This window comes from Pseudomonas sp. CCI4.2, assembly GCF_034350045.1.
Classification (GTDB): domain Bacteria; phylum Pseudomonadota; class Gammaproteobacteria; order Pseudomonadales; family Pseudomonadaceae; genus Aquipseudomonas.
In genome coordinates, this window is record NZ_CP133781.1 from 3,956,369 (window position 1) to 4,071,711 (window position 115,343).

The 115,343-nt window shown below is 54.8% G+C and carries 93 protein-coding genes and 7 pseudogenes (1 of these 100 cut by a window edge); 52 read left to right on the plus strand and 48 right to left on the minus strand.

Annotated elements, in window-relative coordinates; translation table 11 throughout:
• Positions 1–292: 292 nt before the first annotated feature.
• The 4 genes and pseudogenes from RHM65_RS18030 to RHM65_RS25425 all read right to left on the minus strand — a co-directional run.
• Positions 293–820, minus strand: coding sequence for an AAA family ATPase (locus tag RHM65_RS18030; RefSeq protein WP_322164560.1), 528 nt, complete (start codon positions 818–820; stop codon positions 293–295).
• The gene (pnuC, locus tag RHM65_RS18035) at positions 817–1,380 is read right to left on the minus strand and encodes a nicotinamide riboside transporter PnuC (RefSeq protein WP_322164559.1); all 564 of its coding nucleotides are present in this window, start codon (positions 1,378–1,380) and stop codon (positions 817–819) included. The genes RHM65_RS18030 and pnuC overlap by 4 nt, the downstream gene beginning before the upstream one ends.
• A gap of 153 nt (positions 1,381–1,533) precedes the next feature.
• Positions 1,534–2,385, minus strand: a complete 852-nt coding sequence (locus tag RHM65_RS25420) for a methyl-accepting chemotaxis protein (RefSeq protein WP_416195072.1) — start codon at positions 2,383–2,385, stop codon at positions 1,534–1,536.
• Positions 2,386–2,400: 15 nt separating this feature from the next.
• Positions 2,401–3,210, minus strand: a pseudogene (locus RHM65_RS25425) (cache domain-containing protein); the annotation flags it as partial.
• 218 nt (positions 3,211–3,428) lie between these two features.
• Between RHM65_RS25425 and RHM65_RS18045 the strand changes: the two are divergent.
• Together RHM65_RS18045 and RHM65_RS18050 are read left to right on the plus strand one after the other, a co-directional pair.
• Positions 3,429–4,259: an undecaprenyl-diphosphate phosphatase gene (locus RHM65_RS18045; protein ID WP_322164556.1), complete on the plus strand. Its 831-nt coding sequence runs from the start codon at positions 3,429–3,431 to the stop codon at positions 4,257–4,259.
• 12 nt (positions 4,260–4,271) lie between these two features.
• Complete coding sequence (locus RHM65_RS18050) at positions 4,272–4,694, plus strand: DUF1294 domain-containing protein (protein ID WP_322164555.1); 423 nt, start codon at positions 4,272–4,274, stop codon at positions 4,692–4,694.
• On the opposite strand, the gene RHM65_RS18055 is transcribed toward RHM65_RS18050, so the two are convergent.
• Positions 4,688–5,038 (minus strand): MmcQ/YjbR family DNA-binding protein, encoded by a 351-nt coding sequence (locus tag RHM65_RS18055; protein ID WP_322170963.1) that lies wholly within the window; start codon positions 5,036–5,038, stop codon positions 4,688–4,690. The two genes, RHM65_RS18050 and RHM65_RS18055, sit on opposite strands and share 7 nt — an antisense overlap.
• Positions 5,039–5,056: 18 nt before the next feature.
• Entirely contained in the window at positions 5,057–5,977 is a 921-nt protein-coding gene (locus RHM65_RS18060; protein WP_322164554.1) for a LysR substrate-binding domain-containing protein, read from the minus strand.
• A gap of 127 nt (positions 5,978–6,104) precedes the next feature.
• On the opposite strand from RHM65_RS18060, the gene RHM65_RS18065 reads away from it, so the two are divergent.
• On the plus strand, positions 6,105–6,716 hold the full coding sequence (locus RHM65_RS18065; protein WP_322164553.1) for an FMN-dependent NADH-azoreductase: 612 nt from the start codon (positions 6,105–6,107) through the stop codon (positions 6,714–6,716).
• 368 nt (positions 6,717–7,084) lie between these two features.
• A complete protein-coding gene (locus RHM65_RS18070; protein WP_322170960.1) occupies positions 7,085–8,125 on the plus strand; it encodes a dienelactone hydrolase in 1,041 nt (346 codons plus the stop codon).
• A gap of 166 nt (positions 8,126–8,291) precedes the next feature.
• Here RHM65_RS18070 and RHM65_RS18075 read toward each other — a convergent pair whose 3' ends face one another.
• The 12 genes from RHM65_RS18075 to RHM65_RS18130 form a co-directional block, all read right to left on the minus strand.
• Positions 8,292–8,948 carry a glycosyltransferase gene (locus tag RHM65_RS18075; protein ID WP_322183850.1) on the minus strand — a complete coding sequence of 219 codons (657 nt, stop codon included), beginning with the start codon at positions 8,946–8,948 and terminating at the stop codon, positions 8,292–8,294.
• Positions 8,945–9,544: a class I SAM-dependent methyltransferase gene (locus RHM65_RS18080; protein WP_322164551.1), complete on the minus strand. Its 600-nt coding sequence runs from the start codon at positions 9,542–9,544 to the stop codon at positions 8,945–8,947. The genes RHM65_RS18075 and RHM65_RS18080 overlap by 4 nt, the downstream gene beginning before the upstream one ends.
• Positions 9,541–10,299 carry a PIG-L deacetylase family protein gene (locus RHM65_RS18085; RefSeq protein WP_322164549.1) on the minus strand — a complete coding sequence of 253 codons (759 nt, stop codon included), beginning with the start codon at positions 10,297–10,299 and terminating at the stop codon, positions 9,541–9,543. Before RHM65_RS18085 ends, RHM65_RS18080 begins: the two co-directional genes overlap by 4 nt.
• Positions 10,296–11,372, minus strand: coding sequence for an acyl-CoA dehydrogenase family protein (locus RHM65_RS18090; RefSeq protein WP_322164548.1), 1,077 nt, complete (start codon positions 11,370–11,372; stop codon positions 10,296–10,298). Before RHM65_RS18090 ends, RHM65_RS18085 begins: the two co-directional genes overlap by 4 nt.
• Positions 11,369–13,567, minus strand: a complete 2,199-nt coding sequence (glgX, locus tag RHM65_RS18095) for a glycogen debranching protein GlgX (RefSeq protein WP_322164546.1) — start codon at positions 13,565–13,567, stop codon at positions 11,369–11,371. Before glgX ends, RHM65_RS18090 begins: the two co-directional genes overlap by 4 nt.
• 160 nt (positions 13,568–13,727) lie before the next feature.
• Positions 13,728–14,084 (minus strand): DUF2934 domain-containing protein, encoded by a 357-nt coding sequence (locus RHM65_RS18100; protein ID WP_322164545.1) that lies wholly within the window; start codon positions 14,082–14,084, stop codon positions 13,728–13,730.
• A gap of 17 nt (positions 14,085–14,101) precedes the next feature.
• Positions 14,102–16,897, minus strand: a complete 2,796-nt coding sequence (locus RHM65_RS18105; RefSeq protein ID WP_322164543.1) for a malto-oligosyltrehalose synthase — start codon at positions 16,895–16,897, stop codon at positions 14,102–14,104.
• Positions 16,894–18,972: a 4-alpha-glucanotransferase gene (gene malQ / locus RHM65_RS18110; RefSeq protein WP_322164542.1), complete on the minus strand. Its 2,079-nt coding sequence runs from the start codon at positions 18,970–18,972 to the stop codon at positions 16,894–16,896. The genes RHM65_RS18105 and malQ overlap by 4 nt, the downstream gene beginning before the upstream one ends.
• Positions 18,962–20,776 carry a malto-oligosyltrehalose trehalohydrolase gene (gene treZ / locus RHM65_RS18115; protein ID WP_322164541.1) on the minus strand — a complete coding sequence of 605 codons (1,815 nt, stop codon included), beginning with the start codon at positions 20,774–20,776 and terminating at the stop codon, positions 18,962–18,964. The genes malQ and treZ overlap by 11 nt, the downstream gene beginning before the upstream one ends.
• Before the next feature lie 15 nt (positions 20,777–20,791).
• Positions 20,792–22,378: a glycogen synthase GlgA gene (gene glgA, locus RHM65_RS18120; RefSeq protein WP_322164540.1), complete on the minus strand. Its 1,587-nt coding sequence runs from the start codon at positions 22,376–22,378 to the stop codon at positions 20,792–20,794.
• 591 nt (positions 22,379–22,969) lie between these two features.
• On the minus strand, positions 22,970–24,712 hold the full coding sequence (locus RHM65_RS18125; RefSeq protein ID WP_322183852.1) for a phosphoethanolamine transferase CptA: 1,743 nt from the start codon (positions 24,710–24,712) through the stop codon (positions 22,970–22,972).
• Between the two features lie 294 nt (positions 24,713–25,006).
• Positions 25,007–25,186: a DUF6026 family protein gene (locus RHM65_RS18130; protein WP_322164538.1), complete on the minus strand. Its 180-nt coding sequence runs from the start codon at positions 25,184–25,186 to the stop codon at positions 25,007–25,009.
• Positions 25,187–25,500: 314 nt separating this feature from the next.
• Between RHM65_RS18130 and gnd the strand changes: the two genes are divergently transcribed.
• From gnd to RHM65_RS18150, 4 genes are all read left to right on the plus strand, one after another.
• Positions 25,501–26,478: a phosphogluconate dehydrogenase (NAD(+)-dependent, decarboxylating) gene (gnd, locus tag RHM65_RS18135; protein WP_322164537.1), complete on the plus strand. Its 978-nt coding sequence runs from the start codon at positions 25,501–25,503 to the stop codon at positions 26,476–26,478.
• Positions 26,478–28,007, plus strand: coding sequence for a glucose-6-phosphate dehydrogenase (gene zwf, locus RHM65_RS18140; protein WP_322164535.1), 1,530 nt, complete (start codon positions 26,478–26,480; stop codon positions 28,005–28,007). Before gnd ends, zwf begins: the two co-directional genes overlap by 1 nt.
• On the plus strand, positions 28,004–28,822 hold the full coding sequence (locus tag RHM65_RS18145; RefSeq protein WP_322164534.1) for an HAD family hydrolase: 819 nt from the start codon (positions 28,004–28,006) through the stop codon (positions 28,820–28,822). Before zwf ends, RHM65_RS18145 begins: the two co-directional genes overlap by 4 nt.
• 94 nt (positions 28,823–28,916) lie before the next feature.
• Positions 28,917–30,740: a glycoside hydrolase family 15 protein gene (locus RHM65_RS18150; RefSeq protein ID WP_322164533.1), complete on the plus strand. Its 1,824-nt coding sequence runs from the start codon at positions 28,917–28,919 to the stop codon at positions 30,738–30,740.
• A gap of 15 nt (positions 30,741–30,755) precedes the next feature.
• Here the strand turns inward: RHM65_RS18150 and alkB are convergent, their stop codons facing one another.
• The 3 genes from alkB to RHM65_RS18165 form a co-directional block, all read right to left on the minus strand.
• Positions 30,756–31,436, minus strand: a complete 681-nt coding sequence (gene alkB, locus RHM65_RS18155; RefSeq protein WP_322164532.1) for a DNA oxidative demethylase AlkB — start codon at positions 31,434–31,436, stop codon at positions 30,756–30,758.
• Positions 31,437–31,561: 125 nt separating this feature from the next.
• Positions 31,562–31,741, minus strand: a complete 180-nt coding sequence (locus tag RHM65_RS18160) for a hypothetical protein (protein ID WP_322164531.1) — start codon at positions 31,739–31,741, stop codon at positions 31,562–31,564.
• A 35-nt stretch (positions 31,742–31,776) separates the two neighbouring features.
• A complete protein-coding gene (locus RHM65_RS18165; RefSeq protein WP_322164530.1) occupies positions 31,777–32,082 on the minus strand; it encodes a DUF1883 domain-containing protein in 306 nt (101 codons plus the stop codon).
• 164 nt (positions 32,083–32,246) lie between these two features.
• Between RHM65_RS18165 and RHM65_RS18170 the strand changes: the two genes are divergently transcribed.
• Both RHM65_RS18170 and RHM65_RS18175 read left to right on the plus strand, forming a co-directional pair.
• Positions 32,247–32,600 (plus strand): hypothetical protein, encoded by a 354-nt coding sequence (locus tag RHM65_RS18170; protein ID WP_322164529.1) that lies wholly within the window; start codon positions 32,247–32,249, stop codon positions 32,598–32,600.
• 35 nt (positions 32,601–32,635) lie between these two features.
• Positions 32,636–32,866: a hypothetical protein gene (locus tag RHM65_RS18175; RefSeq protein ID WP_322164528.1), complete on the plus strand. Its 231-nt coding sequence runs from the start codon at positions 32,636–32,638 to the stop codon at positions 32,864–32,866.
• Between the two features lie 77 nt (positions 32,867–32,943).
• Here the strand turns inward: RHM65_RS18175 and RHM65_RS18180 are convergent, their stop codons facing one another.
• Complete coding sequence (locus RHM65_RS18180; RefSeq protein WP_322164527.1) at positions 32,944–33,225, minus strand: hypothetical protein; 282 nt, start codon at positions 33,223–33,225, stop codon at positions 32,944–32,946.
• 112 nt (positions 33,226–33,337) lie between these two features.
• Complete coding sequence (locus RHM65_RS18185; RefSeq protein ID WP_322164526.1) at positions 33,338–33,529, minus strand: hypothetical protein; 192 nt, start codon at positions 33,527–33,529, stop codon at positions 33,338–33,340.
• Positions 33,530–33,821: 292 nt separating this feature from the next.
• Between RHM65_RS18185 and galU the strand changes: the two genes are divergently transcribed.
• From galU to RHM65_RS18200, 3 genes are all read left to right on the plus strand, one after another.
• Entirely contained in the window at positions 33,822–34,661 is an 840-nt protein-coding gene (gene galU, locus RHM65_RS18190; protein ID WP_322170957.1) for a UTP--glucose-1-phosphate uridylyltransferase GalU, read from the plus strand.
• Positions 34,662–34,780: 119 nt separating this feature from the next.
• Positions 34,781–36,139, plus strand: coding sequence for a glutathione-disulfide reductase (gene gorA, locus RHM65_RS18195; protein ID WP_322164525.1), 1,359 nt, complete (start codon positions 34,781–34,783; stop codon positions 36,137–36,139).
• 84 nt (positions 36,140–36,223) lie between these two features.
• A complete protein-coding gene (locus RHM65_RS18200; RefSeq protein ID WP_322164524.1) occupies positions 36,224–39,865 on the plus strand; it encodes a GAF domain-containing protein in 3,642 nt (1,213 codons plus the stop codon).
• Between the two features lie 221 nt (positions 39,866–40,086).
• On the opposite strand, the gene RHM65_RS18205 is transcribed toward RHM65_RS18200, so the two are convergent.
• Complete coding sequence (locus RHM65_RS18205; RefSeq protein WP_322164523.1) at positions 40,087–41,091, minus strand: DNA-binding protein; 1,005 nt, start codon at positions 41,089–41,091, stop codon at positions 40,087–40,089.
• A gap of 176 nt (positions 41,092–41,267) precedes the next feature.
• On the opposite strand from RHM65_RS18205, the gene RHM65_RS18210 reads away from it, so the two are divergent.
• From RHM65_RS18210 to RHM65_RS18225, 4 genes are all read left to right on the plus strand, one after another.
• Entirely contained in the window at positions 41,268–42,227 is a 960-nt protein-coding gene (locus tag RHM65_RS18210) for a site-specific integrase (RefSeq protein WP_322164522.1), read from the plus strand.
• Positions 42,228–42,329: 102 nt separating this feature from the next.
• Entirely contained in the window at positions 42,330–42,893 is a 564-nt protein-coding gene (gene ahpC, locus RHM65_RS18215) for an alkyl hydroperoxide reductase subunit C (RefSeq protein WP_322164521.1), read from the plus strand.
• Between the two features lie 135 nt (positions 42,894–43,028).
• On the plus strand, positions 43,029–44,591 hold the full coding sequence (gene ahpF, locus RHM65_RS18220; RefSeq protein ID WP_322164520.1) for an alkyl hydroperoxide reductase subunit F: 1,563 nt from the start codon (positions 43,029–43,031) through the stop codon (positions 44,589–44,591).
• 173 nt (positions 44,592–44,764) lie between these two features.
• Complete coding sequence (locus tag RHM65_RS18225) at positions 44,765–45,286, plus strand: DUF3833 domain-containing protein (RefSeq protein WP_322164519.1); 522 nt, start codon at positions 44,765–44,767, stop codon at positions 45,284–45,286.
• 229 nt (positions 45,287–45,515) lie between these two features.
• Here the strand turns inward: RHM65_RS18225 and gloA are convergent, their stop codons facing one another.
• Positions 45,516–46,037, minus strand: a complete 522-nt coding sequence (gloA, locus tag RHM65_RS18230) for a lactoylglutathione lyase (RefSeq protein WP_322164518.1) — start codon at positions 46,035–46,037, stop codon at positions 45,516–45,518.
• A gap of 167 nt (positions 46,038–46,204) precedes the next feature.
• Between gloA and RHM65_RS18235 the strand changes: the two genes are divergently transcribed.
• Positions 46,205–46,756 (plus strand): DUF4946 domain-containing protein, encoded by a 552-nt coding sequence (locus tag RHM65_RS18235; RefSeq protein ID WP_322164517.1) that lies wholly within the window; start codon positions 46,205–46,207, stop codon positions 46,754–46,756.
• Between the two features lie 548 nt (positions 46,757–47,304).
• On the opposite strand, the gene RHM65_RS18240 is transcribed toward RHM65_RS18235, so the two are convergent.
• From RHM65_RS18240 to RHM65_RS18265, 6 genes are all read right to left on the minus strand, one after another.
• The gene (locus RHM65_RS18240; RefSeq protein WP_322164516.1) at positions 47,305–47,667 is read right to left on the minus strand and encodes a histone-like nucleoid-structuring protein, MvaT/MvaU family; all 363 of its coding nucleotides are present in this window, start codon (positions 47,665–47,667) and stop codon (positions 47,305–47,307) included.
• A 374-nt stretch (positions 47,668–48,041) separates the two neighbouring features.
• The gene (locus RHM65_RS18245; protein WP_322164515.1) at positions 48,042–49,145 is read right to left on the minus strand and encodes a tetratricopeptide repeat protein; all 1,104 of its coding nucleotides are present in this window, start codon (positions 49,143–49,145) and stop codon (positions 48,042–48,044) included.
• 154 nt (positions 49,146–49,299) lie between these two features.
• Entirely contained in the window at positions 49,300–50,703 is a 1,404-nt protein-coding gene (locus tag RHM65_RS18250) for a TolC family protein (RefSeq protein ID WP_322164514.1), read from the minus strand.
• Positions 50,700–53,903, minus strand: coding sequence for an efflux RND transporter permease subunit (locus tag RHM65_RS18255; RefSeq protein WP_322164513.1), 3,204 nt, complete (start codon positions 53,901–53,903; stop codon positions 50,700–50,702). The genes RHM65_RS18250 and RHM65_RS18255 overlap by 4 nt, the downstream gene beginning before the upstream one ends.
• A 10-nt stretch (positions 53,904–53,913) precedes the next feature.
• A complete protein-coding gene (mexE, locus tag RHM65_RS18260) occupies positions 53,914–55,152 on the minus strand; it encodes a multidrug efflux RND transporter periplasmic adaptor subunit MexE (protein ID WP_322183854.1) in 1,239 nt (412 codons plus the stop codon).
• Positions 55,153–55,272: 120 nt separating this feature from the next.
• Entirely contained in the window at positions 55,273–56,190 is a 918-nt protein-coding gene (locus RHM65_RS18265; RefSeq protein WP_322164511.1) for a LysR family transcriptional regulator, read from the minus strand.
• A gap of 480 nt (positions 56,191–56,670) precedes the next feature.
• Here RHM65_RS18265 and RHM65_RS18270 point away from each other — a divergent pair, with 480 nt between their 5' ends.
• The 5 genes from RHM65_RS18270 (at position 56,671) to pgm (ending at position 65,343) form a co-directional block, all read left to right on the plus strand.
• Positions 56,671–57,693: a zinc-dependent alcohol dehydrogenase family protein gene (locus RHM65_RS18270; protein WP_322164510.1), complete on the plus strand. Its 1,023-nt coding sequence runs from the start codon at positions 56,671–56,673 to the stop codon at positions 57,691–57,693.
• Between the two features lie 496 nt (positions 57,694–58,189).
• On the plus strand, positions 58,190–59,686 hold the full coding sequence (locus RHM65_RS18275) for a hypothetical protein (RefSeq protein WP_322183856.1): 1,497 nt from the start codon (positions 58,190–58,192) through the stop codon (positions 59,684–59,686).
• A 65-nt stretch (positions 59,687–59,751) separates the two neighbouring features.
• Positions 59,752–61,140, plus strand: coding sequence for a PLP-dependent aminotransferase family protein (locus RHM65_RS18280; RefSeq protein ID WP_322164508.1), 1,389 nt, complete (start codon positions 59,752–59,754; stop codon positions 61,138–61,140).
• A 131-nt stretch (positions 61,141–61,271) separates the two neighbouring features.
• On the plus strand, positions 61,272–63,548 hold the full coding sequence (locus RHM65_RS18285; RefSeq protein ID WP_322164507.1) for an ATP-dependent DNA helicase: 2,277 nt from the start codon (positions 61,272–61,274) through the stop codon (positions 63,546–63,548).
• A gap of 151 nt (positions 63,549–63,699) precedes the next feature.
• Entirely contained in the window at positions 63,700–65,343 is a 1,644-nt protein-coding gene (gene pgm / locus RHM65_RS18290) for a phosphoglucomutase (alpha-D-glucose-1,6-bisphosphate-dependent) (RefSeq protein ID WP_322164506.1), read from the plus strand.
• Between the two features lie 66 nt (positions 65,344–65,409).
• Here the strand turns inward: pgm and RHM65_RS18295 are convergent, their stop codons facing one another.
• A complete protein-coding gene (locus RHM65_RS18295; RefSeq protein ID WP_322164505.1) occupies positions 65,410–66,105 on the minus strand; it encodes a pirin family protein in 696 nt (231 codons plus the stop codon).
• A 240-nt stretch (positions 66,106–66,345) separates the two neighbouring features.
• On the opposite strand from RHM65_RS18295, the gene RHM65_RS18300 reads away from it, so the two are divergent.
• The 3 genes and pseudogenes from RHM65_RS18300 to RHM65_RS18310 all read left to right on the plus strand — a co-directional run bounded on the left by RHM65_RS18300 (position 66,346) and on the right by RHM65_RS18310 (position 69,517).
• Positions 66,346–66,618 carry a ribbon-helix-helix domain-containing protein gene (locus RHM65_RS18300; protein ID WP_322164504.1) on the plus strand — a complete coding sequence of 91 codons (273 nt, stop codon included), beginning with the start codon at positions 66,346–66,348 and terminating at the stop codon, positions 66,616–66,618.
• Positions 66,618–66,893: pseudogene (locus RHM65_RS18305) on the plus strand (type II toxin-antitoxin system RelE/ParE family toxin). Before RHM65_RS18300 ends, RHM65_RS18305 begins: the two are co-directional and overlap by 1 nt.
• Positions 66,894–67,027: 134 nt before the next feature.
• The gene (locus RHM65_RS18310; RefSeq protein WP_416194702.1) at positions 67,028–69,517 is read left to right on the plus strand and encodes a UvrD-helicase domain-containing protein; all 2,490 of its coding nucleotides are present in this window, start codon (positions 67,028–67,030) and stop codon (positions 69,515–69,517) included.
• Between the two features lie 15 nt (positions 69,518–69,532).
• Here RHM65_RS18310 and RHM65_RS18315 read toward each other — a convergent pair whose 3' ends face one another.
• Positions 69,533–69,790: a DUF1652 domain-containing protein gene (locus RHM65_RS18315; RefSeq protein WP_322164502.1), complete on the minus strand. Its 258-nt coding sequence runs from the start codon at positions 69,788–69,790 to the stop codon at positions 69,533–69,535.
• A gap of 652 nt (positions 69,791–70,442) precedes the next feature.
• Between RHM65_RS18315 and RHM65_RS18320 the strand changes: the two genes are divergently transcribed.
• Complete coding sequence (locus tag RHM65_RS18320) at positions 70,443–72,068, plus strand: methyl-accepting chemotaxis protein (protein WP_322164501.1); 1,626 nt, start codon at positions 70,443–70,445, stop codon at positions 72,066–72,068.
• Positions 72,069–72,128: 60 nt separating this feature from the next.
• Here the strand turns inward: RHM65_RS18320 and RHM65_RS18325 are convergent, their stop codons facing one another.
• The 5 genes from RHM65_RS18325 to RHM65_RS18345 all read right to left on the minus strand — a co-directional run bounded on the left by RHM65_RS18325 (position 72,129) and on the right by RHM65_RS18345 (position 77,338).
• Positions 72,129–73,118, minus strand: a complete 990-nt coding sequence (locus RHM65_RS18325; RefSeq protein WP_322164500.1) for a D-glycerate dehydrogenase — start codon at positions 73,116–73,118, stop codon at positions 72,129–72,131.
• Between the two features lie 17 nt (positions 73,119–73,135).
• Entirely contained in the window at positions 73,136–74,434 is a 1,299-nt protein-coding gene (locus tag RHM65_RS18330; RefSeq protein ID WP_322164499.1) for an MFS transporter, read from the minus strand.
• Between the two features lie 71 nt (positions 74,435–74,505).
• Positions 74,506–75,474: a sugar kinase gene (locus RHM65_RS18335; protein ID WP_322164498.1), complete on the minus strand. Its 969-nt coding sequence runs from the start codon at positions 75,472–75,474 to the stop codon at positions 74,506–74,508.
• Positions 75,467–76,249, minus strand: coding sequence for a sugar phosphate isomerase/epimerase family protein (locus tag RHM65_RS18340; RefSeq protein WP_322164497.1), 783 nt, complete (start codon positions 76,247–76,249; stop codon positions 75,467–75,469). Before RHM65_RS18340 ends, RHM65_RS18335 begins: the two co-directional genes overlap by 8 nt.
• 66 nt (positions 76,250–76,315) lie before the next feature.
• Positions 76,316–77,338, minus strand: a complete 1,023-nt coding sequence (locus tag RHM65_RS18345; protein WP_322170615.1) for a LacI family DNA-binding transcriptional regulator — start codon at positions 77,336–77,338, stop codon at positions 76,316–76,318.
• Between the two features lie 190 nt (positions 77,339–77,528).
• Between RHM65_RS18345 and RHM65_RS18350 the strand changes: the two genes are divergently transcribed.
• Entirely contained in the window at positions 77,529–78,650 is a 1,122-nt protein-coding gene (locus RHM65_RS18350; RefSeq protein ID WP_322170612.1) for an MFS transporter, read from the plus strand.
• 131 nt (positions 78,651–78,781) lie between these two features.
• A complete protein-coding gene (locus tag RHM65_RS18355; RefSeq protein WP_322170609.1) occupies positions 78,782–79,462 on the plus strand; it encodes a histidine phosphatase family protein in 681 nt (226 codons plus the stop codon).
• Positions 79,463–79,478: 16 nt separating this feature from the next.
• Here RHM65_RS18355 and RHM65_RS18360 read toward each other — a convergent pair.
• Positions 79,479–79,754, minus strand: a pseudogene (locus RHM65_RS18360) (helix-turn-helix domain-containing protein); the annotation flags it as partial.
• A 368-nt stretch (positions 79,755–80,122) separates the two neighbouring features.
• Here RHM65_RS18360 and RHM65_RS18365 point away from each other — a divergent pair.
• From RHM65_RS18365 to RHM65_RS18390, 6 genes are all read left to right on the plus strand, one after another.
• The gene (locus RHM65_RS18365; protein ID WP_322170344.1) at positions 80,123–80,755 is read left to right on the plus strand and encodes a hypothetical protein; all 633 of its coding nucleotides are present in this window, start codon (positions 80,123–80,125) and stop codon (positions 80,753–80,755) included.
• Positions 80,756–80,864: 109 nt separating this feature from the next.
• Entirely contained in the window at positions 80,865–82,691 is a 1,827-nt protein-coding gene (locus tag RHM65_RS18370) for a Mu transposase C-terminal domain-containing protein (RefSeq protein WP_322170341.1), read from the plus strand.
• A gap of 2 nt (positions 82,692–82,693) precedes the next feature.
• Entirely contained in the window at positions 82,694–83,557 is an 864-nt protein-coding gene (locus RHM65_RS18375) for an ATP-binding protein (RefSeq protein WP_322170338.1), read from the plus strand.
• Positions 83,558–83,565: 8 nt separating this feature from the next.
• Positions 83,566–86,229, plus strand: coding sequence for a TniQ family protein (locus RHM65_RS18380; RefSeq protein WP_322170335.1), 2,664 nt, complete (start codon positions 83,566–83,568; stop codon positions 86,227–86,229).
• A 904-nt stretch (positions 86,230–87,133) separates the two neighbouring features.
• Positions 87,134–87,421 carry a hypothetical protein gene (locus RHM65_RS18385; protein ID WP_322170332.1) on the plus strand — a complete coding sequence of 96 codons (288 nt, stop codon included), beginning with the start codon at positions 87,134–87,136 and terminating at the stop codon, positions 87,419–87,421.
• Between the two features lie 124 nt (positions 87,422–87,545).
• Entirely contained in the window at positions 87,546–87,929 is a 384-nt protein-coding gene (locus tag RHM65_RS18390; protein ID WP_322170330.1) for a histone-like nucleoid-structuring protein, MvaT/MvaU family, read from the plus strand.
• 893 nt (positions 87,930–88,822) lie between these two features.
• Here the strand turns inward: RHM65_RS18390 and RHM65_RS18395 are convergent.
• A complete protein-coding gene (locus tag RHM65_RS18395) occupies positions 88,823–89,086 on the minus strand; it encodes a type B 50S ribosomal protein L31 (RefSeq protein WP_322170327.1) in 264 nt (87 codons plus the stop codon).
• An 834-nt stretch (positions 89,087–89,920) separates the two neighbouring features.
• Between RHM65_RS18395 and RHM65_RS18400 the strand changes: the two genes are divergently transcribed.
• Together RHM65_RS18400 and RHM65_RS18405 are read left to right on the plus strand one after the other, a co-directional pair.
• Positions 89,921–90,295 (plus strand): hypothetical protein, encoded by a 375-nt coding sequence (locus RHM65_RS18400; RefSeq protein WP_322170324.1) that lies wholly within the window; start codon positions 89,921–89,923, stop codon positions 90,293–90,295.
• A 267-nt stretch (positions 90,296–90,562) separates the two neighbouring features.
• On the plus strand, positions 90,563–90,982 hold the full coding sequence (locus RHM65_RS18405; RefSeq protein ID WP_322183858.1) for a hypothetical protein: 420 nt from the start codon (positions 90,563–90,565) through the stop codon (positions 90,980–90,982).
• Between the two features lie 889 nt (positions 90,983–91,871).
• Here the strand turns inward: RHM65_RS18405 and RHM65_RS18410 are convergent.
• The 3 genes from RHM65_RS18410 to RHM65_RS18420 form a co-directional block, all read right to left on the minus strand.
• Entirely contained in the window at positions 91,872–92,183 is a 312-nt protein-coding gene (locus RHM65_RS18410; RefSeq protein ID WP_322183860.1) for a hypothetical protein, read from the minus strand.
• Positions 92,180–92,860, minus strand: a complete 681-nt coding sequence (locus RHM65_RS18415) for a hypothetical protein (protein WP_322183862.1) — start codon at positions 92,858–92,860, stop codon at positions 92,180–92,182. The genes RHM65_RS18410 and RHM65_RS18415 overlap by 4 nt, the downstream gene beginning before the upstream one ends.
• A gap of 85 nt (positions 92,861–92,945) precedes the next feature.
• A complete protein-coding gene (locus RHM65_RS18420) occupies positions 92,946–93,149 on the minus strand; it encodes a transposase (protein ID WP_322170943.1) in 204 nt (67 codons plus the stop codon).
• A 754-nt stretch (positions 93,150–93,903) separates the two neighbouring features.
• Between RHM65_RS18420 and RHM65_RS18425 the strand changes: the two genes are divergently transcribed.
• Positions 93,904–94,179, plus strand: a complete 276-nt coding sequence (locus RHM65_RS18425) for a hypothetical protein (protein WP_322170316.1) — start codon at positions 93,904–93,906, stop codon at positions 94,177–94,179.
• A gap of 130 nt (positions 94,180–94,309) precedes the next feature.
• On the opposite strand, the gene RHM65_RS18430 is transcribed toward RHM65_RS18425, so the two are convergent.
• A complete protein-coding gene (locus tag RHM65_RS18430) occupies positions 94,310–94,615 on the minus strand; it encodes a helix-turn-helix transcriptional regulator (protein WP_322170314.1) in 306 nt (101 codons plus the stop codon).
• 122 nt (positions 94,616–94,737) lie between these two features.
• On the opposite strand from RHM65_RS18430, the gene RHM65_RS18435 reads away from it, so the two are divergent.
• Positions 94,738–95,226, plus strand: coding sequence for a hypothetical protein (locus RHM65_RS18435; protein WP_322170311.1), 489 nt, complete (start codon positions 94,738–94,740; stop codon positions 95,224–95,226).
• A 320-nt stretch (positions 95,227–95,546) separates the two neighbouring features.
• On the opposite strand, the gene RHM65_RS18440 is transcribed toward RHM65_RS18435, so the two are convergent.
• Positions 95,547–96,008: a helix-turn-helix domain-containing protein gene (locus RHM65_RS18440; protein ID WP_322170308.1), complete on the minus strand. Its 462-nt coding sequence runs from the start codon at positions 96,006–96,008 to the stop codon at positions 95,547–95,549.
• Positions 96,009–96,307: 299 nt separating this feature from the next.
• Here RHM65_RS18440 and RHM65_RS18445 point away from each other — a divergent pair, with 299 nt between their 5' ends.
• The 4 genes from RHM65_RS18445 to RHM65_RS18460 all read left to right on the plus strand — a co-directional run bounded on the left by RHM65_RS18445 (position 96,308) and on the right by RHM65_RS18460 (position 99,291).
• Positions 96,308–97,039, plus strand: a complete 732-nt coding sequence (locus RHM65_RS18445; RefSeq protein ID WP_322170306.1) for a metallophosphoesterase — start codon at positions 96,308–96,310, stop codon at positions 97,037–97,039.
• A gap of 974 nt (positions 97,040–98,013) precedes the next feature.
• Entirely contained in the window at positions 98,014–98,418 is a 405-nt protein-coding gene (locus RHM65_RS18450) for a DUF6957 family protein (RefSeq protein ID WP_322170304.1), read from the plus strand.
• Positions 98,415–98,894, plus strand: a complete 480-nt coding sequence (locus RHM65_RS18455; protein ID WP_322170301.1) for a DUF6957 family protein — start codon at positions 98,415–98,417, stop codon at positions 98,892–98,894. Before RHM65_RS18450 ends, RHM65_RS18455 begins: the two co-directional genes overlap by 4 nt.
• On the plus strand, positions 98,887–99,291 hold the full coding sequence (locus RHM65_RS18460; protein ID WP_322183864.1) for a hypothetical protein: 405 nt from the start codon (positions 98,887–98,889) through the stop codon (positions 99,289–99,291). Before RHM65_RS18455 ends, RHM65_RS18460 begins: the two co-directional genes overlap by 8 nt.
• A gap of 284 nt (positions 99,292–99,575) precedes the next feature.
• On the opposite strand, the gene RHM65_RS18465 is transcribed toward RHM65_RS18460, so the two are convergent.
• The gene (locus tag RHM65_RS18465; RefSeq protein ID WP_322183866.1) at positions 99,576–100,208 is read right to left on the minus strand and encodes a hypothetical protein; all 633 of its coding nucleotides are present in this window, start codon (positions 100,206–100,208) and stop codon (positions 99,576–99,578) included.
• A 355-nt stretch (positions 100,209–100,563) separates the two neighbouring features.
• Here RHM65_RS18465 and pyp point away from each other — a divergent pair, with 355 nt between their 5' ends.
• The 9 genes and pseudogenes from pyp to RHM65_RS18510 all read left to right on the plus strand — a co-directional run.
• Complete coding sequence (gene pyp, locus RHM65_RS18475; protein WP_322170296.1) at positions 100,564–100,941, plus strand: photoactive yellow protein; 378 nt, start codon at positions 100,564–100,566, stop codon at positions 100,939–100,941.
• 36 nt (positions 100,942–100,977) lie between these two features.
• Complete coding sequence (locus tag RHM65_RS18480; RefSeq protein ID WP_322170292.1) at positions 100,978–102,270, plus strand: AMP-binding protein; 1,293 nt, start codon at positions 100,978–100,980, stop codon at positions 102,268–102,270.
• 590 nt (positions 102,271–102,860) lie between these two features.
• Positions 102,861–103,142: pseudogene (locus RHM65_RS25430) on the plus strand (PAS domain-containing protein); the annotation flags it as partial.
• 186 nt (positions 103,143–103,328) lie between these two features.
• On the plus strand, positions 103,329–104,438 hold the full coding sequence (locus RHM65_RS18485; RefSeq protein WP_416194800.1) for a methyl-accepting chemotaxis protein: 1,110 nt from the start codon (positions 103,329–103,331) through the stop codon (positions 104,436–104,438).
• A 152-nt stretch (positions 104,439–104,590) separates the two neighbouring features.
• On the plus strand, positions 104,591–106,213 hold the full coding sequence (locus RHM65_RS18490) for a methyl-accepting chemotaxis protein (RefSeq protein ID WP_322183870.1): 1,623 nt from the start codon (positions 104,591–104,593) through the stop codon (positions 106,211–106,213).
• Positions 106,214–106,426: 213 nt separating this feature from the next.
• Positions 106,427–109,894, plus strand: a complete 3,468-nt coding sequence (locus RHM65_RS18495; RefSeq protein WP_322183872.1) for a PAS domain S-box protein — start codon at positions 106,427–106,429, stop codon at positions 109,892–109,894.
• Positions 109,891–110,949 carry an HD domain-containing phosphohydrolase gene (locus RHM65_RS18500; RefSeq protein WP_322183874.1) on the plus strand — a complete coding sequence of 353 codons (1,059 nt, stop codon included), beginning with the start codon at positions 109,891–109,893 and terminating at the stop codon, positions 110,947–110,949. Before RHM65_RS18495 ends, RHM65_RS18500 begins: the two co-directional genes overlap by 4 nt.
• Before the next feature lie 341 nt (positions 110,950–111,290).
• Positions 111,291–111,580, plus strand: a pseudogene (locus tag RHM65_RS18505) (IS21 family transposase); the annotation flags it as partial.
• Positions 111,581–111,595: 15 nt separating this feature from the next.
• Positions 111,596–112,030: pseudogene (locus RHM65_RS18510) on the plus strand (ATP-binding protein); the annotation flags it as partial.
• Positions 112,031–112,351: 321 nt separating this feature from the next.
• On the opposite strand, the pseudogene RHM65_RS18515 reads toward RHM65_RS18510, so the two are convergent.
• Together RHM65_RS18515 and RHM65_RS18520 are read right to left on the minus strand one after the other, a co-directional pair.
• A pseudogene (locus RHM65_RS18515) lies at positions 112,352–114,925 on the minus strand (EAL domain-containing protein).
• Between the two features lie 375 nt (positions 114,926–115,300).
• Positions 115,301–115,343, minus strand: partial view of an EAL domain-containing protein gene (locus RHM65_RS18520; RefSeq protein WP_322170271.1) — the end only. It continues 737 nt past the right edge of the window; only the last 43 of its 780 coding nucleotides appear in the window; its start codon lies off the right edge, out of view — the gene reads right to left on this strand; its stop codon occupies positions 115,301–115,303.

The window sequence follows — 115,343 nt, forward strand, 5'->3', positions numbered from 1 at the left end:
GCAAGGAGAGAGAGCAGGAGCTGTGCCGCTTTTGTTTAGTTGATGAAAATCAACGGATTAAGACGAGGTGTTGTGAAATTGAATTGCGCCTGTAACGGTGCTGATACAGATTCAAACGGATAGAAGGGGCGTTTACGCGCATCAGACCGACGGCAACACCTCAATGCGAGTGTTTCATTGGCTTAACACATAAAGGCATTTTGATAGCGGAGCTGTCTGGGACAGGCGGTTGTGTGATTTATGTGTATCAGCAGCGGACACTTCACTCGAAGTTTTGCGCTTTTTGAAGACTTTATACGCGGTCCAGGAGTTGGCTGATCGCAATAAAGGCCTGTCGTTCGCGGGACGTCCAATCACCCCCTATGACCTGGTACGGCTGAGCGTGTTTTTTGAGCCACTGCTGACTGGCGTCAAAAAACCTTTGGCGATCATTTAAATCCGGCTGGCAGCGCTGGCCATCGCTGACCCATTCAGACCCCTCAGCCGCCAGCAACAGGTGTAAATCGTAGCGGCGAAGCAATAGTTGTGGCTCAAGCCAAGCGGGGCAATCGCCAAACAGCGTCTGGCTCCACAGCATGTTGTTTAACAAGTGGGTATCGAGGATCAACAATGTCGACTCTGTGGCCCGCGCGGCGTCTTCCCACGCCAATTGACCTTGGGCGATGGCGCTTATGTCGGCATAGCAGGTTTCACGCTGGGTTTCTTCAATGAAGTGGCGCACGTATTCGCCCACCACCTGACCGCCAAAGCGTGCCTGAATACGGGCCGCCAGCGAACTCTTGCCACTGGATTCTGGTCCTGACAATACGAGCACCTTCATCGGGCAAGCGCCGGATCGTTGCGCCACTCACGCCAGCCTTGAACCGCAATCAAAGTAAACAACGCGTACAGGGCCGCAGTGAGGTAGAGGTCTTTGTAGACAAAAAGGCTGACAAAAATCACATCCAGCACAATCCATAACGGCCAACATTGCACGCGCTTTTGCGCCATCCACACTTGCGCGACCAAGCTGAAACCGGTCAGCGTTGCATCCAGCCAAGGTTGAGCCGCGTCGGTGAAATACGCCATCGCAGCGCCCAATACCACGCTGACCAACCCGCCAATCACCAGGCTCATCAGCAGTGAACTCGTTGCCAGATAACTGACTGACCGCCCTGGGTGGGCTGAGTCACGACGTGTCCATTGCCACCAGCCGTACACTTGCAATACGGCATACACCACTTGCAACAGCATGTCCGAATACAGCTTCACTTCGAAAAACACCCACGTATACAGCAGCACCATGACCAAGCCGATGGGCCAGCACCAGCGATTCTGTTTCACCGTCAACCACACAGCAGTGACGCCTAGTGCGGCAGCGAACAGTTCAAGCCCGGACATGACAACTCCTTGGGACAGCGGGGATAAAGGCGCGGGGGATTGTAAGCGGGTTGGGGAATGGTGGGGAAGGAGAGGGTGTGAGCGCCCGCGCCCGGCGAGGTACGGGCGCTGCGTTAGGGGGAAGGCTAGTCCCGATAGGGGACTAGCGCAGGCCTAAACCCGGAACTGTCCCAACAACGTTTTCAAACGATCACTCAGCGTGCGCAATTGAACGCTGGCGGTGCTGGAGCGTTCTGCGGCATAGGCTGCGTCTTGCGACAAGCTTGCGGCTTGAGTGACGTTCTGGTTGATGTCTTCGACCACATGCGCCTGTTCCAACGTGGCGCTGGCAATCGAGGCATTCAAGCCATTGAGGTTACGCAACGCCTGGGTAATAGACGCCAGGCTCGCACCGGCCTGGTTGGCTTGGTCGATGGTCAACTGCGACGCATGGCTGCTGTCGCCGATCACTTTGACCGCCGCGTTGGAATGACCCTGCAAGCGTTCAATCATCGTCTGGATTTCAGCCGTTGATTTTTGTGTACGTTGTGCCAATAAGCGAACTTCATCCGCCACCACCGCAAAGCCGCGACCTTGTTCGCCGGCCCGCGCCGCTTCAATGGCTGCGTTTAGCGCCAGCAAGTTGGTCTGGTCAGCGATGGAACGGATGACCTCCAACACACTGCCAATCTGTGTGCTTTCAGCTGCCAGGGTTTGGATGACGGCCACGGCCTGGGTAATCGTATTGGACAAAAGATCGATCTGGCGCAAGCTGCTGTCGATGTTGACCTGGCCCTGTTTGGCTTGGTTTTCCGCGTCGCGCATTTCGCTGGCGGCCTGTTCGGCGTTTTTCGCTACGTCCTGAACGCCGTAGGTCACTTCGTTGATGGCGGTCGCCACAAGTTCCATCTGCTGCGATTGTTGCTGGCTATGGACTTGCGCCTGGCTGGCGCTGCTGCCCAGCTCGGTCGAGGCCAGACCCAGCGCCGACGAGGCATCCATCAACTGCTCAACCACGAGCTTCATTTTGGTAGTGAACGCATTGAAGTGGGTCGCGAGTTGCGTCACCTCGTCGCGTCCATGGGTGTCCAGGTTGCGGGTAAGGTCGCTTTCGCCGCTGGAAATATTCGCCATGGCGTCCACTGCGTCTTGTAACGGTCGGACGATGCTTCTGGAGATCAACACCACCAGCAACGCCATCAACACCGCAATGCTGAATCCGGCAATCGATGCTTTCCACACTTGCGCATAGAACTCGGCCTGCAAGTCATCAATGTACACACCTGAACCGACTACCCAACCCCACGGCTCGAATAGTTGAACGAAAGAAGTTTTTTCGACTGCGGTGCTTGAGCCTAGTTTTGGCCAGCGGTAATTCAGCGGACCTGCGCCTTTGCTTTTCGCGATGGCGACCATTTCATTGAAGATAAACACACCATCGGCGTCTTTGATCGCCGACAGGTCCTGGCCTTCGAGCTTTTGGTTGGCCGCGTGCATGATCATCACCGGACGCAAATCGTTGATCCAAAAGTACTCGCTCTGGTTATAGCGCAGCCCCCGCACGACGGCCTGTGCCTGTTGCTGCGCTTGATCGCGACTGAGCTTGCCTGCCGTTTCTTGATCGTGGAAATACGTAAGAATGCCGCTGACGGTTTCTACAAGATGATGAGTTTTTTCGGACTTTCCGGCATACAGGTCAGTGTGGATTTGCTTGAGCATCAACACGCCGAGCATAAATAGCATAAATACCGAGACCACTAAAATCAGCCAGAGACGGCGGCTGATCGACATACTGCGCAAGCTATTCATGAGGTTCCACTCCATAACGATTTGTTCTTGTTTTGCTGTCATGCAACCGCATCAGAGCATGCACTACATTGTTCACTGTACAGCGTCAATAACCTGTGTCTGACAGGATTTCGGCGCGGTAGGCCTAAACATGAGGGACTCACACCTTTTTCACGTATTAATGGTCACACTCTTAGTCCGATAGATATCGGACGTCGCGTACTCACTTCAATAGACATACTAAATAGGGCATGCCGAGCGCACTGCCCCATGGGGGAATGATGGATCTTTGGACCGCCGCACAAGCGACGATACTTGGGGTTGTTGAAGGGCTGACGGAGTTTCTGCCGATATCCAGTACGGGGCATCAGATCATCGTCGCCGACTTGATCGGCTTCGGTGGTGAACGGGCAATGGCGTTTAACATCATCATCCAGCTCGGGGCAATTCTGGCGGTGGTGTGGGAGTTTCGGCGCAAGATTCTCGATGTTGTCACTGGGCTGCCCAAGCAACGCGAAGCCCAGCGTTTTACCGTGAACCTGATTATTGCGGTGTTGCCCGCAGTCGTCTTGGGCATTATGTTTGCCGACTTGATTCACCAATACCTGTTCAACCCGATTACGGTCGCTACGGCGTTGGTTATCGGCGGCGTGGTCATGTTGTGGGCCGAGCGTCGCCAGCACGTGGTACATGCCGAGACCGTGGATGAAATGACCTGGGTCGACGCCTTGAAGGTGGGTTGCGCGCAATGCCTGGCGATGATTCCGGGCACGTCGCGCTCTGGTGCAACGATTATCAGCGGTTTGTTGTTCGGTCTTTCACGCAAGACCGCTACCGAGTTTTCGTTTTTCCTGGCCATGCCAACGATGGTAGGCGCCGCTATTTATTCGGGCTTTAAATATCGTCATCTGTTCCAGCCGGATGATTTTCCGGTGATTGCGGTTGGCTTTGTGGTGTCGTTTATTTTTGCCATGATCGCGGTCCGTGCGTTGTTGAAATACATCGCCAGTCACAGCTATGCGGCCTTTGCCTGGTACCGGATTGTCTTCGGCCTGTTGATCCTCGCCACCTGGAAGTTTGGCTGGATCGATTGGTCGTCGGTCTCGGCGTAAGGGACCATAAACATGGACCAGCGCGCTCAATCCCGCTCAGTGAAACGGCCGACACAGTATTTGCGAGTCAAGCTGTTTATCTTACTGGGATTGAGTGCGCTGCCGGTTTTCGGGGCGCTGTCGATGCTTATCGGCCGCGTCTCAGCGATCCCTGCGTGTCTTTATGGCGTGATGAGCGTGCTGACCTTCTTTCTCTACTGGCGAGACAAATCCCAGGCGCGGAATGAAGGATGGCGTACACCAGAAAAAGTCTTGCACGTTGTTGAGCTGCTGGGTGGTTGGCCGGGCGGTTTAGTTGCGCAGCAAATCTTGCGGCATAAAACCCGCAAAGTGTCTTATCAGGTGGTTTTTTGGCTCATCGTTGTAGCGCATGAGCTGTTCTGGCTTGATCGTCTGTTACTGGGCGGGCGTTTCCTGGCCAGACACCTTTACTGATCGAGCTTCAACCCAATCTGACGAATCTTCGGTAGCTTGCTGACCACTAACTGGTGAGAACGGGTCAGCAGTTCGCGCAGTTCATTGTCGCTGAGGGGGTAGGGTGGGGCGATGCTGACCCAATAAGCGCGGGCTAGATAAGGTGCCGGGCGAATGCCAGGGCGGTCGACATAACCAAGAAACAGCTCGGGCCCGATTTTGAACGATAAGCCCATGCCTGCGAGATCAAGCACCGCAAACATCTTGTTCTGCACCACGGAAAATACCCGGGTGCCCCCCCATTTATAATCTTCCCGAGCGCCCGGAAGGGTCATGCAAAACTGTGCAACCTGTTCTGAGGTCATCATGGTTATCCTTGATAATCAGCGTTGGAAACAGCCTTGCTCACCTGCATTATGGGCAAAGGCTGCGCTGATGTGATCGATCCACGCCCTTACCGCCGGCAGCGTACCGCGCCGTTGGGTATAAGCCGCCTGCAAATGCCCGCTGGGCAATGACCAGTCGGGCAGCAATTGAATCAGACGTCCATCGGCCAGTTCTTCGCGACAGTTCATCATTGGGAGCATGCTAAAACCCAGCCCTCTTAAGGCGGCGGTCTTTCGGATAGGGAAGTCATCGATGGCCAGCCGCGCGTCCATGGACATATCGCAACGCGTGCCGCTGGTGTGCACCAACTGATAATGAACCTTGCGATCCGCCTCAATGGCGCCCAGTACCGGGAGGCTGGATAAGTCTTGTGGCGTGCTGATGATTCGGTTGACCAGCAATGCAGGCGCCGCGACCAGTACGGCCGTTGTCGGAGCCAGGTTCCGGACAATCAGGCTTGGGTCTTCATCACCGATATCACGCACTCGTAACGCCACGTCGATGCCTTCGTTAACCAGATCAACTCGGCGGTTGACCAGCAGCATTTCCAGCTGAACTTGAGGGAAGCTGGCGACAAAATCACTGACCACGTTGGACAGTTCCCAGTGGACCAACCCCACCGGGCATGAAACCCTGAGCCGACCCCTGGGTTCGGCAGACAGCGAAGCCACCGCTTCATCGGCCATGTCTGCTTCGAGCAGCATCGCCTGGCAATGCTGAAGATAGCGTTCGCCCACGGCTGTTAGCGCCAATTTGCGCGTAGTGCGTTGCAGCAAGCTGGCATTGAGGCGAGTTTCCAGCTCCGCGATTCGCCGTGACAGGCGTGACTTGGGAATCCCCAAGACCCGCCCAGCCGCAGCGAAACCACCGGCTTCCACCACCTTCGCAAAGTAATACAGATCGTTAAGATCCTGCATCGGAAAACCTGACTGTTCTATGAGTGGGACGAACTATCGCATTTCTGCTGACTAATCAGCTATTACTTTGCACTGTAGGATGATCCGCACTTGGTCGCCCAGCGGCGATTCCTACTTGGAGAGCTTCATGAAACTTTTGCACCTCGATTCAAGCATTCTTGGCGACCACTCTGCTTCCCGCCAGCTCAGCCGTAGCGTCGTTCAGGCATGGAAAGCGGCTGAAACTGACGGCCAAGTGACCTACCGTGACCTGGCTCAAGACCCGCTGGGCCATTTCTCTGCCGCCACGCTGGCCGCAGGCGGCACACCGAGTGAAGCCCGCAACGCCGCTCAACTGGCTGAAGTCGATAACAACGAAGCGATTCTGCAAGAATTCCTGGCGGCAGACGTCGTGGTGATCGGTGCGCCGATGTACAACTTCAGCTTGCCGACCCAGCTGAAAGCCTGGATCGACCGCATCTCGGTTGCCGGCCGTACCTTTGCCTACGACGAGAACGGTCCAAAGGGCCTGTGCGCTGGCAAAAAAATCATCATCGTTTCAACGTCGGGCGGCCTGCATGTTGGCCAGCCGTCGAGCGTTGGTCACGAAGACTATCTAAGGCTGCTGTTTGCTTTCATCGGCATTACGGATATTCAATTCGTCTTCGCTCACGGTTTGGCCTACGGTGAAGAACCCCGTGCCAACGCTATGACCGCCGCAGAAAAACAGATCAACGAAACTCTGTTTGCCGTTGCGTAATAGCGTCATCGCTTAATAACACTGCTGCCAAAAAACTCCACAGTCCGCGCTGTCAAGCGAGGAGCCTGTGGAGTTTTTGCGTTTAGCGCCATTTGTCGGCTGATTTGCGACCGATCATCAATCTTGACGGAGAACTGACAGGTAACTCGTTGTCATTAGCAGTAAGATCGCCCTATCAGCGCTGATGTGAAAATTATGTCGGCAACTTTAAAACTTAATTTCAAGCGTTTGGCCCGGCTTATGCATTATTTGTCTGGCAGCTACTCTTAACTTAGTCAGCGCGAACAGCGTTAAACGGTGCGGAGCGCGGAAACTCGCAGCGGACTGCACACGTGGATGATATGGATCAACAAAGGTGGGGCCTGGCGATGGTGCGTCTTTGTGCGGTGTTAGTGATTTGCCTCTTTACAAGCCTGATTTCGGTGCAAGCCGAAGCAGCTGAATATTTGAGCGCGGGCTTTCATCGGCTGACGTTCCTTGATCCCTTGGATCTCCAGCCGATGCAGGCAATTGCCTTCTATCCTTCCACCGCCGAAAAGAAGACCCACCGGGTCGACGGGTACTTGGTAGAAGCGACTGAAGACGCTGATATCGCCATGGGTCGATTCCCGATGCTGATGCTGTCCCACGGTAATACCGGGACGCCTCTGGCCCTGCATGACCTGGCCACGTCTTTGGCCCGAAAAGGGTTCGTTGTGGTCGCCGTGATTCATCCTGGCGACAACTACCTTGACCACAGCCGTCTGGGCAGCCTGAGTAATCTTTACGGGCGGCCATTGCAGATTTCCGAAGCAATCACCGCCGCGCTGGCCGATCCAATGTTGTCCACGTATGTCGATGCTCAGCGAGTGGGCGTGATCGGTTATTCAGCCGGTGGCGAAACCGCGTTAATCCTCGCCGGGGCTCAACCTGATTTGCAGCGTCTGCGTAAATATTGTGCGGAGCGTCCGCAGGACAAAGATGCGTGCAAGACTCAAGGTGAATTGATTGTTGACCGGGATGATCTGCGCCCGGAGGCAGACCCACGGGTCGGAGCATTGATGCTGATGGCACCCCTGAGCTTAATGTTCGGCCGCCACGCGCTGGCCGAGGTGCATGTGCCGGTGTTGATGTACAGCGGCGACGGCGATCAATTGCTCGCACTGGACAAAAATGCTCAGGCATTGGCGCGCCAATTGCCCCAGGCGCCTGAATTCAAGCTGTTGCCGGGCGCTGGGCATTTTGTCTTCCTCGCACCGTGCACGGATGAGCAGCAAGCGACCCAAGCGATTTTGTGTACCGATGCTGAAGGCGTAGACCGGTTGGACATTCATCGCAACTTGACGGCCGACGCCGTACGGTTCTTTGGTGAAACCATAGGGCAGCCGAGTCAGGAAGGTATGCAGACGGCGCATCAGGAACAGGAATAATCAAGGTCCTTCAAGCTGATCGCAGCCTTCGGCAGCTCCTACAGAAATCTGCGCATCGCTAAGCTGTGGGACCGAATTCATTCGGGAAGGCAGCAACGCGGTATTGCGACAGACGAGGCGCCTGCTTGCCGAATAAATTCGGCCCTACGGTGATCGGGTAGGTGCATCACGCGCTAATCAGCGATCTCAGGTAATCCCCAAAACCACCCACGGCACGACTATCAAGTCGGGTGCTGGTGGTTACTTGCGGCCCGCAACTCCAGGCGATCCGCGCGCCGCATAACTCCAGGTGCTGAACAAGGGTCACGTCTTCATGGCAGGCCAGCGGCGGAAAGCCCCCGGCACGGAGGTAGGCTGTCGCGCTGATGCCCAGGTTGGCGCCGTGGATATGGCGATGCCCGTCGCGATTTTGATAGCCTTGCTGGTAGCGAATTTGCGCTTCGAGCGCAATCTCTGCGTGCCAGTGACCGGGCGTCACCGTGCCGCACACCGCGTCGGCTCCGAGCGCTAATTGTTGCACCAGCCAGTCCTCGGCAACGGTGCTGTCGGCATCGGTGCAGGCGATCCAGCGCGCGCCTTGTTCAAGCAACATCCGGGCGCCTGCAGCACGGGCCAAACCGACGTTGCGCACGGTCAATGCCAAGGTTGAAACCCCAAAACTCTCAGCGATAGTCGCCGAACCGTCGGTGCAGCTGTCCAGCACCGCCAGCACCAGCACGGCTTCGCCATTGAGCGCCGCGTGCTGACTGGCCGACTGCACGGTTTGCAGGCACAGGCTCAAGAGTTGTTCTTCGTTATGGACGGGGATCAGGACTCCGATCATCGCAAACCTTCCTTTTCAGCCACTGATATCGGATCGCGGCTCCAAACGTCCAGCAGAAAATCCTTTTCCTGATGGGCAAATAGCCGATGCATTGGCAGCCGCTCTTGCAGCCGCTGATGGACTTGCTGCGCAGTTTGCGGGCAGCCCTCGATGGGCAAGCACCAATGGCAGGCGAGCAGTTGGCCGTCGGGAGCCAGCGAGGTAAGGGCGCGGTCGATCCATTGGTCCAGGTCAAGGGGGTCAAGGTAGTAACCCAACTCACTGAACACAATCAAATCAAAGGTTTCCTCGGGCCAATCGTAGGGCAACCGGGCGTGAAGCACTTGAGCATGCTCAACCCCCTGTAACCGCTGCTTGGCGAGACCCACGGCAGTTAACGACGTGTCGCAAATCAGCAAATGATCACAGCGAGTTGCCAGTGCGGCACTGAGTTCACCGTTGGCGCAGCCAGGTTCGAAAATGGCTGAGTAGTGTTCACGCGGCAAGGCGGCCAGGGTGAGGGCGCGTTTACGGCGCTCGTACCAGCGCTGTTTGAATGCCCAGGGGTCATCGTTGCCATCAAACAGTTGCTCGAAATAACTGTCGGCGACGCTCACAGGAACACCACTTCAAACGGTTGCAGCAATCGCTCTAGCACATTGGCGGTCAGCACCGGCGGCAGGCCAATGTCGGGGTCGCCTTGTAACTGGCTGGCAAAGGCGTGGGCCGCATGACGTTTTCGGGCGATGGTCATCGGGTCCAGCAGGATTTTTCGTGCACGGGGCCAAGGAATGAGCTCATCTTCAGGCTGTGCCCAATGCCAGGCCCATATCGGTACCTGATGACACGGGGCACCGACATTTTCGGCAGCCCGCAGGGTCGCGCGTCCGGTGGCATCGTGATCACTGTGGCCGTCGTGATCCCACGTGACAAAGACAACATCGGTCGGGCGCAGGTAACGTTCGATGAACCTGCTAAGGGCGTGTTCGTCTCGTGCAATGGCGCTGTCCCTGAAACCGCCACGAATCCATTGCAGGCGGTGCAATGGCAGGTCGAGGCGCCGCAGCGCTTCGGCGGATTCCTGAGGCCGTATGACCGCCAGACGCTCCATCGGCCAAGTGTGTGAACCAGGGTGGCTGGCGCTGCCATCGGTCACCGAAATAAGCTGCATAGCACGGCCCAATTGCGCCAGCTGTTGCATCAGACCGCCGAAGCCCAAGACCTCATCATCCGGGTGGGGGGCGACAATCACCGCTCTGGAACCCACCGGAACCAGGAGTTCGGCACTCATTACCGGAAGTCGCGCCAGGCTTTTCGAGTGATTCCACGTCTGCAACGACGTGCCCTCGCCAACAATTAAATTTACGCTCACAGACCCCACATCCTTGTCGGCTGACGGCCAACGTCTGACTCACTGTCCAGTGAGTGGTTGGTGAATGAATCACTGGTGAGTTGCCCAAGCGCAGCGAGGTCGCGTTCGGCATGGCTTTGGCGCAGGAACACCGGTAGATCGGCGCTCAAGCGCGCAAAGTGCGATTCCTTGCAATAGGGGCCGGCGCCCAACGCCCGGCCAACGTGGAGAATCACCAATTCGGCAGTGGCTTCGACCACCGCCCGACTGCGCCGCGCCACGTGTTCGGCATTGGCGGTTGGTTGATCGTCAAGGTATTGAGCGCTGTCGCGCAACACGCTCGCCGCGCTGTGCAATGCGCTATCGACCGCCCCCAGATGCGCCAAAGAATGAGGTTCTGCGTGTTTATTGGCCTGTACCAACAAGCGGCTCGCCAGCGCATTGGCCGCCCCGTACCAGCAGGCTGCAATGCCTATTGCGCCGTGCCAAAATCCTGATCGCGTCAGGTACTGTCCTGAAGAACCTATTCGATAGCCCTGCGCTCGTTCGAATTGCACTTCCACGCTGCCAGTGGCGCCCATGCCCACGGCACGCCATCCCTCGGTTGTAATCCTGACGCCGGGTTGATTGAGGGCGACAGCCACGAGCTGCTGCCGATTCTGCTCATCCCACGCGGTTATTAATGCATGGCTGAGTACGGCTGCGCCGGAACACCACGCCTTGCGGCCGTCCAGCCGCACGGGTTGTCCGTCAGTGTGATCACCGGCGTCGCCGTCGGCCGTGATGGAAACCTTGGCCTGGGGCGGTTCGGCTGCCCACATGCCCCAGGTACTGCTGGCTGAAGGCGGCGGGGCACCCAACTCGGTCATGATCGCTAAGGCGTCGGTGTGCCCTTCATACAGCTTGCACAGGCCCAGGTCATGACCCGCCACACAGGCCAAGCCCCGCCAGCGCTCAAGGGTTTGCCCGCCGGCGGGCAGCGGAAGATGATCGAGTCCTTCATGCACGAGCGCCTGCAAGCACTCGCCGAGCGCTTTCGCATCGGCATAACCGTGCTTGCGCCAGCCGAGGAACTCGCCGAGCGCTTGGTTCATGCTTGTTCTTCGTGATGGAGTTCAAACAGCAACAAGGACCGCGGTGTAACGGCGTACTGCGTTCCGAAAGGAAGTTGATCGTCGCCACGCGTGTCGGGCTGGTTGGTATCGACCAGCAAGGTCCAATAAACGCCTTCGGGCACTTCGGGCAAGGTGAAGTTGACCTCCTCGTGGTGTGAATTGACCACCAGCATTAACGTGGCATCGGCACCGGGGCGGCGGATACCGGTCACTTGCGCGCGGCCGTCCATGAGCATCCCGAGGCAACGGCCATTGCCGTCTTCCCACTGCTCGATGGTCATTTCGCTGCCAGTCGGGGCGAGCCAGGTCACGTCCTTGACGCCGATTTCTTCGTTGTACTCACCTACCAGGAAACGTCCACGACGCAGAATCGGGTAACTGTGGCGCAACTTGATCAGGCGTCGAACAAACTTGAGCAACGATTTGCCGTCTTCATCCAGGTCCCAATTGACCCAGCCGATCTCGCTGTCTTGGCAGTAGGCGTTGTTGTTACCGTGTTGAGTGCGGGCAAATTCATCCCCGGCCACAACCATTGGTGTGCCTTGGGAGAACAGCAGGGTGGCGAAGAAGTTACGCATTTGCCGCAGACGCAGGGCGTTGATTTCAGGGTCATCGGTCGGCCCTTCAACGCCGTGGTTCCAGGACAGGTTGTTGTTGCTGCCGTCCTGATTGTTTTCATCGTTGTCTTCGTTGTGCTTGTCGTTGTAGGACACAAGGTCGTGCAACGTGAAGCCATCATGGGCGGTGATGAAGTTGACCGAGGCAAAGGTGCTGCGCCCGCGCTGATTGAACATCTGCCCGGACGCCGTCATCCGAGCTGCAAAGTCGGACAGTTGGGCTTCGTCGCCTTTCCAGAAGGCGCGCACTGTGTCGCGAAACTTGTCGTTCCATTCCATCCAGCCCGGTGGGAAGCCGCCGACTTGATAACCGCCGGGGCCACAGTCCCAAGGTTCGGCAATCATTTTCACTTGGCGCAGCACGGGGTCCTGGCGGCAGGCCACCAAGAAGCTGTGGCGCTCGTCAAAACCATCGTGGTAACGGCCAAGAATGGTGGCGAGGTCAAAGCGGAAGCCATCGACATGCATCTCAGTGGCCCAATAGCGCAGGGAATCGGTGACCATTTGCAACACGCACGGGTGGCTGAGATCCAGGGTGTTACCGGTCCCGGAATCGTTGATGTAGAAGCGCTTGTCGTCGGGCATCAGGCGATAGTATGAGGCGTTATCGATACCGCGCATGGACAGGGTCGGGCCTAGCTCGTTGCCTTCGGCGGTGTGGTTGTAAACCACGTCCAGAATGACTTCGAGGCCGGCATCGTGCAGGTGGGCAATCATTTCCTTGAACTCGGCAATCTTGCCGTGAGCCAAGTAGCGCGGGTCTGGGGCAAAAAAGGCGATGCTGTTGTACCCCCAGTAATTGGTCATGCCTTTTTGCAACAAATGCTGGTCGTTGACGAACGCATGGATCGGCAGCAACTCGACGGAGGTTACCCCGAGTTTGCGGATGTGCTCGATAACCTCGTCGTTTCTCAGCCCGGAGAATGTACCGCGCAAGTCTTCAGGGACGGCCGGATGGCGCATGGTGAAACCGCGGACGTGGGTTTCATAAATGATGGTTTTATCCCACGGCACGTTGACCCGCTGGTCGCGGCCCCAGGTATAAGCAGGGTCGATGACCTTGCTTTTGGGTACAAAGGGCGCGCTGTCACGCTCGTCGAAGCTCAGGTCACCGTCTTCGTGACCGATGGTGTAACCGAATAAGGCTTCAGACCATTTCAGTTGGCCGACCAGCTGTTTTGCGTAGGGGTCGATCAACAGTTTGTTGTGATTGAAACGATGGCCGTTCTGCGGGTCGTAAGGACCATAAACGCGATAGCCGTAGATCAACCCTGGATGGGCGTCGGGCAGGTAACCATGAAAAATTTCATCGGTGTATTCCGGCAGCTCGATACGCTCAAGTTCCACTTCACCGCTGGAGTCGAACAGGCACAGCTCCACTTTGGTGGCATTGGCCGAGAACAGCGCGAAGTTGACCCCGAGGCCATCCCAATTAGCGCCCAGTGGGAAGGGCAGCCCTTCACGGATTCGTGAGGTTACTTGTTCAGTACTGTCTTTGGGTGACGGCTGTTGTTTAGCGTCTTGATCTTTTGCTGCCTTGGCGTGTGACGTACTCATAAACATTCCCTGCGGTTTGATGCTTTCTGAAACGCGGCCGAATTCGTCACCGCCGGGCGTCAGAAGCCCTAATGTGGGTGGTTAGTTCAATTGGAACTACCGCAGGTTAATCGGCGGTTAAACCGATGCCTGCGGTCATACGCTTCGCGCCGGTAATCGGTCAGGTCGCGGACGGTTTACGCGGTGCACTGGGTTTCTTCGCCGTTGAGGCTACCGGTGCGGCCACCGGAGTAGATGCCGGAGCCGCCGTTGTTTTGGGCGCTGGCTTGGAAGCCGCTTTTGCGACGGGCTTGGCTGCGGGCTTAGGGGCCATAGGCTTAGCATCACCGGCACCGTCAACCTTGGGCAATTTGGGCTTGGCAGTCTTGCGCACATCCTTTTTGTCTGGCGCCAGAGCTTCCGCTTCGGCCAGTTTGCGGGCCATTTCCCAATGGCGCTCTTCCTGGCCGTCAGGTTGCCCTTCAGACTCCCAGATTTGGTACGCAAATTCCCGAACACGTTTCTCGTCGGCACTCATCTCGGCACTCCCAGGTATTACACAGTTTGAATAAGCAGGGTTACAGGAAACGTTACGAGCGCCGCGCTTAGCAGCAGCTCCTGATCAATTGAAACTGCCGCTTCGGAAAAAATTCCCTTCCAGCGATGGCGTGCCTGGGCAAACGGCAACACCACTCGCGTGTCACCCCAACTACCTGCATTGATTAATGGAGTTTGCGCGGTGCCCAATAGTTCAGTGATTAATCGCGGCACGACGACCACCGCATGCTGTCCGTCGCTCTCCCGTGCAAACGCCAGGACGTGGTCGGCGTAAGTACCCAATACGTTCAACGGAATATAACGCCCGCGTCTGAAGAGTTGAGCATGCTCTGAGCGCAGGCTCAGTACGCGATGAATCAACGCCTGTTTGATCCGCCCGTCTTGCCATTGCTCAATCAGCGCTTCGGGGCTCAGCAACTCCGCCAACGCTGCGACCCGAGCGGGATAGTCAACGGGACGACGGTTGTCGGGGTCCACTAAGCTGAAATCCCAAAATTCGGTGCCTTGGTACAAATCTGGAACCCCAGGCGCGGTAATCCGCAACAACGTCTGGGTCAGACTGTTAAGTGCACCGGCTGCGGCAATACGATTGGCCGTGGCACCCAGCGATTGACGCAAGGCCACGCCTTCGGGCGCTAACAGCAGGTTGTTGAGAAAGTCTCGACACGCCCGCTCATAGGGTTCATTGGGTGCGCTCCAACTGCTGAGCAGCTTGGCTTCGCGCAGGGCTTTTTCTTGCCATTTGACCACGCGTTCCGCGAACGCCTCGAAGGCAGTTTCGCCGTCCATGTTCAGCGGCCAACTGCCAAGTAACGCCTGATACAGCATCAGTTCGTCGCCAGCGCTGATGCTGACGTCGCCCACCTTCAATGGCTCAGCCAATGTGCGCCAACGCTCAACTTGTTCGGCGTACCAGCCAGCGCATTCACTTAATACGGCAAGCCGTGTGCGGGTGTCTTCGCCGCGTTTGTGGTCGTGAGTTGCAGTGGCCAACAGGTTGTCGGGGAAAAATTCGACGCGGCGTTGGCAGGCTTCATGAAAGTGCTCGGGTGTTGCACTGAAATGCTGAGGGTGAAAGCCAACGTCATTACGCGAGAGCAGCACCGCTGAGCGGTAGAACGAGGTGTCCTCAACCGACTTGGCGGCGACCGGGGAGGTGAGTTGTTGAAAGCGCACGCACGCAGTGCGGTGAAGCGTGCGCAAACGTCCCCGCGGCAATTCACGCCACGGTTGTCCACCGAGCCAGCGCTGCAAATAATCCAACACTGGCCAGTCGGCTTCGCCGAGGCTGAGTCGAGCGCCTTGCAGGGCTTGTTGGAAAAACCGGTCATCTTCGGCAGAGCGCCCGCACGCACTGATGTAGGTGCGGTAAATCGGGAAGTTAACCACCAGTGCCAGCAGCGCCCGGCGAATTGCGCCAAAGGTCAAATCACGGCTCATCAGGTCGCTGCGGGCCACCTGCAATAAGGCTTGGGCAACGCTTTCAAAGTCACCGGCCAAGGTGCCGTGCAGCACCAGATCCCGAGCTTCCAGCACCTCTTGATTGAAATTAGCGGTGCGTGCGCTGAGCCGACTCCACAACTCACCAAGGGGTACTTCGCCGCGGGGATCGTGCTGCAGCAACGACACCTGGTTCATGAATTCATAACCGGTAGTGCCATCCACACCCCAGTCCAACGGCAACTGTTCGTCAGGTCCAAGGATTTTTTCGACGAAAATGGGCACATGGCTGACGTGGGTAGCGGCAGGACGTTTCGAGAGCAAGCCCTCGACGCGCCGGCGCAGTTTGCGGCAGTAAGCTCGTGGGTCGGCGAGGCCGTCGATGTGGTCGATGCGCAAACCGTCAACCAGACCGTCGCTGATCATTTCGAAAATTTTGCCGTGGGTCGCTTCGAAGACCATGGGCCGCTCGACGCGCAAACCGCCGAGTTCATTGATGTCGAAAAACCGTCGCCAGTTGATGTCGTCGCCGGCGGTGCGCCAGCTGGCCAAACGATAATGTTGGCGTTCGAGCAGTTGATGGAGTCGCTCAAAGCCTTGGGTTTCACTGGCGTCGAACTGTTTCAGACCACGTTCGATGGCTTGGAGGATGTCCGGTTGTTGAACCAGTTCAGCCAGTTCGGCACGGGCCTGTCGGGCGCGTTCATAGGCTTGCGGGTAGCGTTCGAGTGCGGCAAAGCGTTGGCTCAGCTCACTGAGCTTTGGGTGCTCTGCGGCATCGAGCAGCGCAGTGTAGGTGATTGGGTTGATCGGGAAGCGGTGCTGATAATGCTCGATGTAAAACCCGCCAATGACCGCATCAAAGCGCAACGGGATTTCCCCGGCTTGCAGCACGGTGCCGTAATCACTGCTCAGAAACGGCAACAGTAACTGGCCTTCCAGCAACGGATCGGGTGAATGCCATTGAATGTCGAAAAAGTCGGCGTAGGGGCTGCGGCGGCCCCACTCCAGCAAGTCCAGCCACCAAGGGTTGTCCGAACCACCGACCGCCATGTGGTTGGAAACGATATCGAGGATCAAGCCCATGCCGTGTTCGCGCAACGCACTGACCAGCCGGCGCAACGCCGGTTCGCCACCCAGCTCAGGGTTGATCACCCGTGGATCGACCACGTCATAACCATGCATCGACCCGGCTCGAGCCTTCAACAGCGGCGAGGCGTAAACATGGCTGATGCCCAAGCGGGCGAAGTAGGGCACCAGCGGCACGGCGTCATCCAGGGTAAAACCCTTGTGGAATTGCAGCCGCTGGGTGGCTCGCAACGGTTGCAGCGGCGCATTGGACGGTGTGTTCATTGGTCACGCTCCGCCGCTTGCACCCGCGATTGAGACAGCAGTTCCAGGCGGCGAGCGGCATGTTCATCATCAAGCAGGGTCGCGCTGTCTCCCGACAGACGCCGGCGCCAATTGGGGTGACTGTCGATGGTGCCAGGTAAGTTCGATTGTTCTTCGACGCCGAGCGCATCTTCCATCGGCAACAGCACCAGCGGTGCCCGGGTATGACCGAGGTAGCGGACGCTTGCATCTACAATTTGCGCGGTTTCGCTGAGGGGATCGCGAAAGTTCGCCCAGTCTTGGCTCAACGCCTGTCGTAACCCTTCGCGTTCGCGCTGCCGGCTTTCGCGGGCATGACATTCGGTGTCCTCGTCGATCAGCCCTAGGCCACGGCTCCAGTCGATATCCAGCTCATTCCACCAACCAGTGAGCGTTGGCAAGTCGTGGGTGCTGGTGGTGGCCAATGCTTCGTCGGACCATTTCAGAATCGGTTTGAAATGCGCGTTGTCCTGTTCAAACAATAGAACGCGCATGCCAAGAATGGCTCGGGCCGACAGCTTGTCGTGCATGCCTTCGGGGACGGTGCCAAGGTCTTCGCCGAGCACTACAGCTTTGTGACGCCAGGATTCCAGGGCGAGTAAGCGCAACATGTCGTCCAGCGGGTAGTTGAGGTAGGCGCCTTGGCTGGGCGGTGATCCCACCGGCACCACCCACAGGCGTTGCAGGCCCATGACATGGTCAATGCGCAAGCCACCGGCGTGGGCGAAGTTGGCCCGCAGCATCTCGATAAACGCCCGGAAACCGTTGCGCTTCAAGCCATCAGGGGAAAACGCCGAAATACCCCAGCTTTGCCCGGAGCGATTAAGAATGTCTGGCGGTGCGCCCACGGTCAGTGCCGAGAGCAGTTCATCCTGCCGACTCCAGGCCTGGCTGCCTGCACCGTCTGCGCCGACCGCCAAATCGGCAATCAGGCCAACACACATGCCGCTGCTGCGTGCCGCGACTTGCGCGCGCTCCAACCCTCGGGCAATCAGCCACTGAGCGAAGGCGTGGAAACGGATCTGCTCGCGGTGTACATCTGCGAACTCGGCAATGTCCCTACTTTGAGGATTCTTAAACTCTTGCGGCCATTCACGCCAATCCGTACTCATGCCACGGGTCACGCATTGCGCCTGTAAGGCCTCGAAGCGGCAGTGATTTTCCAGTGCTTCGCCGCCTTTTTCACAAAAGCTGACGAAGTCCTCATTCATGGGGTGCGTGCCATTGCTGAAGCCTGCGTACAGCGCGTGCAACAGCTTCCACTTGGCAGCGGCCGCCGCCGGCCAATCGACCAGTGGCAGCCCTTCAAGACGCGCCAGCTCGTCGGTTAAGTCGGTTTGTTCAATCGCCATGCGCACGTCGCGCTCGCCGAGGATATTGCCAGGCGAGGCATACAAGCCATTCAGGAACAAGCGGCTGGAGGGTGAATAGGGGCTGTAACGATGGGGGTCACTGGCAAACATCGCGTGCATCGGGCTGATGGCCACCGCATCGGCGCCACGTTCACCGGCAGAGCGGACAAAGGTTTCCAATGCCTGAGTGTCGCCAAATCCACCGTCACCCTGGCGCCGTAAGGAATACAGCTGAACGGTCAAACCCCATACCCGGGGGGTGGGCGTCTCGGTTGCCATGGCCATGCTGAAACAGGTTTTCGGTGCTACCGCAATTGTCAGGCGCTGCCCGTCGATCAGCAACAGGTGGTAGCCGACAACCCCCGGCGCCGGCAGTTGCACGGTATCGGTCAATTCGCCGTTAAGGGTGCCACCGTCTTCAAGCTCGAGCACAAACGGAGTATGGGGTGCGAACCAGGTAAAAAGATCCAGCGCATGACCGTCATCCACCGTCAACAGAGGCGGCGCGCTGTGTTGTATATCCGACTCGGTCAGACGTTGCAGACTGGTGTCGATATCGAGGCTGCTGTAGGCGGGATAACCCAGGCCGTCGAGCACTTTGCACAATACGTCGGGAGCGACAGTTTGCGGCCGTCCGTTGGCGTCGATCCAGTGGACCGACAGACCCGCGCGGATGGCCAAACCATGGAGTTGCTCATTGCTCATCCTGTTCCTCCAAAACATCGGTCGCTGTCAGGCTGACAATTGCCGTGTAGGGGTTGAGGGTGCCGTGCCGAGAAAGTTCTGCCGAATGAGGCAGGGTTTCAAACAGTACGGTGCCACGTTCAGAGGCGAGCAGATCGACAGGATGCTCGCCCAGATTCAAATCGATGCGCAACACGCTGCCATCGCCCATACGCCAGCGTGCGATCAGGGCACCGTGGCCCAGCACGCAGGCCGCTAATGCTTCGGCGCCAATCAGGCGCGGCACAATGTGTTGGTGACGCAGCGTCAGCAGTTGCTTGTAAAGTGCGAGCCACTGTTGATGATCAGCCCCCTGATCGGTTTCCAGAAATACCTTGTCGAAGGCCGGGCGCGATTTTTCGAACGTGCTGCGGGCATTAGGGTCGGGAATATTTTCGCGGGTTTCTTCATCAGCAAACGCTGGAAAATCAGCAAACTCGCTGCGACGACCTTCACGTACGGCTTCGGCCAGCTCTCCGTGGTGGCTGGTGAAAAACAGAAACGGTTCGCTTGCGGCCCAATCGTCACCCATGAACATCAAGGGAATCATTGGCGACAGCAACAACAGAACGGTGGCTGCGCGAAGGGCCTGGCCACTCGTTAACAGCGGTAGACGTTCGCCATACGCTCGATTACCGATCTGATCGTGATTCTGCAAAAACAATACGAACGCGCTGGGCGGCAAATGCCCGCTTGGTTCGCCCCGGGGGTGGCCATGACGATTGCCCTCACCTTGGAACACGAAGCCCTCGCTTAAGCAGCGAGCCAATTTTTGCGTAGGGTCGTTGGCAAAGTCTGCGTAGTACGCATCGCTTTCGTCAGTCAGCAAGACGTGCAGTGCGTTGTGCCCGTCATCGTTCCACTGCGCATCAAAACCCTCTTCTAACAAGCTGGCCTCGTTGTGCTCGTTTTCCAGGTTCAGCCATACCTGCCTGGGGGCATCAACTTGCTGGCGTACTCGCTCGGCGAACTCTTTAAGGAACGTGTCGTCTTTGATCGCGTGTACCGCATCCAGGCGCAAGCCATCGAAGCGATAGTCCAATAACCACATCAAAGCGTTGTCGATAAAAAAGTCACGAACTTCGCGACGGCGAAAATCGATGGCCGCGCCCCACGGGGTTTTAATGTCTTCGCGGAAGAAACCCTTGGCGTAATTGCCCAAGTAGTTACCGTCTGGTCCGAAGTGGTTGTACACCACGTCGAGAATGACCATCAGGCCGTGCCCGTGGGCGGCATCGATCAAGGCTTTGAGCTGGTCCGGGGTGCCGTAAGACGATTGCGGCGCATAGGGTAAAACACCGTCGTAGCCCCAATTGCGATCACCGGGAAATTGCGCCAATGGCATGAGTTCGATAGCGGTAATGCCTAACTCTGCAAGACGCGGCAGGTGTTTTTCGACTTCGGCGTAACCGCCCAGTACACCCACATGCAGCTCATAAATAACCGCCTCATGCCAAGGTCGTCCGGCCCACTCAGGGTGTTGCCAACGATACGCCGAGTGATCGATCACTCGGCTGGAGGAGTGCACATCGCAAGATTGCGCCCGAGAAGCGGGATCGGGCACTTCAAGCTCATGGTTGATTTTGTAGCGATACAGCGTTCCGGCAGGGCAATAGGTTTCCAACACGAACCAGCCGTCATTCTGCGGCAGCATTGCCGCAGATGGCTGGTTTTCGCATTCAACACTGACGGAGTGAGCATCCGGTGCCCAGAGGGCAAACCGGGTGCGTTCGGCATCCAACATGACGGCGCCGTGGCGCCAGTTTTCATCCGTGCGCATAGGCATCCGTTTAACCCCTTTTTAGTTGTGGGCGGTAGCACCCACATTCTTTTTCAGAAGTTCCTGATACAGCTCGGCATAAGGTTCCACCGCTTGGTGCCAGTTAAAAGGCGCGGCCATTGCGCGGCAGCGCATCGCATTGAGCAGCTCGGGATTGGCGAACACCTTGATTGCCCGAGTCAGCGCTTCCGAATAGCTTTCTATGGACGCGTCTTCAAATAAGAAACCTGTGACGCCATCTTCAATGGTGTCAGCCAGGCCGCCGGTATTACGGGCCACCGGTAACGAACCGAAGCGCTGGGCGTACATCTGGCTCAAGCCACAAGGTTCATAGCGCGATGGCATTAGCAAAAAGTCACTGCCAGCAAACATCCGGCGAGCGTCGGTTTCGTTGAAGCCGACACGGACACTCACTTGGCCGGGGAAACGCAGCGCCAAGGCACGCATGGCGTCTTCTTCTTCGGGTTCGCCTCGACCAATGATCGCTATCTGGCCCCCTGAGTTGACGATGTGTTCAGCAACGCCAATGGTCAAGTCCAGGCCTTTTTGAAACACCAACCGCGACACCACCGCAAACAGTGGGCCCTGAGACGGTTCGAGTTCAAACAGTTCACGCACATAGTCGGCATTGATTTCTTTACGCTGCCATTCGTTAGGCTCAAACCGGCAAATCAAGTGCTCGTCAGTGGCGGCGTCCCAACTGGCGTCGATGCCGTTTGGAATACCACTGAGCAAGCCTTGTTCAGCCTTGCTTTGTAAGAAGCCCTCAAGCCCGCACCCGAATGCCGGAGTTGTGATTTCCTTGGCGTAGGTCGCGCTGACCGTGGTGATGTGACTGGCGTAGGCCATGCCAGCTTTGATAAACGAAAGCTTGCCGTAGAACTCCATACCGTCAGTGCCCAGCGCTTGATCGGGAATACCCAGCTCGCGGTTACAACCGGTACTGACCGTCCCTTGATACGCCAGGTTGTGAATCGTGAAAATGCTTGGTGTTGTCTGGCCGCGCCATTTCATATAGGCCGGCGCTAAGCCAGCAGGCCAGTCGTGGGCGTGAACCAGCTCAGGGCACCACTGGGTTTTTACTGCACCGGCGGCAAAGTCAGCGGCGGCAAGGCCCAGTCGAGCGAAGCGGATATGGTTGTCCGACCAGTCACGGCCGTTGTTGTCGCCATACGGCGTACCTTCGCGCTCGTACAGCTCGGGGCAAATCAGAACATATATGACCAGACCGTCTTTCATGTCCATCCGGCCGATTTTGCACGCAGGCAACGCGGCATAACCACTCAACTCACTAATGACGTGAATCGGATTACCGCTATTGAGAACTTGGGGGTAACCGGGAATCAGCACGCGGACATCGTGCAGGTGGCGCATGGCTCGCGGCAGTGCAGCAGACACATCACCAAGACCTCCGGTTTTCACCAGATCAGCCAGCTCCGACGTCACGAATAGAATTTTTCTTCTGTTCGTCAGAGTAATAGTTGGCTTTGAAGTCGGTAGTTGCAGCAGTGGAACGCTCGTCGGTGCGAAGACCGGCAGATGGGTCAGCTCGCTGGCCGGCTGATTAAAACTCTCTCCCTTCTGGGTTTTGACAGCGGCGCTAATCATCTTTTTCTCCCGTTATAAATACAGTGTGGTGCAGCACTCGATTTGTTATTAGCCATTTCCTATGGCCGTCCACACAAGCGCTACGCAAGAACGGTACCCATTTACCGTATGCGTGATAGCTGGACAGGGGACTGAGCCCTTACTCGGGTTACGCCAATAGCTTAGGCTCTCTTTCATGATGACCCACCGATGTATCAGAAAGTTTCGATTATTTTTACGAAGTGGCGTGGCAAGGGGGTCTCAGCTCAATAGGCCGGGTTTGTGCGCGATATTACAAGGCGTTTATCAACTGAAATGCACTTCTATGAGGCAGGTCAACGATAACCCAGAGACGCGAACCATTGGTCGGATTGTTAGACAATGGGCCAAAAAATAACCGGGTTACAAAAACTTGCCTAGAAAAATGCGCCAGCAATAATCAGTGAGCGAACGCGACTGCCAGTTCCCGGTGCGCGGGTGGACTTTTGAGGTGTCGATTTGGTTGATTAGAGTGCACGCAAAACGACACCGCTTTAAAGCGGGTCCGTCGGGCAGAAGGTCGGTATCGGTATTGATAGAAAAAGGCCTGCCAGAAGGGCAGGCCTGTGGGGGCTATTGCTGGACCACTTTAGGCGCGACGGTCGGTGGTGTATTGCCGCGCATCAGGCTGAAATCTGACAGGCCTTTTTGGGCGTAGGGGTCGCCGATCATGCGCGGGTGCTCTTTGAAGTCGAAACTGACGAGGCTCTTGGTGCTGTCCAACTGATCGAAGCTCAGTCCCGCCAGTTGAGCCCAGGTATAGATCAGCGAAGAACTGCTGAACGGCCGGCTCTTGATACTGGAAAAGTCCCAATTGTGCGTCTGACGCCACTTCGGCGACGCATACACCATAAACGGAATGGTATACATCGGCACGGTGGGCTTGGCCTCGTTGCGGCCGAGTACGTCGTATTTCGGACCATCGTAAACGTCTTCGCCGTGATCAGAGAGGTACAGCAGGAAGCCGTTCGGATCGACGTTGGCGTAGCTCTTGATCAGGCTCGATACCACGAAATCGTTGTACAAGACTGCATTGTCATAGGTGTTGTAGATCGGCACCTGATCATCGCTGACGCCGGCCGGAATGCCGGTCCGATCGGTAAATTTATCGAACGTTTCCGGGTAGCGGTACTGGTAGCTCATGTGGGTGCCCAGCAAGTGGACCACGATGAATTTACGCGGCGCCGGATCGTTGAGGATCTTGTTAAACGGTTCGATGACATCGCCGTCGTATTGGCGAGCGTTCTGATTGCGGTTGTTGTTGAGGTACACCTGCTCGTCGGTTTGTTCCGAGAACGTGGTCAGCATGGTATTGCGTTTGGTCATCGTCTGCTGGTTGGTGATCCAGTAGGTTTTGTACCCTGCTTGTTTCATGACACTGACAATAGACGGTGTCTTCAGGTACAGGTCCGGGTTTTCTTCATTGGCGAAGGTCAGCACCTGTTGCAGCGCTTCAATGGTGTAGGGCCGTGGTGTGATGACGTTGTCAAAGACCTGCAACTGGTCCTTTAACTGGTCGAGGTTGGGCGTTGTTTCGCGGGGGTAACCGTACAGACTCATGCGCTGGCGGTTGGTCGATTCGCCAATGACCAAGACCATCGTGGCTGGAAGATTGGCCTGCTGGTCTTTCAAGTTGGTCAGCGGAGGGATTTCACTGCTGCTTTTAAGCATCCCTTGCATGCTATTCAACTGCTGGCCATAACGGTGGTAGGCCACCAGCATTTGCCATGGCACTGCGGGCTCGACACGGCTTTCGTAGCTTTCAAAGGCTGCGGCTAAATCGCCACGCCGGTCCAACTGCTTGCCAAACGGCAACACGATCAGGAGGAACACGATGGCCAGCGAGGTAATCCAGGCGCTACGGCGTTTCATCTGAACAGGGCGCAAACGGGTCCACAGGAACACCGCAAACGCGGTATGCGCCACGAACGCCAACACCATCCACCACGCGAAGTATTGGGTGATGTACTCACCGGCTTCAGAGACGTTGGACTCGAACATGATGAAAATCACGCTTTGCGAGAACTCTTGCTGGTAAATGAAGAAGTAACCCAAGCTCGCCAGCGAGCACAGCCACAACACCACGCCTATGACGCCGGCCATCACCCGGGTTTTGGATGGGAACAGAACCATCGGCACCAGCCAGATGGCGCTCATGACGAACGCCTGGCGAAAGCCGGCAAAACCTGAGATTCCGGTGACTTGAATAAGCAGCTGGGTGATGCCGGAAAAATACCAAAAGAATACGAAGAGCCAGCATAGACCGGCCCAATCAAAACCTTTCGAGGTCGTCTTACCCCGTTTGAAAATCGCCATTAGCGCTCCAGCACGTTATCCATTAGTACTGCCGACAACGTGAGTCCGAGCCGACCAGCCTGTCTTCACCCGTAAGCCGGGCCGTATAAAAAGGGCGCAGAGTATAGCTGAGGCGGGCAAGAAGTATTGCATCAGGTAACCAGACGGGCAAACCGTGCAGGGGAACGTTAGCGACTGTGTCTGGTCGGAACCCAATGAGAACGCTGCGGACGCGACCTGTAGCGAACGTGTTCGCGAGGCAATTAGCCTGACACACCGTATCAAGCTTGAATCGCCTACAGAGGGGGTATCAGGTCAGTTGGTCAGGCGCGAGGCGGGATTTGAATCAGTCTGCGCAAGCGTTTGTAGCCGCTCGGTCAAACGAGCCACTTTTCGCAGCAACTGATCACGTTCGTCTTTGAGCTGACGCAACTCGTCACGACGAATGCTGACATAAAGGGTTTGGGGTGGGAGTGCTGACAGGAGGGTGCCCATTGCTTACCTCGCAAATAACGTGTTTCGACTCAGCGTTGGACGTGTGAGAATTTCAGGCTTCGGTTAAGCGTGAATCTTCGTTAGCCTACTGAGCTATCGGTGGCGATTCTGATTTCTTTTATTCAGGAATGGAACTTTTTTATTTTTAATTGTCGCGAATGTTTCTTGATCGCGAAAATCTACTGAATCAGGCAGGCTCACCCACGCCCCCTGCCTTTGATACCCCCTGGTCCGGCCGCTGTGGACTATCTGCTATGTACTGCTGGGCTATATAAGGTGAGGCATCCCTTTCTTCGTATTAAGGAGCACCCCACATGCAACTTGGGATTATTGGACTGGGCCGCATGGGCGGCAATATCGCAAGACGGTTGATGCTTAATGGCCATACTACGGTCGTTTACGACCGCGATGAGAGCGCTCGTGCCGTAATGGCTAAGGAAGGTTCCACCGCCGTTGTTGACCTCGCTGCGCTGGTCGCGGGCTTGGAAAAACCCCGGGCGGTGTGGGTCATGCTCCCGGCGGGCGCTCCCACCGAAGACACGGTCAATGCCTTGAGTGAGCTGCTGGAGCCGGGCGATGTGATCATTGATGGCGGCAACAGCTTCTATAAAGACGATATTCGTCGCTCCCAGGCGCTCACCCAGCAACAACTGCACTATGTCGATGTCGGGACGTCAGGCGGCGTGTGGGGCTTGGAACGCGGTTACTGCATGATGATCGGCGGCGATGTCGACGTGGTTAAACGCCTGGATCCGCTGTTCGACAGCTTGGCTCCCGGCTATGGCTCCATTGAGCGCACCAAAGACCGCAACGCGGCCGACGACCGTGCCGAGCGGGGTTACATTCATGCCGGCCCTGCGGGTTCCGGGCATTTCGTGAAGATGATCCACAACGGCATCGAGTACGGGATGATGCAGGCGTTTGCCGAAGGGTTCGACATCCTCAAGATGAAAAACTCCGACCACTTGCCGCCTGAGCAGCGCTTCGACCTCAATGTTGCCGATATTGCTGAAGTCTGGCGTCGGGGTAGCGTCGTGTCCTCATGGTTGCTGGACCTGACTGCCGACGCGCTGGCCACTGATCCGCAGCTCAATGCTTACTCCGGCAATGTGGCCGACAGTGGTGAAGGTCGCTGGACCATTGATGCGGCCATGGAGCAATCAGTGCCGGTGCCGGTACTGTCTAGCGCATTGTTCGCGCGTTTTCGCTCACGGCAGGAAAGCACCTACGGCGATAAAATGCTGTCTGCCATGCGTTTCGGTTTTGGCGGCCACAAAGAGGGACCAAAATAATGGGTCTGTCGCGAACCACCTCCAATCAAGCGCCGAAAGTTGCCCCGCCGGCCACGTTGTTTCTGTTCGGCGCCCACGGTGATTTGGTCAAACGCTTGCTGATGCCTGCGCTGTATAACCTCAGCCGTGATGGTCTTCTGGGCAACGGCGTTCACATTGTTGGCGTTGACCATAACGCGATTAGCGACGCTGATTTTGCAAAAAAACTCGAAGACTTCATTCGCCAGGAAGCGGCCAGCAAAGTCGCCGAAGGCGGAGCCGAACCGCTGGACCCTGCCTTGTGGAGCGATCTGGCCAGCCGTATCAGCTATGTGCAGGGTGATTTTCTCGACGATTCGACTTACAGCGACATTGGCGAAAAAATCAAAACCACCGGCTCGGGTAACGCAATCTTTTACCTCGCTACAGCACCCCGCTTTTTCAGCGAAGTCGCCAAGCGTCTGGGCTCGTCGGGGTTGCTGGTCGAGAGTGACGACAGCTTCCGGCGCGTCGTGATCGAAAAACCGTTCGGGTCCGACTTGCCGAGCGCGGTAGGTCTCAATGCTTGCCTGCTAAAGGTGATGGCTGAGAAGCAGATTTACCGGATCGACCACTACTTGGGCAAAGAGACCGTGCAGAACATTATGGTCAGCCGTTTTTCTAACGGCTTGTTCGAATCGTTCTGGAACAACCATTACATCGACCACATTCAGATCACTGCCGCAGAAACCGTGGGCGTTGAAACCCGAGGCAGTTTTTACGAGCGTACCGGTGCATTGCGAGACATGGTGCCCAACCACTTGTTTCAGTTGCTGGCCATGGTGGCCATGGAACCACCGGCCGCGTTCGGCGCCGATGCGGTGCGCGGCGAAAAAGCCAAAGTCATTGGCGCGATTCGCCCGTGGACGCAAGAAGAGGCGTTGGCCAACTCGGTACGCGGTCAGTACGCAGAAAGCACGGTGGGCGACCAAAGTGTCGCCGGGTATCGGGAAGAGCCCAACGTCGCGCCGGACAGCACCACGGAAACCTACGTCGCGTTAAAAGTGATGATCGACAATTGGCGCTGGGTCGGCGTGCCGTTCTACCTGCGTACCGGCAAGCGCTTGAGTGCCCGTGACACTGAAATTGCGATCTGCTTCAAACCTGCGCCTTACGCGCAGTTTCGCGATACGGACGTTGAGCAGCCAAAGCCCAACTATCTGAAGATCCAGATTCAACCGAACGAGGGCATGTCGTTCGACCTGCAGGCTAAGCGACCAGGGCCTACATTGGACATCGTCGACATCGAGCTGGGGTTTGCTTACAAAGACTTCTTCGAGATGCTGCCGTCGACCGGTTACGAAACCCTGATCTACGACTGCTTGGCCGGCGACCAAACCTTGTTTCAACGGGCCGATAACATCGAAAACGGCTGGCGCGCCGTGCAACCGTTTCTGGATGCCTGGGCCAAGCACCCCAACGTCGAGCAGTACAAGGCGGGCGAAGAAGGCCCCGCTGCTGCCGATGAGCTACTGGCGCGCGACGGCTTTGAATGGCGCACTATCGGATGAGCGACCCCGCGCAACCCCTCATCCAGTTTTTGCTGTCCGACATCGACGGCACCTTGCTACGTCCCGACCACAGCTTGAGCCAGGCCAACGCCGACGCGATCAAACAACTGCGCGCTGCGGGCATTCGCTTTACCTTGGCCAGCAGTCGTCCTCCCAGGGCCATGCGCCAGCAGATCGAAGCCTTGGGGATTGATTTGCCAACCGTGGCGTTTAACGGCGGCTTGATCACTCATCCCGATGGCCGGGTGTTGTCAGCCCACCGTATTCCACGGGCAGCGGCGAGTGCGAGCCTGGCGATGTTTACTGGCCAGGATTGCTCGGTGTGGGTCTTCGCCGATGACCAATGGTTGTTGCGCGATCTCAATGGGGCGTTGGTCGACCATGAGCGCAAGACACTGGGTTACGACCCCATCGTGGTCTCCAGTTTCGAGCCATATCTGGATCGGATCGACAAAATCGTCGCCGCCAGCGCCAATCACCAACTGTTGAAAGACCTTGAGGCACAGCTCAATCCGCAGATTGACGGCTTGGCATTAGCGTCGCGGTCGCAGTCGTACTACTTGGACGTCAATGCCGTGGAAGCCAACAAAGGCAACGCGCTGGTGACCCTCGCCGAATTTCTGGGGGTGCCACTGAGCCAGACTGCCGCTATTGGTGACGGTAGCAATGACGTGGCGATGTTCCATGTCGCCGGGTTGTCGATTGCTATGGGGCAGGGCGATGAAAGTGTTCGCAGCCAGGCCGATTACGTGACAGGCAGTAATTTAGAGGACGGTGTGGCGACAGCCATTAGGCGCTATATTTTGCCGCGCTAAACGTACACCGCTAAACACCATGCACCACCCTGCAGGCCTCCGGGAGCGGGGCCTGTTCGAAAACTCATTCACTGACATTTTCGGATACTTACCAATGGCCGCACTAATTGAAGACTACGCATTGCTCGGCAACTGCAAGACTGCCGCGCTGGTCGCCAAGGACGGTTCACTGGATTGGTTATGTTTCCCTCGGTTTGATTCCCCCGCATGCTTTGCTGCGCTGCTGGGCGAAAGCAGCAACGGTCGCTGGAAAATCGCGCCGTCGGATGTGGTCACTCGCTCCGAAAGACGCTATCGCGAAGGTACGCTGATCCTCGAAACTGTGTTTGAGACCAACGCCGGGCGCGCCATGCTGATTGAATTCATGCCCACTGAGGTGGGCAGTAGCGTGGTGCGCATCGTGGTGGGTCTTGAGGGCCGCGTCGAATTTGGCATGGACCTGGCCATACGCTTCGACTACGGCAGCAGCGTGCCGTGGGTCGAAATGAAAGACGAGTACACGCTGACGGCAATTGCCGGTCCAGAAATGCTGATTCTGCATACACCGGTTGAGCTCCATGCTTTCGACCATCACACCGGCAGTCACTTTTCGGTCGAGACCGGCCAGCGCAAGGTGTTTGTGCTCAGCCATCAGACGTCGAATCACCCCGTGCATGCCGGCATCGACGGCGAAGCGGCGCTGAAGAACACCGAGCATTTCTGGCTAAAGTTTTCCAGCCGCTGTCCAGAAGTAGGGCAGTGGTCGGCGCAGGTCAAACGCTCGCTGATTACCCTTAAAGCACTGACGTATGAACCTACTGGCGGGATTGTCGCGGCCGTCACGACGTCGTTGCCGGAACAGCTGGGCGGCGAACGTAACTGGGATTACCGTTTTTGCTGGCTGCGCGATGCAACCATGACCTTGTTGGCGCTCATGAACCTTGGGTACTACGAGGAGGCAGAGGCATGGCGAGCCTGGCTGTTGCGCGCAGTGGCGGGCAACCCGGAACAGATTCAGATTATGTACGGGCTGGGTGGCGAACGAAGATTGCCCGAATATGAACTGCCCTGGCTGACCGGCTACGAAAACTCGGCCCCGGTGCGTATCGGCAATGCGGCGGCCACACAGGTGCAATTGGATGTCTTCGGAGAAGTGGCCGACGCCATGGTCCAAGCCGCCAAAGGTGGGCTGCCAAGGCCCCCTCGCAGTGCAGCGATCATCAAGGTGATCATGCCGTTTCTGGAAAAGGTCTGGCACCTTCCGGACAAAGGCATTTGGGAAATTCGCTCCGAGCCGCAGCATTTTACCCATTCCAAAGTCATGGCTTGGGTGGCCTTCGACCGAAATGCGCACCTCGCTGAGCAGTCCGCGGAAAACGATGAAGACCTTGCCTTGGCGTTCCATTACCGGACCATCGCCAACGAGATTCATGCTGATGTTTGCCTCAACGGCTTTGATACCCAGCTCGGCAGTTTTGTACAGACGTATGGCTCAACGTCCTTGGACGCAAGCTTGTTGCAGATTGCCCTGACCGGCTTCTTGCCGGCTGCCGATCCAAGGGTCGTGGGTACCGTGGCCGCTATCGAAAAGGCGCTGGTGGAGGACGGTTTACTGTTGCGCTATGACGCCGACCGTACCGTGGATGGTGTTTCGGGTCATGAAGGGACATTCCTCGTGTGTTCGTTCTGGCTGGCCGACGTTTACGTCCTGTTGGGGCGTTATGACGATGCAGAGGCATTGTTCGAGCGGTTATGTGGGCTGTGCAACGATGTGGGTCTGCTCGCTGAGCAATATGACCCGAGGGAAAAACGGATGCTGGGTAATTTCCCCCAGGCATTCAGTCATATCGGGATCATTAATACAGCGCTCAATCTGCATCGCTCGGCATGCCCGGCGGTATCCAGGGCCAGTGGTCACAGCGATGCAACCGTGGGCTAAGCCCGTTGCGGAGGGTTATTCAGCTTTGCGAAAGGTGAAGTTGATGCGTTGTTCACCCAGCAAGGGGTGGTCGGCCTGTTTGAGCGGCAGCACACCGTGATAGCGAAGTCGGTCTTCACCACCCCACACCACGACATCGCCATGGAAAAGCGACACGCGCTGGGTTTTGTCGCTACGGTCGAGTCCACCAAACAAGAAGCTCGCGGCGATGCCTAATGACACCGAAACAACGGGCCATTGGTAACCACGTTCGTTTTTGTCCTGGTGCAGGGACATCTTCGCACCGGGAACATAGCGATTGATCAGGCAGGCGTCGGGGGTGAAACCGGCAAAACCACATTCTGTTGCTGCAGACTGGGCCAGCTGCATGAATACGTCCGGTAAAACAGGCCATGGCTTGCCGGTCTCTGGATCGATTCGGGTATAGCGATAACCGTTGCGATCAGTGACCCAGCCAAGGGTGCCGCAGTTGCTCAAGGCAACCGACATGGTGAACCCGCCGGGGGTCATCATGTGCCTGAAAGGGGATTGTTCGAGGACGTGTTGCAGGGCGGGTAGCACGCGTTCAATCAGCGGCAGTGCGAAGCCCCTCAAGACAAATGATTGTGGGCCGATTTGCTCGGTGCGCGGCGCTTGAGTAACGTCGTCGGCAAATAAATCCAATGTGCCGGGTTCAGAGCCGCTGCGCTTGAGCATTTCAATCTCTCCACGAACGGTGTTACGTCCGCTGCCTGGCCACGACTGATGTCAGTGGCTGCCTCGGCGCCCACGGTGGTCTGGTAAAAGCCCGAAACCTGTGGTCGAATCCCGGGATGCAGGGGTTAGAGTGCTTTGCTGACTTTTACGTCAGTCACTTTATCGCCGCTGCCGCTGTGCATCTTTTCAAGGGTCGCGGTCGCTTCTTCTGATGACTCTGCGTGTAACTGGGCGAACTCGAATCGACGTTCACCGTTGAGTTTGTAGCTAATCGCATATTTGGTGGTGGCAGTGGGGGTGCTCACAAGCGGCTCCTTTCTTCAGGCGCTATTTATACGTGTCAGCTCAGCCGTGTAGCCGAGCGACGAACGATTTTGATGGTGTGAGTGAATGCGGGTTTGCAGCCACCACCGGTGTCGGCTTTACGGCCAGACGTATCGATGGTGATGTTCCAGAAGCCGGTGCTTGGCGCTGCTATTTTTGCCGGGAACCGGTCGAATGCGCCGCCATGATAGGTATGACGACCACCGTTTTTGAAGCTGCGAAAATTGGCGTCATTCATCAAGCGAATGTTACAGAGCTGGGAACACTCGATGACGACGAGGTCGTCTTCGTTGAGGTGTTCGCGCTGATGTACAAATTTCATGGTGTCTCCAAAAAGGCTTTTTCTGCAAAATCAAAACGATAGCATGGGCGCGACGGCATTTATCCGCCGCGAGTGGTTTTATTGCGTTTATACCCGATAAAAGTGCCTAAACAGGGATCTATTCGGTCACAAGCGTGTCGTAGGTCTTTTAGTGGAGCGATTGTATGAAAATAGCTGTGGTGGTTTTGACACTTGCGATGACTGGCTGCGCGACGGTTGCCGAGATTGAGCGTACCCCTCCGACCCTGAGCGTAATTTCCGGCAAAAGCCCTCAGAGTTATGCTGACTGCTTGGTCCACAAACTTGCCGGTAGCCGCAAACCGCCACTGGTTGAGCCGCATCATGACGGTTTGCGCATGATCATTTCGCAGAACTTCAATTCCGACCCTGCTGCGGTAGTATTGATTGAGAGCCGTAGCAACAACGGCAGCTCAATCAAGCTGTATGAGCATCTGTCCAATGTGCCAATACGGCCCAAAGATGTGCAAAACGCCGCGACTGCCTGCATCTCGGGTTGATAAATGTGCCGCACAACCTAATTGATGGAGCAGCAATGAAACGCGAAGTGGTAAAGCAACGGCATGCCGAAGGCCAAATTTCGGCGACGCACATTATTCAAAATCCGGCAGTAGTCGGCGAGTGGATTGTTTTTTTCAAGAAGAGCGAGGGCAGAAGTTTTTTTCTGGTGGATGACGGCGATGAGGTCGAATCTTTCACTCAGCTGGATGATCTGGTGGTGATAGTCCGAGGGTTGGGAATCAAGTTTGCCGAAATCCATCTTTAGCAGTGGTTGCGTCTAAGCGGGCGGTTCGCAAACTTCACCCGCAACACGCAACACTCAGTGTTCTGCCATTCTTTTAGTTATTTGCACATCACCACTAGGCTGCGGCTTTTGAAGTTGCCGACATCAACCCCGAGGGTCTTGTCGCTTTCCTTGGGTTGTGGGGTGCCGTTGGTTGCAACAATGTTGTAGCCCTTGTTGGGGCAAGAGGCGTCTGCTTTTTGGTAGCAGCTGTCCCATGACATCGCCTCGCCTGAGCAATCAATGCTAACGCCTTGCTGGCCGTTGTTCAGGTAGGTGTTAGAGGCTGTAGCGCAACCGGCGATTCCCAATACCGCGACAACCAGCAAAAGTTTGTTCATGATTTTCGTGCTTCGTAATAAGGGCGGATGGGAGTGAGTTACCAGACGTCATGGCTGAACGGTTCGACCCTGCGATGACGTAATCGTTGTGCGTTCGTCGCTGTGTTGTTTTTCAGGTTTTAGGCCCGGAGCGCCGACGAGAATGAGCCTTGGGTTGGTCTTGCAGGACAGCGGCCACCTCAATGGCTGCGCTTTCCGAGGCGAACGGGCCGGCGATCGCTTCGCCGCTGGCATCCGATACCCACCACTGGCCATCTTGAAGTTTGTTGATCAAGTAACCGTTAACATTTTTCACTTCCGACATCGGTCTCTCTCGCTGAATGGTTCAAGCGGCACATGATAGAGCGCCTGCTCGTAAGCTGCACATTATTCCCGCACAGTCAGGTGCGTTCAGCTAGGCTTTGTGAGGCTAAATAGGCGTTATTACTGCTGCTCTCAGACGAGGGCAATCTCCACGCGACGGAACTATCGTGGCGTAAATCTCTCTATCAAGGCATAGGATGGCCAGTAAGGGCATTGTAAGGTGCTCTGTGCCTGATTAGACTGCGCCGCAATAGCCACCGCCTTTTTTATTAGGGAATTATATGAGCCAGAATGTGATCAAGAAATGCTTGTTCCCAGCAGCCGGATACGGCACGCGCTTTTTGCCTGCAACAAAAGCCATGCCCAAGGAAATGCTGCCAGTGGTCAACAAACCGCTGATTCAGTATGGCGTGGAAGAAGCACTTGATGCTGGCTTGAAAGAAATCTCCATCGTGACGGGTCGTGGCAAACGTGCATTAGAAGACCACTTCGATATCAGTTACGAGCTTGAGCATCAAATCAAAGGCACCGACAAAGAAAAATACTTGGTGGGTATTCGTCGAATCCTGGACGAGTGCAGCTTTTCCTACACTCGCCAAACTGAAATGAAAGGCTTGGGTCACGCGATTCTCAGCGGCCGTCCTTTGATCGGTGACGAACCCTTCGCCGTGGTACTGGCGGATGACCTATGCGTAAACCTCGACGGTGACGGCGTTCTGACCCAGATGGTCAAGCTGTACAACAAATACCGTTGCTGCATCGTCGCCATCCAGGAAGTACCGGCGGACGAAACTCAGAAGTACGGTGTCATCGCTGGCGAAGAAATCCACCCGGGCCTTTACCGTGTCAGCCACATGGTTGAAAAACCCAAGCCTGAAGACGCACCGTCCAACCTGGCGATCATCGGTCGTTATATTTTGACGCCGGACATCTTCAAAATGATTGAAGACACCCCGCCCGGTAAAGGCGGCGAAATTCAGATCACCGATGCACTGATGAAAATGGCGGAAGAGGGCAACGTCCTCGCCTACAAATTCAAAGGCCAGCGTTTCGACTGTGGCGGCGCCGAAGGCTACATAGACGCGACCAACTTCTGTTTCGAAAACTTCTACAAAACCGGCAAAGCTTACTGAGTCATTGCCCGTTTGGTTGTAGGACAAAGCCACCGTTGGGTGGCTTTGTCGTTTCTGGCTGTCAGCACTGACCCCGCTCGCCGAAGCGGTTATGCTGTGCACCTGCTAAGGAGACAGCAATGGCCTACGACTTTGACCTTTTTGTGATTGGTGCCGGTTCCGGCGGTGTACGGGCGGCACGTTTTGCTGCGGGTTATGGCGGCCGAGTGGCGATTGCCGAGAGCCGCTATCTGGGCGGCACGTGCGTTAATGTCGGCTGCGTGCCGAAAAAATTCCTGGTGTACGGGGCGCATTTCTCCGAAGACTTCGAGCAAGCCAAAAGCTACGGTTGGTCAGCCGGTGAGGCTGAGTTCGATTGGGCGACCCTGATCAGCAACAAAGATCGTGAGATTCACCGTCTTAACGAGATCTATCGCAGCTTGTTGACCAACAGCGGGGTGACCCTGCATGAAGGCCACGCCAAGCTGGTAGATCCGCATCGGGTCCAAGTCAATGGCCAGACTTACAGCGCAGAACACATTTTGATTGCGACTGGCGGCTGGCCGCAGGTTCCGGAATTTCCGGGCAGTGATCTGGCGATTACGTCCCAGGATGCATTTTTCCTCAATAAGCTCCCTAAACGTATTATGGTCGTCGGTGGCGGTTATATTGCGGTTGAGTTTGCGTCGATTTTCAATGGTTTAGGGGCCGACGTGACCCAGCTGTATCGCGGCGAGCTGTTCCTGCGTGGTTTTGATGATGCGGTTCGGGTTCATCTGAAACAGGAATTGGTGAAGCGCGGCATTGATCTGCAATTCAACTCAGACATCGAACGTATCGACAAAAATGACGATGGCAGCTTGCATGTGGTCCTTAAAGACGGTCGGCTGCTGACCACCGATTGCGTGTTCTACGCGACGGGCCGTCGACCTATGCTGGACAACCTCGGTCTCGAAAACGTTCAGGTAAAACTGAACAAGGCTGGCTTCATCGAAGTCGATGAGCTTTATCAAACCAGCGAACCGTCTATTCTGGCACTGGGCGACATCATTGGCGGTGTGCAGTTGACTCCGGTAGCGCTGGCTGAAGGCACGGCGTTGGCGCGCCGGCTGTTCAAGCCAGAGCAGTATCGGCCGGTGGACTATCGTCATATCCCAACGGCGGTTTTCAGCTTGCCGAACATTGGCACGGTGGGTTTGACCGAAGAAGACGCTAAGAAAGCTGGTCACACGGTGGTGGTATTCGAAAGCCGCTTCCGCCCCATGAAGTTGTCGCTTACCCAGGATCAAGAGCGCACGCTGATGAAGTTGGTGGTCGATGCTGATACAGATCGGGTGCTCGGTTGTCATATGGTCGGGCCAGAGGCAGGTGAAATCATCCAAGGCCTAGCGATTGCGTTGAAGGCGGGCGCAACCAAGCAGATTTTTGACGACACGATTGGCGTGCATCCGACCGCAGCCGAAGAGTTTGTCACGCTGCGCACACCGGTTGGCAGCTGATTCAGCGGCCAACCGAGCATCACTCGATCACAGGGAAGTGGGTCGAGGCATAAATAAGAAATTTATAGGACGCGGGCCCATTTCTTGAACAACCAAAACGTTTGGACGTCACTGCCTTGGTGTGAGCAGGATCGGCTTACCGCCCTTGCGCGGCTGGACATACTTGACACGCCCCCAGAGCGAACATTTGAAGAGCTTGCCAGCCTTGCGGCGTATCTGTGCGATGCGCCCATGGCGCAGATCAACCTGATCGACGTTGATCGGCAATGGTCCTTGGCACAATTCGGTCTGGCAGAGGGCGATCAACCCCTCGAGTATTCGTTGTGTGCCCATGCCATTCAGCAGGCGGACGGCATGATCATTGAAGATCTGTCGGCCGATCCCCGGTTTGCCAAGCATCCGCAGGTTGCTGGGGGTGCCCGGTTACGATTTTATGCCAGCGCCTTATTGGTTTCGCCCTATGGACCGTTGGGCGCGTTGTGTGTGCTCGATGTGCGCCCCCGGCATCTGTCCGAACGGCAGATAGCCGCCCTGGCGACATTGGCGAGTCAGGTGGTCAGTCAGTTGGAGCTGCGCCGTGCACTGGTCACTCAACGTGAAAGCGAGGTTCGCCACCGGCAGCAACAAGCGCGCCAGGCGTTTTTGCTGCAGCTCAGCGATCGCTTGCACGACGCGGTGCGCGCTGAAGATGTGGTGTTCAATCTGGGCGAGAGCTTGGGCTCGACTCTGGAAATCCAGCGTATAGGTCATGGTCGCTTCGACGCGCAGGGCTTATTGACCATTGAGAGCGAATGGCTAAAAAGCTCGGCGCGCAGCAGTCGTGGCTTTCATCAAATTGACGAATATGGCGAAGGTTTGTTCGAGCGCTTGACTCAAGGCGAGTTGATCGCCGTTGAGGATGTGTGCAGTGACCCGCGTACGGCCGCTGCCGCACAGCGTTACGCCGATTACAACGTTCGCAGCATATTGATTGCGCCCTTGGGCGATGACTTGGGTTTCAATGCACTGCTTTATATAAGCTCGGAGCAGCCGCGACAGTGGTCGCCCGAAGACATTGCTCTCGTACGTGAAGTGGTGGAGCGCACCCAGGCGGCGGATGAGCGAGCCAAAGCGCGCAACGCCCTGTTGGAAGCCGAGCAGCGGGTCAAGTTGGCGAACTCCATCGCTGCCGTGGGTGTCTGGGAGTACACCATCAGCCGCAATCAACTGCACTTTGATAGCCAAGCGCGAATGATTGCCGAGCTGTCGCCTGAGCAGCTCGATCCAACGGTCGAAGATTTTCTGGTCGCCGTCCACGTCGAGGATCGAAGCGCCTTGGTGCAGGCTGTCGCGCAAGCACTGAGCGCTCGCTCTACCGGCGAAATCAGCCTCGATTTTCGAGTTCATCCGCGTGTCGATGGCTTGCCGAGCTGGCTGACGATCCGTGGGCGGCGGATGCAAGAGCGCGACGGTACTGTGCGTTTGATTGGGACCGCGCGAGACATTACGCTCGAACGCAACGGTGAAGAAAATCTCCGCCGAATCAATGCGGTATTGGAAAGCCAGATCGTTGAGCGTGCATGTGCCGAGCGCTTTCAGGCGGCGTTGTTGATCCTGGGTGATCAATTACGCGAAAAAACCGGTTGTACGGAGATCCGACAGGCCGCGGCCAGAATTTTGGGCATGACACTGGGGATTGAGCGCGTCGCGTTTGCCACTGTTGACCTTGAACAAGACAGCATTGTCATTAAACGTGATTGGGTGCTGGGGGCAGTTCCAAGCCTTGTTGGTGTTTACAGCCTCAATAGTTTCGGCGCGTTATTTGACGCGATGCGCCGTGGCGAGGGCGTGGTCATCAACGACACTCAGCTGGATGCGCGTACCGCCCAAGGCGACGGTGAATGCCAGGCGCGTGGCATGCGAACGCTGATCAACATCCCGCTGCTCGAACAGGGTGTTATCACCACATTATTGATGTTGCACGGTGTGCAGCCGCGCATTTGGAGCGACGAAGAAGTCAGTTTTGTTCGTGATGTTGCCGAACGCAGCTGGGTTGCCATGGAGCGTTCACGTGCCGAGCGGGCACTGCGCGATAGCGAGCTGCAATTTCGCACCTTGGCCGACAACATGAGTCAGTTGGCCTGGACCGCCGAGCCGTCCGGCAAAATCTATTGGTACAACAAGCGTTGGTATGACTATACCGGCACTTCGCTGGAAGCGATGTTGGCGTTGGGCTGGCGCTCGGTTCACGACCCTGCGCACTTTGACCGAGTCACTGCGCGGGTCAAGCATTGCTTCGCGACCGGGTCGGTGTGGGAAGATACGTTTCCCATGCGAGGCAGGGATGGTAACTACAGCTGGTTTCTGTCTCGGGCGCTGCCCATTCGAGACGGTTTGGGTCATGTCACGCATTGGCTGGGAACCCACACCGACATCACCGCTCAGGTTAACGCCGAAGAAGCCTTGCGTGAGCTCAATGACAGCCTCGAGCGGCGAGTGGCTGAGCGGACTCGCGAGATGGTCACGATCAACGAGTTGCTGCAAGTTGAGATGTCCGAGCGCGAAAGTGCCGAAGAGGCGTTGCGGCATGCGCAAAAAATGGACGCCATCGGTCAACTCACCGGCGGCATTGCCCATGACTTCAATAACATGCTCACCGGTGTGTTGGGTGCGCTGGATTTGATTCAACGGCGCGTCGCAGCAGGACGCGTGGCGGAGGTGGATCGCTATATCAACGCCGCAATGACCTCGGCCAATCGCGCGGCGTCCTTGACCCATCGACTGCTGGCGTTTGCCCGGCGTCAGTCGCTTAACCCTCAAGCCGTGGACGTTAACCAGATGGTGATGTCGATGGAGGAATTGCTGCGACGCACCCTCGGCGAGAGCATCGAACTGTGCATCGACCTTCAACCCCGGTTGTGGCAAGCCAATACCGATGAGCATCAGCTGGAAAGTGCGTTGTTGAATCTGGTAATCAATGCCCGCGACGCCATGCCTGAGGGTGGTCGTCTGACGGTCAGTTCCACGGTGGTTCATGTTGATATTCAGCGGGAAGCCATGGCTCCGGGCGAGTATGTTCTGCTCAGCGTCGAAGACAGTGGTTTTGGCATGTCGCCTGAGGTCATCCGGCGAGCATTTGATCCGTTCTTCACTACCAAGCCGATTGGGCAGGGTACGGGTCTGGGGCTGTCGATGGTCTATGGATTCGTCAAACAAACCGGCGGCCACGTACAGATCGAAAGCGTGGTCCAAGAAGGCACCCGGATTCAGCTGTATCTTCCTTGCCATCTCGAGCAAGGGGCGCGCCATATCGCGGAGCCAGAGAGTCTCAGCGCTCCCCGGGCAGTGAGGGGCGAGCAAGTGCTGGTGGTCGAAGACGAGGTCGCGGTGCGCCTTCTGGTAATCGACGTGCTGCGCGAACTCGGTTATTCGACGCTTGAAGCCGGTGACAGCAAGACTGCGCTGCCGGTACTGCAAAGTGCGGAGCGTATCGATCTGCTGATCAGTGACGTAGGGTTGCCGGGGCTTAACGGTCGCCAGCTGGCGGAAATGGCTCGGCAATTCCGTCCGGACTTGCCCGTGTTGTTCATGACCGGTTACGCGCGAAACGCTGAAGTGCGGGCTGAGCTGCTCGATCCTGGTATGGACATACTGACCAAGCCCTTCAGTGTCGATGAGTTGGCGCTGAAAGTACGGTCGATGATCGGCGACACGCGGTGTGTGCCCGATGAAAGGCTTCCCGAATAAAATCGGTCGGATTTTCTGTAGGAGCCAACGTGTTGGCGAGGGTCCTTTGGACCTGATCGCAGCCTTCGGCAGCTCCTACAGAAGTCTGTGCAGCGCCAAAATCCGTGGGACCGAATTTATTCGGGAAGGCTTCAGTCCTGACACCCTGCAACCTCAAACTACCCAAAGTGCCACACAGTTTGCTGCGCGACAGCGCGGCGTCGAAGACGTGGCGGACTCTCCTACAGGGGTGTGGTTAGTTCGGGCTCTTTCTGCGTGGCAAGCAGCGCTGCGGACTCAAGGGCCAGTTGGGATTTGATCAGCTCTAGGTGCAATGTCTGATTGGCCTGCGCATGTTCATTCACGGTTTGCTTGAGTGCGCTGCTTTCATCCAGGGCCGCGCTCAAGCGCTCTTGCAGCAACGCGCACTGGGTGTGGGTGAGCTGGTACTGTTCGCCAAGTCTGGTCGTCTCGTGAGTCGCTTTTTTCAGCTGTTCCTGTTGCGCACTCAGCTCGCGCAACGTACTGCGTGTTTCGCTTAATAAACGTTCATTGTCTCGGTTTAGCTGAGTGATCTCCTCCTGCCGTACCATCGCGGCCTGTTGCGCCTGGCGTATTTCCATCTGTACCTGCTGCCGTTGGCCTTCGTGACGACGCTGCTCCTGTTCGCGTTGCTCCTTGACTGAATTGCGATAGTGCTCAAGTGCGTCGCGGGCATGCAGGTGCTTTTCTTCCAGCGAGCGAATTTGTCCATCCTTGTCCTGCAGGCGAATGTCTTGATCTAGCTGCGACTGAGTCAGGCGAGCGTTAGACGTCTGTTCGGCTTGCAACGCGGCGCTCGTACTGTCCAAGGCGAGGCTTTTTGCGTTCAGCTCAGCGGTCAGCGTATTCAGTTGTCGCTCTTGGGTGCTGACATGCAACTGAGTCCTTGCCAATTCCTCTGACAATGTTTGCATCTGGTCGTCAAACACCGCCTGGGCCAGATGAATGCGCTCTTGGGCCTGTTCCTTTAGTCGCTGAGCAAGACGACTCACCAACTCAGTCAGTTCATCACTGACCTGGGGGGCGGGGGCGGAGCTTTTGGACTCCTGCTCATCGAGTTCCTTCAAGTAGCGGTGAATGGTGGTTTTCGATCCGGTGTTGCCCATCTCGATACGCACCGCGTCAATGCTCGGATTTTCGCCGCGAGCGAGCAACGCCATGCGTGCCGTTTGAACCACTGCCTTATTGACTCCGCCGCGTGCCATGCATTGCTCCTACGATTTCGTACTGTGGTATGTACACTGTAATTACATACTATAAGTTTGGCAATTACGTTCTAAAATTAACGAAAATACACACGGGATATACTGGTATTATCCCGTGTCATTTACGGAAACCAATTTTATAAGGTGGTTTTCAGTACACAACGGGCGCGCTTGGCATGTATGACTTGGACCGCTACCTGATCGCTGCTACTCGTGACAACACGCAGCGCAGCTATCGGGCGGCCATTGAGCATTTTGAAGTGACATGGGGCGGCTTCCTGCCCGCGACCAGCGACTGCGTCGCCCGTTACTTGGTCGCGTTCGCTGGCGTGTTGTCGATTAACACCTTGAAGTTGCGTTTGTCGGCCTTGGCGCAATGGCACAACAGCCAGGGATTTGCTGATCCGACCAAGGCGCCAGTGGTGCGCAAGGTGTTCAAGGGCATTCGGGCCCTGCACCCCGCGCAGGAGAAGCAGGCCGAGCCTTTGGAGTTGCAGCATCTGGAGCAGGTGATCGCAATGCTTGATCGAGAGGGTGCGCAAGCGCTTGTCGATCACGATCAACCGGCGTTGTTGCGTTGCCGTCGCAACACTGCCCTGATTTTGTTGGGCTTTTGGCGGGGGTTTCGCAGCGATGAGTTGTGCCGGCTAGACATCGAGCACGTTCAAGCGATTGCCGGCTCGGGCATCAGCCTGTATCTGCCGCGCAGCAAAAGTGATCGCGACAACCTCGGCAGAACCTACCAAACGCCAGCGCTGCAGCGCTTGTGCCCGGTGCAGGCCTATATCGAATGGGTCAACTGTGCGGCGCTGGTGCGTGGGCCTGTGTTCAGGGCCATTGATCGCTGGGGCAATCTGGGGGAGGAGGGCTTGCACGCCAACAGCATTATTCCGCTGCTACGCCAGGCGCTGGAGCGTGCGGGCCTTCCTTCCGAGCAGTACACCAGTCATTCATTGCGCCGAGGCTTTGCCACGTGGGCCCATCAGAGCGGTTGGGACTTGAAATCGCTGATGACCTACGTCGGCTGGAAGGACATGAAATCGGCCTTGCGCTACATCGAAGCCACGCCGTTTAAGACGCTGAATGACCTCACACAGCTGTCACAGATTTCTTCTATTAATAGAGATCTCTTATAGTGAAAGGTAATCAGCAGCATGAGGTTTGCCAATGAGCCTATATCGCTGATTATGCGTAAGATCCACTTCATTAGCTTTTCCCAACCATCAGGAGATTCACCGATGCCTATCATCAACAGCCACGTCAAACCATTTAAAGCCACGGCGTTCGTCAACAACGAATTCGTTGAAGTCTCGGAAGCCAACCTGAAAGGCAAATGGTCTGTCGTTTTCTTCTACCCGGCTGACTTCACCTTCGTTTGCCCTACCGAATTGGGCGACCTGGCTGACAACTATGCTGCGTTCAGGAAACTGGGCGTTGAGATCTACGGTGTGTCCACCGACACCCACTTCGCTCACAAAGCCTGGCACGATACTTCCGACGTGATCGGCAAAGTCACCTTTCCACTGATCGGCGACCCGACTCACGTGATCTCCCGCAACTTCGACGTGTTGATCGAAGAAGCAGGACTGGCTGACCGTGGCACCTTCGTGATCAACCCAGAAGGTCAGATCAAAATCGTTGAACTGAACGATGGCGGCGTCGGCCGTGACGCTTCTGAGCTGCTGCGCAAAGTTAAAGCCGCTCAATACGTCGCTGCTCACCCAGGCGAAGTTTGCCCAGCTAAATGGAAAGAAGGCGAAGCCACTCTGGCCCCGTCGTTGGACCTGGTTGGCAAGATCTAAGTCGACATGCATCGGCTGGGGGCCATGGGCTCTGCTTTTAAGCACTAAGTAAACCGCATCGCCCCCAAAAAACGCCCGGGCGACTATCGCTCGGGCGTTGTTTTTTCTACCGAATCAAAAAAAGGAAATCGCGCCATGTTGGACGCCAATCTTAACGCCCAGTTGAAATCGTACCTGGAACGGGTTACCCGCCCAATCGAGATCGTTGCGTCCCTTGATGACGGCGCGAAATCTCAAGAAATGCTGGAGCTGCTTAAAGAAGTCGCCAGCCTTTCGACTTTTATTACGCTTAAAGACAACGGCTCCGATGTGCGTACTCCATCGTTCTCGCTGGACAGCCCAGGGCAAAACATCAGCCTGCGTTTCGCCGGCATCCCTATGGGTCACGAATTCACCTCGCTGGTATTGGCGCTGCTGCAAGTCGGCGGCTACCCCTCCAAGGCCAGCGCGGACGCCATTGAACAGGCGAAATCGCTGAAGGGCGATTTCACCTTCGAAACATACTTCTCCCAGTCGTGTCAGAACTGCCCGGATGTTGTTCAGGCGGTAAACCTGATGGCCGTGCTCAACCCGAACATCAAACACATCGCTATTGACGGTGCGTTGTTCCAGGCTGAAGTGACTGACCGTCAGATCATGTCGGTGCCTAGCGTCTACCTCAACGGCGAGCTGTTCGGCCAGGGTCGCATGGGCCTGGAAGAAATTCTGGCCAAAATCGACACCAGTGCTGGTGATCGTCAGGCAGAAAAGCTCAACGCCAAAGACGCCTTCGATGTACTGGTCGTCGGCGGCGGCCCAGCGGGTTCAGCCGCTGCGATCTACGCGGCACGTAAGGGTATTCGCACCGGCGTCGCGGCGGAGCGTTTTGGCGGTCAGGTGCTCGACACCATGGCCATCGAAAACTTTATCTCAGTTCAGCACACTGAAGGTCCGAAACTGGCCGTTGCGCTGGAAGAACACGTCAAGCAGTACGAAGTCGACATCATGAATCTGCAGCGCGCAGATCAGTTGATCCCAGGCAAGGCGGGCGAGCTGCACGAAGTGAAATTCGCCAGCGGGGCCTCCCTCAAAGCCCGTACGGTGATTATTGCGACAGGTGCAAGATGGCGCGAAATGAACGTGCCGGGCGAGCAGCAATACCGGAACAAGGGCGTAGCGTATTGCCCGCACTGCGACGGTCCGCTGTTCAAGGGCAAACGTGTTGCGGTCATCGGCGGCGGAAACTCCGGCGTCGAAGCAGCAATCGACCTGGCCGGTATCGTCAAGCACGTCACCCTGCTGGAATTCGACGTGCAACTGCGCGCCGATGCGGTATTGCAGCGCAAGTTGTTGAGCCTGCCGAACGTCACCGTCATCACCAATGCACTCACCACAGAAGCGCTGGGCGATGGCCAGAAAGTTAACGGTCTGCGCTACAAAAACCGTTTGAACGACGAAGAGATTGCCATCGACCTGGAAGGCATCTTTGTTCAGATCGGCTTGCTGCCTAACACCGACTGGCTCAAAGGCACCATTGAGTTGTCACCGCGCGGCGAGATCATTGTGGATTCCCGTGGCGAGACCTCGATTCCCGGCGTCTTCGCCGCTGGCGACGTCACCACCGTACCGTTTAAACAGATCATTATTGCCTTGGGCGAGGGTGCCAAGGCATCGCTAAGCGCATTTGATCACTTGATTCGCACGTCAGCGCCAGAGTAAAGCCTCGGGCGTCGCAGCATAGCGATAGAAAAAGTCGGAATTTGATAAGGGTTTCGGCTTTTTTTTGGCCTGTCGTAACCATTTGGGCATCGTTCTGCGAAAAAAAAGGTCGATATCTGTCTGCACCCGAAACCATAAGCGTTAAACGGTGCGTCCCCTCATGAGGAAGTCATATGTTGAAAACAATAGCGTTGGCGCTGACCTTGGGTCTGGCGGGTTGTAGCGGTGTCCAGGTGACGCAATACAGTCAAGAAACCCCGAAACTCGACCTGCGCGATTACTTCTCGGGGCAGGTGTTGGCGTCAGGTATTTTTCAAAAACGCTCGGGCGAGGTAACCAAACGCTTTCATGTAGTGATCGATAGCCACAGTGAAGGCGATGCGCTCATCATGCATGAGACTTTCAATTACAGCGACGGCACAAAACAGACCCGGGTCTGGACCTTGCGTCCAGATGGTCCAGGACACTGGCGTGGCACGGCGAGTGACGTGGTCGGCGAGGCATTCGGCGAGGTTTCAGGCAATACCTTCCATTGGAACTACGTGCTGAACCTGCCGGTGGACGGCAAGACCTACGAAGTTCGTTTTGACGACTGGATGTACATGCTCGATGACAAAACCTTGGCCAATCGTTCCTACATGAGCAAGCTGGGTGTCGAGTTGGGACAAGTGACGTTGTTCTTTCGCAAGCAGTGAAGAGTGCACCTAGTCGGTCTTTGTGATTTCTGAGGGACCGAATTCATTCGGGAAGCAGGCGCCTCGGTATGTCTGGAACACCGCGCCGCTACCTTCCCGAATAAATTCGGTCCCACAGATTTTGGCGCTGGATAGATTTTCGCGGGAGTTGCCGAAGGCTGCGATAAGTCCGAACCAGCTTCGCTAACCAGTTGGCTCCTACAAAAGATGCGTTATGGGGAGGGTCAAATCACAGCGGTGTCGGCTGAATGATCTCAACCCAGTACCCATCCGGGTCTTTGATGAACGCCAGGCTGTTCATGCGACCATCCGCCAGGCGTTTCTGAAACGGCACACCCAGGGTTTCGAAACGTTCGCAGGCCACGTGGACATCGGGTACAGAGATGCAAATGTGCCCAAAACCGCGCGGGTCAGCGTTGCCGTTGTGATACGCGATGGCCGGATCATTCTCGGTGCCGTGGTTATGCGTTAGCTCTAGAATCCCGGGGATGGACTTCATCCACTGGTTACGCGCACTGCTGTCAGCAGGGATCAGCGCTTTGTCGACCAGCGCAAGAAAGTACAGGCTGAATTCGGCTTCCGGAAAGTCACGCTTTTCAACCAGGCTGAAGCCCAGCACGCGAGTATAAAAATCCAGCGAGGCGGTGATGTCCTTGACCCGCAGCATGGTGTGGTTGAACACAAAACCTTGTGTTGCGGTTTCCGGTACGGCAGTGACGCCGGCAAAGGTGTTCAATTCGTGCAAGCTCATGGAAATCTCCGGTTCAAATAGTCGTGCAACTGCTAAAGGATACGGGTCAGAGCAATCAGTGCCAAACCCGAACGGTGAGGAGGTTTCGATAAAAACAGTGCTAAGCCTTGTTCCACGAGGGGGACAGGCCCAAACTTTCCTGCTCAACAGTTCCGGTGATACCCATCATGATCTACCCGCAATGCAAATCGTCGTTGATAAGCCTGGGCCTGCTGCTAGCCGTTAGCAGCGCTCACGCCGCCTATGCGATGGTGACCTGGCCTGCGGGCTGGGAAGTTGAGCCATTGCCTGCTACAACCGCAACTGAAGGGCAGCCATCAGTCCAGATGAGACAGCGTGCGGTGAAGAATGATCAGAATGGAAATCCGGTCATGGTCATGGAACTCACCCAAACGCGGCTTCAGCCAGGGCACGAGGTAAATGTGCAGAGCGTGTTGTTGGAGATGCGCAAGGCGATTCAGATCAACTTTGCCCGCGATGGCTTCCAAAGCGTTTGTAGCAAAGTCCACGAGGGCACCCTGAGTGCATTGCCTACGCTGGAGACGACCTGCAGCATTACTCAGAACGGCGGTCACGTGATGACTCAGACGCTGGTGGCGGCGGCAACCAAGGACACGGCGTGGTCGTTGTCATACGCAGGTTCTGCTGACGGCTATGCCGCTACGAAGGATGAGGTGCAGCATATTCGCGACAGCCTTCAGTTAGTAGTTGAGCAATAGCACTCCGCTGTTAGTGGCATAGCAAGTGTTAAAGGGATGGCGCCAAATAACAGGAAAAAAGAAGCCCGCCGAAGCGGGCATTGGGGCGCTAATCCTTTAGCAGCCTTCATCGTGTAAGAATCGATGTGAAAAATATGTGAAGGATTTCCGTTCCCGACTAATGGAGTTCAGACGCGGGTTGCGGGTGTACTCAAAAACAGTGAAAGGCACTCTACCAGCCTTCAGATGAATTATTCAGAATGTGACCATTCAACATTGAAACGCCACTAGATTATCTGGCGTCGTGTATTAAGCCGGACGTTTACTGCAAGCGCCTTGTGTTACATCCCTGACAGTCGAAACATGATGAAAGGTCCAATACAACACGTAGGACATAGTCTGAGTCGGCTGTACGAAAATGTACTGCTGAAACGTCAGAACTATTTTTTTGCCCATCTAGTGATACTTTCCTGTCTGAACGCTGAACGAGTTACATATTAGCGCGAACGTAATATTGACAGCCATTAAAAAGCCCTGCCAAGCAGGGCTTTTTAAGTGTGACAGTTTGATCAGGCGCGAAGCCATGAATCTACAGCGTCAACACCGTACTGCTCTTTCCAGGACTTCAGGCCGCGGTGATTGCCGCCTTTGGTTTCGATCATTTCGCCGGTGTGCGGATTCTGATAAACCTTGACGACACGGGCCCTGCGACGCTTGATTCCTGATGGGGCGGCCTGTGGTAGCGAGCTCTTGGGGTCGAGGATGGCGACGATGTCGCGCAGGCTCTTGCCGTAGGTGCTCATCAAACCTTGAAGCTTTTGTTCGAATTCAATCTCCTTCTTTAGTCCGGCGTCATTCTTCAAAGTCTCCAGCTGTGCAAGCTGTTCTTGAAGGGCTTTTTCTGCTGCGCGAAACTCGGCAAGTCTGGACAAATAGGTTTACTCCGACAGTGTAGTTGGCTGATTTTAGCCTGACAAAGCGATAAGAAAAAAACGTCTGGCCGATGCGATCCCTCAGTTCTCTACCCAACCCCCTGAGCGTTTTCCGTCGGGGGAAGAAACTAACGGTTTGCTGTCAATCACGTTTGGTGAAAGGGGTAGTTGTTAACCAGCGACGGACAAATCATGCACTTTTTTTTCGAGTTAGAAAATAGTCTTATGCAATTCATTAGAGTAAAGGGAAATTTACACTTAACCGGCAGTCGTGTTTTTTGTCATATCGGGAGAAGCTGCTTGTAAGTTATTTCCGAGATTAGCGGGGTCTGTGGAAACCATTAGCGCCCGCTACGGGCGCCTGATTTAGAGCCTTAGAGGCCTTGCTGCAAGGCCGGGTCGTCTGGATTTTGTTGCTCAAGTTCTGCGAGCAACACTTGGACCTTTTGCAACTGACCGCTTTCTTGCCAGTAATGTATCAGGAGCACTCGGCTGCGTCGGTTGGCGGGTTGACGCTGCAAAATGTCTTCAAGCTGCTTCTGCGCAGGCTCCAATTGCTCCAGACCGTGCAGCGCGACCGCCAGGTCATAGCGGAAATCATTGTTTTCCGGGTCCAACTCCACGGCTTTTGTCAGGCCCAGCAGCGCGTATTCGCTTTGCCCGTGATTGAGCAACCACATACCAAAGGCGTGCTGCAGCATCGAAGACGAGGGATTGTGCTCAAGCAGCTGTCCCAGCAGGTGCCTGGCTTTTTCAGCTTGCCCTTGCTTGTCGAGAAGGTCGATCTGCGCCAGTGCGGCCTCCAGATTGCCCGGCTCAAGGGCGAGGGCCTGCTCCAGGGCTGTTGCGGCCCGTGCTGGATCATTGGTGTGCAAATAAAGCCTGGCCAGTTGCAGTTGACTTTGACTGGTCGCGGGGACCTTGGCTTGCAGCGCCGTTTTATATTCCTCGACGACTTGCTCCAACGGGGTGAAATACAACCCGACTTCATCTGGCGTGAGTCCCAGCAATGCTTTCGCCGCGCTGAATCGGGTATCCGGCTCTTTTTCATCGAGCAAAGGGCCCAGCAACACGCTGCGCTGACTTCCAGATACGAGTTTGACGATCGCATCAATCGCCGCTTGTCGAACGAGGACTTCATCGCTGTGCAGCGCTTCGCCGGCCAGCTTGAGCGCCTGCGGACCTGGGAAATTTGACAGTTCAACCAATAGGCCTGCACGTCGGGGGCCGGACAAGTCGGTGCGGGCGAATTGCTGATAAAGCACGCGGGCGGCACCGGGTTTGCCGTCTTGAGCCTGTGCCAGAGCGCGGCCGTAACTGATGGTGTGGACAATAGCGGGCGGAGCAGAGGGGCCACTGCGCAACCAAAGCAGACCACCCCCTACAGCGATGGCCAGACATGCGATGGAGAAACCAATGGGCCATCGACGACGGGTTTTCGGCTCGGCGGGTGAACCGTTTAAAGGCGGTTTGGGCATACCAATTTCCAATTCATAACGGCTTGCAGCTTCAGCGAGTGGTTGTCAGCTGTCAAACGACGATCGCAGGGTGCGGTTGCCAGACGAGCTTTTCCGGGCTCAAAAAAAACGCCTCCCAGAAACAGGAGGCGCCTTTAGTGGGGCTAGCGAAGCATTAAGACTGAGGTTGCCAACCGCCACCCAATGCCTTGTAAATGGCAACAATCCCACGGTAGGTGTCGATCTCACCCAGGGCCTGAGAATCTTCGGCTGCCAGGCGTTCACGTTCGGCATCCAGCAACACCAGGAAGTCAGCGGTGCCTTCACGGTACTGAATCGAGGCCAAATCTGCCGCTTTACGGCTCGATTCACTTTGACGGATCAACGAGATCAAACGTTCCTGACGCTTGTTGTAATCGCTGAAGGCGTTTTCCGACTCCTCCAACGCCAACAACACGTGCTGCTCGTAGTTGGCCAGCGCACCGTCAGCATCGGCATTGGCCCCGCGAATCCGCGCTCGCACGCTGCGTAAATCCAGCGCCGGCCAAGTGATGCTTGGGCCAAGCGACCAGGCAGCAGCAGCCGAAGAACCGATCTGCGAACCACGGGCGGCGGTGTAACCGAGAAAACCGGTGAGGCTGACCCGTGGGAACAGGTCCGCCGTGTTCACCCCGATTTGCGCGGTGGCCGAGGCCAATTGGCGCTCAGCGGCACGCACATCAGGACGGTGACGCAGCAGTTCGGTGGGATCGCCAATCGGCAAGGCCTTGGCAATCGCTGGCAACTGCGCTGGGCTCAGGTCGACTTTCATCGATTCCGGACGCTCACCCATCAAGGTCGCGATGCGGTTTTTTTCCCGCACTTGTTCAGCTTGCAACTGCGGCACAGTGGCTTCAACCGCCGCCAGACGGGCATCGGCGCGCACCACGTCGAGTTCGTTGCCGACCCCGGCGTCACGCATGCTGACGGTGACAGTGCGCGATTCCTGCTGGTTTTTCAGGTTGTCCCGGGCAATTCGCTCACGCAGTTGCGCGCCGCGCAGCTGGCCGTAGGCATCCACCAGTTCGGCGGTGATGCTGATCTGCAACTGGAACAGATCGGCTTCGCTGGCTTGCTGATCGGCATTGGCCGACTCGATCTGGCGCTGGATGTGACCAAACAGGTCGATTTCCCAGGCCATGTCCAGGCCCGCGGTGTAACTCTCGATGTTAACGCGCTGATTGGTCTGACCCGGCACTTGCGCCTTGCCTATCTGGCTGCTGACGCCGCTGGTGATGATCGGCATCTGGGTGTACGCCACCTGATCACGGATCGCCCGGGAAGCTTGCAAACGAGCAAACGACACGCGCAAATCCCGGTTGCCGGTCATCGACTGAGCAACCAGTTGATTCAGGACCGGATCATCGAACTGCGCCCACCAGACTGACTCAGTGTGAGTGCGGTCGTAATTGCCTTGGGCGGCAGACAACACCGCAGCCGCTGGGGTCACTGGAGCCTTGTAATCCGGGCCGACGGCGCAGGCCGCCAGCGCCAGAACCAACAGGCTCGGGAGGAAAAACTTTACCGTTGTGACGCTCATTGTTGCGACTCCAGCTTCAGGGCCTTGTCAGCTTCGTGAGCCTGTTTACGGGCTGCTTTACGGGCTGCTTTGCGACCTACATAGTTACGAATCAGCACGTAGAACACCGGTGTCAGCAGCAGACCAAAGAAGGTCACCCCAAGCATTCCGGAGAACACCGCTACACCCATGGCATGACGCATTTCAGCACCGGCACCGCTGGAAAGAACCAGTGGCACAACACCCATGATGAAGGCGAAGGAGGTCATCAGGATTGGGCGCAAACGCAGGCGGCAGGCTTCCAGAACAGCTTCCAGCGGCGTCTTGCCTTTCTCTTGCTCGTCTTTGGCAAACTCGACGATAAGGATCGCGTTCTTACACGCCAAGCCCACCAGTACGATCAAGCCAATCTGGGTGAAGATATTGTTGTCGCTGCCCGCAATGATCACCCCGGCGATAGCCGACAGCAGGGTCATTGGTACGATCAGGATCACCGCCAGTGGCAGGCTCCAGCTTTCGTACAAGGCAGCCAACACCAGGAACGCCAGCAGTACGCAGAGTGGGAAGACCAACAGCGCCGTGTTACCCGATAAAATCTGCTGATAGGTCAGGTCGGTCCATTCATAGGTCATGCCGTTTGGCAGTTCATCTTTGAGCAGTTTCTCAATCGCTTCCTGGGCTTGGCCTGAGCTATAGCCCGGTGCCGCGGCGCCGTTGATTTCTGCGGTGATGAAGCCGTTGTAATGCTGAACGCGATCAGGCCCTGAGGTATTACTGACCTTGATAAAAGTCGCCAACGGGATCATTTCGCCAAGGTTGTTACGTACTTTCAACTGACCGATCTGCTCACCTTCCTGGCGGAACTGTTGCTCGGCCTGAACGTTGACCTGATACGTGCGACCAAAACGGTTGAAGTCGTTGGCGTACAGCGAACCCAGGTAGATCTGCAGCGTGTCGAAAATATCACTGATGGCCACGCCATGAGTCTTGGCTTTTTCACGGTCGATGGCAGCATCGACTTGGGGCACGTTAACCGTGTAGCTGGTAAACAGTGCGGCCAGTCCTGGCGTAGTGCGGCTCTTGGTGATGATGTTTTGGGTTTCTTTGTACAGCGCGTCGTAACCCAGGTTGCCACGGTCTTCGATCTGCACCCGGAAGCCGCCGATGGTACCGAGGCCTTGGACCGGTGGGGGCGGGAAGATCGCCATGTACGCTTCTTGAATCGAACCGAACTTGCCGTTCAACGCACCGGCAATCGCACCGGCTGATTCACTGGGGTCCTTACGTTCGTCAAAAGGCTTGAGTGTGACGAACACGATGCCGGCGTTCGGGCTGTTGGTGAAACCGTTGATCGACAAGCCAGGGAAGGCCACCGCACTGTCCACGCCCGGCTGCTTGAGAGCGATATCGGACATGCGTTTGATCACGTCTTCGGTACGATCAAGGCTGGAAGCATCCGGTAATTGCGCGAAGGCCACCAGGTACTGCTTGTCTTGAGTCGGCACGAAACCGGTGGGGGTGTTGGCAAAACCGAACCACGTCAGCACGATCAGGCCGGCATACAGGAACAATGCAATGCCGCTGCTGCGGATAACGCGGCCTACGGTGCCGACATAACCATGGCTAGCTTTGTCGAAGAAGCGGTTGAAGGGGCGGAACAACCAACTGCCCAACAGTTTATCGAGGAAGCGCGAGAAGCCGTCTTTCGGTGCGTCATGCGCTCTGAGCAATACGGCCGACAGGGCAGGGGACAAGGTCAGGGAGTTGAAGGCTGAAATCACCGTGGAAATGGCAATGGTCAGGGCGAACTGCTTATAAAACTGACCGGTCAAGCCCGAGATGAAGGCGGCTGGGATAAACACCGCGCACAGCACCAACGCGGTGGCGATGATCGGGCCGGTCACTTCACTCATGGCTTTTTTGGTGGCTTCGATCGGACTGAGTCCCAGCTCGATATTTCGTTCGACGTTCTCCACCACCACAATCGCGTCATCCACCACGATGCCGATGGCCAACACCAACCCGAACAGTGACAGCGCGTTGAGCGAGAAGCCAAACAGGTGCATGACCGCAAAGGTACCGATCAACGACACCGGTACAGCGACCAGTGGAATGATCGAGGCACGCCAAGTTTGCAGGAACAGAATGACAACCAATACCACCAGAATCAGCGCTTCGAACAAGGTGTGAACCACTGCTTCGATGGAGCCACGCACGAAGATGGTTGGGTCATAGACGATGGAGAAGTCCATGCCTTCAGGGAAACTCTGTTTCAGTTCGGCCATTTTGGCCCGAACTTCGTTGGAGATTTCGATGGCGTTGGAGCCAGGACGCTGGAAGATCGGAATGGCTACAGCGGGTTGGTTATTCAGCAGCGAGCGCAACGCGTATTGACTGGAGCCGAGTTCGATTCGAGCGATGTCTTTGAGGCGCGTGATTTCACCATTGGCGCCAGCGCGGATAATGATGTTCTCAAACTCTTCCTCCGTGACCAGACGACCTTGAGTGTTCACCGACATCTGAAAGCTGGTGGCATTCGGTGCCGGCGGTGAGCCCAGTGAACCGGCGGCAACTTGACGGTTCTGTTCGCGAATTGCGTTGACCACGTCGGTAGCGGTCAGGTTGCGCGAGGCTGTCTTGTTTGGATCAAGCCACACTCGCAGCGAGTAATCGCCCATGCCGAACAGTTGCACGTCGCCGACGCCACCCAGTCGCGCCAGCTCATCCTTGATATTGAGGATGGCGTAGTTGGACAGGTAGAGCATGTCGTAGCGTTTGTCCGGGGAGGTCAAGTGGACCACCATCGTCAAGTCGGGAGATGCCTTGTCCACGGTAATACCGATGCGCGTCACTTCTTCTGGAAGTTTCGGCTCGGTGCGGGTCACACGGTTCTGGACTTGCACCTGGGCGTTGTCCAGGTCAGTGCCCAGCGCAAAGGTGATGGTCAGGGTGATCTTGCCATCGGCCGTAGATTGCGAGGACATGTAGAGCATGTTCTCGACACCGGTAATGGCCTGCTCCAACGGCGCAGCAACGGTTTCGCCGATCACTTTAGGGTTGGCGCCAGGGAAGTTTGCACGCACCACCACGGTCGGCGGCACCACTTCCGGGTATTCACTGATCGGTAGTTGGAACAGCGAAATGGCACCAGCGATCAGGATCATCAGCGACAGCACCGCTGCGAAGATCGGTCGCGATATAAAGAATTGAGAGAAATTCATGAGTTATCCCTTAACCGCGTGGGGAAGCGTTGCTTGCCAATTTGGCTGCCACTGCTGCTTGCTGAACATTGCTGGCCTCAAGCGCTTCACGCTGTTTGGCGAGAGCAGCGAGGGTTTCAGCGCTGGCCATCGGGCTCATTTCAGGGTCTACCACGGTACCAGGGCGAACCCGTTGCAAGCCCTTGACCACGATGGTGTCGTCTTTGCTCAAGCCGCTGCGGACGATACGCAGGCCTTCGAGTTTCGGACCCAGTTCAACGCTGCGGTAAGCCGATTTGTTGTCAGCGCCTATAACCAGTACGAACTTTTTACCCAAATCGGTACCGACGGCTTCATCGTTGATCAACACCGCAGAGTAGGTGCCGCTGCCGACCAGCTTCAAACGGGCATACAGGCCGGGTGTGAACTGACCGTCGGCGTTATCAAACACTGCGCGCCCAAGAATGGTGCCGGTTTGCGGATTGACCTGGTTGTCGATGAAATTCATCGTGCCTTGGTGGGTGTTGCCTTCCTCGTTGGACAGACCCAGGAATACTGGGGTGGCCTGACCGCGTTTACCTTTGCGTGCCAGCTCTTTGTATTTCAGAAAAACACGTTCGTCCGCGTCGAAGTAGGCGTACACCTTGTCGGTGGAAACCACACTGGTCAGCGCTGTCACGTCGGCGGTCACGATGTTGCCGGCGGTGATTTCTGCACGGCTGACGCGGCCACTGATCGGCGACGTCACGCGGGTGAAGCTCAGGTTCAGGCGAGCAAGATCCAGTTGAGCCTGGATGGCATCGACACCGGCTTTTGCTTCTTGGGCGGAGGTGGTACGGGTGTCAGCCAGTTCGGCGGAGATCGCGTTGCTGCTCAGCAGGCGCTGGCCACGTTGCGCTTCATTACCGGTACGGGTTTGTGCGGCGCGGGCTTGAGCCAGCTGGGCTTGCAGACGATGAACTTCGGAGAGGAACGGGCGAGGGTCAATCTGGTACAGCGTGTCGCCTTTTTTCACCAGGGCACCGTCGGTGAAAGAAACTTGATCGATCTGGCCGGAAACCCTTGGGCGGATTTCAACGGTTTCCGGTGCTTCCAAGCGGCCAGTGAACTCGTCCCATTCGTTGACAGGCTGTTCGAGTACCTTGGCCACGGTCACTTTCGCAGCAGCGGGTGCGGCTGCCGCTGCAGGGCCGTGCTGACCACAGGCACTGATCACGATCAGTGCCAGTGCAGCAAGGGGATAGCGCAAGTGATTGAATGACTGTGCCATGGGAATAATCCGCCAATATTCGTTGAGTTGGCGGATTCTGTTCTGACAGCTTGTATTGCACGAATCGAATAAACCGAAGGTTAATATCAGTGGGAATGATAGATACCCCCCTCGAAGGCTCTAGATCAGGCTATCGGGGTCACCAAAGAACATTTGAATGCGAGAACGCAGCCAGCGCTCGCCCGGATCGTTGTCCTGCGAGCCGCGCCATGCCATGTGTAAATCGAAGGTGCGGGTTTCGATGGGGACGTCCTCGGAGCGTACACCGCCTGCGGCCGTCAGCACTTCTGCCGCGTAATCTGGAACCGTCGCAACGATATCCGTGCCCGCGATCAGCGTCGCCAGACCGTTGAATTGCGGAACCGCCAGAACCACATGGCGCTTACGGCCGACCTTTTCCAAGTGTTCATCGATAAACCCACCCAAGTCGCCAGCAAACGAGACCAATGCATGAGGGCGCGCGCAGAAATCATCCAGGCTCAAGGGGCCAGGCACGGTATCGGCCCGCAATAACTTGGGTTTACTGCGGCGCAAGACTTTGCGCTTGGCGTTGGCGGGCAGGTCAGTGGTGTAGCTGACGCCAATGGAAATTTCCCCAGAAGCCAACAGCGCGGGCATCAAAATGTAGTTCACGCGGCGAACCACCAGCACGATGCCGGGCGCTTCAGAACGTAGCCGTTTTAATAGCGAAGGCAGTAACGCGAACTCCGCGTCATCGGACAAGCCGATCCGGAAGACGGTTGTGCTAGTCGCTGGGTCGAATTCCGACGCGCGACTGACGGCCGTTGAAATGGAGTCAAGGGCCGGGGAGAGCAACGCGAAAATTTCCACCGCACGGGCGGTGGGCTCCATGCTGCGGCCAGTGCGCACAAACAGCGGGTCATCAAACAACCCACGCAACCGCGAGAGCGCCGCACTGATCGCCGGTTGTCCGAGGAACAGCTTCTCTGCAGCACGAGTGACACTGCGCTCATGCATCAAGGTTTCGAACACGATTAGCAGGTTGAGGTCGACGCGACGCAGGTCGTTGCGATTCATAGACAGATGATCTCGGGCCGTTTGTCGATGCGTTGGTCTGTGCCAGCACGGGGCTTGCGATCGTTCTGCTCAGGCACTAATGCCTAGGTGAAAAATCGCCGAAATGAATAATACGAGGATTCTGTTGTTGGGACATCGATAAATTCAACGTCAGTGGATTTATCATCAACGTCAATGATAGTCCCACGTTGAAACGCTACCGTTGGGAACGCTGAGGGAACGCTCGTCGTAGGATATACCCCAATCAGAAATGCTTCCAAACGACCGAATTATAAAGGTGGGTTGCATTGTCGCGCCCACATGCTATTCAATGCGCCCCAGAAATGGCAGGATTCCAGCGGTTATTTGCCGGTGATTTTACTGACCAATAAAAATTTCAGAATCAATGACAGACATGTCGACTATTAATAGCCACTGATAGTGTTCGCGGAAAACCCCGGATAGAGTCATGGCATTAAGGTTCATTAGGCGAGGTTCGAAATGTCCCGCACAATCCGTTTTCATCAGTTTGGTCCGGCGGAGGTCCTCAAAATCGAGGAATTCCCTGCTGCGCAACCGGCACCCGGTGAGGTGCAAGTGCGCGTCGAAGCGATCGGCATCAGCTGGTATGACGTTCTATGGCGGCAGAATCTGGCACCTTCACAAGCTCGTTTGCCGGCTGGACTTGGCCAGGAAATGGCTGGTGTTGTTTCGGCATTGGGTGAAGGCGTTACCGATTTGGCAGTCGGTGACAAAGTGGCAAGCTTCCCGGCAGCCACTGCCAACCAACATCCGGTCTACGGCGAGTTGATCGTTTTGCCTCGAGCAGCATTGACCCGCTACCCGGACCTGTTGACGCCGGTTGAAGCGAGCGTTCATTACACACCGCTGTTGATCGCCTATTTTGCCTATGTTGACCTGGCGCGGGTAAAGCCGGGGCAAACCGCACTTATCACTGACGCGACCCACTGCGCTGGCCCGGCCTTCGTTCAAATGGGCAAGGCGTTGGGCGTGAAAGTGATCGCGGCAGCCAAATCTGCAGAGCAACGTGACAACTTGCTGGCCCTTGGGGCGGATAAAGTCGTTGTCACTGAAGAGCAAGACTTGCTGATCGCTATTAATAAATACACCGACAACCGTGGTGTAGATGTGGTGCTCGATGGTTTGGGCGGCCCGCAGATGTCGATCCTGGGTGACGTTCTTGCACCACGCGGCAGTCTCATTCTGTACGGCTTACAGGGTGGCAATCAAACACCGTTCCCGGCCTGCGCCGCGTTCCAGAAAAATATTCAGTTCTTTGTACATTGCTTGGGTAACTTCACCGGCAAGCCTGAGTTGGGTATCACACAAGACGAAGCTGCCTTGCAACGTGCGTTGCGTGAAATCAATCAGCTAACAGCTGATAGGGTATTACTGCCGCAGGTCACCCGGATATTTGCATTTGACGATGTTGTTGCAGCTCATCGCTACATGGACCAATGCCCAGTCACCGGGCGAGCGGTATTAGTGGTCGATCCTGCTTAATACTGTTTGTTTGCTCTGCCGGCGCCGCTGTTCAGGCGCCGTGAAACGAACAGCCCGCTGTCATTTAACGTCTTTGCAGCCCAGAAATCTTGCCGTCATCCGGCAGGATTTTTTTTTCGTCTGCAATGTTTCAACACACGCTTAAAGTAGCTCGGGCCCGCGTTGCGCAAGGGGTTTGACCCTGCGCAATAAACACAATGCCGAGTAAGCAGCTATTAATAAACGCGCGGCGTATAAGTAATAAACGCCGCTGAGAAAACGGAAGTTTAAAAGTTGCTGCGCTGCATTATATGAGAATTCTGTACCTTGTAATCATTTCTCAAATACTGATAATAGCCCGGTAATTATTGCTCAAGGAATGAGTCATGGTCGAACAACAATACATCTCCAGCTCTTCATCCCTGCCTGAACTTAACCCTTATTGCGTACGGAGTTGGGGCTGGATGACAACTGTCTATCGCTCGATAACGGGTTGTCATTGCAGCGGAATTGCCCTATGAGTTCTATTCATGAACAGGCAATGAACTACGTTTACCAGCAAGTATTGCAGCGGTTGACCAGTTACTTTTCTCGCGCTGAGCGAACCGCTCTGCAACTGTTTATTCAGCGTTTAATTGTGTCCGCCGGTGGTATCGAGCGTATTGGGACTTACAAGGTGATGGTTGCGTTCAGCGGTGGAAAGGACAGTGCTTACACCGTGGCATTTTTACGTGCGGCGCAATTGAGCATCGCTAACCGGTCGCCCACCACCTTCTCCCTGCGAGTGGCCACCCTGCGTCACGCTGGCATGACGTCGGCGGTGATGGACAACATCCACCGCAGTTATTCCGCTTTATTTCTGTATGACGACCCACGCGTCGAAGTCTTGATGGTGGATCACCAGTTCGTCAGAACCTTCAATATTGAGTCACCGTTTTCTTCGGCAGGCCGTGAGCGAAACCGCTCGGACATGCTGCTCACCGGCCACATGACGGCCGGTGACGGTCGCGCGACCTTCTGCAACAGCTGCTATTTGGGGCTAGCAGATTTTTTCGCCCGCGCAGCCTGCTGGGGTACCGGGATCGATTCACTGGTCAGCGGTGATTCACGCAAGGAACAAAAACAGTACATGGCCTGGGCCATGCGCTTGGCTGAGGGGCTCGATCTGCCTGCATCAGACTGGCGTAACCAAAGTTTCAACGGGGTACTCAAAACCGTTAGTGGAGTAGGGCAAGCGTATTATCACGAGCTGTACGGCGAGGGCGCTGAGGCCACCGGTCGAACATGCGCTTACCCGAACAAAGCAGTGGTTCCCGCATTCCTCACGCTTTTCGATCTGGTGAGCTGCAATGCAGAGGATCATTGGCCGTTACTGATCGAATTCCTGAACTTTCAGTTTGATGACCTTTCATTCAATTTCAGTGAGTCGGATTGCGCTAATCCGATGTTGATGGCGCATATGCGCGGCTTGCAAGCCCAGTATGTGAATGATCGCACGTACCCGGAAGGCGTCAGGGAATACCTGATACTGGCGAAAGCTTTGATGCGCGGAAAAAAAATGCCAGAGCAATTGATCGACCAAGCCATGGCCGCCTACGACACCCTCGCAAAAATCGAGGCCAGGCGCATGCTGTCAGCGGCCCATGCGCTGGATGCATTTGGTTTGAACGATGCCCAACTGGTGTGCCTGCTGTTTGCTCCGTTTGTCGATTCCGGTCTGTTCCTTGAGGCGTTCCTTCGTCGTTGCCATCCCGGCATGCTCGTTGCGCTGCCCGACTTGCACAAAGCCCTAATGGGGTTGCCGGTGCCCGAGCACGTGACTCAATGGCTGATAGATATCAGCGGCCTGAGTAAGGTGGGTCTGCAAGCGCTGTATGGCAAAAAACGTGTGGATTTCAATGATCCAACTTCGTTGATTGCGAGGGTTCGCGCAGGGGACCCGGACAAGCGTCGAATCATGACGGTGGATGCCGAAACGGGTGAGCCATCGGCTCAAACAGTGTCTGGGCGCTGAGTGGAAATTCTTCCGGTGAAGTCTACCGGCACCCGGTCATCAACGGCCGAGGAGGGCTGTCACTCATGAAAGACGTGCCTAGCTTTGCGTATCAGGCGGTGTACCTGTACCTCAATCGGTTGATCGACAACGTGCAGTCCGGCACCTCGACTAAATTGCCCTCATTGCGGCACCTTGCCGGGCGTCTGAAGGTCTCCGTTTCCACCGTTCAGTATGCGTACTGCCTGCTGGAAAAGGAGGGCCGGGTGTGCTCGATACCTAAATCCGGGTACTTCACGCTGGCGGGCGTGGATCGTCAGATACCCGACGAGGGCGGGGATTTGCTTGAAACCTTGTACGCAAATGCCCGACGCCCCGGCATGTTTGTGCTCAGCCATGACGACCCGACGGTACTGGCGTCATTGGAAAGTCCACTGTTAATGCTTGAGCGTGAGTTGATTCGACATTACCCGCGCCGGGCCTATTCGGTGTTTCAGCCTTTTGGCGAACTTGAGCTGCGCACCGCCTTAGCAGACCGCTATACCACGTGCGCGGTGCATGGCTGGTGCTCCGATAACGTCTATGTCGGTGCTGATTTGAGTGGCGTACTCAAAATTGTCCTCGATGTCTTGGCGCTGCGTGGTGGGACGGTGTTGGTCGAATCACCCTGTTCATGGACTATTTTGCGGGTGTTGAAATCGTTCAATATCCGTGTGATCGAAGTGCCCCTCGATGCTCAAAGCTGTGTCGACCTTGCTTGTTTCCAAGCCCTGCTCAGTAAAGAAAATATCGGTTTGGCGCTGCTACCCTCTTGCGTCAGCCCGATAATCGGACCGGCTGCGGTGGAGAATCGCCGACAACTGGCCGGTTTGTTGAATCAGCACGGCGTTTGGGTGTTGGAGAACGATAGCCATGGCGAGCTGTGTTTCGAGCAATCGGCGAACCGATTGCGCGATTGGGTCAATCCTCATCGACTGATGGTGTTCTCAGCTTTCGACAAAATCATCGGACCTGAGGCGCCTTATGGTTACGTGCTGTGCAAACACCTTAGAACTGAATTGCAGCAGCACTTTCTGGTGCGCTCATTTCGGCTGTCGCCTATTCGTCAAAAAGCCATCGCCCGGCTTTACAGCACCGGGCGAATCGACCTGCACGTTATTGGGCTAAGGCGACTACTGGAAGACCGGATGCTGATGATGGCAACGCTGCTCAACGAGCGCGTCGGTGACAGCTTGCGATTTAATCTGCCCGCAGGGGGGGCGGGTATCTGGGCCGAATGCATACAGCCCGTAAACATGCGCCAAGTATTTGATCGTCTACTCAAACAGCGAATTTCTATTGCACCCGGTGAGGTCTTTAGTCTTCAGGGGTTACACCAACAGAACCTGAGAATAAGTTTCGCCTTTGACTGGACCCAGGACATTGGCAGGGCGTTGGAGGTGCTGGACCGGGCGTTGCGCCAGGAACGCCTGTAAACAGCGGATTAAACGGTGGCGATTAAGCTTGCCAATGCCGGCCATTGATCCAAAAATATTTGCCAGCATCAGGCCATAACTGCTATCTGTACGCCCATCCAGTATGGGCAACAAACGGCCGTTTTTCTCCAGTGACCATCAACCCCACCGACGACGCTCGCTATACCGTAGCCGTACGCGCCTTGTGCGAGTTCACGGCGAAGGTGGGCGACCTCGACCTGCGCTTTACCCCGGCGCCCACTGCCCTGGAGGGTATGGCTGGTCACCGTATTGTCGTCGCTCGACGCGGCGACGGTTATGAGTCCGAAATTGCCCTCAGTGGCGAGTACCTGCACCTCAAGATCCGGGGCAGGGCAGACGGCTATAACCCGGCGCTGAATCAGCTGGAAGAAATCAAAACCTACCGCGGCGACTTGACCGCCATGCGCGCCAACCACCGGCAACTGCATTGGGCCCAAGCCAAGATGTATGGCTGGTTACTCTGCCAGCAGCTTGAACTGGATGAAATCCGCGTCGCACTGGTCTACTTCAACGTCGTCAGCGAAGAAGAAACCACGTTACGCGAACAGCACACGGCGCTTTCACTGCAAACGTTTTTCAACGAGCAGTGCGCGGTGTTTCTGCGCTGGGCGCGTCAGGAAATGGCGCACACTCAGGCGCGCAATGAGTTACTGGGCACGATGGCGTTTCCTCATCCGACGTTTCGGACTGGGCAACGGGCATTGGCCGAATCGGTTTACAAAGCCGTCAGCACCGGGCGCTGCCTGATGGCGCAAGCGCCTACTGGTATTGGCAAAACCGTGGGCACGTTGTTCCCGATGCTCAAAGCCGCCCCCGGCCAGAAGCTCGACAAAATATTCTTTCTAACGGCCAAAACCCCGGGCCGCAAGCTGGCACTGGATGCCTTGAAGGTCATTCGCCACAGCGCCCCGGAACTGACCTTGCGTGTACTGGAAATGGTGGCGCGCGACAAAGCCTGCGAACACCCGGACAAAGCCTGCAATGGCGATTCCTGTCCCTTGGCCAAAGGGTTTTACGACCGGTTGCCAGCGGCCCGCAGCGCGGCCTTGATTAACCCCTGGCTTGATCAAGCCGGGTTGCGTGACGTGGCGCTACAGCATCAAGTCTGCCCGTATTACCTGAGTCAGGAAATGGCACGTTGGGCCGACGTGGTCATCGCCGACTACAACTATTATTTCGACCTCAGCGCCTTGTTGTTCGGGCTCTGCCAGCTCAATCAATGGCAAGTGGCAGTGCTGGTCGACGAAGCGCACAACATGGTTGAGCGTACGCGGCAGATGTACAGCGCCAGCCTCGACCAGCAAAGCCTGAACGCCATTCGGCCCGGCGCGCCGGCTTCGGTGGGGAAATTCCTCGAGCGACTTGACCGCGACTGGAGTGCGCTGCACAAAGACCAGGACGCCGGGTATCAAGCCTACCCCGATACCCCGGGTAGATTTTTGCAAAGCCTGAGCTTTTGCATCGCAGCCATTGGCGATTACTTCAATGAGCACCCGCATGCAGTCGACGGAGTTTTGCAGAGCTTTTATTTCGAAGCGATCCAGTTCTCACGCATCGCCGAGCTGTTCGATGACCACTTCGTCTTTGACATCAATAAACGTGAGCTGAAGGACGTCCGCAGCCTGTCGCGATTGAATTTGCGTAACGTGGTGCCAGCAGCGTTTATCCGTCCGCGCCTCACCACCGCGCGCAGCACGGTGCTGTTCTCGGCAACCTTGAGTCCGCGTCATTACTACGCCGACCTGTTAGGCCTGCCACCGAGTACCGCGTGGGTCGATGTCGAGTCACCGTTCTCCCGTGAGCAGTTGGACGTGCGCATCATCAGCCAAATTTCAACCCGTTTTGTCCATCGCAAGGCGTCCCTCGCGCCCATCGTCGAATTGATGGCCGAGCAGTTTCTAAAACAACCTGGAAATTACCTGGCGTTCTTCAGCAGCTTCGAATATTTGCAGCAAGTTGCCGACTTAATGCGCGAACGCCATCCACACCTGACCCTATGGCTGCAATCGCGAGGCATGGCGGAAGCTGAACGACAGGCCTTTCTCGATAAATTCACCGTGAGCAGCCAAGGCATTGGTTTCGCCGTATTGGGCGGGGCCTTTGGTGAAGGCATTGACCTGCCGGGCACCCGCTTGATTGGGGCGTTTATCGCAACCTTGGGTCTGGCCCAACTGAACCCGGTCAATGAACAACTCAAGCAGCGCATGTCGCTGTTGTTCGGCGCAGGTTACGATTACACCTACCTTTATCCGGGCCTGCAAAAAGTCGTACAAGCTGCCGGACGCGTGATTCGCGGGGTTGAGGACCGTGGCGTGGTGATGCTGATCGACGACCGATTTGCCGAGCGCAAGGTGCAAAACTTGCTGCCCGCGTGGTGGCAGTTGTAAAACCTTCAACGGCTTACGGATAGATAGCTAAGCGCCACGGTCAAACTGCCAGTAAACTGCCGCGCCACGGGCTGTTTCGTCATTTGTTTATGCGGATTGCGTGCAGCAGGCCCACTCATTTTTGTAATGGTTCCACCCATGGAGGTTTCTTATGAGTCTCAGTCCATTTGCCGGCAAACCAGCGCCCGCAGAACTGTTGGTCGATCTCCCGAGATTGGTGACGGCCTATTACACCGGTCAGCCTGATGCTTCGGTCTCCACCCAGCGCGTTTCTTTCGGCACGTCTGGCCATCGCGGCAGCTCGTTTGAACTGAGCTTCAACGAATGGCACGTATTGGCCATCAGCCAGGCGATCTGTCTGTACCGACAGGCAAACGGCATTGACGGCCCGCTGTTCCTAGGCGCAGATACCCACGCGTTGTCGACCCCGGCCAGTGTCACCGCACTGGAAGTGTTGGCCGCCAATGGCGTGCAGGTGATGATCGCCGAAAACGACGAATACACGCCTACGCCGGCGATTTCCCACGCGATCATTTGCTACAACCGCGGTCGCACCAGCGGGCTTGCAGACGGCATCGTAATTACCCCGTCGCACAATCCGCCGGAAAGTGGTGGCTTTAAATACAACCCGCCCAATGGCGGCCCGGCTGACACCCACGTGACCAAATGGATCGAGGCCAAGGCCAACGAGCTGTTGGCTGAAAAGGTACTGGGCGTCACGCGGATCAGTTATGAAAAAGCCCTGAAGGCCGACACGACTCATCGCCACGACTACCTCAACACCTATGTTGCCGACTTGAAAAATGTAATCGACATGGACGCCATTCGCGGCGCTAATCTGCGCTTGGGCGTCGACCCTCTGGGCGGTGCTGGGGTGCGTTACTGGTCGGCCATCGGCGAACACTACGGCCTGAACCTGGAAGTGGTGAATAAAGAAGTCGATCCAACGTTCCGGTTTATGTGTGTCGATTGGGACGGTCGTATACGGATGGACCCCTCGTCGAGCTTTGCCATGCAAGGCTTGATCGGTCTCAAAGACCGCTTCCAAGTGGCCTTCGCCTGCGACCCGGACCATGACCGCCACGGCATCGTGACCCCGACCGGGGGCTTGCTGGCGCCGAACAACTACCTGGCTGTCAGCATCGATTACCTGTTTCAGAACCGCCCGCAATGGCGCGCCGATGCAGCCATCGGCAAAACCGTGGTGAGCAGCGGCATGATTGATCGCGTGGCCAAGCGTTTGGGCCGGCGTCTATATGAAGTGCCCGTGGGGTTTAAATGGTTTGCTGACGGCCTGTTCGACGGCTCCCTGGGCTTTGGCGGTGAAGAAAGCGCGGGCGCGTCGTTCTTGCGCAGAGACGGCAGCGTATGGACCACCGATAAAGATGGTTTGATTCCGGCCTTGCTGGCGGCAGAAATTACCGCACGTAAGGGCCGTGACCCTAGCGAGATCTACCAAGCACTGACAGAAGAGCTGGGCGAACCGTTTTCGACCCGGGTCGAAGCCAAGGCCAATCCCGCGCAGAAAGCGCTGCTGGGCAAGTTGTCTCCCGATCAGGTGAAGTCTACGGAGCTGGCTGGGGAAACCATTCAGAGCATCCTCAGCCACGCGCCCGGTAATGATCAGGCCATTGGCGGTTTGAAAGTCATGACCGAAAATGGCTGGTTTGCGGCACGCCCTTCGGGCACCGAAGATATTTACAAAATCTACGCAGAAAGCTTTATCGGCGAAGACCACCTCAAACGCTTGGTGGCCGAAGCTCAGGTCCTGGTAGACGCGGCCATCGCGCCTTAATTGCCGCTAAGCGAGCGCGAAAAAAAAGGGACGGCATCAGCCGTCCCTTTTGCGTACCGCCCACAATTACGCCACATCCACCAAAACGACTTCGCTGTCCTCAATGGCTGTTACTGTCAAGACGCGCTCATGTTCTACCGCCACGCCATCGCGTGCCACCGCCCGCAGGCCATTGACTTCGATAACGCCGGTTGCCGGAACCAGGTACGCACGACGGCCTGCATCCAACCGATACTCAGCGGTTTCACCTGCTTTAAGGTTAGCCGCCACTACTCGCGCATCCGCACGAATCCGCAGGCTTTGGTCATCGCCGACCTTACCGCTGGCCAACGTCACGAAACCTTCACGGTCGCCCTTGGGAAAAGGTTTAGCGCCCCAGGACGGCGCTGAGCCGGTCTCGTCGGGCACGATCCATATCTGAAAAATTCGGGTCTCTGTGGACTCCTTGTTGTACTCGCTGTGGGCAATTCCGGTGCCTGCGCTCATGACTTGAACATCGCCGGCTTCGGTCCGGCCTTTATTGCCCAGGTTGTCCTCGTGGCTGATTGCACCTTCACGAACGTAGGTGATGATTTCCATGTCGCGATGCGGGTGCTTAGGGAACCCGGTACCTGCGGCAATCACATCATCATTCCACACCCGCAATTGACCCCAATTCATACGTTTCGGGTCGTAGTATTCGGCAAAAGAGAAGTGATGATGAGCGTTCAGCCAGCCGTGGTTTGCGCCGCCCAAGGTGTTGAAAGGTCTTAATTCGAGCATGGTTATGGCCTCTCCAGAGCAGAACCGACTGCGTGCTTCAGTGCTGCTGAGCGTTGTGTGGGTTGATGGGAAGTATCATCTATCAAATATTGATCAGTAAAAAGCGGGATTTTTGCAGTAAAAATATCTACTTATTCGATGTTATAGCGTGAGACTGATACATTGTTATTCACTATGATTGACTTTGAGTAAAAAACTGAAAGAAGGCCTGCGCTTTCACAGAATAGGAGCATTTCCATCATGGCAACTGCTGCAAAAACTCGATCTATTACCGCTCACGTACCCGTGCAATTAGCAGAGAGGGTTGATTTAATGGCTGAGCGTCTGGAGCGCTCCAAGAATTGGATCGTCAAGCAAGCTCTTTCTGCCTGGATTGACCACGAAGAGGAGCGCAGTCGCCTAACCCAAGAGGCTTTGGCAGATGTGGACGCTGGTAGAGTCATTAATCATCAGGCTGTCCAGGCTTGGGCCGACAGCCTCAGCACCGAATCCCCGCTACCAGTGCCACGCTGATGGAGTTGAAGTGGACAAGCAAGGCGCTTTCCGACCTTTCCCGGCTGTTCGAGTTTCTGGCCACCGTGGACCGATCCGCTGCCGCGCTTACAGTTTTAAGGCTCACGGTTGCTCCAGACGTTTTGATGAACAATCCACGCATTGGCGAAAGACTTGAAGAGTTTGAGCCACGGGATGTGCGCCGAATCCTTATTGGCCACTATTAGATGCGTTACGAAATTCAAGATTCCACGGTCTATTTGCTGCGCCTTTGGCACACACGCGAGGATCGATGACGCTCAGTAGACTTTGCGACTTTACCTGCACTTGATCGGCTAACACGCTGATCGCAAAGCATTTCACTAGAAGTCATCGCTGAATGCGGCCACCATGTCCGTCAATTCGCTCACAACTGACACCTGGAGCCCGCGTGCCGCATCAATTGCCTGATGATCTTTCTCTTCCTGAACAGCTGCCTTGGATTAAACGCCTGCTGGCTCGTCTGATTGGCCGCAGCCTCAATAGCCTGCGCGCGCTGCATTCACCTTCATGGTCACAAGGACACGCAGACGGCTACCTCAATGGCCATGGGGAAGGCGTGAACGAAGGTTATGCGGAGGGTCGTCTGGACGGGGTAGAAGAAGGACGTCAGGTCTTGCTGATTCGTGACACTCGTCCCACCGAGCACCGTGGGCCGCGCATCGACGACCATCTGTTTGATGATTGGCGCTTGGCCCTGACTCCCGAGCTGAAAAAGCGGATCAAGGCCGATGTTGCGCTAAAGCTGCCGGCACATGTGCAGCCCAGCGCGGCGCAATGGAAGATGATTTTCAGCGACACGCCGTCTACGTATGTCATCGCAGGTGCTGGCGCGGGCAAATCCACGTCGTTGGTGCTTCGCATTTTGCTGCTGAGTCATTATTTAGGCTTTGAACTCAGTTCTATGACCGTAGTGACCTTCACCCGAGAGTCGCGCAAGGACTTCATCAACAAGCTGATTGAGATCATGGGGCTGTGGGGTCATACCCTGAGCTTGAAAGAGGGCCGGGACTTGGTGCGCACCTTTCACTCGCGCATCTTGCCGCTGGTGCGCAGCTTGCCTGGCTTCGGCCAGTTGCGTGCGTTTGAGAACCTTAGCAACCAAGCTCTACAATCGGGCTCGGACGAAGGGGCCGACAGCAACCCGTTTGACCTGCGAATCAACGATGCGCAGCGCCAGCAATTGAACCTGTGCTATCGAGATCTGTACGCGAGTAACGAACGGTTTCGGGACTTCATGTCACAGCTGTTTCGCCACGCCCTGCAACTAAAGGAACTGGACCGCGATCATCCCGACGTGCAAAAACGCGTCGTTGTGACCGAGCTCTCCGCCAAGCGCGACGAAGAGCTGTGCGACACCATTGAAGACCTGTGGATCCACGCCAACGCATGGCCTATAAACGGCATTGAGCCTATGCGCCAAGCCGTTGAAATCAATGGTTTTTCGTTTCATTTCCATGGCTACATTGCCGAACTTGATGCCTGGGTGGTGCTCGGGTTTGACCCGTCTGAAAACCAGCAGATGAAGCGGTCGTCGGCAAAGTTGCCGGTCTGGGCTGAATGGCTGATCAAGCGCACCCTGTTTCAAGCTTTCTGTCGCAAGCCTGTGATATGGCTAGAGAATTACGATTCCGCCACACGCGTTTTACAGTCATTGGCGGGGGCGGCAGTGGCCGGCCCGGGTTTCGACTACAAGGTGAAAGGTGAATTGAGCGCGGCCCCCGTGCTGGATGGATTTGTCGCCGCTGCCAGCTTTATTGAGAACTTGGGCCTGGATGTGCCCGCCGCCGTGGCACAGATGAGCTTTGCCGCGAACGACCCGGATCGGTATTTCTTTGAAGCCCTGAGCCTATTTTGGAAAGCATTCGAAGGGCACCTGCTGGCGCAAACACCACCGGTCATGACCTACAACAGAATGTTTGCCTTGTTCGGCGAGACGTCACCGGAGAATCTCAAACAGATTAGCGATGAGCTGCTGCGGCCGCTGTCGCACTTAATGATCGATGAGTTCCAAGACGTTTCGCCACAAATCGTTTCCTGGATTCGTGCCAGCCTGCGGGAGATACGCAGTCGTGGCCCGGCGCTGCACGTGGGCCGGGTGGCGCAACGTTCGTCATTACTCTGTGTAGGCGATGATTGGCAGTCGATTTACGGATGGCGCGGCAGTTCTCCAAAGTACTTCATGGCGTTCGCCAAGGAGTTCGCATCGCCCGCCACTACCAAAGTGATGCTAATTGATAACTTCCGTAGCCATCAGCACATCATTGACGCCGCTGAACACATCGTGCGCAGCGCGCCAGCGATTGCCGGCAAAAAGGCCAAGGCCGGTGGCGCGGCTCAAGAGTTGGTACCGGTGACGGTGCTGGACCGTGATGACGACGAACTCACCGAACGTTTGATCCAGCATTACAACGACGGTGACTCCATTTTGCTGCTTTACCGGAAAAGTAACGAAAAAGCCAAGTTTTCCGAAGGCTTACAGTCGCTAGTTAATTACGATTCTGGGTTGCCGACGGCGTCTCGACGGTTTAAACAGCTGACCTATCACAGCTCCAAAGGCCTCCAGGCTGACGCTGTATTTTTGCTCGGGGATTGCCAGCATCTGACCCAATCACCGTTCAAAAACCAAGCTTACCGTCTGGCGGGATTGGGCAAAGACGGCGATGCGGATCCCTTCGACTCCGCCCAGAAAGACGAAATACTGCGATTGGCTTACGTCGCCATTACTCGCGCCGTGCGCCATTGCTATTGGTACATCGATAAGAACAACAGCACGGGGTCCGCAGACAACTCGGCAGTGCCTAAAGCGTCCGACAAAATTACGGGCCACAGGCCCTTTTTCGACGACAGACGAGGCAAGGCAGACAGTCAGGGCGATTGAAGCGAACGTCTCCGATCAGGAGACTTTCAATGTGAGAGGCGGCACGAAGGACTCAAGCTCATATTCGATGGCCTCGATCATGCGCTCGACCTCGGTGACGTCCATGACGGTTGCACAGGGGATGGCAGCAATTGCAATGATCGTCTCGCCCGTAGCGCGATCGAACAGGCGTGCGACCATGCTGCTGGGTGAGTCCATTCCGGCTTCAAATCCAACCGGATGGAAGTGCCAGCGCATCAGTTGACAGGCATTGGGGAACGTTACTTTGTTCATACGGCCCACCTATTCAATCGAGCAATTGCTTAGCCCACTTTAAAGGCGACGCATCCGCTGCGCCTATCCGTTAGGTGACTAAAAATAGCACTCCGTTACGCTGGGCCAAAACGGTTTTTTTGCAGGGTTGAAATAACTTTTTCGATTTTATGACGCAGGTCAAATCTCTGACGTTAATAAGCTGACGGTCTTGATTTAAAATGCCGTTAAAAAAAAGCCCCTCAGGCCACTCAAATGGAGTGCTATTCGACTTTTAGCAGGAAAATAGTATTCGAATGACTGCTTGACGCTGGTGTTCTTGGAAGGGTCGGCCTGAACCGCTGGGTTAAGTCGCTCACACGCTTGCGGGCTATGGCTGAAGCCATAGCGGGCCACTCGGGTATAGAGTCGGGCTATAAACCGGTGGCGCGACTTGATAAAATTCGCTACAAGTAACGGCCGTTGAAACAGTTTCGACGCCTGTCGTTCAACACCCTATTGCGCCGCAGTTACACCTAAGGTTATACCTTCAATACAGGATTAAGTTCTGCGCGGACGCATTCAAATGAATAGTTCGCAGGCAATCGTAAGTTCAAAACAATTAGAACGGCACAGGCTCATTAATGGGCCGTGTATAGACGCTTGTGATTTCTTACCTAATCGAGAACCGCCCGTGACAATAAGAAATATGAACATCGCACCACGCGCCTTTCTCGGGTTCGCGTTTATTGCAGTCTTGGTTATAGGCTTGGGGGTGTTTGCGCTGAACCGCATGACCGTGATCCGTCAAGCCGCCACTGAGATGCAGTTCAACGTCCTGCCCAGTGTTACGTTTCTCGGAAACGTGACGGAGAACGTACTGCGCCTGCGCGTTACTTCCTTTCGGATACTGCTCAATCGTGAACCGGCCATGTTGCAAGAAAGCACCGGGCGCATTGATGACTTGGTGAGTAAGTTACAGCAAGCAAAAGCCAGCTATTCGGCGCTGCCCATGACAACCGAGGAGGCCGCTTTATATAAAACGTTCAGCGCTACGCTGGACAGTTACCTCCATGCGCAGACCCAAATGATTCAGTTGTCGCGGGACGATAAACTTGAAGAAGCACGCGGTGTGATCAACTCGCGCATGAAAGCCGATTCAGATTTGATGGGTGATCAACTCAAGCAATTGATCGCTATTAACAAAAGTGAAGCAAAGCAGACGCTAGATGACGCCAGCGCTAAATACGATAACGCTACTGTCATGGTCATCGTGGTCGCGGTCAGTGCCGCGCTGTTGACGGTTTTGCTGGCGTGGCTGTTGACCCGCAGCATTGTCATCCCACTGACACGAGCACTGCGCGCAGCTGAAGACATCGCCGGTGGTAATTTGACCAAGACCATTCTGATTGACGGTCACGATGAGCCGGCGCGCTTGCTGACGGCATTGCAGGTCATGCAGCAAAACCTGCGTAAAACCATCGAGCAGATTTCCGGTTCAGCGACCCAGCTGGCCTCGGCGGCTGAAGAGCTGAGCGTAGTCACAGACGAAGCCTCCCGTGGCCTGCAACAGCAGAATAATGAAATCGAGCAGGCAGCTACTGCGGTCAACGAAATGACCGCCGCAGTCGAAGAGGTTGCACGCAACGCCGTCTCCACGTCCGAAGCCTCGCAGCAATCGAACCAGACGGCGTGTGAGGGCCGTGATCGGGTGGTGGAAACGGTTTCGGCAATACAAGCCATGACCCAAGACGTGCAAACCACGACGTTGTTGGTTGAAGGCTTGGCCGTGCAAGGGCGAGATATTGGCAAAGTGCTGGACGTGATTCGGTCGATTGCCGAGCAAACCAACTTGCTGGCGTTGAACGCGGCCATTGAAGCGGCACGTGCCGGTGAGGCGGGCAGGGGCTTTGCGGTGGTGGCTGACGAAGTACGGGCACTGGCCCATCGGACGGCGCAGTCGACCCAGGAAATCGAGCAAATGGTCGCAGGGATTCAAAACGGCACCGGTGAAGCGGTGCAATCGATGTTGGTGAATACCAATCGTACCCAGTCGACGTTAGAGCTGGCCCGTGCCGCCGGCGTGGCGCTGGAGCAGATCACAGTGGCGATTTCGCACATCAACGAACGCAACCTGGTAATCGCCAGTGCGTCGGAAGAGCAGGCTCAGGTCTCGCGTGAAGTCGACCGCAATCTGGTCAACATCCGCGACCTCGCCACCCAATCCGCTGCCGGCGCGCATCAAACCAGCGCGGCCAGCACTGAACTGTCTCGATTGGCGCTTGATCTGAATGAGATGGTGGCTAGGTTTGTGATTTGATCCGATCAAAAACGGCACAACGTTCTGAATCGCGAGTAAAGCGCCTACAGAAGGCCGAGGCTAGCGATAGGCTGCGTGGGCGGCGGCGTCAGTTTTCACCCTGTTCGCAGGTGGTTCTCCCGCCAATGCACTGATCAAGTTCTGCACCGCACATCGGGCCATTGCTTCGCGGGTTTCGTGGGTAGCGGACCCCATGTGCGGCGTGGCGACGACGTTGTCCAACCTCAGCAACGGCGACTCCGGGTCCAGCGGCTCACGTTCGAACACATCAAGCCCTGCGGCGTGAATCTGACCGCTTTGCAACGCCGCAATCAACGCTGCCTCGTCCACCACCTTGCCCCTGGAAATGTTGATAAAAATGCTCTGCGGGCGCATTAAAGCAAATTGTTCAGCACCGATCATGCCCTCGGTTTCAGCGGTCAAAGGCAGGGTCAGGCAAATAAAGTCGGCTTCCTGCAACAGCGCATCCAGGCGTCGATAGCTTGTATTGAAACGCGCCTCGACGGCGGGTTTTGGGGAGTGGCTGTGGTAAATCACCGGCATGCCGAAGCCAAAATGCCCGCGCTGCGCCAGCGCCTCGCCAATCCGGCCCATGCCAATGATACCCAAGGTTTTACCGTGGACATCGCTACCAAAATGCTCAGCTCCCAAGTTGCTCGTCCACTGACCGTTACGCACAAGGTTGGCCAGCTCAACCACTCGCCGGGCGGCGGCAAGGAGTAGCGCAAAGCCGGTATCGGCGGTGGTTTCGGTCAACACATCCGGAGTATTTGTCAGCACAATGCCGCGCCGGTGGAAGTATTCCAGGTCATAGTTATCAACACCCACCGAGACACTCGCTACCGCTTCCAGGTGCGGCGCCAGGTCGAGTAGCGCCGCGTCCAGCTTAAGGCTGGCACCGAGCAAACCGTGTGCTTGAGGCAGGGCCGCCCGCAGGCGCGCCAGTGCGTCGCGATTGGGCTCGTCGATAAACACAACGTCGGCGTGCTGCTGTAAGCGGCTCATCAACGCGGGGGACAGTTTTTTGTACAAAACGACCTGTTTTCTCATGGTATTCACGCCTGTGTTCAAGGATGCGCAGCCACCCGGGGTAGGGGACGCTCGGTGCGCGCCGGTTTCGTGTCATTGCCGGGGTTGAGCAGCAGCGTTAGCACCACCGAGACCAACAACGCGCCACTCATTAATAGATACGAGGCACCTGGGTTGCCGGTTGCGCCGTTCAAATAACCGACCAAATAAGAACCGCCAAACGAACCCAGCGCGCCCATGCTGTTGATCAGCGCCATCGCGCCGCCGGCCACGTTGGCGGGCAATATCTCGGGGACGATGGCAAAAAAAGGCCCATAGGGCGCGTACATGCAAGCGCCCGCCAGCACCAACAGTGAATAGGACCACCAGAAATGCTCGCTGCCCAAGGCATATGACCCGTAGAAGGCGAGGGCCGCCAACAGCAGCGGCGGCCAAACGAAGCGTTTACGGCGCTGAATCCGGTCTGAGCCCCAGGAAACTGCAAGCATCGCAATCACCGCCGCCAAGTACGGAAGGGCCGACAACCATCCCGCCTCAACCATGTTCAAGTCGGCGCCTTGTTTGAGAATCGACGGCAGCCACAACACAAACCCGTAAACGCCAATGCTCCAGCAGAAAAATTGCAACGACAGGATGATTACCTTGGGTGAGCGAAAGGCTTCGGCATAGTTTTTTACTGGCTTGATGCCGACTTGCTCGGCTTCCAGGGTGCTTTGCAGTTCGGCTTTTTCGGCCTCGTGCAACCATTTCGCCTGCGCCGGTTTTTCATCGGCTACCTGCCACCAAATAAACGCCCAGATGATTGCTGGCATGCCTTCGACGATGAACATCCAGCGCCAATTGAAATGTGCCACGAGGTAGCCGGACACTACCGACATCCAAAGCATCGTTACCGGGTTGCCGAGGATCAAAAAGGTGTTGGCTCGCGAGCGTTCGGCGCGGGTAAACCAATGGCACAGGTACACCAGCATCGCCGGCATGACCGCCGCTTCGACTACGCCTAGCATGAAACGAATGCCGATCAGCACGTAAGCATTGGAGATGATCCCGGTCAGCGTGGCCAGGCAGCCCCATAAAATCAGGCTGACGAAAATCAGCTTTTTAACACTGTTCTTTTGCGCATAAATCGCGCCGGGGACTTGGAAGAAGAAATAACCCAGAAAAAACAGTGCACCCAGCAATGACGAAAGGCCCGGGGTAAGGTGCAGGTCCTCGGCCATGCCCGATGCGGCGGCGAACCCATAGTTGGCGCGGTCCAAATAGGCCAAGCTGTAGGTGATGAACACGATGGGCATGATGTACAGCCAGCGGCGGTTGATCAGACGTAGCTTTTCCATGGTGAGGCTCCTGAGCTTGTTTTGTTTTTGTCGCAGCAGGTCAATCGGTGTGCAGAAAGCATACGACTGGTTCAGGCAGGTTGTCGTCGTAGCAGGGGGTCATGGGGAAGGGCCACCTGCAATTCAGCGCGCGACGGCAAGCCTTCCATATCGCCTCGGCTTTGCACGGCGCGGCTGCCTATCCAGTTACCGCGAGCCACCGCCAAGGCAAAGCTCTGGTTCTCCAGCAAGGCGCTAATCACCCCCACCGCAAAGCCATCCCCCGCACCCACGGTGTCTACCACATTGACCACCGGCACACCGGCGACGAAACCTTGATCGTGCTGGGTGCGGTAGTACGCGCCTTTAGCGCCGAGTTTAATCACCACGGCTTCGACGCCTTTATCCAGATAGTACGCTGCGATGTCGCCCGGATCTTCGAAGCCGGTCAACAGCGCCCCTTCGGCTAAACCTGGCATGACCCAATGCGCAAGCCCGGCCAGGTGGTTGATTTCGCGGATCATCGTTGCTTGGTTTGACCACAGCGACGGGCGCAAATTGGGATCGAACGACACACTACGGCCTGATTCACGCATTGAGGTCATCAACAGCCGAGACAGCTCGCGGGTGTCATCTGACAGCGCTGCCGGAATGCCGGTGGCGTGCAGATGACGAGCGCTCAGCAACGTGGAATGGACATCAGCCACGGACAAATGACTGGCGGCTGACCCACGACGGAAATACTCCACACCCGGATCACGGCCATCAAGCTCCCGGGATTTCATCTGAAAACCGGTCGGGTGTGCGAGGTCTATCGTGACGTGACGGCAGTCAACCCCTTCGCGCTGCAGGCTGTCGATCACGAAGCGTCCCAGCGAGTCTGCCCCGACCCGGCTCAGCCACGCCACGTTGAAGCCCAATCGGGACAGACCAATGGCGACGTTGCTGTCAGCCCCGGCAATGCGCTTGCTGAAATGCTCTACTTGAGCCAAATCACCCGGCTGTTCGGCGACGAACATCGCCATGGTTTCACCGAAGGAAAGGATGTCGAATTCAGACATGATCAAAGGCCTCCTTGGGTTGGCCGAGCCGGGCGAGGGGGTGCAGATGTTGGCGGGTCAGTGTTAGCAAATCATCGCCTTGTAACGGGTACTCAATAGCGCGAATCACACCCGGCGTGAACTGGCTCAGTAAGTATTCCCACCGCTGCAAATCACTTGGCGCTGGCGGGATCGCAATAAGCGTGCCCTGAGCATTGCGCGCCACGGCTTTGCAATGCACGTATTCAACGTAGCGCCCTAGCTGCTTGGCGGCGCTGACAGCGGATTGCTCCTGCCACTGCCAATTACCGATGTCGAACGTCAGGCCGACTGGGGCGCTCAATTCGTCGATACGGGCGAAGAACCGCCGTAACGGCTCAATCCGCCCGCCCTGGACCGTTTGATCGTTTTCAACCAGCAAGCGCACGGAATGCCGTGCCAGGCACTCAGCCAGCGCGCCCAGATCACAACTGTCGCTGAAACTCCCGAGGCAAACTTTCAACCACTGCGCGCCGCAGGCCGTTGCCCGCAGCAGGGTGGCTTCCAGTTGGTTGTTGGGCTGGCTTTGGCCGGTAACCCACAGCTCCAGCGGCGATGAGTACAGACATTCCAAACCATAAGCAGCAATGGCTGGTGCGAACCGCTGTTGATTTTCGTCGTTGAACAGCTCTTCCCGAAGTTCGATGCGTGTCATGCCAGCATCAGCTACCAACGGGATAAAACTGGCTTGGCCTTTTTCACGAACCATGTCCGCGCCGTAGCTCGAAAGACTGATGGAGACGGGGTAAAGGGTCATTAGCGTTGTCCTCTGAAACCGGTTTCATTTTACTGCAAGAAAGGTGTTCGTAAGCGTCTAGCGTCGTTAAGCGCGACGCTGAGTCGAGCCGCGCACGATCAGGGTTGCTCGGAAATCGACGAGGTGGGGAGGTCCTGAATCGCCACGCAAGCGGTTGAGCAGGCATTCGAACGCCGTCACGCCGATATCGTGGGTCGGTTGCGCCAGCGAGGTAATGCCGCTGCCCACCAAGGGGTACCACTCCAATTCATCCAACGCGATCAGGCCGATGTCGTCGAACAATGGATAGCCCGACTCCCGTAGCAAGCGCGTGCAGGTCAAGGTAGCGACGCCGTTGCCGGTGAACAGCGCTTTAGGTCCGGGACCGGGCGCCGCTAAAAAGGCCTGCAATTGCGTGCCCAGTTGATCGCCGGTTTCCAATACTTGTCCGCGCATGTGCCCACGTTGGGCGATCAGCTGTTTGAAAGCGTTAACCCGTTCAAGCCGCGAGCTGGTGCCGTCCTGTTGTTCGCTGACCAGCAAGATGTCGCGATAACCGCGGTCGTCCAAGTGATCGATGGCCTGGCGCACGGCATCCTCATTGTTCAGCCCGACCAAGTCGCTTTGCAGTTGCTCGACTTTGCGATCAACCAACACCATCGGCAGTTCTTCATGCAATTGGCGCAGTTCGTCCAGATGATGGCCGAGGGTGTTTACGATCAAGCCTTCAACGTTGTACGAGCGCAGGGCAGCGAGGTGTACACGCTCCTGCTCGTCATCGCGGTCGGTGTTGCACACTACCAGGCTGTAACCATGCAAACGGCAGGCAGTTTCGACGCCATGCATCACCGCTACGGAATAGGGATTACGGATGTCGGCGACCAGCATGCCAATCAATCGAGTACGTCCACGCTTGAGCCCTCGCGCCATTTGATTGGGGCGATAACCGAGGGTTTCGATCGCGTGTTCGATGCGTGAGGCGATGGCGTCAGACAGCAATTGCCGATCATCGCCAATAAAGCGCGAGACGCTGGCTTTGGACACTCCCGCGAACTCAGCGACATCATTCATCGTGACGCGGGGGCGCGAATGGGGAGAAAAGCTATTCAAAATAGTGACCCGGATTATAGTTATTGGGCTCTGAAAACGGTTTCAGAAAACACCAAAGCGAGGCTGGCGTCAACCTTCATGGACTGAACGGTCGGCCATTGAGCAGGAATCGGGAGCCCGAATAATTGTCATCAAATATGTCAAACCGTGCATGCTAGGCGCCATTTGGTGTTTCAGGATTTCTCCGGTCATGACTGCCGCCGTACCATCTACTGCCGATTCATACTCCCGCCGTGCAGCGATCGTCCTGGGTCTTTGCTTGCCCAGCGATACGCTGCTGTACTTGTTGCTGCCCATGCAGTCTCAAGCATTCGGCGTGACGCTGGCGCAGGCCGGGGTGTTGTTGGCGGCCAACCGACTGGTGCGGATTTTCGGTTATGGCTACGTCATGCGCTTTTACGCACGAAACGGCGATCGTCCGACGCTGATGTTGGCCTCAGGTGTCGCCGCGCTGTGTGCATTGGGCAACGCATTGATTTCCGGTTTTTGGTGGCTGCTGATTTTGCGTCTCGCGTGGGGCTTGTGTTTCGGCGCGCTAAACCTGTCGACGCAAGTGTTGGCGACCTCGGAAACGTCGGGTGCCGCACGCCGGGCAGGGCGCTCAAGGGCGTTAATCGCGGCGGGCCCCATGGTTGCGTTGCCACTGGGCGCTTTGCTGAGCCTTGAAATCGGACCACGGCTGGTTTTTCTATTGGCGTGTGTATCGGCACTGGTTGCGCTCTGGGTGGCGCGCGGTTTACCCAGCACCGGGCACATCTTGTCAGCGCCTACGGGGCGACGCTTCAAACTGCCGGACAGCGTGGCGATCTGGTCATTTGTCGAAGGCGTGGCGTTGGACGGGTTATTCATTTTCGGGCTGTCGCTGCAAGCCCAAGCCATGCTCGGCGGCAATGCGGTTGTTATCGCGGGCATCTTACTGGCCCTGCGCTACGTGTCGGAAATGCTCTTGAGCCCGATGGGTGGGCGCGCCGCCGAAAACTTCGGGGCGCTGCGCATGCTGGTGGCCTTTTCAATCCTCAGCGGCCTTGCACTGACCGCTTTCGGCAGCCATTGGCTAATTGCCGGCGCCGCCTGTGTGCTGATATTGCGGGCGTTACAGCTGCCGCTGGTGGTGATCATCATTGCCCAACGCAACCCGGGTACAGGACGCGTGCAGGCCATCGCCGCCAATGCGGTTTGGCGTGATATCGGCGCCGGCATGGGTCCTTTACTGGCGGGTGTGCTGTTGCCAGTCGCTTCGGCGACGTGGGTCTATGCCATTGCCGGATTGGCCATCGCATTGAGTGCTATTGTCTGCTCGCGGCAAAAATAAGTAACACTTCAGGCAATTTGACAAGTTTCCTTACAAACTAAAGGTCGATTAATCAGGACTCAATTGCCACATTCACTCCAGTCACATTCGCAGCAAGCTTCCTATAACGCGTATTGAACACAATGAGAATAATGAAAAACTACAACCGTACCGCTGTTCTGAAGCGCTTGCGTCCTTGGGCATCCCTTTTATTACCCGTTATATTTATGGGAGCCCTTGTTTTGTTTTTTTCCGTCAGCAGAAGCCTACAAGCACAAACAGCAGGCGGCACACAAACCTTGATCTTCATCCGGCACGCCGAGAAGCCAGCCGCAGGATTAGGGCAACTCAACTGCCAGGGCTTAAACCGCGCTATCGCCTTATCAACCGTGTTGCCACGGGACTACGGCAACGCCAACTTTGTCTTTGCCTCTAACCCTAATCGCCATGTAAAAGAAGGCGTCAACGACGAATCCTTCAGTTACTTGCGCCCGCTACTGACCATTTCCCCGAGCGCCATCAAGTTGGGCCTTGCGATCAACATCGATTTCTCGGCCAATGACACCAGCGACTTGGCGGATGAATTGATGCATGACAAATACCACGCAGCCACGGTCTACACTGCCTGGTCACACGGTTATCTGCCGGAGCTGATTAACCGGGTCGCCACTGAAGCCTCGGGAAAAGACCAGGTCATCATTAGTGACTGGGATTCCAGTGACTACGATTCGCTCTACGTGCTGACCCTTGTGTGGCATGACGGCAAAGCGACGGTTAGTCATAAAGTGGTGAAGCAAGGGCTGAACAACGGGTCGCTGAGTTGCCCGGTCTGATGGGGCATCGCGGCCACTAACGGCCTTCATGTTGCTTGCGGTACGCGCCGGGTTGTACGCCTACGACTTTATTGAACGCCCGGGTAAACGCTGAGATCGATTGGTAACCCACGGCCACCGAGGCCTGCTCCACGGTGTTATTGGTTTTGAGCAATTGGCAGGCGTGGCGCATGCGCAGCACCAATAACACTTGGCCCGGCGACTGCCCGGTCATCTCATTGAACCGTTTAAAAAACGCCGAGCGAGACAGCTTGACGCTGGCCGCCATGCTTTCCAGGGTCCAGCTGTGACCAGCCGCTAAAAACCGATCCCCTCGCAACCCTCGCGTTTCCTCCCTCACGCCCTCTGCAGGGTTAAAAAAAATAAAATCCACCCTGGATTTTCTTCATTTCAGTTTTTTGACAGCGTAAAGATTTTACATTCAACCTATTGAACTAATTGAACTAATTAAAAAAACAAATTTATAGAATTTGACGTAGTCGGTTTGCCTGCTAGACCTCAAACAAGGCTGTTTTGTTTTGAAAATTTATGGCTTAACGCCATTAATGGTCATGCATACACAACCTACTCAGGAAGTGTTGCCTAAGTCGAAAAGTGTCGGATGCCAAGTAGGCAGAACCTTCTTCACGTGCTAGCAGAACTTACTAAGCGAGGCTCTTCATGGCTCATGCTAAATCACCCAAGTTAAGGCTCATCAAAACCGGTGCTATCCCGACCACGTACAGCCCTCGCACTTTGATTCAAGGCAATGGGTTTTTCCCGGCAATACCGGGATCGTGTCAGTTGCTGCCTAAGCTCCGATTCATGAGAGCCGATGCTTCACTGATGCTTTGCGTTCAGCATCCAGGAAAGCATGAGTTCAAACCGGTGTCGTTCACTCACCTTCCTGCGAAGGTGATTATCGCGCCTGCGGCAGTGAAACTTCCTATGGGTGCTGATGAGTTTAAGGCCAGCGAAAGTTGGCCTCATAAAAGTCCGTTCGACCCTCAGTCCCTTGACGCCCGGTCGCTGCGCGGAATCGCAGAACTGGCGCAAGAGCCGTCAGCGCTTCCTGCGAGAACTGCAGAGATCGTCGAGCATGCTATCCGAGCCGGGTGGCTCGACGCATGCAGCACTAAGCGAGCTGTGTGGAACGACGTCAGGGCCAGGTGCCAAGAAGCGGGCATCAAGTCGCCATCCTACAAGACGGTGGCTACAGAAATTGATCGACTGTTTTCTCATGAGGTGCTGCGCTTCCACCCGCTGAATCGCGAGGCGTTTACGGAAAAGCCAGGGGGCTACCCTTCGGAATAGCCCAAAACTTATATCCTTGGAAGCGCCGGTATCATCGGTGTCTCAAGGACTATTGACCAGCGCGGTGCTTGCGCCTCAGCGGCGCCGGCTGGTCGCGTGGAGGTGTGCCATGGGCACATACACCAATCCAGACGGCAGCAAACAGCTTGTAAATTTTGAAGGGGATATCTGGGTCGTCGAGGGCATCGACGAGACCACCCGAAAGCTGCATCTTAAAAGCATCCGTAACGACACACTGCGTCTTGTGAGCTCCGCCCAGGTAGAGTCCGTCGATCACGAGACGTTACTTCAGGCGGCTGTTGCGAAGATTGCAGACAAAACCGCGAAGCGAGCCTTAATCCTGGGTGATGATTTCACACCAGAGCAGAAAGAGCAGGCGCGCCATCGCTTTGAAATCATAGAAAAGCAGTTTGCCGATAACTTGTCAGTCGATGAAGCCGCCAAGGAATGCGGTTTGAGTGTCCAGCGCTACTACGAAGTGCGTAAGCGTTTTAATATTGAAGTAGGCCCTATCAGCTTGCTCGGTAAAAAGCGCGGGCGCAAGAAAGGAACTAAGGCCATCTCCCCTGAAGTCGAAAAGATCATCGCTGAGCATGTATGGCTTTTTCGGGGGGAGGGTGCATCTTATCGGACAGTTTGGAAGGGCGTCCAAGCAGCCTGCTTTGAATTGAAAATCGACAACGTGCCCTCGTATGAAACTGTATGCGATCGGATGAATAACCTGCCTGAGCACATGAAAGATCGTCAGGTAAACGGGAAGAATCATGCTGACGACGCTTTCAAGCTTCGGGACGGCTTCCGCGAGCTCAGTCGCGCGCTCGAACAGGTACAAATGGATCACACCATAGCCGACGTTTTCCTCGCGAGTCGGTATGACCGAAAAGACCCTGTTGGGCGCCCCTGGATCACAATAGCCGTTTGCGCGAAAACGAAAGTCATCCTCGGCTTCTATATCAGCTTTCGGTATCCCAGCTTGGCCAGTGTTGCTCACACCTTGAAGCATGCAGTGATGAGTAAAGAAACGTTCATGAAGAGCGTTGGCCTGAAGGATCATGAGTACGAGTTCTACGGCGTGTTCGATGAACTGTTAACCGACAATGCTCGTGAGTTCCGTTCGGGCAACCTCGTCGCTGCCTGCGCCTTGGAGGGGATCAAGCTACGACATCGCCACCAGAAGCAAGACGGGGGTATCTGCGAGCGCGTCCTCGGTACCTTGAACGTTGGGTTTGTCCATATGCTTCCCGGAGGAACAGGATCGCGGCCGCGCAAGGATCGCGATTTCAATCCGCAAAAGCACGCTGTAATGACGCTGGAAGAGTTCACCCGGTACTTCACCTTGGCCGTGTGTGAATACCACGACACCGCTGGAGAGGATGGCAAGACTCCACGTGATCGCTGGCGGGAAGCGCTTCGGGATGCGAAAGGCCGTCCTTTGGCGCCTCGTCGCGTGCACGATGTGAAGAATTTCATCATCGAGGTGCTGCCAGAGAAGCACCCTAAGATGTCGAAAACCGGCCTCAAGGTGAACGGCTTCCGCTACTCAAACGATGTGCTTCGCCACATGATCGGGAAGCCAATTCGAGTGAAATATGATTCGGCCAACCTGTCGATGGTGTTGGCTCGGTTCGAAGGGCAGTGGATTGAAGTACCTTGCTGCGAGAAAACCACCGGTACGCTCACCGCGAAGGCGATCCTGCAGAAGTACCTCAAACGCGCTGGCAAGCTGGGTGAGCGCGCCGTAAAGGCGTTCCTCGCCCGCGCAGATCAGCTTCGCCAGTCGATCCTGCTTGATACTCCCGCCATGCGTAAGCAGCTTGAGATCAATGACGCTGATAAGGAAGTTGGGCTGGTGACCCATCACCAGCGGCCTGGCAAAAAAAGCAAGCAGGCTACCCGCAACTTTGCTCTTGATGTCGAACCTTTCGAGGGGGAATAGCTATGGACTTTCCGCATCTCGCTCAGAAGCTTCAGCAGGTAGCAATGCTCGATGGCCCTGAGCGCATCATGTATTGCGATAACCCGCTCTGGATCAAGACTAACACTAGCGAAACATTCATCACGGGGATCGAGCGAATGATCCACGCGACGCGAATTGGTAGCCGATCCTGTATGGGGCTCATAGGCATCAGTGGTATCGGAAAGACGAAAATGATTGAGCATGCTGTAACGCGGCTCAATACTCCCGACGCCACATCGATTCTCACCATCGATCTGTCTGACTACGGCCGGCACATTGACTTGCAGCAGGTTTTCCTCAGCCATCTGGGGTTCACGCAGTCGGTAAAATCCCTTTGCACCGCGTCCGGCATCAAACGCATTTCCGAGCGTATCAAAGAGATGAAGCTGGCTGTCTGCATTCTCGATGAAGGCAATGCGCTCGCTGGCGTGAAAAGCATGCTGATCCAGCCCAATTACACATACCTGCGTGCGATGGCGAATCGTGATTTTGGGGTCAGCTTAGTGGTTGCGGGTACAGAAGATTTGAAGGTCTTCTTGGGCATTGATTCTCAACTGCGATCGCGTTTCGGCGTGTGGGAAATCCGCCAGTGGCATGCAGCTGGGGAAGACTTGTCTCGCTTCCTGAAGGCGTTCGTTCGGTTCATGCCGTTGCGCAAGCCATCAACCCTGGATACCTGTGAAATCCAAGAAAGCCTGGTATCGAACTGCCGTGGTAGCACTCGCGATATCGTTTGGGTCTTGATCACCTCCGCCAAGCTGGCCATCGAGACCGGGCATGAATGCATCGACGAAGCGCTGCTGGATGCCTGTTTTGAGGCCCGGCTTCCAGCTTTCCTGGAGTAGCCTTCAACATGGGGCGGCGCTGGATTGGGAGCTCTGCAAACCAAGCGCCGCTTGAAAGCGTACTTGAGTCGATCGGCGAGTATGGAGGGAATACTCATGGCAAGCTGATTATCGTTAGAGGAGAGGCTGGAGCGGGAGCTAGCGCTTTCGCTTCACGTCTCCATTCAATGCTGTTGCGCAAAAACATCCGAGCCGTTTTCGTCCCCCGAGCCCCCTTTAACGCAGACTTTGTTTTTTCTTCCCACTTCTTGAAGTCACTGGGCTTACCCAGCTCTTCTGTTGACATGATCTCAGGCCAGAAAGTCAGGCTGCATTACGAGGCAGCGATCCATCTGCGTCGTTATCAGGCTGTTATCTGCGAAGATGCTCACGATTTTTTTCATAAGCGCCAGATGAAAGTCCAAAACATCTATGGATCCATCCAGCAACTGACCCAACCACCTTACGGCCACTGCGTTGTGCTTTGTGGACTACGCGATCCATTGACTGAAGTGGGGCACGTTGCGCAAGCGATGAAGATTGATGTCGAGTACGTCGATCTGGAGCCAATGCCTTGCGACCCGCACTACCTGGACTTCGTCCGTGACATTGCGACGGTCATGCGGATGGGCAATCCCGGCAACCGTGTTAACACATTCCTACTCTCTCTCAGAGCGAAGGGACGGGCGCTCTTACCGCTACCAGCCAGCGAGCCACGGGAGGTGCTGGTTCGACAATCTACGCTGGCCTCCGTCGGAGCAGATTCCGATCTCGCGACTGAGCAGACTCACCTGGGTGCGTCATCCTTTCTAGCGCTTTATCCTTGCCCCTTGACCTTCTGTGGGCTCGACGTTGGCATTCTGCACGCACACACAAAGGGGTTGGTCGGGAACACCGTGACGGTGGTCAGGGGGCTTATGGCAGCCTCAGTGGCAACTAAGGCTTCCACCTACTTTGACACGTTTGACTCCTACCCGCTGCCACCAAATGATGCGTTTCCGAGCTCACCTGCCCGCTTTGAACGAGCGAAACAGCAGAAGGTGGCACAGGAAACAAAAGGAGCAGAAGGCACTGAAGAAACCAAACAAGCTAAAGAAGCAGAGGCCGCCATTTCATCAATCGGCTCAATCGCCGACGAACTCAGTCACTCAAGCGACGCAGCACTTGATCAACCAGCAGGATCAGAAGATCTTTTAAGCCCTGAAAGCGAACTTGGGTGCGATGACTTATTTAGGCGCCAACCCGACGCATCTGACACTCTACGCGGCATGCAAATCCTACTGCCTTTCGTATTGGGCGAGGATCGGCAGATAGAGGTACAGTTGGAGCTTAACCTTGTCATCCCTATCACACGGACAGATCGGCCAGTCGCTGCGCCGTTTGTCGCTCCTGGAGGAGCTACAGAAAAAGGTCTTTCATTGAGTACTGTGTCGGGCAGCTCAAGCTGTCTTTATAACCAGCGCTCAGCTTCAATCGATTCGCTTACTAGCGGCAGCCGCAAGCAACGCGGGGCATTCTCAGGTTACTTGACGCCACTTCATGACGAAACCTTGGGCTCATGGTTATCACGGAATGCGGCGTCGAGCGCGGTCACTGTCATTCACGATGGATTTCTGGAATGGTGCACCGCGCTGCTGCAGCCTACGGCCACCCCGTTTGCGCTAGCTACCGCTCACGATCTCAGTCAGCTCTCCAGCACCAAGAATGCTGCGGAGCAGGTCGACTATGCAGATGAACACAAACCCTGGAATCCGGAGGTGCTGCTTGGCAGCCCTCGCTCCCAAGATCATGGCCAGGATGCGAGAGACCTTGAGTGCGATGACCTCTACAGGTCTGAGGTCTTCCTGAAGGCGTTCCCTGACCCGACAAGCACCCATGTGACGGAGCGCTTTCGTCTGCCGATCAATGCAGTGGATCAAAATGATAACCGCCGCTTCTGCGCCCAATGCCTAGAGGAAGATGTGGCCGCGATGAGAGCTCCTGCGTTGCGGCGTGCATGGCGTAACAGAGGCTCAGCTCTCTGTGCCGCACATCGCCAGCCAGTATTGCTACAGCAGTTGGAAAAAGGGCACCTGAGCAACTTCACGGGAGGCTGGCAAGCGTATATGCAGCAAACAACGCGAGGGTACTTCGATCATGGGGTAGGGCTGGTTTCTCGCGACCGTTGGGGATACCAAACTGCATCAGCCGAAACTAGAATTTGTCGAATAGTTTTGCGGATTCAGGTTTGGGTGGAATATGCGCCTGTGGTACCTGCGTATATGCGCCCATCCAAATATTCGCTGTACTTCTTGCTTGGCATCTTCTTGTACCAGGGTAACCTTGTTAGCGATGGCGGCGCCGCCCGTTGGTTCCTGGTAGCTGCCCGAGGTTCGAAGTTAAATTCGCATGAGTATGACAAACCAACCGTTGCGCAGATGGTTAAAAATATCGAGTCGGCCCCGCCACGCTCGTTAGCGATTGCTTACTTACTTCTGGGTTCGGCATTTGATCTTATCTCCAAAGAAGAGGTGTGGTTTATACGCCAAACTTTAATATTCACTGCCAGTTCTTTTCCGGTGACGCGCGACGAGCTTAAATTACTAACACGGTGCTTCCAGTCTTATCACCTCGATGCCATCTGGAGCAGCGCACTTCAGAATCTACCCATCGACGATCTCGTTCGACTGGCTTGGTTGCTAAGGGATCGTTAATGACTCTAAATATGAACAAGCGGCGGAGAAAATCTGTTACCTTCAAAAATTATGGAACATCGAAGTGCAGCAGTGGCTCGTTAGAAAGGTAGATCTTCTGATAGTGGTCAAGGTACCCAAGTTGGTACTACTTAGAATCAAAAACAAACAGCTACCTGACCATGCAAGCGCGTTCAATCCTCACGGAGGCAGTGTAGGCGTGAGGAGCTAGGCGATGGGATACACCCATAGGTTGCACCGTTCCCACGGAGACATGGAAGCACGGAGGGTTAAAGGACGCCGAGCGCCGATCGGGTTGAGTCGCTATTTCCCTCTTTGTCACCGTAAAATTTAGCGTGATCGTGCACATCCGCCGTCCAAGAATGCACGACCCAACTGTCAATATATGAGAAAATGTCTATATTCGAGAAGCTCTGACACCACCGAGATAGAGCATTTATGCTTCGGGGAGCGACGGAACAGGGGGCTAGGCGCTGCTATCGAAAAAAACCGCAAGGCCGATATTCTCAAAAATGTTAAATTTAGCGCTCGCTTTAAGCGTCTTTAAGCATAAATTGATAATATGCCATTCACGCATAGCTGGCCCGCCTATGATGGCACTGTATTTCTCATCGGAAAACGGTTCGATCGATTGTTACGGTTTGGTGATGCAATCGCTTTAACTATCTGTTTTAGAAAGATAAATTTAGATGGGCGTCTATGATCATCTGTTGTGGGATGGCCAATGAATAGCAAAACGTCCGTCCGTCGCGTCAGGAAGTCTTTGGTCTTTCCACGGGAAAAGTTAATTACTTGATTATACAGGCTTTTATGTTTTGCGACACGCATGCTAAACGCTACTGTCGGCTTTGAGCGGTGCATTTCATGCGCTACACTCAAGTCAAGTCCGAGCGGGCAGGCAGCTATGAATCGACCCCATACGTTTGTAAGGCACCTACAAATTAAGAGTTTGCTGGCACGAATTGACAGCGACATGCATGCGCTTGAGACCAGCGATGTCAACTATCAACTGGATCGGGCATTCAGTGCCGAGCTTGATGAGCTAATAAGCCGATACGGGTACACGGATCAGGAAGTAGTGGAGCTGGTAGAGCTCGTTGAGGCTCATGAAACTCACGGCAGTGATGGTATAAAAGTGCTGATAGATCGCATCTCTCCGGGCATTGACACTAGCGCAGGTGATGAGGCGTGAGGTATGTAACTCTCAATGGCACGCCTGCCGTCCTGTCAGGTTTCGCAGTTGCCACTTGTGGGCTATACGATCGCGCGGGCGAGGATAATCAACGAGTCGGTGTTTATTATAGGGGGGATAGGTGATGACTGCGATCATGGATTACTTAGCGCTTATGGGGAAGCTAAAGAAAATCGAAGATGACACTTCTCTAGATAGGGACGCCCGATTCTATCAGGAATTTGTAGCGTTGAAAGCCCGATACAGTTTTAGTGCTACAGATGTTCTCAGATTATTGAGGCCAGCGGCGTCGGTCTCTGCGCCCTCACTGGTTGAAGATCTGTTCGAAGCACTCTTATCAGAAGAGAAGTTGAAGGCCGCTGCGAATTCAACTACAAAACCGTTGCGCCGGTATCGAAACCCTCACACCGGAGAAGTCGTGGAAACCCGGGGCTCAAATCATGGCCGCCTTAAAGAGTGGAAAACGCAATATGGTGCAGATGTGCTGCCTAGTTGGAGAGAGTTATAATTGTCCAAGTAGAGTCTCCTCTAGTCACCCTTCGCGTCATAGCACCCCGGCTGGGCTTCTCCTATGGTTCATATTTGCTGATCTTTAAACCAGCTTTATGGCCCGAAGCGCCGCTGAGGCTCTACATAACGTCACGTATTGCCTTCTCGACGTTCTCCTCAATACGGGCCCCTCTACCGAGGGGGCGGCCTACCTACACGGCTAATAAGATGGCCCGGCGGTCAGGGCGGGCTTTTTGCAACGGCTAGAATCTTCCCTGTGTAGATGGGATGCGAAGCAGTTTTCGACATCTGGCATTACTCCCCGATAGGTTCTACGTGCCAGAGTCGGAAGCTGATGCGGATGCGGATGCCGCACAGTTCGGCATCGACCATAAGACAACGAGGGAGGGCTCCAAGACTGCATTGCTGTTTAACCAGAAGCTCCGCCAATCACGGCTGACGATCTTCGAACTCAACCAGCCCAAACCCGGCATGGCTCTTTTGAAAGCAAAAATATTCAGATGTGTTTCTGGACACTGGAGCACGGTTACGTGACCGCAGTCGTAGAGCGAAGCGAGTTGGATAGATATGGGCGCGATTGACCGGCAATATAACGGCGGAAGGAACCGGTTGAATGATGGCTCGTACAGCATTCTGGCAGGGGCTGATGAAGGGGGCGATGGCGTAGACGATAAGACGGACGAGAGTAGGGCAGGCGTCGCCTCACTTATGTTTCCTGGAATCAATCACAAAACCCAAAGCAATTTGGATCTGTCCAGGCACGGCCCGCACCTCTGTGATGCAACAACGAATCTAGACCACTTGTTTGCGACCAAACGAAAGCAGCCCCTTGGGTTAAGGGGCTGCTCGGGGTCGCTGGTTTGGGAAGCGGATGAGCTAGTAGATAATGAATCACAGCTGGTCGCGCGAGCTAAATCCAGCGAAGCGTTGGTTGAAACCAGCAATGCGGCCTTCATGGGTAGCCGTACGCTGCTGACCTGTGTAGATGGGATGCGAGGCGCTCGATACATCCAACGCAACGTAGGGGTAGGTATTCCCGTCACTGTGCTTTTGCACCCTGTTGGTGTTGGCGGTAGAGCCGATAAGAAAGAAGGCATCGGCAGCAGTATCGTGAAACAGCACTTCTCGATAATTCGAATTCGTATTGGATTTCATGATGCTCTCCGTTTTCCAGATAACTATGTCAATTCGATGCCGGTATCAGCGCCGCAATTGAAAGCGTCCGTTGACTGCTTGATTCAAATCATCGTGCATCTCTGGCGTCATGTAGAATCGATTCAGATGATGGAGATAATCTCAAGGGGCAATATGCGGGTTAGCTCAAAGTCTTAATAAGGGACAGTTCGGCTTGCTTGAGTAAAGAAGGCCAAAGCTGGTGACTAATTTATCTAGGGGCGCCGGCGGATGGCCTCCTGTGCATGATGGATTGGTGTCTAGCAGACGGAACGCCGCTGGAGCTAGGCAAGTTGCCTGGCCATACATTCGGCAAGTCGTGAGATAAAATGGATTTTGAGCAGCTTCAGGATCTAGCACGCGGTTTGTTTTGGCAACGTGTCGAGCCTGCGGCGCAATCACGTTTTTTAAAAATCGACAGTAGAGGCCTAAGCTTGCTGCCGCAGCCAATCTGTTGGTGGCGATGCGGGGCGAATCAGCCCTGTGGCTGTCGCGGTATCGATCAGAGCTGCGCCGGGTTGGCCGGGCGATTAGAGTGCGGGTCTTCGGGGGAGCGGGCACGACACTGGCCTAGGTGATGGAAAAATCAGGGAGGCCAGCATTGGTTCGAGTGGTCGATTTTTGGCTATTTGAAGATCAGCGGATCATTCTGCCTTGCTCAACAACGGTGCTGTTGGTGCGGCTCCACATTGCTTTCCATGGATCCCGTCATATTTTTTGACCAGATCCAAGCTGGCGTTGTATGCCGACGTCATCAAGTCAGCGTTGGTTGCGGCTTCGGCGTCATAGCAGTACAGGTATCGATCGCACTGACGAATGCAAGCCGTGCATGTCTGTATTTATCCCGGTGAGGTACGTCAACCCCTGGCTATCGTGCATTTGAAGAACGAGGAGGATTTCTTCGACAACCGAATCTTCAAGTTCGTGGAAGTGCTCAACGGTGTCGGTGCTTTGGAGGCTGGCTTCTATAAGCGGATCAAATACGGTACCGACGATGATCTCAGGATCAAGCCGATTCGGGACGGCTTCAGCCGTGGCCTGGCCGACCTCATGCTCGCAGATTATGCAGAAATGGTCTGGATCGGATCGGATGGCGAAGTCCACGTCGACTCGCGCATCGTCAGAAAAATGGTGAGAGACGAAGTCAGCGATCTGATGATCTTTGAGGCGAAAATGAGCTTCCGGGTTTGATCGTAAACGCCTGGAATTAACAACGTGGCTCTGGTGGTGGCGAGCTATCTGGGCTTTGCTCAAGCTGGCCACCGACCGACCGATCGACCGACCGCCTGGCTTGACTGTATGTGAGTGACCCAGTCCTCCCCAGACAGCTAGACCATGATCATAAGGCTGGTGCGGGGTGACCGAAGCCCCATCTTGACCAAGACACGTCCTGGATCCGCCGGCAGTGGTAGCCTAAGGCTTCAATTGAGTTGGCGTAGGGTAGGGTAGGGTAGGTCAGTGAAAGCAGAGATCAAAAACAAGCTCGCGATCGGCAAGCGGAACGAATTTGCCATCTGGGGATACTTGCTCGGGGAAGTATTTGACGTGTTCCCATCGCTGGTTGGCGACAAGGGCATCGATGGGATCGTCGGGCATGAAGGTCGCTACTTCGAAGTCCAAATCAAGAGTGGGGAAAACTGGAATAATCAGCGAGGGCTTAGTCGTGCTGCCGTCAGCGTGAATCCTGATCGTATTTTCTTGATCTATAACACTCTCGAGGACGAGGTTCGATATTTCACAGGCCGGCAGATTCTAGATGAGGCTGAATGGCAAAAGTCCATTGACTACAGCATTTCCCAAATCAAGCTTCCCAAGCGGATGCTGGAAAAGTATCAGGCCCATGACTGGGCCGGATTCTTCGCGTACCTGAGGTCTTAGCATCGGGGATGATCTGCTCTCAGGTAGCTACATCTTCAAAAACTGGCTCATGTCCAGAAAGGCCTTTGGGCGATCGCTTCATAAGCCGGGTAAATCAGCGAACTGGTTCGGTACATCTGCTCTCTGACCGAGCTGCATTTTCCATACAGGAGGTCGTTTTGGTTGACGCTGTGATGATTGAGCGAATTCTCTGTGTGGTCGACAGGTGCCTGAGAGGCCAGTTTCCTGACGACTACCATAAGCGGTGCATGTACGCGTCTTTCGGGATTCACAGGCTTCTCAAGGCGTTGGGGCACAGTCCTGCCGTCGTGGGCGGAAACTTCGGAGCCTTTCTTGTATCGCGAGACGAACGTAGCGCCTCGATCCAAGGGTACGCATCCGACGCTGGAGAGCATTCCCACTATTGGGTTGAGCTCAACGGCTTCATCATTGACCTTGGCCCTTACTACTTGCCTGTGGAGTCGAGCTTTCCTGCTTCGGAGGTTCCAGCAGTGTTCTGGGATACCGGTTATGAACTGCCTAGAGGGTTGGTATATCGCGCAGTAGCTCGTTATGAATCGACAGAAACGGCTCATCTTGAGCCGCATATTGTTGAGAAAATGGAGCCCTTTCTTGCCGCATGCCACGCCCGGATGTCCAAGCCACTGGTTAAGCCCAAGATTGGGAAGTGGCTTGTTACCACGCCTTCGTCCATTCAAAGGGCAGCGGGTAAGGGCGACCAGTGGGCGAGGGCCGCAATTCGCTATGAGTCTATGCCTCCCGGGCGCCTTCCCTTTTGAGTCATATCTTCCTTGTGAATCAAAAGCCCCGAGCCTCTTCGATCCCGGACAACTTGCGTTATCAGGTAGGCTTTCAGCGCGATGTCAGCCTTGGGAGATCAGATATGCCGTCAGAAGGGGATCGGGTCATCGAACACCGGGTCGTATGATGCTCTGGGCATTTGAGGGGCGGGTAATGGCGACACCACGAAGAGGTTGACGATGTCTTCTCTGTCCATGAAAAGAATCTGGCTCCGCTTGGATTGATCGAGCTTGTTACCGATCCAGTTGCGAGCCGCTTTGGTGATTTCACCCCCGGCAACGATGAAGGCGTGATCGACGAGGACTCGTCTACTGAGCTCCGAGTCGAAGATCTCATGGCCCAGCATCATGAGTACTTGGTTGTGTATTTCAGCGACGTTGGCCTGGCTGCCCTTGGTCACACTTGAAGAGTCCAGCTTCCTTTTTTTACCTGAATTCCGAAGTACAGGACATGTTGGGTAGGCAGGACGAATTTCATCCAGATGTCTTTCCCGTATTCCAGGGCTTTGTCCTTGTGCCCGGCTGAGGTTATCCGGGCAAAGCCAAGCTGACGGAAGAGGGGAAGCAGGACGTGCTCGATAAGGTCGTCTTCGGAGCATTGGTCGAGGTACTCGATTAGCCGGTTCTTCTTCTCCGTTTCTGCCGCCGTGAGAGGCCGGTGGGGGCTTGCCGATTCGCTCGCTACCGTGCCGCTTCCGACATGTCGGACATAGCATTGGTCATCGTCACCGTAGAAGGCTTCAAACCCTTCACGCTTGATCGCGCCGTTGAGTGCCTTGAGAGCCAGCAGGCGGGGTGGCTTCTCGTTGTGGGCATCCTCGGCGTCCATCAGCAGGCGGATTACACGCAACATGGCATCCGGCGGCATCTGGGCGTTTGTTGAAGGGAAGTCGAGGAGTTTTTCCAGGGCGTTGGCCACCCAGAATCGACGAGTTCCGCCATCATGGACGAGGTCGGTGTCCGCATCCTTGAAGAAGCGTGTCAGGTTGGGGCCGCTGAGGTACTGAAAATAGCTTTCAGTGTTGTCGCCGCAGATCATCACTGCGATCTGCTCCAAAGTTTTGGTCTTCCATTTCATCCTTCGTCCCACCCGTTGACCAATCAAACGACTTTGCGAACAATGTGGCCAGCCGGCGTATCCCTCGGGCCGGGCTAACCGGCTTCTAGAGCCATACTGCGCATCCTCTGAGGATCATACGTGAAAGGTACGGAGGTCGGATGGGTGTATAGGGCAACTGATCCACCCACCGACGCAGTGCGGTCAGGCCGATATTCATGTTGGCGCAGACATCTTGGACAGACTTATTCTCGTCCAACACCAAGGCGGCAGCCTTGAGCTTGACCTCGGTGGAGCAGGAAACCCGCATGGCTTTAGTCAATTTACACCTCTGATTTGGGCGCCATCATAGCGCCCGATGAAGGTGTCCAGAATCATTAGGCCAGTTCAGGATCCTTCCTGCAAAAGTGACCGCGGGAGATTTGCATCCGAACAAGCGTGCTTCCTTGGGGGCGGTCATCGGAGGCAATCACCGGTTCAGGTATGACGATAAAGGTAACAGTACTACTCGTTTCGCAGATACGCCCCGCGAGGTTTTACCCTACCTGAGCGGCGAAGCACCTGACCACTGGGCCAAAAGCTCTCTCCCGGATATCAGGCTCTCGTAAGCGCTCCATCGCAACCGGGAGGCCGTCTTGCTCACGCTATCGTCCAAAGACGAAGGCACATCTGTAGTGAATTTTGTGCTCGTTATTTTCAAGTATAGAGCCTGAAGGGTGCCATCAAGACCGTAAGCGAGTGGGGGAACTTAAGAATGAGGGGCGCATCAGCCTCTATCGTCAGCATAAGTCTTTTTGTTCGAACATGAGGCGAAGTTCGTCAGCGTTTTACTCAGTTTTTTCATGCCCAAGCACAGCCTTCTCAGATCCCATCGGGTTCAAAACTGTTTTGCATCTATGCCCAGACAACCCCACATCTATTTCTAACTGTAGGGGGGCGGAGTCAGCAACTTTCGGAGCGTCAGTGAATTTTAAAGGCCTAGTTTGGTTAGGCGCCTAACCCGCTCGATGCCATGATAAAACCTCCAGCTACCACCACCAGCGAAATACAACAGGATGGACGTAATGCATCAACTTAAACGACTGCTAGAACAGGCAAAGCTGCGTGTAGAATCGCCATTGGCACGTAAAATAGCCGCGTGGGTACTTCTGCCGTTGGTCATGGTCGGGATTGCCAATTCTTCGCGGCAAGTTTGCCTTGCCACTCTCGATTTATTGCGTGAGCAAGGATGGAAAGCTTGGCCTTTTGCGTTCGGATGTTTAACTGTGGTTGTTGTTACTCGTTTTGCCCGAAGAGTAATACGAAATTTGAAGCAGCAGTATCCACTGATCCGTCTTTAACTGCCGTGCGGCAAGATCTCGGCGATGCTTCGCCGAGGTCGTCACGCAACGCGAAGCCAATTACCAGAGGCTGTTTGTTGCTTTGGTATTACCCAACATCACCCCCAAAGCAGTCCGGTCTCGTCTGAAGTCAGCCATCAATTAATTTCTTGGCCGCAGCCAACACTTCCCCCCGCTGCCCCTTCTTCAATTTATGAAATAAGGCAACCAGCTCAGCCTCATCATCCTGCTCGCAGTAAAAGAAAGCCACTGGGTAACCACAGGCCTCAGCGATCTGTTTGACCGTCCCCACGCCAGGCTCGTGAACACCTTTCTCATATTGGTTCATCCTTGCGCTGGCAGAAGCCTCTTCGATCCCTGCGAGAATCCCCAGCCTTTCCTGAAAGAGACCCACCGCCTTCCTGGCCTGATTAAGACGCTTACCAAAAATCGTCATTTCTCTTTTGCCCAAAAGCTAAGAGATTCTTAGATTTGAATTTACGTCGTGCTAAGACTTACTTAGGATTTCGCCGTAATGGCGTTTTGATGTCAAAAAATTAATGGCCAAGGATGCGTGTGATGTCAGAAGTAACAGTTGTCAGCGGAAAGCTGGAAGTGGTTGGGCCATCTCAGGACAAACCAGACGGTAGTGAATACACCTACCTTCGCATTGCCCAGAACGACGGAAGCACGAAACTTGTGAAAAAGGTAGGGGTAGGGCAGCTCGTTCAGTCCTACGTGCGGCCAGGCATCGAAGGTGAATTTTACTTCGTGAAGCTGGGGCGACTTGGCTACATTTTGTTTGCAATCAAAAAGTCTGACGGCCAGAAAATCTATGAAGAAAATGGATTCAAGACGTGGATCAGCAAGATGCGATTGAGCGCCGGCGTGCTTGCGTTGCTTTTCATTCCGCTCAGCTTCGTTGGACTGTTGATGGGCGGATGGATGGGATTGGTCGTACCGATCGGCTTTATCTACGTGATGTGGAAGCTGGCGTTCTCATTTCCGAAAGTGTTGAAAGAAAGCTTTCTGAAAGGGCAGTTGAATCAGCTTGGATTTGCTAACTGAATATCCGAAACAAAGACTCGCTTTGACAGCGCCAGCCCGGATCGGGAGCTCTGGCTGAAGTGCTGACTCAATTCTTATCGTTCCTAACTATTTCACAGGCGCGGCGGTGCTGATTTACCCAAAACGCAGCTACTGCCGCCAAAACGAAAGCGCTTGTCGACCTTCTGCTAGAACACATGCCGATGCGCTATAAGGTTTAACACGTATACGCGAGTGAAGGGGCCGCGCCGAAAACGTTGCCAACAGAACTCGCTTCCTGTCTGCCAAATATCATCAAAAGGCTCAGCCAATGGCACCTATAAAGTTGATTCCATTTGGTGTCAGTTGTCTTCTTTCTTCTGCAAGCGCCGGGTAACTGTCGACTTAGCCACACCAAGGATCCGGGCGACCTGCGCCTGAGAATTCCCTTCCTCCAAAAGCTTGACGATTTTTTGCTTCAAATCAGCTGACTCAACTACTCGCGGATGATCCGTCTTGCTCGGCTGCGCCGGGATTTCTGAATCCAACAAGCCAAACGATTCGAGGTCATCGTGAGCACGCTGGAGAACAGAACGCGGCGACTCCCTATTCTCAGACGCATACACAAGCGCTAAGAAAGAGAGAGGCTCCAGATTCAGTGCTTGGGCGAGCTCTTTGCTTTTCTCAAGAGAAACAGATCTTTGTGCTGACTCTAATCTGCTCACGTGGGATGGGTCGGTCTGCTTGGAGATGTCCAGTTGAGATAATCGCTGGTGGGCCCGCAGGAATTGCAGCGCTGCTGCAAAGGCGTTGCGAAGCGACATTTTAGACGTTCCTGTAAAACAAAACGGTATGCCGCGATTGCATCGTTGCGCACAAATGCTTATAGTCATTCGACGACAACGATTGCGTCGTCGAGCGAGTTGCTCGGTAGCCCGCGACGGCGAACATCGATGGATTGGCCGAATCCATGAGGCTCGCCATTGGTTGCCCGTTAAGGAATTAGATATCTATCAATATATATGTAAATCGAGAAATCGCCGGGTTTAGTCGATCTATTTCGGCTCTCCGGTTCCCCTTACAAAACTGTCCTATATCCCGCTAAATCGAGTTGCGTGACGTAATGAAAATCCAGATCTACTCAGACCTTCATCTTGAATTTTGCGAGTTTCAACCGCCCAACGTAAATGCAGATGCTGTCATTTTGGCGGGTGACATCGACGTCCTTGCCCGAGGCGTGACCTGGGCCAACGAGACGTTTTCGTGCCCCGTGATTTATGTTTGCGGTAACCATGAATATTACAAAGGTCACATCGACAAAACGCTGAAAAAAATGAAAGACGCAGCCGCGCCCCATGTCCACGTACTCGAAAACGAAGTATTTGTTTGGCAGCAAATTCGTTTTCTTGGAACAACAGCCTGGACTGATTTTTCATCGACCGGCGATGCAGTCGCAGCCAGCAATTTGGCGTGGGAGTGGATGAATGATTTCAGATTGATTCGGGCAGATTCTACCTTTCGACGCTTGCACCCGGATGACCTTGTCACCCGAAACAAAAAGTCTCGCGCCTGGCTAACTCAAGAACTGGAAAAACCATTTTCTGGCCCGACTGTTGTCGTGACTCACCACTCTCCAACGCCTGCGGTTGTCGGCGACAAGCATGATGGACATTTGACTGCCGCGTACACAAACCACTGGCCTGAGTTAATTGAAAAGGCGGATGTGTGGGTGTTCGGACACACGCATCAAGCTGTTGATATTGAGCTTGTGGGCTGCCGGATCATCTCGAATCCACGAGGTTACCCAGGAGAGAGCACTGGGTTTAAAGAGGGCTTGGAGGTGCATATTCAATGACCTTTATTTTGCAGGATCGGAATGACCCAAGGTATAGCCGGTACCGGATCAAAACTTTTGGAGCGACCATGGCTGACTTCAGGTTTTCGCGTCTGCCTACCGTCGTTCAAAGAGCTCGGGAGGCAATTCCTGATTATGACGTTGTTGGATTTTTGGCTTGTGCACTTGAGCGGCCGCCGAGGATGACTGGGCTGATGTTTTGTGATCATTGCAATCGATTTCCCGAAGGACTGCCTGTGCATACACCTCCGATTGAAAAAAGATCGCACCGCGACGGATACATGGTCGTCCAAGTGGAGGGAGGAGGGCTATATGTGGTCGCACATTGGTGGTTTGAGAATGGTGCTCTCGGGCCGTTTCACTCAGTCCAATGAATATGAAGACAAGAAAAGAGGCTCTTGCCTCTCGGATACTCACCCAGGCCGACGCGCCAGTAGTACCACGCGTAGTCGCAGCAGCCATGAGGATCAATTTCGGCGAGCCTATTACGGCATACCTTTGCCATGCCCGACTTCACGGATATTGCGCGGTAGGCCTGGTTTTTGGAGATCGCTTTGGAAGGTTTGCCGACGGCAACGCTATCCATACTTCAAGCGTCTTGAGCAGAACCATGATCAGCGGCTATAGCGTCATTGAAACATTCAATAGTCGTTACGTCATTTGCACTTGGGCCACCGAGGAATTTGGGCCACGGTTCTTGGGGGCTACGCACTGACGTACCCCTTGGAGACGGAAGAGTCGATCTCACTCCATGAGCTTCTTGATCCATTTTGCTACTTAGATCCCGCTGTCGATTGCTCAAATAATTGACAACGATCAGGCGGGTGCCAACGACTCAGCGAATGGATCGGATGAGGTTGGATCGCAGTGTCGGGCACTTGCTGCTCAAAGCCTTGCAGCTAAACAAGCAAGCAGAAATGAGTTACAGCCGAGCGGGCGAATAACCTAAACGTATTAATTTTGAGAGTTACTTAATGTCTGACTCACTGAATGCCGTTGCCGGATTTCTTCATGGCAACGGCGAGCCACTTCTTGGCTTTGAGGGGGATGATGCCCAGGCTGAAGCCGAAGCGATTTTGAATTGTTCAGGCCGCCAGTATTGTGTGGTGCGTGAGTGGATAATCGCGCACGTTGAAGTGCCTGACGACTATCGTGCTTCGCTCTCTGCCGATGGTTTGGAACCGAATGTCATCTATGCTTTTAATGTTGTACTTCATAGTGCTGGCAAGCGGCGCGGGGGCGATTGGGTGCGCAGTACTTTTCAGCGTTCTAATAGCGAAGTGCACTTGTTTAAAACCAAGAATACGACCTACGTTTTGCTCGGCCCGGGGGTCAGGAAAAACGTCAGCGCCAAGACTATCCTGGCGATCCTCGAATGAACCCAGCCGCCGACGATAAGAAACAACTGCAATCTAAAATGCCGGTTTCGGATGATGAGTTACTGGGGGAGCTGCTCTTTGGGCCTGCATTGATGCGGCACGGTTCAGAGCTCAACGATGCAGAGCTCGCGCGCATTACATCTGAGACTTTTCCCGCACGGTCTTTTTGTATTGTAAGAATCTGGATGCTCATCGATGTTGAATTCACTCCACGCCTCGTCCGTCTGCTTGAAAAAGATGATTTGAGCCCAACAGTGCTTTATGCCAATTCGACTACCTACGCGGCCGATGCGCAGAGCGATACATCACATGGGGTTCTCTCGGGTTTTCAGAGAAAATATCAAGATTGTTTTTTCGAGACAGAAGACATGATTTATGTACTCGCGGGACGTGGGGCGCGGAAAAGCGCCGGCGTTCCCACTGTTTTTGCCTTGGCAGAAAAATGCGGTCGTGACTTCCGGAGGAACCATGACTAGCGATCTTCTGCCGATTCTGCGCGAACGCTATCCCTCGCTGCTGGGCGATCCAAATCTCTGTGAAATTGGATGTTTCCCAGGCTGGCTGACGCTTTTGGATGACCTGTGCGCAAAACTCAAAATTTATCTAGATGCGCATTCCGAAGTTCCAGCAATTACCGTAGTGCGGATCAAAGAAAAATGGGCCGAGCTGCGATTCATTTACCATGGCGGTGACGAGGTCTGCCGAGAAATGGTGAGGAGGGCGGTAGAGGCGTCGTTGACTGTCTGCGAGGTATGCAGTGCCACAGGAGAGTTGATTGGCGATCGTTGGTTTGGGGTTCGCTGTGCTGTCCATATCTCATGTTCACCTGTCCCTACCGCAGCGGAAACCAAGGAGGGCAGAGATGACGAATGATCGCACAGACGTGAGTGCGAACAGTCAATGTTGAACAGCGACATGCCGTGACGCAGGAGATGGAAGTGTTGACCCCATTGTCGATCTACCGCTAGAGGTTATGGTTGCTGCTAGTCTTAGTATCGGTGTGTTCGCGTTCGACTTGACCAGCACACCGGAGTTAAGACCGGCAGAAAGCGACCCATAGCTGCCGATCAGATGAGGCAGAATTCGGGTCATTAGCAGACATCCTTTGCGAATGGCAATTCGATCACACCTACCACCTTACCAAACCCGTCGATCTTCTACAGACCGTAACATTCAAGTGTCGAGATTTTTCCTGGCGCACGTTTCGGATAGATGATGTCAAGCCAGCGAATAGCGGTGTCTGGGTCAAGCTGAACCTCCCTCATGTAAGGTAGTCGCGGGAAATCTACTGCGGCGGCGGCCAATGCTTCCTTCGCATATTGGAATTGACCTGCTACTCGGTACCGCTCTACCAGCGCGAGGGCCATACAAGCTTCGACCTGCAGTGGCACCTTGATTCCTGTGGGCTTGAAGCATTGACCGTAGTAGCCGTTCAGGTGCTTTAGGTGTTCAGAAGGTGGCCACTCTGTATCGGAACCCGCTATGGCCTGAGCAATCAGCGACTCCAGGCTAGGCTGGTTGAGAAGCTCGACATCACCCTTCTTCAGTGACGACTCACCTTGTTCGCAACCGAGGTAGTAATGCTTCAGGTAGATGAATGCCAAGAGAGCAATCTTCGGAGATTTTTTCAGTCCATGCTTGATTCTAATGCCAGCCTCTAATACCGGGCGCAAATTCTTCAATGGTTGATTGGGAAAGTCCGCCAAGGCTTGGCTAAGGAGTGTCACCAACCCTTCGAAGAATCGTGAGCAAGTTTCCGCCGCCAGGCCTGTGGGGGCATAGATCCACATAGAGGGATGCCATGTGATACCCAGCACGCTTGGATTCTGCACTGAACGCGGCGGCGGCGTCTTTCACAAGTGTGACGTGACAACCCATTTCCATGCCGTAGCGTCCAGTGGACTCAATGCAGGTAAGCGACCTAGCATTTCCCTCTCGCTGAGGCGACTCAGCCCCCCAATAATCTGATGATTGAAACCGCGCCGAGCACGACCAGTCTTGGCCGGGGACGCTAATCCTGAGCACATTCACAAATGACCAACTGCTTAAAACCGGAGTTGTACAACCCCTGTACATAAGATATTGTTTGTACAGATTTGTACGATTTTGAACAATGTCGCTGCAGTTAAGCAGCAGGAGTTACCCATGCAATTGATAAGCTTTGGATCTAATGACATCGAGAATACTCTCGCCAAGATGTCGGCTGGACAGCTCGACAAGGTTGCATTTGGCGCTATTCAGCTCGACGCATCCGGTAAAATCTTGCAGTACAACGCTGCGGAAGGGGACATTACCGGCCGCAAGCCGGGCGAAGTAATAGGTAAAAACTTTTTCCGTGATGTAGCACCTTGCACCAATCGACCCGAGTTCCAAGGCCGCTTTGCCGACGGCGTCAAGAATGGCAACCTCAATACGATGTTCGAATATGTCTTCGACTATCAAATGAAGCCCACCAAAGTAAAAGTGCACATGAAGAAGGCCTTAACCGGCGAAACCTATTGGGTTTTCGTCAAGCGTCTCTGACCCTTCTTTTACGTTAATCAGCCAGCAGGGATCATCTTGAACCGACTTGAACTGGATAAAGCCAGCATCTTGGCTGTCATAATCTCGCTACTGGCTGACGAGCTCAAAGCCCTGCGTCACCTATCTTCACACCAGACGGGTAGCGAGCGCTGGAGCGCGTCGACCCTGATAGGTGAAATGCAGGAAACATCCCCGCTCGACCAAGACGAGATAGCAATCGGCGCCGACTCACTGGAGCTCCTGAGTCTAGCGACGTGTGTCGCAATGTTCTTCAACATCTATGAGAGTGGTCTTGAAGACTATCTGCTGCGCTTTAAGACCCTAGGGGAGTGGGCAGATTTGGTTGCAACTGCCCGCCGTCGAGGAACTGAGAACGTTACGTTTGCTACGTCCGGAAGCACGGGTACACCTAAGCAATGCTTGCAGCAGTGGGATGCCCTAGTCACGGAGACATCTTTTTTTGCTGAGTACTTTGGCTCCAGCTCTAACCTGCCGACGCAACGAATCATCGCACTCAGTCCATGCCACCATATTTATGGCTTTATTTTCAGCATACTGTTGCCGCTACAGCTGCAATTACCAGCCGTAATACGCGCGCCGAAAGCACTCGCGATGATCCACCAGCGCAAACTGCGGGCAGGCGACTTGATGATTGGTTTTCCGTTTATCTGGCGACAACTAAGTCGTCAGGGCACCAGCTTTCCGGCGGGGACTAAAGCCATCACCTCTACTGGCCCATGCGACCCTACGATAATTCGCGAGTTGCAAAATCAAGGCATTGATTGCATGGTCGAGGTATATGGCTCAAGTGAGACAGCTGGAATTGGTGTTCGAAGCAATCCCGACTCACCCTTCCAATTACTTCCTCGATGGCAACGCGGTAATAATGCCACCACCTTGGCAGAGTGTGAAACTGGCACTGAATATGAATTGGACGATGAACTGAAGTGGCTGGGTCAGACACATTTTCTGCCTGAAGGTCGCCGCGATGAGTGTGTACAGGTGGGTGGGATCAATGTGTTTCCGTCCCGCATTACCGAGCGTTTGCAGAGTCTCCCCGAGGTTGCGGCTGCGGCTGTTCGGCTTATGTCTGCGCTCGAAGGTGAACGCCTGAAAGCCTTCATCGTGCCTGTCGAAGGTTATGTTGACCATGAGGCTCTAGAGGCGTTCCTACATGCCTGGTGCATACGTAATCTCATGGCAGTTGAACGCCCTAAAGCGTTCACTTTTGGCCTGACGCTGCCACATAACCTAATGGGTAAACAAAGCGACTGGCCGATAAAGGCGGGTATTTCGGCTGAAGCTTTACTCATGGAAATGATAGAGTGAAAAGCTATTTTTGAATTATTAACAGAACTTGTAGAGGCAACTGAAGACAGTTTACCTTTAGACAAGTGGCCGCTTTGTGCAGTCTTGATTTATGTTGATAAAAATCTGAATACTTTTAAAAGCGGTCTGAGCAACATGCCGACTGCAATGGTCACTCTAGTCCGGCCAAGAAAACCGGTTGGCCTATTACCTGAAGTTGAAGCTCATTGTATTTAGGCTCGTACTTGTTAGTGACCTACGGATTGCGCGGCGCCGACTTCTTCGGCATGAAGGCTTTCTGTTTTCTTTCGCAATACTATTTCAAAATTCACTCGGATGAATGGTATCTATATACATATATACTCCTAAGAGCATTGCGCAGAGTTTTATTCCTATGACATTATCCGAATCAGAAAATAGAGGTATTTAGGATATGATTCTAGTTCGGCAGTGTTCTTAATAGACAAGGGAGTAATATTGGCGTCAGTTTAAGGGCGCCAATTCTAGACTTATTTAAGGTCGGAAACTCACTTATCCAAATGGAGACATAGTTAATTGGTCTTATATCGTGGTGCCACCCGTTGTGAACTCTAATATTTACAGGACTATTTATGCGCCAAAACCTCCCTGTGACGGGACGTAATCTGGAACTGTCCCGGGACGCTAATATACTGTCCACGACCGATCCTGAAGGCCATATCTCATACGTTAACCATGACTTCATCAATATCAGTGGTTTCACCGAAGCGGAGCTATTGGGACAATCACATAACATCGTACGACACCCGGACATGCCCCCTGCCGCTTTTACGCACATGTGGGCTACGCTGAAAGCAGGTCGCTCATGGATGGGTTTAGTGAAAAACCGTTGCAAAAACGGTGACCATTACTGGGTCAGCGCCTTTGTCACACCTATCAGCAAGAATGGTAAAGTTGTTGAATGCCAGTCCATAAGAACCAAGCCAAAACCTGCGCAGATTCTGGCTGCGAAAAAGTTATACGCGCATTTGAGAGAGGGTAAATCACTGCCAGGAAGGTGGTCGCCGGGTCTTGGGATTAAATTGGCTTTGCTTGTTTGGATGGGCAATCTGGTCAGCGTGGCAGTGGCAAATGTTATCATGCCTATGACGTTCAGCATCACGATGCTTGCGATGCTCTTAGCTGGCGGCTTGAGCTCAGTCGCTATCGTGGCCTTGTTGTCTCCTCTGAATCGCCTCACTCTAAGGGCCCTGGCTATTGCAGATAATCCCCTTAGCCAGTTGCTCTACACAGGACGTAGCGATGAGTTCGGCCAAATAGACTTCGCCTTACACATGATGGAGTCTGAAACAGGATCTATTATCGGACGCATTGGCGATGCGTCCAATCGACTGGGGGAGCACGCCAACCGGCTTCTTAGTGAGATCGAGACAAGCAACTTATTGACCGCCGAGCAACACGCAGAGACAGACCAAATTGCGACGGCTGTTAATCAGATGGCTGCTAGTATTCAGGAAGTGGCCGCCAACGCTCAACATGCTGCCGATAGAGCGGGAAGGGCTTACAGCGAAACCTCGTCGGGACAACGCTTGGTTGCTCATACCAGTCAGTCTATTACCGAACTGGAAGGTGAGATTCAGCAGGCCGCACGAGTTATTCATGAGCTTGAGGGTCAAAGCAATGAAATCTCGAAGGTGTTGGACGTAATTCGCAGTATTGCCGATCAGACCAACTTACTAGCCCTGAATGCTGCGATTGAGGCTGCTCGCGCCGGAGAGCAGGGGCGAGGGTTTGCCGTGGTGGCGGATGAAGTACGCAACCTTGCGGCCCGTACTCAGCAGTCAACGACAGATATCCAAGGCATGATCAGCGCTTTGCAAGAAAGGGCCCGCGCTGCCGTGACTGTGATGGAGCAGAGCAGCCAGCAAGCACACTCCAGTGTCAGTCATGCCCAAGACGCCGCCACCGCACTTAACGGTATCGGGAAGCGAGTAAATGAAATCACCGATATGAATGCGCAGATAGCGGCAGCTGTCGAGCAGCAAGGCGGGGTTAGTGAGGACATTAACCGCAGTATCAACAGCATTCGAGATACCGCTAATGCTAACGTCCAGACAGTACTGAGCAATTTCGAAAGCGCAGCAGCTGTTGCACAGTTATCTTCGACAATGAGCGAACTGGCCAAACAGTTTTGGGAGAAACGTCATTGATTCTATTCAGTCAATATCGCTGCGGTCGTCGATAACGTTAGCTCGAGGAGGGAAGGTCTAAATCCGCAGGTGCTAATCTAATCAATACATACTGACCAACTATGGCACATTGAGCGCCATTCACCGCAGTGTAATGTTTCGAGAATTATGATATGAAAATACGTAACGTAAGACTAGCCGCGAGAGCCCTTCTCAGTTTCGGCGTTATTTGTTCTATCTTGATCGCACTGGCCGTAACTGTTCTCTCTAAGCTTAACGACGTGCACAAGTCTGCGTCCCAGCTGCAGACCGATTGGCTTCCCAGTGTTTTACAGGCTGGAAAAATAGAAACGGCAGCACTGCTTTACCGCGTGGATAGTAGGCGCTACGTGATGGACGATGACAGATTGAGCGAAGGCTCTCTGCAAAAAATTGATCTCACGAAGCGCGCATTAACCCAAACGGCTGAAGCGTATACACATTTGGTTTCTAGTGTTGCCGAACAAGAATTATTCAATCAAGTGAAGGTAAATGTAGTCGCGTATCAAGCCAAGGTCGACGAACTTGTACAACTAAGCAAAATAGCGTCATATCCAGAGATGGCAGCTTTTGTCAAAAATACTACCAAACCTCAAGCTGTCGCATTGCAAGCCTCTATTGAGGAATTGATTGCTCTCAATGAGAAAGGTGCTGAGCAGTCAGGCAAAATTGCTGACGACAGCTTCAAAAGTGGATTGATGATTACCATTGTCCTGAGCGTCCTCGCTATTTTTTTCACCATCGTAGTTGCGGTCGTGTTTACTCGAAGTATCAGCCAACCGATCTTGGCACTGCTGCTCAGCACTCGCAAAATAGCTAACGGCGACTTGCGCACTCCCGTGGAGGTTGATGGTGCCGACGAGATAACTGACCTACAAAACGCAACCGCAGCGATGCGTTTAAGTCTCAAGAATACGATCCAACATATCTCTGAATCCTCCAGCCAATTGGCTTCAGCCGCCGAACAGATGAGCGCGATTACCAACGAGTCGAACGTTGGAATACAACGCCAAAGCCTGGAAACCGACCAGGCTGCTACAGCGGTCAATGAGATGACTGCTGCCGTCGAGGAAGTCGCACGCAACGCTGTCTCGGCCTCCAAATCCACCCAAGCCTCCGAACGTTCTGCCCATACTGGCCAGGAGCGTGTCGGCCGGACGATTGCTTCGCTTCAAAAGCTAAGTAGCACCGTTGGGCAGACCGGCGTGGAAGTCGAAGGTTTGGCAAATCAAACACAGAACATCGCTAAGGTTCTTGATGTGATTCGCTCAATTGCCGAGCAGACTAACCTCTTGGCTTTGAACGCTGCCATCGAAGCGGCACGTGCGGGAGAGCAGGGACGTGGATTCGCAGTGGTCGCCGATGAAGTCAGGGCGCTGGCGCACCGTACCCAGTCATCGACCCAAGAAATAGAGCAGATGATCCAAAGTATCCAGAAAGATTCCTCTACGGCCGTACAGTCAATGAAGCAAAGCAGCGAAGAAGCTGAGTCGACCCTGCTGATCGCCCGTGAGGCGGGGGTTGCGATTGAGCAAATAGCGGTCGCTATCTCCGAAATCAATGATCGAAATCTGATGATTGCTGCTGCTTCTGAGCAGCAAGCGCAGGTCGCTCGATCCGTAGATGAGAACCTTATCAGTATTCGAGACTTATCCATACAAAGCTCGTCTGCCGCCAGTCAAACATCAGCGGCCAGCTATGAACTTTCCTTACTTGCCGTTGACCTGAATCGATTGGTGGCAAGTTTTTCGGTGTAGACCTGGTTACGAGGGCCTACCACTGATTGTTCTGATTCGAACTTGGGCACCGCGATGTCTATTTCCAGATTGACCAACGCGGCATGCAGGCTTTTGAAATCACGAGAAACTCGGCATTGAAGCCGTGATTTTGCACTCCGTCTGAACGAAAAATCAAGAGAGCCGACTGGCTCACGATAATTTAAGACTGTTATTACCATGACGGATTTCAGCATGAAGAAGGGTAATCAGCCACCATTGTTGGGCGTCTATACATTAGGCACGTTTTTACTGAGTTTGGCGCCCCTCGCTGAGGAATTAAACGCTCAAGGCTCCACGCTCATAACCTGCACTGATGTTGAGTGCCTACCCTTATTGAGAAATAGCGATTGCCTGCTGTCCGAGCTGACTTGGCTTGAATCACTTGAAGATTTGCAACACACATTGCTATTGGACAAAACGCGTAACTGTAATGAGTGGATCGTGATCACCGATGATCACAGCACCGTAGTGCAACAACGCTATTGGATTGGCATGGGCGCCCACCATTTAATACATCAGCGTAGTTCGCTTGAGCAATTGATCGGCCGCCTCAACCTCAATCAGCCAGAAAAATCTGCACTGCCAAAGATATTACTTCTATCTGATGATGTGCATGCTGATCTGCTCGTCGATGCATTAAATGAAGAGGGTCTAGAGATCATTTTAAATCGCGAGGTAGATCATGCGCTGCAAACCCTAGGGCAGGTGCGACCGGACGTTCTTATTATTGATCTGACCGATGCATGCTCCCATGTGTTGGAGATAGCGGAGATCGCAAAACAATGGCCGGAAACTGATGACTTACCGGTAATTGCGTTGTTCAGTGAGGACTGCATATTCCAACTTCGTCAGGCCAAAGCGCTCGTTCTACTCGACTGGCATGCTAAGCAGATTGCCCCCGGACTGCTAGCCGACATTGCCAAACAACGCGCAGGGGCAGCGCAAAATCGTAGGAGGAGTCATCAAACATGTGTTAAGGACGCCGAGAGGGCCCGAGCGCGCTTGAAAAACTTTCGCCACGCGATCGACCAACACTCGACTGTCAGTTTGGCTGACACCCAAGGGCGCATTCTTCATGTAAGCCATAGTTTTTGTGAAATAAGCGGTTATAGCCGCGCAGAACTTATTGGGAAAACTCATCGCATTGTAAAGTCGGGTATACACCCTCACGAGTTTTACCAGGATATGTGGATGACTATTCGCTGCGGTAAAATCTGGCATGGCGAAGTCTGTAACCGACGTAAGGACGGGCAACTGTATTGGGTTGAGACCACCATCGTACCGTTCCTCAACGAGCAGGGGAAACCCATACAGTACATTTCCATACGCACTGACATGACTCAGCACAAAGCGAATGAGACGGCCCTCCGAGTCAGCCATGAATGTCTTCAGCGCAGCCAGATTGCGGGTCGAGTCGGCACATGGGAGTTTGACATGAGGTCGCGCGCCTTCCAGCTATCCTCTTCGATGATAGGTCTGTTTGGGCGCACAGAGGAATTTGCAGAAGTCAGCTACGAAACATTTTTGAGCCTTATTCATACGGATGATCTTCCGCATGTACTCAACAGTATTAATCGCATGCTTTCGAATATCGACACATACGAAGTCGAGCATCGAGCGATTTGGCCTGATGGGTCGTGGCACTGGTTACTTCAGCGTGGAGAGGCGGAGTTCGATGCCAATGGGCGAGCAATTCGGCTTTTTGGCGTCACTCAGGATATACATGCATTAAAAATCGTAGAGCAGACCCTTCAGGAGAGCGAATTGCGCTTTCGCAGCGCCTTCGACTCCTCTGGCATAGGCATGGCATTGATCGGTTTGGATGGCCGCTGGTTGCAGTTAAATCAAACGCTCTGTGCGATGTTTGATTTTAGCAACGATGAGTTGTTGAAAAGCTTCCCTCAAGCAATTATCCACCCTGATGATTTAAACCATTATCAAGAGGTTCTTAATCGTTTTATTTGTAATGACTGTGTGCCTCAACAATTTGAGAATCGGTACTTCACCAAGGGCGGACGGACGGTCATCGCCGAGCTTAATATTTCTTTGGTTCGCAATGCCGATCAGCAGCCGCTGCATTTTGTTTGCCAAGTTCAAGACATTACCCAGCGCAAAGCAGCAGAGCACCGACTTACCCTATTCGGGCAGATTTTTGAGTCTAGCGAGCAGTGCATCGGCATTTTCGATGATAGGTGTCATATGTTCTATCAAAACCGAGCGCTACGTATCGAGTTAGGATACGAAGATGTTGATCTCCTTGGGCAAAATTTCAAGAATTTCATCGTCGACAAAGAGTCGCCGTCGTCAAAAAAATTGCTGAGAAGCATTTCAGAAGGACGCAATTGGCAAGGACAGTTACCTCTTAGACGAAAAAATGGTTCTGAATTCATCTCTAATAGTTGTGTAGGTCTTGTTAAGGATGAACAAGGTCAGTTCCAGTACGGATTTAATATTTTTACTGACTTTAGCGAAGAAATTGCACGCCATAGAGAACTTGGCCAAGCCAAGGTGGCTGCCAATGCAGCTAATCAGGCTAAAACTGATTTTCTATCGAGCATGAGTCATGAATTGCGTACGCCGATGAATGCTATTCTCGGCTTCGCCCAAATGCTTGAGTGCGACGATAGTCTGGGTGCCGATCAACTTGATAGCGTCCGGGAGATTCTCAACGGCGGTGATCATCTGTTGGCGTTGATCAATGAAATTTTAGACTTAGCCAAAATTGAATCCAGCAGCCTCACCCTGTCTATAGAGCCTGTAGCACTTCACTGTATTGTGGCTGAGTGTTGGAGCCTTATTCAGCCTTTAGCAGATGCTCGCGACCTATCGACCCATTTTTTCATTTCCGAGGAAATCATTGTAAAAGCTGATCGCATGCGCTTGAAACAAGTGCTACTGAACTTGCTCTCAAATGCAGTGAAATACAATCGAGTTGGTGGTCAGATAACGCTAAAAGCGACCCCTTGCGATGTGGGCATGTTGCGTATTGAAGTCTCTGACACTGGGATGGGGATTCCCGCAACTCGTATCGATGAGTTATTTCAGCCATTCAGTCGACTTGATGCGGAATACAGCGAAATAGAAGGGACTGGCATTGGCTTGAGCATTGCCAAACGTCTGGTGAAACTCATGGGGGGTAGCATTGGCGTCAATAGCATTGAAGGTCAGGGCAGTACGTTCTGGCTTGAACTATATGCTGACGAAGCACTCACTCAAAGCACCACCATTGAGCCTGACTGCATCCGCATTCGGCAGGCTGGCAACAACTTTGCAGCTCAGCGCGTGCTGTGCGTGGACGACAATCCGATCAATCTGAAACTGATCAGCACGTATTTTAAAAAGCACCCTCATATTCAAGTCCTCACTGCTAGCTCCCCGGCGCAGGGACTCGAAATTGCCCTCACCCAGACACCCGATCTGATTTTGCTCGACATCAACATGCCGGAAATGGACGGCTACCAATTACTAGCCATTCTTCAGTCAGATCCCCGCACTCGCGTAGTGCCAGTCATTGCCGTCACGGCCAATGCCATGCCATCTGATGTTGAGCGAGCACAGCAAGCCGGATTCGATAGTTATCTAACCAAGCCGATAAACTTTCATCAGTTACTTGAAATATTGAACCGGCACCTTAATCTGGGCGTCGAGGAGTTGGCATGAGTCACCCACCTGTTATGCAGGCCCGTATATTTGCCGTAGACGACGAACCCAGTAATCTTAAGCTACTGGAAAAAATGCTCGTCCGTCAGGGCTATCCAGCCCCTGTCCTAATCCAAGACTCCCGGCAGGTTATTGCGCATTACCTAGAGGCACGTCCAGACCTCATTTTGCTTGATATCAACATGCCGTATCTTGACGGGTACAAGGTGTTGGAGCAGTTACAGGCACTGGATGACCCACTGCTGCCTCCTGTGATCATCCTGACCGCACAGAATGGTAAGGATGAGCTGTTGAAAGCGCTTGCTGCGGGCGCCCGCGACTTCGTCAGCAAACCATTCTCCCGTGTAGAGTTCTTGATGCGGGTGCGAAATTTGCTAGATGCGCAAATAGCTCATCGGCTTTTGCACGACAACCACACGCTATTAGAGCAATTGGTTCAGACGCGGACGCAGGAACTCAATAATGCTCGAATTCAGGCTGTGCAGTGTTTGGGACGTGCTGCCGAGTATAGAGACAACGAAACAGGTTTTCATATTCTGCGCATGAGTCAGTACAGCGCCTTGCTAGCTAAATATTTAGGCTGTTCTGACAAACAATGCGAGCTTTTGCAATACGCTAGCCAGATGCACGATATTGGAAAAATTGGTATTCCTGACCGAATTTTGCTCAAACCTGGAAATTTCAATGACGATGAATGGGAGATTATGAAAACCCATTCGCGTATCGGCGCGAAAATTCTTGAGCAAGGCGACGCTCCACTCATTTGTATGGCTCGCAGCATTGCGCTGACACATCATGAGAAGTGGGATGGCAGTGGCTATCCACAGGGGTTGTCGAGAGCCGCAATACCTCTGGAGGGGCGTATTGTTGCGGTTGCGGATGTATTCGATGCGCTGACTTCAAACCGCCCCTATAAAGTGGCCTGGTCAATCGATGATGCTGTCCAACATATAAATGACGGGGCTGGCGTACACTTTGACCCTGCTGTTGTGGCCATTTTCTTGGAGCATCTGGACGAAATACTTAAAATTCGTGATCGATATATGGAGTTATAAATCGACGTGTCGGCGTTTTTCAAAATACCTTGCTTAGCGTCCAACCGGGCCTTTTGTCCTTTTGCCGCCAGCACGACTCGGTAAGCTTGGGGACGTCCGGCTCTAGTTTTTTAAAGATACGCAAATCGCAGGTTTTTATCGTCCACGTTGCGGAAATTCGGTTTCCCTTTTCGCACAAGATTGGCGTGGATGCGGTGGCCCACGCGACGCTTGCGATAGACGCGCGGGGAGGGGATTCCACGGCCATTTGGCCACCCCTAAGGCAGGCAGCGAAGCAGGATTAATCCACTACTATCGACCTCTTTTATCGAAGCAAAGAGGTCGTCGTGGAAAGCTTATCCATGCGTAAGATTAGAGAAGTATTACGTCTCAAATTCGAGGTCGGCCTGTCTGCTCGCCAGATCGCCGTCAGCTTGCAAGTGAGTCGAGCCAGCGTCGGTGACTATCTCAATCGCTTTGCTGCCAGCGGGCTGATTTGGCCCTCGGCTGTGACCGATACCGAGCTGCAACGACGTCTTTTCCCACCACCGCCTGCGGTTCCCAGGGATCAACGTCCGATACCAAGGCTCACGCTGAACTGCGCCACCCCGGTGTCATGCTGGCTCTGCTCTGGCAAGAGTACCGCCTCAGCCATGAGTAGTCGTCTAAAGCGGCCCGACTGCGTCATAACGCTTGCCTAGAGGACATCGATTACCGCAGTCCCCGTGGCCCGGACAGTCACTGATCCTGCAACTGGGCAGCGGCCCCTGGTTACGGCCGGATACGCCAAGACAGATCTGCTGATCCTGGATGACTGGGGCTTGGCTCCGTTTACCGCTGCGCAACGGCGCAACATGCTGGAACTGCTGGACGACCTTTACGGCCATCGCTCAACACTGGTGACCAGCCAGATGCCGGTGGACAAATGGCACGAGCTGATCGGCAGCCGACCTTGGCCGACGCGATCCTCGACCGGGTAGTACACAACGCTTACCGCCTCGAACTGAAGGGCGAATCGATGCGCAGGCGCTCAACGAAATTGACGACAGCGGGTAAACAATGCAAATCTGCGTCGCTGCGCTCCGACTGCCCGGCCGGATAAGCGTGGAACAGGTGGCCCGATGTTAGTGGAATGAGTGGCCGAATGGCGTGGAATCCGCAGGCTAACTGACAACGCCCAGAAAAACTTGCTGACAGTAACCGGATGAGGCTCGATTTCGGTCATGCCTTTCTCCAAGCCTGTTTTGTAGCCCGTAAAACCATCGAAAACCACCTTGCCGTTCAAGTTGCGCGCATGCTCACCCGCGCGCCTCAGGCTGAGTTATACGGGGGGTAACTGGTGCGGCAATGGTTGGCGAACCGTCACCTATTACCTTTCCCACAGTGATAGGTGTTCGCGAGACAAACAACTAGAGTGTTAAATCTAACCCACCGGTATCTTCGCCATTAGTAAGGAGTCGAAAGCATCGCTCTCTAAAGGTCGGCTCAAGAAATACCCTTGGCCCTCATCGCAACAGACTGCTTTGAGTAAATCAAGATGCTCGATGGTTTCAATACCTTCCGCAGTTACAGTCAAAGACAATGCGCGGCCCAGGCCTACAATGGCTTGAATGATCGATCTATCGTCTTCGCTTTCACCCAGTCGGCTGACGAAACTGCGGTCTATTTTGAGCCCGTCGAACGGAAACGAACGTAGGTAGCTGAGGGATGAGTAGCCGGTTCCAAAGTCATCCATGGATATGCGCACGCCTAAATCTTTCAGAACTCGCATCACTTCAAGAGCTCCAGAAGCGTCTTCAAGCATAACGCTTTCGGTTACCTCTAACTCCAAGCGCTTCGCTTCGAGTCCAGTGTCCTCGATTGCTTTGCCGATTCGCTCAACCAAATTACCGCGTTGGAATTCGGTGGAAGATAAGTTAACCTACACAAAGAGGTTTTCTGGCCAGCGAGCTGCGGTTGCGCAGGCCGTTGTTAGCACCCAGTTGCTAAGTGGGAGGATGAGTCCGGTTTCTTCAGCGATAGGTATAAATGTATCCGGCGAAATCAGGCCTCGCTTGGGGTGCTGCCAGCGCACTAAAGCTTCCGCTCCAACCAGTTCTCCATTATTAATGCGGAAGCGGGGTTGGAAATGCAGGCGCAACTCTCCATGTTTTATCCCGTAACGAAGGTCGTTTTCGAGCTGGCGGCGTTCGATGATTTTTGTATTCATGTCGCTGGCATAGAATCGCCATGTATTGCGCCCTCCGGCTTTAGCCTCATACAACGCAATGTCGGCATACCGCAGCAGCTCCGCTGCCTGAATAGCGTCGTGGGGGGCCATGGCAATGCCAACGCTCGCACTCACAAAAACCTCCTGATCCTCAATCGCTATTGGCTGTTCAATAGAATCGATCAAGCGCCGACACGCCGCCTCCACCTCGTCTGGGGAGCTGACATCATTAAGAATCAATACAAACTCATCACCACCAATTCTCGCAACCAGGTCACCGCTGCGGACGCAGTCGCCCAACCGACGAGAGACTTCGTTAAGAACTTGATCACCGGCGGCATGGCCGAGCAGATCATTTACAGGCTTAAAGCGGTCAAGGTCGAGACTGAGCATCACCAAAGGCTGTTCTTGGGAGGGCGCAGACTTAAGTTTCCCGTCGAGGAACTCTTGTAGCCGAGTCCTGTTTGGCAGTCCGGTCAGAGCGTCGTGTTGCGACAGGTATTCAATACGCCGACGCGCTTCAACTTCGTCGGTTACGTCCGTTGCGGTGCCTCGAAATCCCTCACGGATTAATCCGCGTGCCGATAGTCGAGTAATTCGGGCGTTGTCTCTAATGTCAACGTAGCTACATTGCACGCTGATGTTGTGTCGACGGTTTGGGATGCTTAGCCATTGAGATATCGCGCCGAGGTCGGTATGGAGCAGGTCATCAATGGTTGCACCGATCCAATCGTCTCTGCGCAGCCCTGTCACACTTTCAAACCGCTCGGAAAGGTAAGTAAATCGCCAGTCTCTGTCGATTTCCCATATCCAGTCCGAGCTAGCCCCAACGACATCGCGAAAACGTGCTTCGCTGGTTGCAAGCGCCGCCTGACTTTGCTTCAGGGACTCAAAGCTCAAGTCCAAGGCGAGGGCAGCAACTGTTGTTCGGCGAAGTATCGCCCACGTCATGAGCCAAGCTAGAAAGGCGGCAACGGCGACAAGCGGCAGCATGAAACTAAGCAGGTGGCGGCCAGGCTTCGCAGGGTTCCAGTGAAGTCGGCCAGCGGCCCCGTCCTTACCCAGAGGCAGAATAGACGCCCCCTCAATCTCATCGGACGTGGACAAGTGCAACTCTTCAACCCCGTACTCTTTGCCTATCGTCTCCAATCTACTGCTATCCAGCGTTTCAACGAAGAACAAAACCGAGGCTGGCCCATCATCCCTCTCAACAGTCGGATCAGCCCCTGGCGTTAAAGCGGCCGCCACAACCAAAGCAGGCACACCACCAACATCGACAAATGTTGCCACCGGGGTCTCACTTCTCGCGCCTGCCCTAGCCCGATCAAGAAGGGCTCCGACGGGCTGTCCAAGCCAATCGGCAGCCTTGGTTGCAACTAGCTTTCCTCTTACCACCGAATAGACGGTGCGATCCAACGCGTTCACAACGAACACGCCTTGGACGCCAAAGTCAGAGTAGAGCGTCGATCCAAGGTTTTGCCTACGGAAGGCCCAGTCGGTGTCTATGGCTGTATGCAAATGTTTGTAGGCATCGCCCCAAAAAGCGTAATCCTTGACAGTCATTACTAGGTTTTTCTGGAGAGTTTGCACCGCTTTCTTAGCGTAAAACGCGCTTTCTTGTTCTTCTGTGCTGTCGAGATTTTGCGCTACGTAGATAAGCAGACAGCTTGCAAGAACAAAAACAAAAGCCAACAGCCTCGCGAAATTGACCAGAGATCTTCTGACAAGCGCCACGCTTGTAAGAGTCGGGCTCCTATGGGATCCCTTGGGAAAGTTAGGCTGTGACATATCGTACCAAGCAATGAAAGGGGAGGCGTGCCTCTATCATCGATGTATCGGCAGTGGTTATAATTTTTTGAGCGACTGGTCAGACGTTCTCTACAGGCCCGCCGTGTGTTGGCTATCAGATGTTGTGGCTAAGTACGACGCTGGCAGTCGAAGTGCCGGGCGGTCGTACTCCTGGGTGACCTGAATTTTGAAGGATTTGGCGTAAGGGCGAAGTCGCGATTGCATGAGAGTGTACACGCCATCCGCTGACTTGCCATCGCTGACCGACAAGCACTATTCGGCCTGCTGTAACAGCTGCCCCTCAAGCCGTTGCACAGTGGACTTGAGGGGCAAGGTCAGGCATCTGCGCTATGTGGGGCCAGGGACACGAGATGTCTATGGGCAGACCAGCTCCAGCGGCATCGATTGCAGCGCCCCA

What these genes read in the sequence shown, in the direction of transcription:
- RHM65_RS18030 (WP_322164560.1), bottom strand. Translation starts at nt 820, where the DNA reads ATGAAGGTGCTCGTATTGTCAGGACCAGAATCCAGTGGCAAGAGTTCG.
- pnuC (WP_322164559.1), bottom strand. Translation starts at nt 1,380, where the DNA reads ATGTCCGGGCTTGAACTGTTCGCTGCCGCACTAGGCGTCACTGCTGTG.
- RHM65_RS25420 (WP_416195072.1), bottom strand. Translation starts at nt 2,385, where the DNA reads ATGAAGCTCGTGGTTGAGCAGTTGATGGATGCCTCGTCGGCGCTGGGT.
- RHM65_RS18045 (WP_322164556.1), top strand. Translation starts at nt 3,429, where the DNA reads ATGGATCTTTGGACCGCCGCACAAGCGACGATACTTGGGGTTGTTGAA.
- RHM65_RS18050 (WP_322164555.1), top strand. Translation starts at nt 4,272, where the DNA reads ATGGACCAGCGCGCTCAATCCCGCTCAGTGAAACGGCCGACACAGTAT.
- RHM65_RS18055 (WP_322170963.1), bottom strand. Translation starts at nt 5,038, where the DNA reads ATGACCTCAGAACAGGTTGCACAGTTTTGCATGACCCTTCCGGGCGCT.
- RHM65_RS18060 (WP_322164554.1), bottom strand. Translation starts at nt 5,977, where the DNA reads ATGCAGGATCTTAACGATCTGTATTACTTTGCGAAGGTGGTGGAAGCC.
- RHM65_RS18065 (WP_322164553.1), top strand. Translation starts at nt 6,105, where the DNA reads ATGAAACTTTTGCACCTCGATTCAAGCATTCTTGGCGACCACTCTGCT.
- RHM65_RS18070 (WP_322170960.1), top strand. Translation starts at nt 7,085, where the DNA reads ATGGTGCGTCTTTGTGCGGTGTTAGTGATTTGCCTCTTTACAAGCCTG.
- RHM65_RS18075 (WP_322183850.1), bottom strand. Translation starts at nt 8,948, where the DNA reads ATGATCGGAGTCCTGATCCCCGTCCATAACGAAGAACAACTCTTGAGC.
- RHM65_RS18090 (WP_322164548.1), bottom strand. Translation starts at nt 11,372, where the DNA reads ATGAACCAAGCGCTCGGCGAGTTCCTCGGCTGGCGCAAGCACGGTTAT.
- glgX (WP_322164546.1), bottom strand. Translation starts at nt 13,567, where the DNA reads ATGAGTACGTCACACGCCAAGGCAGCAAAAGATCAAGACGCTAAACAA.
- RHM65_RS18100 (WP_322164545.1), bottom strand. Translation starts at nt 14,084, where the DNA reads ATGAGTGCCGACGAGAAACGTGTTCGGGAATTTGCGTACCAAATCTGG.
- RHM65_RS18105 (WP_322164543.1), bottom strand. Translation starts at nt 16,897, where the DNA reads ATGAACACACCGTCCAATGCGCCGCTGCAACCGTTGCGAGCCACCCAG.
- malQ (WP_322164542.1), bottom strand. Translation starts at nt 18,972, where the DNA reads ATGAGCAATGAGCAACTCCATGGTTTGGCCATCCGCGCGGGTCTGTCG.
- treZ (WP_322164541.1), bottom strand. Translation starts at nt 20,776, where the DNA reads ATGCCTATGCGCACGGATGAAAACTGGCGCCACGGCGCCGTCATGTTG.
- glgA (WP_322164540.1), bottom strand. Translation starts at nt 22,378, where the DNA reads ATGATTAGCGCCGCTGTCAAAACCCAGAAGGGAGAGAGTTTTAATCAG.
- RHM65_RS18125 (WP_322183852.1), bottom strand. Translation starts at nt 24,712, where the DNA reads ATGGCGATTTTCAAACGGGGTAAGACGACCTCGAAAGGTTTTGATTGG.
- RHM65_RS18130 (WP_322164538.1), bottom strand. Translation starts at nt 25,186, where the DNA reads ATGGGCACCCTCCTGTCAGCACTCCCACCCCAAACCCTTTATGTCAGC.
- gnd (WP_322164537.1), top strand. Translation starts at nt 25,501, where the DNA reads ATGCAACTTGGGATTATTGGACTGGGCCGCATGGGCGGCAATATCGCA.
- zwf (WP_322164535.1), top strand. Translation starts at nt 26,478, where the DNA reads ATGGGTCTGTCGCGAACCACCTCCAATCAAGCGCCGAAAGTTGCCCCG.
- RHM65_RS18145 (WP_322164534.1), top strand. Translation starts at nt 28,004, where the DNA reads ATGAGCGACCCCGCGCAACCCCTCATCCAGTTTTTGCTGTCCGACATC.
- RHM65_RS18150 (WP_322164533.1), top strand. Translation starts at nt 28,917, where the DNA reads ATGGCCGCACTAATTGAAGACTACGCATTGCTCGGCAACTGCAAGACT.
- alkB (WP_322164532.1), bottom strand. Translation starts at nt 31,436, where the DNA reads ATGCTCAAGCGCAGCGGCTCTGAACCCGGCACATTGGATTTATTTGCC.
- RHM65_RS18165 (WP_322164530.1), bottom strand. Translation starts at nt 32,082, where the DNA reads ATGAAATTTGTACATCAGCGCGAACACCTCAACGAAGACGACCTCGTC.
- RHM65_RS18170 (WP_322164529.1), top strand. Translation starts at nt 32,247, where the DNA reads ATGAAAATAGCTGTGGTGGTTTTGACACTTGCGATGACTGGCTGCGCG.
- RHM65_RS18175 (WP_322164528.1), top strand. Translation starts at nt 32,636, where the DNA reads ATGAAACGCGAAGTGGTAAAGCAACGGCATGCCGAAGGCCAAATTTCG.
- RHM65_RS18180 (WP_322164527.1), bottom strand. Translation starts at nt 33,225, where the DNA reads ATGAACAAACTTTTGCTGGTTGTCGCGGTATTGGGAATCGCCGGTTGC.
- RHM65_RS18185 (WP_322164526.1), bottom strand. Translation starts at nt 33,529, where the DNA reads ATGTCGGAAGTGAAAAATGTTAACGGTTACTTGATCAACAAACTTCAA.
- gorA (WP_322164525.1), top strand. Translation starts at nt 34,781, where the DNA reads ATGGCCTACGACTTTGACCTTTTTGTGATTGGTGCCGGTTCCGGCGGT.
- RHM65_RS18205 (WP_322164523.1), bottom strand. Translation starts at nt 41,091, where the DNA reads ATGGCACGCGGCGGAGTCAATAAGGCAGTGGTTCAAACGGCACGCATG.
- RHM65_RS18210 (WP_322164522.1), top strand. Translation starts at nt 41,268, where the DNA reads ATGTATGACTTGGACCGCTACCTGATCGCTGCTACTCGTGACAACACG.
- ahpC (WP_322164521.1), top strand. Translation starts at nt 42,330, where the DNA reads ATGCCTATCATCAACAGCCACGTCAAACCATTTAAAGCCACGGCGTTC.
- ahpF (WP_322164520.1), top strand. Translation starts at nt 43,029, where the DNA reads ATGTTGGACGCCAATCTTAACGCCCAGTTGAAATCGTACCTGGAACGG.
- RHM65_RS18225 (WP_322164519.1), top strand. Translation starts at nt 44,765, where the DNA reads ATGTTGAAAACAATAGCGTTGGCGCTGACCTTGGGTCTGGCGGGTTGT.
- gloA (WP_322164518.1), bottom strand. Translation starts at nt 46,037, where the DNA reads ATGAGCTTGCACGAATTGAACACCTTTGCCGGCGTCACTGCCGTACCG.
- RHM65_RS18235 (WP_322164517.1), top strand. Translation starts at nt 46,205, where the DNA reads ATGATCTACCCGCAATGCAAATCGTCGTTGATAAGCCTGGGCCTGCTG.
- RHM65_RS18245 (WP_322164515.1), bottom strand. Translation starts at nt 49,145, where the DNA reads ATGCCCAAACCGCCTTTAAACGGTTCACCCGCCGAGCCGAAAACCCGT.
- RHM65_RS18250 (WP_322164514.1), bottom strand. Translation starts at nt 50,703, where the DNA reads ATGAGCGTCACAACGGTAAAGTTTTTCCTCCCGAGCCTGTTGGTTCTG.
- RHM65_RS18255 (WP_322164513.1), bottom strand. Translation starts at nt 53,903, where the DNA reads ATGAATTTCTCTCAATTCTTTATATCGCGACCGATCTTCGCAGCGGTG.
- mexE (WP_322183854.1), bottom strand. Translation starts at nt 55,152, where the DNA reads ATGGCACAGTCATTCAATCACTTGCGCTATCCCCTTGCTGCACTGGCA.
- RHM65_RS18265 (WP_322164511.1), bottom strand. Translation starts at nt 56,190, where the DNA reads ATGAATCGCAACGACCTGCGTCGCGTCGACCTCAACCTGCTAATCGTG.
- RHM65_RS18270 (WP_322164510.1), top strand. Translation starts at nt 56,671, where the DNA reads ATGTCCCGCACAATCCGTTTTCATCAGTTTGGTCCGGCGGAGGTCCTC.
- RHM65_RS18275 (WP_322183856.1), top strand. Translation starts at nt 58,190, where the DNA reads ATGAGTTCTATTCATGAACAGGCAATGAACTACGTTTACCAGCAAGTA.
- RHM65_RS18280 (WP_322164508.1), top strand. Translation starts at nt 59,752, where the DNA reads ATGAAAGACGTGCCTAGCTTTGCGTATCAGGCGGTGTACCTGTACCTC.
- pgm (WP_322164506.1), top strand. Translation starts at nt 63,700, where the DNA reads ATGAGTCTCAGTCCATTTGCCGGCAAACCAGCGCCCGCAGAACTGTTG.
- RHM65_RS18295 (WP_322164505.1), bottom strand. Translation starts at nt 66,105, where the DNA reads ATGCTCGAATTAAGACCTTTCAACACCTTGGGCGGCGCAAACCACGGC.
- RHM65_RS18300 (WP_322164504.1), top strand. Translation starts at nt 66,346, where the DNA reads ATGGCAACTGCTGCAAAAACTCGATCTATTACCGCTCACGTACCCGTG.
- RHM65_RS18315 (WP_322164502.1), bottom strand. Translation starts at nt 69,790, where the DNA reads ATGAACAAAGTAACGTTCCCCAATGCCTGTCAACTGATGCGCTGGCAC.
- RHM65_RS18325 (WP_322164500.1), bottom strand. Translation starts at nt 73,118, where the DNA reads ATGAGAAAACAGGTCGTTTTGTACAAAAAACTGTCCCCCGCGTTGATG.
- RHM65_RS18330 (WP_322164499.1), bottom strand. Translation starts at nt 74,434, where the DNA reads ATGGAAAAGCTACGTCTGATCAACCGCCGCTGGCTGTACATCATGCCC.
- RHM65_RS18335 (WP_322164498.1), bottom strand. Translation starts at nt 75,474, where the DNA reads ATGTCTGAATTCGACATCCTTTCCTTCGGTGAAACCATGGCGATGTTC.
- RHM65_RS18340 (WP_322164497.1), bottom strand. Translation starts at nt 76,249, where the DNA reads ATGACCCTTTACCCCGTCTCCATCAGTCTTTCGAGCTACGGCGCGGAC.
- RHM65_RS18350 (WP_322170612.1), top strand. Translation starts at nt 77,529, where the DNA reads ATGACTGCCGCCGTACCATCTACTGCCGATTCATACTCCCGCCGTGCA.
- RHM65_RS18355 (WP_322170609.1), top strand. Translation starts at nt 78,782, where the DNA reads ATGAAAAACTACAACCGTACCGCTGTTCTGAAGCGCTTGCGTCCTTGG.
- RHM65_RS18365 (WP_322170344.1), top strand. Translation starts at nt 80,123, where the DNA reads ATGGCTCATGCTAAATCACCCAAGTTAAGGCTCATCAAAACCGGTGCT.
- RHM65_RS18370 (WP_322170341.1), top strand. Translation starts at nt 80,865, where the DNA reads ATGGGCACATACACCAATCCAGACGGCAGCAAACAGCTTGTAAATTTT.
- RHM65_RS18375 (WP_322170338.1), top strand. Translation starts at nt 82,694, where the DNA reads ATGGACTTTCCGCATCTCGCTCAGAAGCTTCAGCAGGTAGCAATGCTC.
- RHM65_RS18380 (WP_322170335.1), top strand. Translation starts at nt 83,566, where the DNA reads ATGGGGCGGCGCTGGATTGGGAGCTCTGCAAACCAAGCGCCGCTTGAA.
- RHM65_RS18385 (WP_322170332.1), top strand. Translation starts at nt 87,134, where the DNA reads ATGAATCGACCCCATACGTTTGTAAGGCACCTACAAATTAAGAGTTTG.
- RHM65_RS18390 (WP_322170330.1), top strand. Translation starts at nt 87,546, where the DNA reads ATGACTGCGATCATGGATTACTTAGCGCTTATGGGGAAGCTAAAGAAA.
- RHM65_RS18395 (WP_322170327.1), bottom strand. Translation starts at nt 89,086, where the DNA reads ATGAAATCCAATACGAATTCGAATTATCGAGAAGTGCTGTTTCACGAT.
- RHM65_RS18400 (WP_322170324.1), top strand. Translation starts at nt 89,921, where the DNA reads ATGCAAGCCGTGCATGTCTGTATTTATCCCGGTGAGGTACGTCAACCC.
- RHM65_RS18415 (WP_322183862.1), bottom strand. Translation starts at nt 92,860, where the DNA reads ATGAAATGGAAGACCAAAACTTTGGAGCAGATCGCAGTGATGATCTGC.
- RHM65_RS18420 (WP_322170943.1), bottom strand. Translation starts at nt 93,149, where the DNA reads ATGCGGGTTTCCTGCTCCACCGAGGTCAAGCTCAAGGCTGCCGCCTTG.
- RHM65_RS18425 (WP_322170316.1), top strand. Translation starts at nt 93,904, where the DNA reads ATGCATCAACTTAAACGACTGCTAGAACAGGCAAAGCTGCGTGTAGAA.
- RHM65_RS18430 (WP_322170314.1), bottom strand. Translation starts at nt 94,615, where the DNA reads ATGACGATTTTTGGTAAGCGTCTTAATCAGGCCAGGAAGGCGGTGGGT.
- RHM65_RS18435 (WP_322170311.1), top strand. Translation starts at nt 94,738, where the DNA reads ATGTCAGAAGTAACAGTTGTCAGCGGAAAGCTGGAAGTGGTTGGGCCA.
- RHM65_RS18440 (WP_322170308.1), bottom strand. Translation starts at nt 96,008, where the DNA reads ATGTCGCTTCGCAACGCCTTTGCAGCAGCGCTGCAATTCCTGCGGGCC.
- RHM65_RS18445 (WP_322170306.1), top strand. Translation starts at nt 96,308, where the DNA reads ATGAAAATCCAGATCTACTCAGACCTTCATCTTGAATTTTGCGAGTTT.
- RHM65_RS18450 (WP_322170304.1), top strand. Translation starts at nt 98,014, where the DNA reads ATGTCTGACTCACTGAATGCCGTTGCCGGATTTCTTCATGGCAACGGC.
- RHM65_RS18455 (WP_322170301.1), top strand. Translation starts at nt 98,415, where the DNA reads ATGAACCCAGCCGCCGACGATAAGAAACAACTGCAATCTAAAATGCCG.
- RHM65_RS18460 (WP_322183864.1), top strand. Translation starts at nt 98,887, where the DNA reads ATGACTAGCGATCTTCTGCCGATTCTGCGCGAACGCTATCCCTCGCTG.
- RHM65_RS18465 (WP_322183866.1), bottom strand. Translation starts at nt 100,208, where the DNA reads ATGTGGATCTATGCCCCCACAGGCCTGGCGGCGGAAACTTGCTCACGA.
- pyp (WP_322170296.1), top strand. Translation starts at nt 100,564, where the DNA reads ATGCAATTGATAAGCTTTGGATCTAATGACATCGAGAATACTCTCGCC.
- RHM65_RS18485 (WP_416194800.1), top strand. Translation starts at nt 103,329, where the DNA reads ATGGGCAATCTGGTCAGCGTGGCAGTGGCAAATGTTATCATGCCTATG.
- RHM65_RS18490 (WP_322183870.1), top strand. Translation starts at nt 104,591, where the DNA reads ATGAAAATACGTAACGTAAGACTAGCCGCGAGAGCCCTTCTCAGTTTC.
- RHM65_RS18495 (WP_322183872.1), top strand. Translation starts at nt 106,427, where the DNA reads ATGAAGAAGGGTAATCAGCCACCATTGTTGGGCGTCTATACATTAGGC.
- RHM65_RS18500 (WP_322183874.1), top strand. Translation starts at nt 109,891, where the DNA reads ATGAGTCACCCACCTGTTATGCAGGCCCGTATATTTGCCGTAGACGAC.